Annotated in this window: 107 protein-coding genes, 1 tRNA gene and 4 pseudogenes (2 of these 112 only partly in view); 62 read left to right on the top strand and 50 right to left on the bottom strand. The window is 58.6% G+C overall.

Annotation, left to right across the window (positions count from 1 at the left end; translation table 11 throughout):
- From AGA_RS05255 to AGA_RS05265, 3 genes are all read right to left on the bottom strand, one after another.
- Positions 1-181: the 5' portion of an endonuclease/exonuclease/phosphatase family protein gene (locus tag AGA_RS05255; protein WP_231946040.1), read on the bottom strand. Its footprint begins 710 nt before the window's first position; only the first 181 of its 891 coding nucleotides appear in the window; it begins with the start codon at positions 179-181; its stop codon lies beyond the left edge, outside the window.
- A gap of 16 nt (positions 182-197) precedes the next feature.
- A complete protein-coding gene (locus tag AGA_RS05260) occupies positions 198-896 on the bottom strand; it encodes a carbonic anhydrase (RefSeq protein ID WP_059023324.1) in 699 nt (232 codons plus the stop codon).
- Between the two features lie 140 nt (positions 897-1,036).
- Positions 1,037-1,654, bottom strand: a complete 618-nt coding sequence (locus AGA_RS05265; RefSeq protein WP_059023325.1) for a LabA-like NYN domain-containing protein — start codon at positions 1,652-1,654, stop codon at positions 1,037-1,039.
- Between the two features lie 182 nt (positions 1,655-1,836).
- Here AGA_RS05265 and folK point away from each other — a divergent pair, with 182 nt between their 5' ends.
- The 20 genes and pseudogenes from folK to gloA all read left to right on the top strand — a co-directional run bounded on the left by folK (position 1,837) and on the right by gloA (position 20,934).
- The gene (gene folK, locus AGA_RS05270; protein WP_059023326.1) at positions 1,837-2,352 is read left to right on the top strand and encodes a 2-amino-4-hydroxy-6-hydroxymethyldihydropteridine diphosphokinase; all 516 of its coding nucleotides are present in this window, start codon (positions 1,837-1,839) and stop codon (positions 2,350-2,352) included.
- 91 nt (positions 2,353-2,443) lie between these two features.
- Complete coding sequence (gene rpoZ, locus AGA_RS05275) at positions 2,444-2,815, top strand: DNA-directed RNA polymerase subunit omega (protein ID WP_059023327.1); 372 nt, start codon at positions 2,444-2,446, stop codon at positions 2,813-2,815.
- Between the two features lie 28 nt (positions 2,816-2,843).
- Entirely contained in the window at positions 2,844-5,156 is a 2,313-nt protein-coding gene (locus AGA_RS05280; protein WP_059024664.1) for a RelA/SpoT family protein, read from the top strand.
- Positions 5,153-5,560 (top strand): holo-ACP synthase, encoded by a 408-nt coding sequence (gene acpS / locus AGA_RS05285; RefSeq protein WP_059023328.1) that lies wholly within the window; start codon positions 5,153-5,155, stop codon positions 5,558-5,560. Before AGA_RS05280 ends, acpS begins: the two co-directional genes overlap by 4 nt.
- A 75-nt stretch (positions 5,561-5,635) precedes the next feature.
- On the top strand, positions 5,636-6,439 hold the full coding sequence (gene lepB, locus AGA_RS05290; protein WP_059024665.1) for a signal peptidase I: 804 nt from the start codon (positions 5,636-5,638) through the stop codon (positions 6,437-6,439).
- Positions 6,439-7,179, top strand: a complete 741-nt coding sequence (gene rnc, locus AGA_RS05295; protein WP_059023329.1) for a ribonuclease III — start codon at positions 6,439-6,441, stop codon at positions 7,177-7,179. The genes lepB and rnc overlap by 1 nt, the downstream gene beginning before the upstream one ends.
- A gap of 10 nt (positions 7,180-7,189) precedes the next feature.
- The gene (era, locus tag AGA_RS05300; RefSeq protein ID WP_059023330.1) at positions 7,190-8,089 is read left to right on the top strand and encodes a GTPase Era; all 900 of its coding nucleotides are present in this window, start codon (positions 7,190-7,192) and stop codon (positions 8,087-8,089) included.
- A 118-nt stretch (positions 8,090-8,207) separates the two neighbouring features.
- Entirely contained in the window at positions 8,208-8,945 is a 738-nt protein-coding gene (gene pyrH / locus AGA_RS05305) for a UMP kinase (protein WP_059023331.1), read from the top strand.
- Positions 8,946-9,082: 137 nt separating this feature from the next.
- The gene (frr, locus tag AGA_RS05310) at positions 9,083-9,604 is read left to right on the top strand and encodes a ribosome recycling factor (RefSeq protein WP_059024666.1); all 522 of its coding nucleotides are present in this window, start codon (positions 9,083-9,085) and stop codon (positions 9,602-9,604) included.
- 62 nt (positions 9,605-9,666) lie between these two features.
- Entirely contained in the window at positions 9,667-10,407 is a 741-nt protein-coding gene (gene uppS, locus AGA_RS05315; protein ID WP_059023332.1) for a polyprenyl diphosphate synthase, read from the top strand.
- Entirely contained in the window at positions 10,404-11,234 is an 831-nt protein-coding gene (locus tag AGA_RS05320) for a phosphatidate cytidylyltransferase (protein WP_083503554.1), read from the top strand. The genes uppS and AGA_RS05320 overlap by 4 nt, the downstream gene beginning before the upstream one ends.
- A gap of 65 nt (positions 11,235-11,299) precedes the next feature.
- Entirely contained in the window at positions 11,300-12,457 is a 1,158-nt protein-coding gene (gene dxr / locus AGA_RS05325; RefSeq protein WP_059023333.1) for a 1-deoxy-D-xylulose-5-phosphate reductoisomerase, read from the top strand.
- A 31-nt stretch (positions 12,458-12,488) separates the two neighbouring features.
- Positions 12,489-13,601 carry an RIP metalloprotease RseP gene (gene rseP, locus AGA_RS05330; protein WP_083503555.1) on the top strand — a complete coding sequence of 371 codons (1,113 nt, stop codon included), beginning with the start codon at positions 12,489-12,491 and terminating at the stop codon, positions 13,599-13,601.
- 165 nt (positions 13,602-13,766) lie between these two features.
- Positions 13,767-16,184 (top strand): outer membrane protein assembly factor BamA, encoded by a 2,418-nt coding sequence (gene bamA, locus AGA_RS05335; protein ID WP_373319913.1) that lies wholly within the window; start codon positions 13,767-13,769, stop codon positions 16,182-16,184.
- 4 nt (positions 16,185-16,188) lie between these two features.
- Positions 16,189-17,061, top strand: coding sequence for an OmpH family outer membrane protein (locus AGA_RS05340; protein WP_059024669.1), 873 nt, complete (start codon positions 16,189-16,191; stop codon positions 17,059-17,061).
- Positions 17,062-17,063: 2 nt separating this feature from the next.
- A pseudogene (gene lpxD / locus AGA_RS05345) lies at positions 17,064-18,148 on the top strand (UDP-3-O-(3-hydroxymyristoyl)glucosamine N-acyltransferase).
- 93 nt (positions 18,149-18,241) lie between these two features.
- The gene (gene fabZ, locus AGA_RS05350; protein ID WP_306416230.1) at positions 18,242-18,670 is read left to right on the top strand and encodes a 3-hydroxyacyl-ACP dehydratase FabZ; all 429 of its coding nucleotides are present in this window, start codon (positions 18,242-18,244) and stop codon (positions 18,668-18,670) included.
- 129 nt (positions 18,671-18,799) lie between these two features.
- On the top strand, positions 18,800-19,657 hold the full coding sequence (gene lpxA / locus AGA_RS05355) for an acyl-ACP--UDP-N-acetylglucosamine O-acyltransferase (RefSeq protein WP_059024671.1): 858 nt from the start codon (positions 18,800-18,802) through the stop codon (positions 19,655-19,657).
- Positions 19,654-20,502: an LpxI family protein gene (locus AGA_RS05360; RefSeq protein ID WP_059023335.1), complete on the top strand. Its 849-nt coding sequence runs from the start codon at positions 19,654-19,656 to the stop codon at positions 20,500-20,502. Before lpxA ends, AGA_RS05360 begins: the two co-directional genes overlap by 4 nt.
- Positions 20,503-20,544: 42 nt before the next feature.
- Complete coding sequence (gene gloA, locus AGA_RS05365) at positions 20,545-20,934, top strand: lactoylglutathione lyase (RefSeq protein WP_059023336.1); 390 nt, start codon at positions 20,545-20,547, stop codon at positions 20,932-20,934.
- A gap of 6 nt (positions 20,935-20,940) precedes the next feature.
- On the opposite strand, the gene AGA_RS05370 is transcribed toward gloA, so the two are convergent.
- Positions 20,941-21,327 (bottom strand): hypothetical protein, encoded by a 387-nt coding sequence (locus tag AGA_RS05370; RefSeq protein ID WP_157065308.1) that lies wholly within the window; start codon positions 21,325-21,327, stop codon positions 20,941-20,943.
- A 160-nt stretch (positions 21,328-21,487) separates the two neighbouring features.
- Between AGA_RS05370 and rpmH the strand changes: the two genes are divergently transcribed.
- The 8 genes from rpmH to AGA_RS05405 all read left to right on the top strand — a co-directional run bounded on the left by rpmH (position 21,488) and on the right by AGA_RS05405 (position 28,358).
- Positions 21,488-21,622, top strand: a complete 135-nt coding sequence (rpmH, locus tag AGA_RS13430; RefSeq protein WP_081774758.1) for a 50S ribosomal protein L34 — start codon at positions 21,488-21,490, stop codon at positions 21,620-21,622.
- Positions 21,623-21,646: 24 nt separating this feature from the next.
- Complete coding sequence (gene rnpA / locus AGA_RS05375; protein ID WP_059023338.1) at positions 21,647-22,024, top strand: ribonuclease P protein component; 378 nt, start codon at positions 21,647-21,649, stop codon at positions 22,022-22,024.
- A gap of 129 nt (positions 22,025-22,153) precedes the next feature.
- Positions 22,154-23,920, top strand: coding sequence for a membrane protein insertase YidC (yidC, locus tag AGA_RS05380; RefSeq protein ID WP_059023339.1), 1,767 nt, complete (start codon positions 22,154-22,156; stop codon positions 23,918-23,920).
- The gene (yihA, locus tag AGA_RS05385; RefSeq protein ID WP_059024672.1) at positions 23,920-24,588 is read left to right on the top strand and encodes a ribosome biogenesis GTP-binding protein YihA/YsxC; all 669 of its coding nucleotides are present in this window, start codon (positions 23,920-23,922) and stop codon (positions 24,586-24,588) included. The genes yidC and yihA overlap by 1 nt, the downstream gene beginning before the upstream one ends.
- 39 nt (positions 24,589-24,627) lie before the next feature.
- Complete coding sequence (gene argB, locus AGA_RS05390) at positions 24,628-25,545, top strand: acetylglutamate kinase (protein ID WP_059023340.1); 918 nt, start codon at positions 24,628-24,630, stop codon at positions 25,543-25,545.
- 137 nt (positions 25,546-25,682) lie between these two features.
- Positions 25,683-26,531: a 2,3,4,5-tetrahydropyridine-2,6-dicarboxylate N-succinyltransferase gene (dapD, locus tag AGA_RS05395; RefSeq protein WP_059024673.1), complete on the top strand. Its 849-nt coding sequence runs from the start codon at positions 25,683-25,685 to the stop codon at positions 26,529-26,531.
- A 31-nt stretch (positions 26,532-26,562) separates the two neighbouring features.
- A complete protein-coding gene (dapE, locus tag AGA_RS05400; protein ID WP_059023341.1) occupies positions 26,563-27,738 on the top strand; it encodes a succinyl-diaminopimelate desuccinylase in 1,176 nt (391 codons plus the stop codon).
- Positions 27,735-28,358 carry a hypothetical protein gene (locus AGA_RS05405; protein ID WP_059023342.1) on the top strand — a complete coding sequence of 208 codons (624 nt, stop codon included), beginning with the start codon at positions 27,735-27,737 and terminating at the stop codon, positions 28,356-28,358. The genes dapE and AGA_RS05405 overlap by 4 nt, the downstream gene beginning before the upstream one ends.
- Positions 28,359-28,418: 60 nt before the next feature.
- Here AGA_RS05405 and truA read toward each other — a convergent pair whose 3' ends face one another.
- From truA to def, 3 genes are read right to left on the bottom strand one after another with little or no spacing between them, the layout of a single operon-like run.
- The gene (gene truA / locus AGA_RS05410) at positions 28,419-29,222 is read right to left on the bottom strand and encodes a tRNA pseudouridine(38-40) synthase TruA (protein ID WP_059023343.1); all 804 of its coding nucleotides are present in this window, start codon (positions 29,220-29,222) and stop codon (positions 28,419-28,421) included.
- Entirely contained in the window at positions 29,219-30,220 is a 1,002-nt protein-coding gene (gene fmt / locus AGA_RS05415; protein WP_059023344.1) for a methionyl-tRNA formyltransferase, read from the bottom strand. The genes truA and fmt overlap by 4 nt, the downstream gene beginning before the upstream one ends.
- Positions 30,221-30,238: 18 nt before the next feature.
- Positions 30,239-30,799 (bottom strand): peptide deformylase, encoded by a 561-nt coding sequence (def, locus tag AGA_RS05420; protein WP_059023346.1) that lies wholly within the window; start codon positions 30,797-30,799, stop codon positions 30,239-30,241.
- A 248-nt stretch (positions 30,800-31,047) separates the two neighbouring features.
- On the opposite strand from def, the gene AGA_RS05425 reads away from it, so the two are divergent.
- A complete protein-coding gene (locus AGA_RS05425) occupies positions 31,048-31,548 on the top strand; it encodes an Hsp20 family protein (protein ID WP_059023348.1) in 501 nt (166 codons plus the stop codon).
- A 20-nt stretch (positions 31,549-31,568) separates the two neighbouring features.
- Positions 31,569-31,835 (top strand): hypothetical protein, encoded by a 267-nt coding sequence (locus AGA_RS05430; RefSeq protein ID WP_059023350.1) that lies wholly within the window; start codon positions 31,569-31,571, stop codon positions 31,833-31,835.
- A gap of 78 nt (positions 31,836-31,913) precedes the next feature.
- Here AGA_RS05430 and hpf read toward each other — a convergent pair whose 3' ends face one another.
- Complete coding sequence (gene hpf / locus AGA_RS05435) at positions 31,914-32,531, bottom strand: ribosome hibernation-promoting factor, HPF/YfiA family (RefSeq protein ID WP_059023353.1); 618 nt, start codon at positions 32,529-32,531, stop codon at positions 31,914-31,916.
- A gap of 241 nt (positions 32,532-32,772) precedes the next feature.
- Here hpf and AGA_RS05440 point away from each other — a divergent pair, with 241 nt between their 5' ends.
- On the top strand, positions 32,773-33,150 hold the full coding sequence (locus AGA_RS05440; protein ID WP_157065310.1) for a hypothetical protein: 378 nt from the start codon (positions 32,773-32,775) through the stop codon (positions 33,148-33,150).
- Between the two features lie 22 nt (positions 33,151-33,172).
- Complete coding sequence (locus tag AGA_RS05445; RefSeq protein ID WP_059023356.1) at positions 33,173-34,012, top strand: MOSC domain-containing protein; 840 nt, start codon at positions 33,173-33,175, stop codon at positions 34,010-34,012.
- A 62-nt stretch (positions 34,013-34,074) separates the two neighbouring features.
- Here AGA_RS05445 and lptB read toward each other — a convergent pair whose 3' ends face one another.
- From lptB to AGA_RS05470, 5 genes are read right to left on the bottom strand one after another with little or no spacing between them, the layout of a single operon-like run.
- On the bottom strand, positions 34,075-34,896 hold the full coding sequence (gene lptB, locus AGA_RS05450; protein WP_157065311.1) for an LPS export ABC transporter ATP-binding protein: 822 nt from the start codon (positions 34,894-34,896) through the stop codon (positions 34,075-34,077).
- A gap of 2 nt (positions 34,897-34,898) precedes the next feature.
- Positions 34,899-36,047 carry an LptA/OstA family protein gene (locus AGA_RS05455; RefSeq protein WP_059023358.1) on the bottom strand — a complete coding sequence of 383 codons (1,149 nt, stop codon included), beginning with the start codon at positions 36,045-36,047 and terminating at the stop codon, positions 34,899-34,901.
- Between the two features lie 3 nt (positions 36,048-36,050).
- Positions 36,051-36,788: an LPS export ABC transporter periplasmic protein LptC gene (gene lptC, locus AGA_RS05460; RefSeq protein ID WP_059023360.1), complete on the bottom strand. Its 738-nt coding sequence runs from the start codon at positions 36,786-36,788 to the stop codon at positions 36,051-36,053.
- Entirely contained in the window at positions 36,785-37,798 is a 1,014-nt protein-coding gene (locus tag AGA_RS05465) for a KpsF/GutQ family sugar-phosphate isomerase (protein ID WP_059023362.1), read from the bottom strand. Before AGA_RS05465 ends, lptC begins: the two co-directional genes overlap by 4 nt.
- A gap of 46 nt (positions 37,799-37,844) precedes the next feature.
- Positions 37,845-38,504 (bottom strand): ribonuclease D, encoded by a 660-nt coding sequence (locus AGA_RS05470; RefSeq protein ID WP_059023364.1) that lies wholly within the window; start codon positions 38,502-38,504, stop codon positions 37,845-37,847.
- Between the two features lie 158 nt (positions 38,505-38,662).
- Here AGA_RS05470 and rlmB point away from each other — a divergent pair, with 158 nt between their 5' ends.
- Positions 38,663-39,487, top strand: coding sequence for a 23S rRNA (guanosine(2251)-2'-O)-methyltransferase RlmB (gene rlmB, locus AGA_RS05475; RefSeq protein ID WP_083503558.1), 825 nt, complete (start codon positions 38,663-38,665; stop codon positions 39,485-39,487).
- Here rlmB and AGA_RS05480 read toward each other — a convergent pair.
- Positions 39,451-40,763: pseudogene (locus tag AGA_RS05480) on the bottom strand (purine-cytosine permease family protein). The gene rlmB and the pseudogene AGA_RS05480 sit on opposite strands and share 37 nt — an antisense overlap.
- Before the next feature lie 84 nt (positions 40,764-40,847).
- Entirely contained in the window at positions 40,848-41,666 is an 819-nt protein-coding gene (locus tag AGA_RS05485) for an SDR family NAD(P)-dependent oxidoreductase (protein ID WP_059023369.1), read from the bottom strand.
- 108 nt (positions 41,667-41,774) lie between these two features.
- On the opposite strand from AGA_RS05485, the gene gmk reads away from it, so the two are divergent.
- Positions 41,775-42,425 (top strand): guanylate kinase, encoded by a 651-nt coding sequence (gene gmk, locus AGA_RS05490; protein WP_059024675.1) that lies wholly within the window; start codon positions 41,775-41,777, stop codon positions 42,423-42,425.
- A 71-nt stretch (positions 42,426-42,496) separates the two neighbouring features.
- Positions 42,497-43,993, top strand: coding sequence for a replicative DNA helicase (locus tag AGA_RS05495; RefSeq protein WP_059023371.1), 1,497 nt, complete (start codon positions 42,497-42,499; stop codon positions 43,991-43,993).
- Between the two features lie 101 nt (positions 43,994-44,094).
- On the opposite strand, the gene AGA_RS05500 is transcribed toward AGA_RS05495, so the two are convergent.
- From AGA_RS05500 to AGA_RS05510, 4 genes are all read right to left on the bottom strand, one after another.
- On the bottom strand, positions 44,095-46,521 hold the full coding sequence (locus AGA_RS05500; RefSeq protein WP_059023372.1) for a DUF3772 domain-containing protein: 2,427 nt from the start codon (positions 46,519-46,521) through the stop codon (positions 44,095-44,097).
- Positions 46,522-46,809: 288 nt separating this feature from the next.
- Positions 46,810-46,953, bottom strand: a complete 144-nt coding sequence (locus AGA_RS13815; protein ID WP_172793720.1) for a hypothetical protein — start codon at positions 46,951-46,953, stop codon at positions 46,810-46,812.
- Between the two features lie 87 nt (positions 46,954-47,040).
- Positions 47,041-47,844, bottom strand: a complete 804-nt coding sequence (locus AGA_RS05505) for an ABC transporter ATP-binding protein (protein WP_373319911.1) — start codon at positions 47,842-47,844, stop codon at positions 47,041-47,043.
- The gene (locus AGA_RS05510) at positions 47,841-48,626 is read right to left on the bottom strand and encodes an MlaE family ABC transporter permease (RefSeq protein WP_059023374.1); all 786 of its coding nucleotides are present in this window, start codon (positions 48,624-48,626) and stop codon (positions 47,841-47,843) included. The genes AGA_RS05505 and AGA_RS05510 overlap by 4 nt, the downstream gene beginning before the upstream one ends.
- A gap of 222 nt (positions 48,627-48,848) precedes the next feature.
- On the opposite strand from AGA_RS05510, the pseudogene radA reads away from it, so the two are divergent.
- From radA to AGA_RS05535, 4 genes and pseudogenes are all read left to right on the top strand, one after another.
- Positions 48,849-50,239: pseudogene (radA, locus tag AGA_RS05515) on the top strand (DNA repair protein RadA).
- 68 nt (positions 50,240-50,307) lie between these two features.
- A tRNA-Gly gene (locus AGA_RS05520) sits at positions 50,308-50,381 on the top strand.
- Positions 50,382-50,934: 553 nt separating this feature from the next.
- Positions 50,935-52,458: a hypothetical protein gene (locus AGA_RS05530; protein WP_059024677.1), complete on the top strand. Its 1,524-nt coding sequence runs from the start codon at positions 50,935-50,937 to the stop codon at positions 52,456-52,458.
- Positions 52,459-52,526: 68 nt separating this feature from the next.
- On the top strand, positions 52,527-53,897 hold the full coding sequence (locus tag AGA_RS05535; protein ID WP_059023377.1) for an amino acid permease: 1,371 nt from the start codon (positions 52,527-52,529) through the stop codon (positions 53,895-53,897).
- Positions 53,898-53,984: 87 nt separating this feature from the next.
- On the opposite strand, the gene AGA_RS05540 is transcribed toward AGA_RS05535, so the two are convergent.
- The 3 genes from AGA_RS05540 to AGA_RS05550 form a co-directional block, all read right to left on the bottom strand.
- Positions 53,985-54,668 (bottom strand): YoaK family protein, encoded by a 684-nt coding sequence (locus AGA_RS05540; protein ID WP_059023378.1) that lies wholly within the window; start codon positions 54,666-54,668, stop codon positions 53,985-53,987.
- A gap of 201 nt (positions 54,669-54,869) precedes the next feature.
- On the bottom strand, positions 54,870-58,592 hold the full coding sequence (gene putA / locus AGA_RS05545; RefSeq protein ID WP_059023381.1) for a bifunctional proline dehydrogenase/L-glutamate gamma-semialdehyde dehydrogenase PutA: 3,723 nt from the start codon (positions 58,590-58,592) through the stop codon (positions 54,870-54,872).
- 104 nt (positions 58,593-58,696) lie between these two features.
- A complete protein-coding gene (locus tag AGA_RS05550; protein ID WP_059023382.1) occupies positions 58,697-59,401 on the bottom strand; it encodes a GntR family transcriptional regulator in 705 nt (234 codons plus the stop codon).
- 551 nt (positions 59,402-59,952) lie between these two features.
- Here AGA_RS05550 and AGA_RS05555 point away from each other — a divergent pair.
- Together AGA_RS05555 and acs are read left to right on the top strand one after the other, a co-directional pair.
- Positions 59,953-60,393, top strand: a complete 441-nt coding sequence (locus AGA_RS05555) for a hypothetical protein (protein ID WP_059023384.1) — start codon at positions 59,953-59,955, stop codon at positions 60,391-60,393.
- Between the two features lie 233 nt (positions 60,394-60,626).
- Positions 60,627-62,543 carry an acetate--CoA ligase gene (acs, locus tag AGA_RS05560; protein ID WP_231946100.1) on the top strand — a complete coding sequence of 639 codons (1,917 nt, stop codon included), beginning with the start codon at positions 60,627-60,629 and terminating at the stop codon, positions 62,541-62,543.
- Between the two features lie 34 nt (positions 62,544-62,577).
- Here acs and AGA_RS05565 read toward each other — a convergent pair whose 3' ends face one another.
- Positions 62,578-62,838: a DUF1653 domain-containing protein gene (locus AGA_RS05565; RefSeq protein ID WP_231946057.1), complete on the bottom strand. Its 261-nt coding sequence runs from the start codon at positions 62,836-62,838 to the stop codon at positions 62,578-62,580.
- Between the two features lie 116 nt (positions 62,839-62,954).
- Here AGA_RS05565 and AGA_RS05570 point away from each other — a divergent pair, with 116 nt between their 5' ends.
- Positions 62,955-63,440 carry a hypothetical protein gene (locus tag AGA_RS05570; protein ID WP_306416227.1) on the top strand — a complete coding sequence of 162 codons (486 nt, stop codon included), beginning with the start codon at positions 62,955-62,957 and terminating at the stop codon, positions 63,438-63,440.
- 6 nt (positions 63,441-63,446) lie between these two features.
- The gene (locus AGA_RS05575) at positions 63,447-63,740 is read left to right on the top strand and encodes a hypothetical protein (RefSeq protein ID WP_059024680.1); all 294 of its coding nucleotides are present in this window, start codon (positions 63,447-63,449) and stop codon (positions 63,738-63,740) included.
- A 23-nt stretch (positions 63,741-63,763) separates the two neighbouring features.
- Here the strand turns inward: AGA_RS05575 and AGA_RS05580 are convergent, their stop codons facing one another.
- Positions 63,764-64,726 (bottom strand): SAM-dependent methyltransferase, encoded by a 963-nt coding sequence (locus AGA_RS05580; RefSeq protein ID WP_059023388.1) that lies wholly within the window; start codon positions 64,724-64,726, stop codon positions 63,764-63,766.
- Positions 64,723-65,109: a DUF423 domain-containing protein gene (locus tag AGA_RS05585; protein ID WP_059024681.1), complete on the bottom strand. Its 387-nt coding sequence runs from the start codon at positions 65,107-65,109 to the stop codon at positions 64,723-64,725. Before AGA_RS05585 ends, AGA_RS05580 begins: the two co-directional genes overlap by 4 nt.
- A 139-nt stretch (positions 65,110-65,248) precedes the next feature.
- On the opposite strand from AGA_RS05585, the gene AGA_RS05590 reads away from it, so the two are divergent.
- From AGA_RS05590 to AGA_RS05600, 3 genes are all read left to right on the top strand, one after another.
- Positions 65,249-65,839, top strand: a complete 591-nt coding sequence (locus AGA_RS05590; RefSeq protein WP_059023390.1) for a cob(I)yrinic acid a,c-diamide adenosyltransferase — start codon at positions 65,249-65,251, stop codon at positions 65,837-65,839.
- 239 nt (positions 65,840-66,078) lie between these two features.
- Positions 66,079-66,738, top strand: coding sequence for a hypothetical protein (locus AGA_RS05595; RefSeq protein ID WP_059023392.1), 660 nt, complete (start codon positions 66,079-66,081; stop codon positions 66,736-66,738).
- Between the two features lie 32 nt (positions 66,739-66,770).
- Positions 66,771-67,238 carry a hypothetical protein gene (locus AGA_RS05600; RefSeq protein ID WP_059023394.1) on the top strand — a complete coding sequence of 156 codons (468 nt, stop codon included), beginning with the start codon at positions 66,771-66,773 and terminating at the stop codon, positions 67,236-67,238.
- Between the two features lie 95 nt (positions 67,239-67,333).
- On the opposite strand, the gene AGA_RS05605 is transcribed toward AGA_RS05600, so the two are convergent.
- From AGA_RS05605 to cysQ, 4 genes are all read right to left on the bottom strand, one after another.
- Positions 67,334-68,794, bottom strand: coding sequence for an FAD-binding oxidoreductase (locus AGA_RS05605; protein WP_059023396.1), 1,461 nt, complete (start codon positions 68,792-68,794; stop codon positions 67,334-67,336).
- A 31-nt stretch (positions 68,795-68,825) separates the two neighbouring features.
- Positions 68,826-69,386 carry a hypothetical protein gene (locus AGA_RS05610; RefSeq protein ID WP_059023399.1) on the bottom strand — a complete coding sequence of 187 codons (561 nt, stop codon included), beginning with the start codon at positions 69,384-69,386 and terminating at the stop codon, positions 68,826-68,828.
- A complete protein-coding gene (locus tag AGA_RS05615) occupies positions 69,383-70,384 on the bottom strand; it encodes an L-threonylcarbamoyladenylate synthase (protein ID WP_059023401.1) in 1,002 nt (333 codons plus the stop codon). The genes AGA_RS05610 and AGA_RS05615 overlap by 4 nt, the downstream gene beginning before the upstream one ends.
- A gap of 108 nt (positions 70,385-70,492) precedes the next feature.
- Positions 70,493-71,263: a 3'(2'),5'-bisphosphate nucleotidase CysQ gene (cysQ, locus tag AGA_RS05620; RefSeq protein ID WP_059023402.1), complete on the bottom strand. Its 771-nt coding sequence runs from the start codon at positions 71,261-71,263 to the stop codon at positions 70,493-70,495.
- A gap of 160 nt (positions 71,264-71,423) precedes the next feature.
- Here cysQ and AGA_RS05625 point away from each other — a divergent pair, with 160 nt between their 5' ends.
- Positions 71,424-72,896, top strand: coding sequence for a leucyl aminopeptidase (locus tag AGA_RS05625; protein WP_059023404.1), 1,473 nt, complete (start codon positions 71,424-71,426; stop codon positions 72,894-72,896).
- A gap of 44 nt (positions 72,897-72,940) precedes the next feature.
- On the opposite strand, the gene AGA_RS05630 is transcribed toward AGA_RS05625, so the two are convergent.
- The gene (locus AGA_RS05630) at positions 72,941-73,387 is read right to left on the bottom strand and encodes a DNA polymerase III subunit chi (protein ID WP_059023406.1); all 447 of its coding nucleotides are present in this window, start codon (positions 73,385-73,387) and stop codon (positions 72,941-72,943) included.
- A gap of 98 nt (positions 73,388-73,485) precedes the next feature.
- Between AGA_RS05630 and AGA_RS05635 the strand changes: the two genes are divergently transcribed.
- Positions 73,486-74,340 carry an aldo/keto reductase gene (locus tag AGA_RS05635; protein ID WP_059023408.1) on the top strand — a complete coding sequence of 285 codons (855 nt, stop codon included), beginning with the start codon at positions 73,486-73,488 and terminating at the stop codon, positions 74,338-74,340.
- Between the two features lies 1 nt (position 74,341).
- Here AGA_RS05635 and AGA_RS05640 read toward each other — a convergent pair whose 3' ends face one another.
- The 7 genes from AGA_RS05640 to AGA_RS05670 form a co-directional block, all read right to left on the bottom strand.
- Positions 74,342-75,460 carry a S1C family serine protease gene (locus tag AGA_RS05640; RefSeq protein ID WP_059023410.1) on the bottom strand — a complete coding sequence of 373 codons (1,119 nt, stop codon included), beginning with the start codon at positions 75,458-75,460 and terminating at the stop codon, positions 74,342-74,344.
- Positions 75,461-75,602: 142 nt separating this feature from the next.
- Complete coding sequence (gene hrpB / locus AGA_RS05645; RefSeq protein WP_059024682.1) at positions 75,603-78,185, bottom strand: ATP-dependent helicase HrpB; 2,583 nt, start codon at positions 78,183-78,185, stop codon at positions 75,603-75,605.
- Positions 78,186-78,288: 103 nt separating this feature from the next.
- A complete protein-coding gene (locus tag AGA_RS05650; protein WP_059023413.1) occupies positions 78,289-79,194 on the bottom strand; it encodes a hypothetical protein in 906 nt (301 codons plus the stop codon).
- 127 nt (positions 79,195-79,321) lie between these two features.
- Positions 79,322-80,290, bottom strand: a complete 969-nt coding sequence (gene hslO, locus AGA_RS05655; protein ID WP_059023414.1) for an Hsp33 family molecular chaperone HslO — start codon at positions 80,288-80,290, stop codon at positions 79,322-79,324.
- Between the two features lie 36 nt (positions 80,291-80,326).
- Positions 80,327-80,644 (bottom strand): hypothetical protein, encoded by a 318-nt coding sequence (locus AGA_RS05660; RefSeq protein ID WP_059023415.1) that lies wholly within the window; start codon positions 80,642-80,644, stop codon positions 80,327-80,329.
- A gap of 4 nt (positions 80,645-80,648) precedes the next feature.
- Entirely contained in the window at positions 80,649-81,647 is a 999-nt protein-coding gene (gene argF / locus AGA_RS05665) for an ornithine carbamoyltransferase (RefSeq protein WP_059023417.1), read from the bottom strand.
- Entirely contained in the window at positions 81,644-82,858 is a 1,215-nt protein-coding gene (locus tag AGA_RS05670) for an aspartate aminotransferase family protein (RefSeq protein ID WP_059023419.1), read from the bottom strand. The genes argF and AGA_RS05670 overlap by 4 nt, the downstream gene beginning before the upstream one ends.
- 230 nt (positions 82,859-83,088) lie before the next feature.
- Here AGA_RS05670 and AGA_RS05675 point away from each other — a divergent pair, with 230 nt between their 5' ends.
- From AGA_RS05675 to AGA_RS05730, 12 genes are all read left to right on the top strand, one after another.
- Entirely contained in the window at positions 83,089-83,751 is a 663-nt protein-coding gene (locus AGA_RS05675; RefSeq protein ID WP_373319910.1) for a regulatory protein RecX, read from the top strand.
- A complete protein-coding gene (locus AGA_RS05680; protein WP_083503561.1) occupies positions 83,748-84,212 on the top strand; it encodes a CHAP domain-containing protein in 465 nt (154 codons plus the stop codon). The genes AGA_RS05675 and AGA_RS05680 overlap by 4 nt, the downstream gene beginning before the upstream one ends.
- A gap of 128 nt (positions 84,213-84,340) precedes the next feature.
- Positions 84,341-84,592, top strand: coding sequence for a twin-arginine translocase TatA/TatE family subunit (locus AGA_RS05685; protein ID WP_059023424.1), 252 nt, complete (start codon positions 84,341-84,343; stop codon positions 84,590-84,592).
- Between the two features lie 27 nt (positions 84,593-84,619).
- Positions 84,620-85,243, top strand: a complete 624-nt coding sequence (locus AGA_RS05690) for a methylthioribulose 1-phosphate dehydratase (protein WP_059023426.1) — start codon at positions 84,620-84,622, stop codon at positions 85,241-85,243.
- A complete protein-coding gene (locus AGA_RS05695) occupies positions 85,240-85,785 on the top strand; it encodes a 1,2-dihydroxy-3-keto-5-methylthiopentene dioxygenase (protein WP_059023427.1) in 546 nt (181 codons plus the stop codon). Before AGA_RS05690 ends, AGA_RS05695 begins: the two co-directional genes overlap by 4 nt.
- A gap of 18 nt (positions 85,786-85,803) precedes the next feature.
- Positions 85,804-86,514, top strand: a complete 711-nt coding sequence (gene mtnC, locus AGA_RS05700; RefSeq protein ID WP_059024683.1) for an acireductone synthase — start codon at positions 85,804-85,806, stop codon at positions 86,512-86,514.
- 7 nt (positions 86,515-86,521) lie between these two features.
- Positions 86,522-87,466, top strand: a complete 945-nt coding sequence (locus AGA_RS05705; RefSeq protein WP_059023428.1) for a bifunctional riboflavin kinase/FAD synthetase — start codon at positions 86,522-86,524, stop codon at positions 87,464-87,466.
- Between the two features lie 156 nt (positions 87,467-87,622).
- The gene (gene ileS / locus AGA_RS05710; RefSeq protein WP_059023429.1) at positions 87,623-90,541 is read left to right on the top strand and encodes an isoleucine--tRNA ligase; all 2,919 of its coding nucleotides are present in this window, start codon (positions 87,623-87,625) and stop codon (positions 90,539-90,541) included.
- Positions 90,542-90,552: 11 nt separating this feature from the next.
- Positions 90,553-91,035 (top strand): signal peptidase II, encoded by a 483-nt coding sequence (lspA, locus tag AGA_RS05715; protein WP_059023430.1) that lies wholly within the window; start codon positions 90,553-90,555, stop codon positions 91,033-91,035.
- Positions 91,036-91,090: 55 nt separating this feature from the next.
- A complete protein-coding gene (locus AGA_RS05720) occupies positions 91,091-91,612 on the top strand; it encodes a DUF3035 domain-containing protein (RefSeq protein WP_083503672.1) in 522 nt (173 codons plus the stop codon).
- Positions 91,613-91,627: 15 nt separating this feature from the next.
- The gene (gene mutL, locus AGA_RS05725; RefSeq protein ID WP_059024684.1) at positions 91,628-93,553 is read left to right on the top strand and encodes a DNA mismatch repair endonuclease MutL; all 1,926 of its coding nucleotides are present in this window, start codon (positions 91,628-91,630) and stop codon (positions 93,551-93,553) included.
- Positions 93,554-93,670: 117 nt separating this feature from the next.
- Positions 93,671-95,191, top strand: a complete 1,521-nt coding sequence (locus AGA_RS05730) for a complex I subunit 4 family protein (protein WP_059023432.1) — start codon at positions 93,671-93,673, stop codon at positions 95,189-95,191.
- A gap of 12 nt (positions 95,192-95,203) precedes the next feature.
- Here the strand turns inward: AGA_RS05730 and AGA_RS05735 are convergent, their stop codons facing one another.
- From AGA_RS05735 to AGA_RS05745, 3 genes are all read right to left on the bottom strand, one after another.
- Positions 95,204-96,103, bottom strand: a complete 900-nt coding sequence (locus tag AGA_RS05735; protein WP_059023433.1) for an EamA family transporter — start codon at positions 96,101-96,103, stop codon at positions 95,204-95,206.
- Positions 96,104-96,162: 59 nt separating this feature from the next.
- On the bottom strand, positions 96,163-98,187 hold the full coding sequence (gene parE, locus AGA_RS05740) for a DNA topoisomerase IV subunit B (protein ID WP_059023434.1): 2,025 nt from the start codon (positions 98,185-98,187) through the stop codon (positions 96,163-96,165).
- Between the two features lie 94 nt (positions 98,188-98,281).
- Positions 98,282-98,800: a hypothetical protein gene (locus tag AGA_RS05745; RefSeq protein WP_059023435.1), complete on the bottom strand. Its 519-nt coding sequence runs from the start codon at positions 98,798-98,800 to the stop codon at positions 98,282-98,284.
- Positions 98,801-99,190: 390 nt separating this feature from the next.
- Between AGA_RS05745 and AGA_RS05750 the strand changes: the two genes are divergently transcribed.
- Positions 99,191-99,730, top strand: a complete 540-nt coding sequence (locus tag AGA_RS05750; RefSeq protein WP_059023436.1) for an Ig-like domain-containing protein — start codon at positions 99,191-99,193, stop codon at positions 99,728-99,730.
- Between the two features lie 88 nt (positions 99,731-99,818).
- Here AGA_RS05750 and AGA_RS05755 read toward each other — a convergent pair whose 3' ends face one another.
- Positions 99,819-100,268, bottom strand: a complete 450-nt coding sequence (locus tag AGA_RS05755) for an RrF2 family transcriptional regulator (RefSeq protein ID WP_059023437.1) — start codon at positions 100,266-100,268, stop codon at positions 99,819-99,821.
- 152 nt (positions 100,269-100,420) lie between these two features.
- Between AGA_RS05755 and cysK the strand changes: the two genes are divergently transcribed.
- Positions 100,421-101,407 (top strand): cysteine synthase A, encoded by a 987-nt coding sequence (gene cysK, locus AGA_RS05760; RefSeq protein WP_059023438.1) that lies wholly within the window; start codon positions 100,421-100,423, stop codon positions 101,405-101,407.
- A gap of 73 nt (positions 101,408-101,480) precedes the next feature.
- Here cysK and AGA_RS05765 read toward each other — a convergent pair whose 3' ends face one another.
- The 9 genes and pseudogenes from AGA_RS05765 to AGA_RS05805 form a co-directional block, all read right to left on the bottom strand.
- Positions 101,481-102,710 (bottom strand): OmpA family protein, encoded by a 1,230-nt coding sequence (locus tag AGA_RS05765; RefSeq protein ID WP_172793721.1) that lies wholly within the window; start codon positions 102,708-102,710, stop codon positions 101,481-101,483.
- A gap of 130 nt (positions 102,711-102,840) precedes the next feature.
- The gene (locus AGA_RS05770) at positions 102,841-103,182 is read right to left on the bottom strand and encodes a DUF1491 family protein (RefSeq protein ID WP_059023440.1); all 342 of its coding nucleotides are present in this window, start codon (positions 103,180-103,182) and stop codon (positions 102,841-102,843) included.
- A gap of 9 nt (positions 103,183-103,191) precedes the next feature.
- A pseudogene (locus AGA_RS14390) lies at positions 103,192-104,857 on the bottom strand (S41 family peptidase).
- Between the two features lie 61 nt (positions 104,858-104,918).
- The gene (locus AGA_RS05780; protein ID WP_059023441.1) at positions 104,919-106,964 is read right to left on the bottom strand and encodes an RNB domain-containing ribonuclease; all 2,046 of its coding nucleotides are present in this window, start codon (positions 106,962-106,964) and stop codon (positions 104,919-104,921) included.
- Between the two features lie 3 nt (positions 106,965-106,967).
- Positions 106,968-109,664 carry a type I DNA topoisomerase gene (topA, locus tag AGA_RS05785; RefSeq protein ID WP_059023442.1) on the bottom strand — a complete coding sequence of 899 codons (2,697 nt, stop codon included), beginning with the start codon at positions 109,662-109,664 and terminating at the stop codon, positions 106,968-106,970.
- Positions 109,665-109,693: 29 nt separating this feature from the next.
- Positions 109,694-110,908: a DNA-processing protein DprA gene (dprA, locus tag AGA_RS05790; protein WP_059024685.1), complete on the bottom strand. Its 1,215-nt coding sequence runs from the start codon at positions 110,906-110,908 to the stop codon at positions 109,694-109,696.
- Positions 110,905-111,585 carry a glycerol-3-phosphate 1-O-acyltransferase PlsY gene (gene plsY, locus AGA_RS05795; protein ID WP_059023443.1) on the bottom strand — a complete coding sequence of 227 codons (681 nt, stop codon included), beginning with the start codon at positions 111,583-111,585 and terminating at the stop codon, positions 110,905-110,907. The genes dprA and plsY overlap by 4 nt, the downstream gene beginning before the upstream one ends.
- A complete protein-coding gene (locus AGA_RS05800) occupies positions 111,582-112,874 on the bottom strand; it encodes a dihydroorotase (protein ID WP_059023444.1) in 1,293 nt (430 codons plus the stop codon). Before AGA_RS05800 ends, plsY begins: the two co-directional genes overlap by 4 nt.
- Positions 112,871-113,196, bottom strand: partial view of an aspartate carbamoyltransferase catalytic subunit gene (locus tag AGA_RS05805; RefSeq protein ID WP_025827260.1) — the 3' portion only. The gene runs 616 nt beyond the window's last position; only the last 326 of its 942 coding nucleotides appear in the window; the start codon falls outside the window, past its right edge — the gene reads right to left on this strand; its stop codon occupies positions 112,871-112,873. Before AGA_RS05805 ends, AGA_RS05800 begins: the two co-directional genes overlap by 4 nt.

Below are 113,196 nucleotides of genomic sequence, written 5' to 3' on the forward strand. Positions count from 1 at the left end.
CTGTGGCTCTATGGGGAATGTCGGTGGGGATAAAGGGGGCGTGCTGTGTCTGGCTATCCAGCAGCCAGTCCATGTTCCAGGTACTTATTTTTAGGGTCTGCACAGGGGTAGCCCAACTGGCATTTGCCCAAAAAAAACCGGCCCCCATTGCGGCCATCAGGCCAGAACGGAGAGCCGGCATACAAAAAGCGGTTTTGTTATGCAGTTTCTTGTTCGGTCTGTTCCTGCAGTTTTTCAATAACACCACTGATTGGCACGCTCTTGCGGGTCTGTTCATCCAGCACCGAAATTTCTCCGGTGCCTATGTCATAAAACCACCCTTGCAGGAAGAGCGTGTTGCGCGCCAGTCCCGCTGCCACAGCCGGATGTGTGCGCAGGTGGGCCAGCTGGAGTAGGACGTTTTGTTCCGCAAGGCAGCGCACTGTTGCAGGCCCCGCATCTTCCGAGCGGAACGTGTTGAGTGCTGCAGCCCGCGCGGCTTCCGCATTGCGGAGCCAACGCCGGACCGTGGGCATTTTATCCAGACCGTTCTTTTCCGGTTCCAGCAGCGCCTTCATGGCGCCGCAGTCGGAGTGACCGCAGACGATAATGGAAGAAACACCAAGCCCGAGCACTGCATATTCGATGGCGGAGGAAACACCCCCCAGCATTTCGCCATATGCAGGAACCAGATTGCCGATGTTACGCAGAATAAACAGATCCCCAGGTTCGGTCTGGGTAATCAGGTTCGGATTGATGCGGCTATCGGCGCAGGCAATAAACAGCGCGCCGGGAGCCTGCCCTTTGGCCAGACTGGCAAACAGGGCTTCCTTTGCGGGGAAAATTTCGGTGTTGAAATGTTCAGCACCGCGCAACAGGGAGAGCAGGTTGCTTCTGGCTTCGGAACATGTCGGCATCGGTTAACTCCAGAAAACCTTTACGTTTGGCCTGAGGGCAGGTCAGGAACCTGCAATGGGCTGTGTTAAGCCAAACGTATGAGGAACAGATACGTTCTGTGAAATAAAGCAAAAATCTGTTTTGTAACATTCCGCTCTGTTTAGCTTAGCGGGTCATCCTCAGGTTCGCTCAGCTGGTCAGCCGGGTGGCGGACCGGAGCAGGATTTGTGCGCGGGCGGTTGGGTTCGGTCTGGCGGCGGGTAAAGTTGGCCCCCAGAGACGCCAGTTCAAGGAACTGGTCTGCCTGCCTGCGCAGGTCATCACCAATTAATGGCGGGGAGGAGCGCATGGAGGACACAACGGAGACGCGGGTCCCCTGCCTTTGCACGGCTTCCACAACCCGACGGAAATCTGAATCCCCGCTAAACAGAATGGCGTGGTCTATATGTGGCGCCATTTCCATCATGTCCACGGCAATTTCGATGTCCATATTGCCTTTAACGCGGCGTTTCCCGGTCGAATCCGTAAACTCACGCGCAGGCTTGGTCACCAGGAAATAGCCGTTGTAGGAGAGCCAGTCCGTAAGTGGCTTCAGCGGCGAGTAGTCCTCGGTGTCCAGAATGGCAGCGTAATAATAGGCGCGGATCACGTGTGTTTTTGCCGCAAAAAACTCAAGCAGCTTTTTGTAATCAACATCAAAACCGAGGCTGCGGGATGTTGAATACAGGCTGGATCCGTCAATGAAAAGACAGGTTTTTTCGTCTTTCTTCAGGTTCATGAGTGTAGTCCTCTAAATAAATTCAAAGTTGTTTCTTTAGGGTTTTGATTATGTGGAAATGAAATTTTTCTCATGCGGTACAGAATAAAGGCCCCTTTGGTTGTTTGTTTGTTGGGCGTTCTTATAAAAGAAGCGCGCAGCGCGTTCAAAACAAGATATCCCACTCATGTGTGAGGCATTACATGGCGGAAGAGCAAAATCATACCAGAACGGTCCTGATAGCAATAGGTGCAAATCTTCCCCGCGGTGGGCAAAGTGCGCAGGCAAGCTGCGAACAGGCCGTCGAGGCGCTGCGCCGTATTCCGGGTCTGACCGTAGAGGCGGTCTCCCGCTGGTATGAGAGTGCTCCTGTGCCGCCATCGGGACAGCCCCCTTACGTAAATGGTGTTGTGCGTGGTGTGGCGAGTCTGCCTCCTCTGGCCTTGCTGGATGCTCTTCAGGGCATAGAAACGCATCAGGGGCGCGTGCGTTCCGTGCCTAATGCCGCGCGCACGCTTGATTTGGATATTATTGATATGGACGGTGTGGTGCAGGATACGCAGCGCCTGACCCTACCGCACCCCCGTGCGCATGAGCGTGCATTTGTGCTGCTGCCGCTGCGCGATGTGCTGCCTGATTGGGTGCATCCTCGGACGCGGCAGGGGCTGGAGCAGATGCTCCAAGCCGTGCAAGGGCAGGAAATCCGGGTAATCCGGTAATAAACCTTTCCTGCCGGAGGCGGATGCGGTAAAGTCCCCTTTCTATCTTTTTATTGTATTTCTGTGCTGAACTGTCTGGAGGCTCTTCGTAATGGCCCGCGTCACCGTCGAAGACTGCGTTGAAAAGGTTCCAAACCGCTTTGAACTGGTGGTGTACGCCGCGCAGCGCGCCCGCAACATCTCCCGTGGCGAGGAGCTGACCATTGACCGCGATAACGACAAGAACCCCGTCGTTGCGCTGCGTGAAATTGCGGACGAAACCGTTCAACTTCCCGCACTGCGGAATGATCTGATCCGTTCTCAGGCCCGTGAGCCCGAGCCCGAACCTGTGGAAGAAGAAGTGCAGGATCTGGTGCCGACCGAACAGAACATTTTCGGTCTGCAGGAAGTCTCAGCGGAAGAAGAAGCTGCTGATGATGTGCGTGCCATTGAGGCAGCTCTGACCGGTCGCGCACGGCGGTAAAAGGCGCGTGGACCAACCGGGCGGCGATATTCCCGTTCACACCTCCTCCCCCAAGCGGGAGGGGGATTCCCCGGTTCAGGTATCGGCTTCGCCTGTCCTCCCTTCGGGGCGTGGGGGCGAAATCAACTGTGAACGGCTGGTTAACAAGGTTCTCAGTTACGCCCCGAAGGCGGATGTACAGTCCATCCGGCGGGCGTTTGATGTGGCTAACAAGGCGCATCAGGACCAAAGGCGCGATAACGGCGACCCCTACATAACCCACCCTCTTGCTGTTGCCATGATTCTGGCGCGCTTTAGGCTGGATGTGCAGTCCATCTGCACGGCGCTGCTGCATGATACCATTGAAGATACGGGCGTAACGTACGATACGCTAAAGTCTGATTTTGGCCCGGTTGTGGCCGATCTGGTGGATGGTGTCACCAAGCTTACACGGCTGGAACTTCAATCCGACCGGACCAAGCAGGCGGAAAATTTCCGTAAGCTTGTGCTGGCTATGTCCAAGGATATTCGCGTCCTTCTGGTCAAGCTGGCAGACCGGCTGCACAACATGCGGACCCTCCATTTTGTGGAACGGCAGGACCGCAGGCAGCGCATTGCGCGTGAGACGCTCGATATTTACGCGCCGCTGGCCGAGCGTATTGGTATGGACCGGGTCAAGACCGAGCTCCAGAACCTCTCCTTTGCTCAGCTTGAGCCGGATGCAGACACAACCATCCGTACGCGCCTGAATTACCTGCGCGGGCAGGGGGCGGATGTTATTGAGGATGTGCGGCGTGAACTGCTGCGCCTGTGTCATGAGGCCGGGCTAAAGAACGTTCAGGTCTCGGGGCGGGAAAAGTCGCCTTATTCCATTTGGGAAAAAATGCAGCGCCGGAATGTGGCGTTCGAGCAGTTGTCCGACATTATGGCATTCCGCATGATCGTGGACACGCGCGAGGACTGCTATATGGCGCTGGGTGCCGTGCACGCGGCGTACCCCATGATCGCAGGGCGGTTTAAGGACTACATCTCTACCCCCAAGGCCAACGGTTACCAAAGTCTGCATACAGGCGTTACGCTGCGCTCCCCCCGCAACCAGAAAATTGAGGTGCAGATCCGCACACAGGCCATGCACGATGTGGCTGAAAACGGGGTGGCTGCGCACTGGTTGTATAAGGAAGGTGGCTCCAGCACGGATGACGGCGACTTTGGTGGTGTTCGCCGCCCGCGCTGGGTGCAGGATCTGCTGGAAATTCTGGAGGCCTCATCCGCGCCAGACGAGTTTTTGGAAAACACCAAGCTCGAACTTTATCAGGATCAGGTTTTTTGCTTCTCACCTAAAGGGCAGCTTATTTCGCTCCCTCGTGGTGCTACGCCGGTTGACTTTGCCTATGCAGTGCATAGCCAGATTGGGGATACCTGCGTAGGCGCCAAAGTCAATGGTCGCCTCATGCCGCTGCGGCATGAGTTGGAAAACGGCGATCAGGTTGAGATTATGACGGCCCGTGGTGGTGCGCCGTCGCCATCATGGGAGCGGTTTGTTGTTACGGGTAAGGCGCGCGCACGTATCCGCCGTTATGTGGCGCAACAGCAGCGTCAGGTTTCGCTGGATAATGGGCGTGCAGCACTGGCCAAGGCCTTCCGTCAGGAAGGTGTCGATGGTTCCGAAAAAATCATGGAGACCACGCTCAAGGCGCTCAAGCAGAGTTCCTTGCAGGATCTGTATGTAACCGTTGGTACCGGGAACCTGAACGCACGGGATGTGGTGCACGCGGCCTACCCGGAATTGCGGCGTGTGCAGCGTGTGCCCCGTATGCTGGCCGGACTTCCGGGTGTGTTGGGCACTGCGGGACCACGGCCCAGAGGCACATCCACCATACGCAGGCCTTCTGGCGGTGCTGTGCCGCTCGTGGGGCTGGGGGCCGGTGTGGCCGTGCATTATGCCGCGTGTTGTCACCCCTTGCCGGGGGACCGGATTGTGGGTGTGGTGGCAACGGGCAAGGGTGTGACCGTACACACCCGCACCTGCCAGACGCTGGAAAGCTTTGCCGCAACGCCAGAGCGTTTTCTGGACGTTGACTGGGATTACGATGCCATGGCCCGCGCTGGGGGCACAGGGCAGATGCGGGTTGGCCGCATCAGTATCGTTGCGGAAAACGAAGGGTCCGTTCTGGCCTCCATTACCAATACGATTTCCAAGTGCGATGCGGCCATGGTTAACCTCAAGATCGTGAACCGCCAGTTCGACTTTACGGAAATTCTGCTGGATGTGGAGGTGCGCGACTTGCGTCACCTGTCCTCTGTTATTGCGGGGTTGCGCGCGGTTTCGGGCATTACTCAGGCAGACAGGGCCAAGTCATGACCCTGCTGGCAACAGGGGTGGACCTGTGCGACATGCGGCGGATTGCCCGCACCATGGAGCGGTTTGGGGATCGGTTTTTAGAGCGGGTGTTTACGCCCTATGAGCGAAGCAAGGCCGAACGTCGGACAGGGGATGCCCGCATAGGAACCTACGCCAAACGCTGGGCCGCCAAGGAGGCCTGCGCAAAAGCGCTGGGGACCGGTTTTGCCCACGGTGTGACGCAAAGCCAGATCGGGGTAGAGAACCTCAGTTCGGGTCAACCCGTTCTGGTGCTGACGGGCGCGGCCGCACTAAGGCTGGCGCAGCTTGTGCCCGCAGGGTATGAGCCGGAGCTGATGCTGAGCATGACGGATGAACCACCTTATGCGTTTGCACAGGTGTTTATCTCGGCCCGTGCGGGTTGACATCACACCGGCTGCACGGCTTGATCCAGCGGATTTATTTTTCTGGCATGATTATGGGAGCAGATGGGGCAGCGCATGAGTAAACCGGAGACTTCTCCTACTGGAGCGCAGCACCCTGCCACCATAAGGCACGCTGTGGTGGAATATATACGGACAATTCTGACGGTGGTGCTCGTCGTCGTTGTTGTGCGCACATTTCTGTTTGAATCCTTTGTGATCCCATCAGGGTCCATGATCCCGACCCTGCAGGTGGGGGATTACATCTGGGTTTCCAAATACAGCTACGGCTATTCCCGGTTTTCTCTACCATTTTCTCCCGATCTGTTTAGCGGGCGTGTATGGGGCGGGCAGCCGCATCGGGGAGATGTGGCCGTCTTCCGCTTCACCAAGGATACCTCGATCGACTACATCAAACGGGTGATCGGCCTGCCGGGGGACCGCATTCAGGTTATTGGTGGCCAGTTGTACCTCAATGGTACGCGTGTCCCCTGCGTGCAGCCGCACCCTTATGTGGCTGAAGACGAAACGCGTATGCCCATGGAGGGCGAGGCCTGCACGGAAGAATTGCCGCTGCGGGATGATAAGGCGGTTATTCGGCACGATATTCTCAAGCTGACCAATGATGGTCCGCAGAATGACACGCCGGAATACGTGGTGCCGCCGGGCTACTTCTTTGCCATGGGTGATAACCGCGATGATAGTGCGGATAGCCGCTTTATGGGGGATGGGCCCAAGGATCTGGGTTTTGTGCCCATGGAAAATCTGGTGGGTAAGGCGCAGCGCATTTTCTTCTCGGTGGAGGCCGCGCACCCCGTCTGGCAGGTCTGGTACTGGCCGACGGAAATTCGCTGGGCTCGCCTGCTGAAGGGCGTGATGTAATGAGTGAGGCTCACCATACGCCGCAGTATCAGGCATCCATGGCGTTGCAGGAGCGTCTGGGCTACCGCTTTGTTAAGCCAGCCCTGTTGCAGGAGGCCCTGACCCACCGCTCCGCCGCGCATCAGAAAGCAGGCGGCCGCCGGCGGAACAAGGCCAAAGGGGTTGGCTCTAACGAACGTTTGGAATTCATAGGGGATCGCGTTCTGGGCCTACTTATGGCGGAATTGCTGCTGGAGCGGTATCCGGGCGAGCAGGAAGGGGCGCTGGGGTCCCGGCTTGCGCATCTGGTTTCACGTGCAACTCTGGCTGATATTGCCGAGCAGTTGGGGCTGGCTGAAGCGCTGTCAGTTGCTGAGCATGAGGCCCGTGCAGGCGTGCAGACCGCTGCCAATGTGGTGGCTGACGGGCTTGAAGCCGTACTGGGTGCCGTGTTTTTGGATGGCGGGCTGGCTCCGGCACGGCGTATTGTCAGAACATGCTGGAAGCATGTGCTGGATGCGCAGGCCCTCCCGCCCAAAGACCCCAAAACAGCCTTGCAGGAATGGGTTTTGGGGCGCGGGCAGGGTTTGCCCTTTTATGAAACAATAGGGGCCGATGGCCCATCGCACGCGCCATTGTTTGTCGTGCGTGTGAGTGCTGGCGGCTATTCCGCAGAAGGGTGTGCGGGAAGCAAGCGGGCGGCGGAAAGTTCTGCTGCGGCAACCCTTCTGGAAAAACTTGGAGGCAGCCATCAGGGCTGAGGCAACAGGCATGACAGAAACAACACGTTGTGGCTTTGCTGCGCTGGTGGGTGCACCAAACGCGGGCAAATCAACACTTCTTAACCGTATGGCGGGTGCCAAACTCTCCATCGTCTCGCCCAAGGCGCAAACAACGCGTTTTAGGGTTCTGGGTATTCTCATGCGTGGGACCAGCCAGATTCTGCTGGTGGATACGCCGGGAATTTTCCGGCCTCGTCGTAAGCTGGATCGTGCCATGGTGGCCGCAGCATGGAACGGGTCCGATGATGCAGATATTACCCTGCTGCTGGTGGATGCCCGCACGGGTCTGACTGAAGCTGTGCAGGAAATTATTGCCCGTCTTGGGCAGACAGGGCGCAAAACATGGCTGGTGCTGAACAAGACTGATCTTGTTCCCGCTTCTGCTCTGTTGCCGCTGACTGCCGCTATTACGGAAAAACTGCCCGTTGAACATGTGTTCATGGTTAGTGCCCGCACAGGTGGTGGGGTGGACGACTTGTTGGACAAGCTGGCATCCAGCCTGCCGGAAGGGCCATACCTGTATCCTGAGGACGATCTGACCGATCTGCCAGACCGGCTTCTGGCGGCCGAACTGGTACGTGAGCAGATTTTTATGCAGACGCATGAGGAAGTGCCCTATGGCACGACTGCCGAGACGGAGAGTTTTCAGGAACGTCCCGATGGCTCCGTCCGGATTGAAGTCACCATTTACGTTGGCCGCACAGGGCACAAAGCCATTCTCATCGGGAATGGGGGGCAGAAAATCAAGCAGATTGGTGAGCGGGCGCGCAAGCAGCTTTCCGGCCTGCTGGAACGCCCATGCCACCTCTTTTTGAACGTCAAGGAACGTTCCGGCTGGGATGAGGAACGGGCCCGCCTGCGCGCAATTGGACTGGATGACGTGCCATAAAGCATGGCTAGGCGCTTGTGGCCGTGCGTCATGGAGGATAAGAGGGAGCGATCTTACACGCTGCGCGCTTGCGTGGCGGAGGTCTGTTTTTTTCGGACTTTTGCATGATTGAGGGCCTATGACTGCTTCTGTCGCTGAAACGCCAAGTCGTAAACGTGTATTGCTCAAGGTGTCAGGCGAAGCCCTGATGGGCGACGGCGCCTTTGGAGTAGAGCAGAAGACGGTCGAGCGGATTGCCAAGGATGTTGCCGAAGTCGTTCGGAACGGCACGGAAGTGTGCCTTGTTGTGGGCGGCGGCAATATTTTCCGTGGGGTGGCTGCTGCTGCCAAGGGGATGGACCGTGCGCAGGGCGACTATGCCGGTATGCTGGCAACTGTCATTAATGCGCTGCTGCTCCAGAATGCGCTTGAGCGTGAGCAGATTACAACACGCGTTATGTCCGCCATCCACATGTCTTCCGTTGCGGAACCCTATATTCGGCGTCGGGCGGTAAGACACATGGAAAAAGGGCGGGTGGTCATTTTTGCCGCCGGTACCGGCAACCCCTTCTTTACGACCGATACCGCAGCCGCCCTGCGCGCGGCGGAAATGGAATGCGATATCCTACTCAAGGGTACGCAGGTTGATGGCGTGTATTCGGCTGATCCCAAGCAGGACCCCTCAGCAACCCGTTATGATGAGCTGACATACATGACGGTCCTTGCCAACCAGTTGAACGTCATGGACGCTGCGGCCATCAGCCTTGCGCGGGAAAACAAGCTGCCGATCATCGTATTCAATATTGGTGAGGAAGGCTCCTTTGGTCGCGTTATGCGCGGCGAAGGCGCATTTACGCGGATTATTGAAGCTGCCTGACACCATAGAAAACTGCTGCCGGTTAAGGTGGCGCGCGGAATGAACTAGACTGGGGTGCAACATACTGCCTCCGAGACAAAACGGGAGAAACCGCCGTGTCTGACTTGAATGCCCTGCTTGATGACCTCAAGCGCCGTATGGATGGTGCGCTGGAAAGCCTGCGTCGTGACTTTTCCGGTCTGCGCTCCGGGCGTGCCAGCCCGGCTCTGCTCGAACCTGTGCGTGTGGAAGCCTATGGGGGCGAAGTGCCGCTGACGCAGGTTGCCTCCATTGCGGTGCCAGAAGCCCGTATGATTACCGTGCAGGTTTGGGACCGTGCTCTGGCAGGTGCGGTGGAACGTGCCATTCGTGACGCCGGGCTGGGCCTGAACCCGGCCGGCGAGGGGCAGACCATCCGCGTGCCAATTCCGCAGTTGACCGAAGAACGCCGTAATGAACTGGCAAAAGCCGCTGCGCGTTATGCGGAAGGTGCCAAAATTGCCGTGCGCGGTGTTCGGCGTGATGGCATGGACAAAACCAAGGGTTTTGAAAAGAAAGGCGAAATCAGTCAGGATGACGTGAAGACATGGTCTGACGCCATTCAGAAAGTGACTGATCAGTATGTCAAAAAAGTTGATGACATGCTTGCCGAAAAAGAGAAGGAAATCAAGCAGGTCTAAGGGTGCGCCGTGGCGCGTCCGGTCTTGTCCCGCTGAACTGAAACGGTGGATTTTTCCCTGCTATGTCTTCCCTGCTAGCCGACAAAAAAGCGGCGGTACCTTCGCATGTCGCCATTATTATGGACGGCAATGGACGCTGGGCGAGTGAGCGGGGGCTCCCGCGTCTGGCTGGGCACCGCGCTGGGGCAGATGCTGTTGCGCGGTGCATAAAAGCCGCTATCCAGCGGGGCGTTTCCTACCTGACGCTCTATGCGTTTTCATCCGAAAACTGGATGCGTGGCCCCAAGGAGGTCTCAGACCTGACCGGTCTGCTGCGCTATTACCTGCGGCATAAGGTCAAGGAACTGCACGCAGAAGGGGTGCGCCTTCGGTTTATTGGCGATCTGGGGCGGTTTGATACGTCCTTGAGGGATGAACTGGCTCGGGCGGAAGCGCTGACGCGCAATAACGGGCGGTTGGTTCTGCTGCTTGCCCTGTCCTATGGTGGGCGGGGAGACATTATGCAGGCCGTGCGGCGTGTTGCGCAGGAAGTGCGTGATGGCTGGCTGACACCGGACCAGATTAGTGAAGAACTGTTTACCAACCACCTATGGACTGCGGGTGTGCCTGATCCGGATGTGGTGGTGCGTACAAGTGGCGAATACCGGCTTTCCAACTTTCTGCTCTGGCAGAGCGCCTACGCCGAGCTTGTTTTTCTCGATGTCTTCTGGCCGGATTTTAACGAAGGACATTTTGCAACAGTGCTGGACCAGTACGCCCGCCGTGAGCGGCGCTTTGGCGCTAGGCCATCGGCATCAGCATGACGGCTGCCAAACAACCTTCCGCATGGCGTGACCTGCGACCGCGTGTTCTGTCTGCCATTGTGATGGTGGTTGTGGCCGGGGCCTGCATTGGGGGCGGCGGTATTGCCTATACGCTGATGGTGCTGCTGGCTATGGGAGGCATGGCGACCGAGGCGTCGCAGCTTTTTAGGCAACCTGTTCGTAGCTGGCGTGGCGGGCTTTATGTGCTGTGGGCTGTTTGCGCGGGTCTTTCTGCTGCCTATGGGCATTGGAGCTACTTTGTTCTGTTCTGCATCAGCGCGTGTGTGTTTGGTGCGCCGCTCTGTGCGGTTATGTGCGTCATCATTATGGCCGGAACAGCGTTGTTGTGGCTCAGGCAGGTCAGTTTCTGGCCTGTTCTGTTTGTGGTTGCCGTGGTGGTGGCCAGCGATACATCGGCTTACATGGCGGGGCGTCTGATTGGTGGCCCCAAGTTGGCTCCGCGCATCTCGCCCGGCAAAACGCGCTCTGGTGCCGCAGGTGGTTTTGTAGGGGCCGTGCTTATGGGGGGCGGTATAGCCCTGCTGTCCGGGCTGGGGGGGGCTGGTACGGCACTCGTGTGGGGTGGCGTGCTGGGAGTCTCTGCCCAGATTGGAGATCTGGCGGAAAGCGCCATGAAGCGGGCTTTGGGCGTCAAGGATTCAGGCACATTGCTGCCGGGGCATGGCGGTCTGCTGGACCGGTTTGATGGTCTGGTCATTGCTGCTCCCGTTGCGGCTGCTGTTTCTCAGGTTGTGCCTGCTGCGCCGTTCTGGACTGCAGGTCTGCATGACCTTGTTCGTGTTATTGTTGCTGGGGTGCCGGGCTAGTCCAGCTGTTGCCGTCCGGCCAACTGGTCGGGGTGTTTCTTATTTTTCGGGTGTGGAAGAAAAGCATGAGAACCGTAACCGTTCTGGGTACTACAGGCAGCATTGGCTGCTCCACTGTGGATCTGCTTGAGCAGGCGCGTGACCAGTTTCGGGTGCGGGCGCTTGTGGGTGGTAAAAACGCGACCAAATTGGCCGAGCAGGCCCGTAGCCTGAAAGCCGAACTGGCCGTTCTGGCGGATGAGAGTGCCTACGCTGAGCTCAAGGAGCTTCTGGCTGGTAGCGGCGTGGAAATTGCCTGTGGCCGCAATGCGGTCATAGAGGCGGCGGCTCTGCCTGCGGACTGGACAATGGCCGCCATTACAGGGGCTGCCGGGCTGGAGCCTACTCTGGCCGCAGTTAAAAATGGCAACAGCATTGCCTTGGCCAACAAGGAAGCGCTGGTCTGCGCGGGCGATGTTATGCTGCGTGCGGTGCAGGATGCGGGGGCAACGCTTCTGCCTGTCGATTCTGAACATAATGCAGTCTTCCAGTCCATGGCGGACCGGCAGGCTGATCAGGTTGAAAAAATTATTCTTACGGCATCTGGTGGTCCTTTCCGCAATGCCTCGCTTGATGTCATGCGTGCTGCCACGCCAGCACAGGCGCTCAAGCACCCGACATGGAGCATGGGGGCCAAGATCAGCATCGATTCCGCCACCATGTTCAACAAGGGGCTGGAGGTTATTGAGGCTGCCCGTATTTTTGGCCTGACCGAAGACCGGATTGATGTGCTGGTTCACCCCCAGTCCGTGGTGCATGGCATGGTGCAGTACACGGATGGGAGCCTGATTGCGCAGATGGGGTCGGCCGATATGCGTATTCCTATCGCGCACACGCTGGCATGGCCCAAGCGTATGGCAACCACTTCCAGCCGTCTTGACCTAGCGGCATTTGGCACACTGGAGTTTATTGCTCCAGACGAGGTGCGTTTTCCGGCGTTGCGTCTGGCGCGTCAGGCCCTGCGGCAGGGCAAGGCTGTACCGGCCATTCTGTCTGCAGCCAATGAAATTGCAGTTGAGGCTTTTCTGAAAGAACAGATAGGCTTCCTGGATATTGCGCGCGTAGTGGAAGATACCATGGGCGAACTGGGCGCCCCCCCGGCTGATACGCTGGATGCCGTGCTGCATTGGGATGCCGAGGCCCGACGGGTCGCAACCAACCAGATTTCTGCCGTGGTTGCTTGAGAAGACCGCCACTAGTCCCGATATCGGAGGAATGATGATACACGATTATCTGCGCACCCTGATTTCCTTCGTCTTTGTGCTGGGCGTTTTGGTAACTTTTCACGAGCTCGGGCATTACCTTGCAGCCCGCTGGCGCGGTGTGCATGTGGAGGTTTTCTCGCTCGGCTTCGGTCCCGCCCTGTTTAAGTGGCGGGATAAAAGCGGGACGGAATGGCGTGTCTGCCCGATTCCCCTAGGTGGCTACGTGCGGCCTCATGGGTTTGATGACCCGGAGGACGCAACGGAAGAGCAGAAGGCCGCGTGGATTCCGGGGCGGACATTCCACGATAAATCCGTCTGGTCCCGGGCTATTGTCATTCTGGCCGGGCCTGTCTTCAATTTTATTTTGGCCTTTGTCCTGTTCGTGCTGCTGTTTGCGACCGCAGGCCAGCCGCATGTGCGCAATGAGGTCGCTTCCGTTATGCCCGGTAGTGCCGCACAGGGGGCGGCGTTGCAGAAGGGGGATGTTATCCTCCGTATCGGCACGCATGACGTTGCTGGGGTGGAGGACGCACAGGCCGCGGTGTCTCAGGCTCCGGGGCAAAAAACGACACTGGTGGTGCAGCGTAGCGGCCAGCGGGTGGAACTGCCCATTACCATTGGCTCCACGCAGGATTCGCACGGCGGGGCAGCGCATGGTCTGCTCGGCGTGGTGTTTGCGGTTGAAGAGGGTAAGCCCCTGCCTTTATCGCAGGCTGTGGTGGCTGGGGGTAAGGCAACGTGGAGAACCACCGTGCAGACGCTGGATGGGGTCTGGCAGATCTTCAGTGGTCAGCATACAGCGCGGGATCTGGGTGGTCCGCTCAAGATTGCACAGCTGTCCGGGCAGGTTGCACAATACGGCTTTGCCAGCCTGCTTTCCTTCATGGCATTGCTGTCCGTTAACCTCGGTCTTATCAATCTCTTTCCCGTTCCACTTCTTGATGGTGGACGTCTTGTTTTTTATGCCATAGAGGCAATAAGAGGACGCCCGGTTTCCAAGCGGGTGCAAGAGGTTAGTTTTCAGACCGGGTTTGCTTTACTGGCAGGTCTGTTTTTGTTTTCGACGTTCAACGACCTGTCCAGCTTCGGGTTGTTCAGGTGGATTGCATCGCTTGCTGGATGATAGTGAACTGGACGGGAAGGGAAGGCTTGCGTGACAAGGGTAAATTCGGATACGTCCCTTGCGGGCGAGACAAGAACGGAGGGTGGGCTTCCGTGCTGAACCGACCCGGATGGAGGGAGGCAGATCTTGACGGGTAAACGTTCGGCCCTGTTCGTTTCTGTCTGCATGTTGCCTTTTTTCATGATCGAGGGACGGGGGGCTATGGCCGCCCAGAACCCGGACACGCAGGCACCAGCAGCTGTTGTTGCATCGCCCGAGGGCGATTCCGAGAATGCCGGACAGCAGCCGGAGAATCTGCCCTCACAGCCAGCCGCTGTGGGTGTGATTGATGACATCCGTGTCTCAGGCAATACCCGTATCGAAACCAATACGGTCCTCTCCTATATGGTTGTCCGTGTTGGTGATCCGTTTACGCAGGATGACCTCGATCGTTCCCTGAAGACCCTGTACGCGACCGGGTTGTTCAAGGATGTGACGCTGCGGCGCGAGGGCAATACGCTGCTCGTGAAGCTGAAGGAAAATCCGATCGTCAATCGGATTGTCTTTGAAGGGAATCACGCAGCCAAGGATGAAGACCTGCGTAAGGTTCTCTCCCTACGCCCACGTGCAGTGTTCTCGGCGGAAACAACGGCGGATGACCGGCAGCGCATTCTGGAAGTCTATGCCCAGAAATCCCGTTTTGCAGCGGTCGTCACTCCCCAGATCGTGCGTCTGGCGCATAACCGTGTGGACGTGATCTTCCAGATTAACGAGGGGCCGAATACCAAGATCCGCAAGATCGCGTTTGTTGGGAACAAGGCTTACAGCGAAGCCGAACTGGCTGGCGTTGTCTCCTCCAAGGAAACAGCCTGGTACCACTTCTTGGGGTCATCCGACGAATACAACCCCGAACGGGTGAAGTATGATGGCGAACTGCTCCGTCGTTTTTACCTGCACAACGGGTATGTGGATTTCCAGATCAAGGACGTAAAGGGTGAACTCTCGCCCGATCGGAAGTCCTTTTACATCACCATCACAATGGATGAAGGCATCCGTTATCGCTTGGGTAAGGTCGATATCCGCTCAAGCCTGCGGCATGTTCCCGCTAAGTCCTTGCGTAAGTATGTCGAGCTGTTCCCCCACCAGTGGTACGATGGCAAGGCCGTGCAGGACAATGCGACCGACATGGAGGAACTGCTCCAGTCGGAAGGGCATCCGTTTGCCGTGGTGCGCCCAACCATTGCCCGTAATCCGGAAAAACGGATTGTTAATCTGCTCTTCGACGTAAGCGAAGGCCCGAGGCGTTATATTGAGCGGATTGATATTAACGGGAACACCATTACGCAGGATAACGTTATTCGTCGGCAGTTGCCTTTTGCCGAGGGTGACCCCTACACGACCAGCTACAAGAAGTACGCCAAGGAAGGCGTTCAGGATCTGGGCTACTTCAAAACGGTCAACGTAACAGATGCGCCCGGCTCATCGCCTGACCGTACGAACGTGTCCGTCAATGTTGTGGAAAAACCAACAGGCGAATTCTCACTTGGCGGCGGGTATTCAACGGACGTTGGTATTATTGGTAACGTCGGGCTCAAGCAGCACAACCTGCTGGGTACAGGGGTGGATGCTGGCTTCTCGGGTACGGTTTCGTACTATCAGAAGCAGGCTGATCTTTCTGTAACAGACCCGGTCTTCCTAGGTCGCAATCTGGTTGTTGGGGCGGATATTTTCTTCATCGAAAATAACTACCAGACGTACCAGAACTACTCGGAAGGTCGTTACGGGATCACCCTGCGTATGGGGTATTCGTATAACCGTTATCTTTCCCAGTCGTGGAACTACAGCCTGATCCGCCGTTGGGTTGGGGATATGTGGAGCGAGTCCTCGCCCTATGTTCAGGACCAGAAGGGTAAGTCGCTTCTGTCCCAGATCAGTACAACGGTTATGTATGACAGGCGTGATAACCGTATGCAGCCGCATAGTGGTTATTTCGTATCGGTCGGCGGTGACTTTGCCGGTATCGGCGGGGATGAAAACTACGTTCGTGGCAAGATCAACGGTGGGTACTACATCCCGCTGGATGACCTGACCAACAGCCATAGCTGGACATTGGCCTTCCGTGGTGGTGCTGGTTATCTGGCTGACTGGGGAAGCAACGGCCGTCACGATATCATCGATAACTTCTATCTTGGTGGTAACAACCTGCGCGGCTTCCTTGATGGTGGTGCTGGTCCGCGAAGTGTTGGGAACTATACCCACCAGTCCGAAGATCTTATCGGTGGTCGGTTTATGTACAATGCTTCGGCCCAGTTGAACTTCCCGATCCCGTTCCTGACGGATATGGGTGTGGGTGGTCGTGCATTTGTGGATATGGGGACCGTGGCGGGGCTGCGCGTCAAACGCCTGTACACAAACCCAGCGACCGCAGGTGCGAATTACACGGCAATTTCGGGTGATATGCTGAGCCCGCGTGTAAGTGCCGGTGCAGGCTTTTCCTGGAAAAGTCCGTTTGGTCTGCTGAATATTGACCTTGGTGTGCCGATCAGACGCAGTTATAATGACCGCACACAGCTCCTTCGCTTCGGCTTCGGCCAGCAATTCTGAGGTAATGATGCGTTTCAGTTCAAAAGCCGCCCTGTTAGGGGCTGTTTGCCTTTCTTTTTCTGCAGCTCTCATTCCTGCCGCTCAGGCAGAAGGCGGTAACGGCTGGTTCGTTCCCAAAAGTCAGCCTGCAGCACAGGCTCCGCATCCTGCTGCGCATAACGCAGCACCGGCTCCCGTAGCTCTGCCCGCACCTGCTGCGGATAGTCAGGAAGCAGCCGATCAGGCTCCGCCGGTTCTGCCACTGCCTCCTATTCCCAATGCTCCTGAAATTGCGAAGGAAGCTCCCCCGCCTGCAACCACCATTGGCGTGATCAGCGTCTCCGGGGTTATGCGTCAGAGTTCCGCTGCCATGCAGGTGGAGCGTGTTCTGGGTGGTCGTCGTGATGCGCTTGCGCAGGATCTGCAGCGCGAACAGGCTGGCTGGCGTGATGAGCAGCAGACTTTGCAGGCTCAGGCCAAGTCCCTGACCTCCGACCAGATTCAGACCCGTGAGCGTAGCCTGCAGGCAAAGGTTATGAAGGCGCAGCGGGATTTCCGTAACCGTAACCGCATTATTCAGGAAGCCGCTCAGGTTTCTCTGGGGCAGATCGAGCGTGAGCTTGTGCAGGTTATCCAGAAAGTGGCGTCTGCTCACGGTATGAACCTTGTGCTGCATAGCGAGCAGGTCGCCTTGCATGTGGATGGGCAGGATATTACCAACGAAGTGGCCGTGAACCTGAACAAGGTTCTGCCCAGCGTCTTTATCCCTGAAGCAAATGTAGACCCTGAAGAGCTGGCAAAGTCCGGCAAGATGCCGACAACGGCTGACGCCGACCAGCAGATGGCTGCTTCCGGGCCTACTCCTGTTGTGCCTTCGGCTCCTGCCGGGAAAAAATAAGAATGGGGGATTGCAGGGCTTCTTCTGGCCCGGCTGATCCGCGTTTTTTACGCGTGTCGGACCATTTGATGCGGCAGCACTGGCTGAGGTTGCTGGTGCTGACCTGCGCCCACCCCGTGAGGGGGCGCTTCCGCAGGGTGGTTATGTTGGCATAGCCCCGTTACAGGTGGCTGGCGCGCGGGATGTCAGTTTTCTGGATAATCGCCGGTATGCCCATCTGCTGGAACATACTGGTGCCGGGTTGGTTATTGTTGCGCCAGCCTTTGCGGATAAAGTGCCAGCGCAGAGTGCAGCCCTTGTTACGGCAACACCCTACTTGGCATGGTCTCGTATTGCGCGGCTGTTTCACCCCCGTTCTGTCAGCAAGGGTGGCATCCATCCGTCTGCGGTGGTAGATCCATCCGCTGTTATTCATCCCACGGTGGAAGTGGGGCCATTTGTTGTTATTGGCGCAGCAGTGGAAGTGGGGGCTGGTAGCATTATTGGTTCCCACTCTGTGCTGGGAGACGGCGTGCAGATCGGTGCGGACTGCCGTATTGGTGCTACGGTCACACTTTCTCACACTCTGGTGGGGGATCGCGTTACCATTTTGCCAGGGGCGCGCATTGGGCAGGATGGCTTTGGGTTTGCGGTCGGGCCGGACGGATTTGAGACTGTCCCCCAGCTTGGCCGTGTGATTATTGAGCACGATGTGGAGATTGGCGCCAACAGCACCATTGACCGCGGTTCGGTTAATGACACGGTTATAGGTGCCGGTTCCCGGCTCGATAATCTGGTGCAGATCGGGCATAATGCCCGGTTGGGGCGTTGCTGTATTGTGGTGTCGCAGGCTGGTATTTCTGGCTCAACGGTGCTGGAAGACTATGTAACCGTTGCGGCGCAGGCCGGGCTTATTGGCCATATCCGTATTGGGGCCAAGGCGCGCATTGGTGCGCAGTGTGGCGTTATGTCGGATGTTGAGAGCGGCGCAGATGTCATAGGCAGCCCAGCCATGCCATTTCGGGAGTTTTTCCGGAATGTGGCGGTGTTGCGCAAGTTGGCAAAAAAGGCGTCTGGATCAGCCAAAGGCGATTCAGACAAAGTGTGAACTTATCCCGGATCAATATCCGGTACAGAGGGTGGTTTAGGGGACGTGGAGACAAAACAAGAATCCCGGCAGGACGGCCAGACAATCGCACGTATTGATGTCAACCGTATCATGCAGGCGATTCCTCACAGGTATCCTTTCCTTCTGATCGACAGGATGGAAGATATTGTCCTGGGGGAAGAAGCGACAGGTATCAAGAATGTCTCGGTCAACGAACCGTTTTTTCCGGGGCATTTCCCGGGGCGGCCCGTTATGCCCGGAGTGCTCATTGTGGAGGCCATGGCCCAGACAGCAGCTACGCTTGTTGTCCTGACGCTGGGTGAAGCATTTGAGGGCAAGCTTGTCTATTTCATGACGATTGAAGGCGCTAAATTCCGCCGTCCGGTAGAGCCGGGCGACCAGTTGCGCATTCATGTAGTCAAGGAACGGCACCGTTCAAATGTCTGGAAGTTCCGTGGTGAAGCACGGGTCGATGGTGTTGTGGTGGCGGAAGCGACCTTTAGCGCCATGATCATGGGCTGATTTTTTTGCGCTTGGTGTGCCGATAGGGGCAATATATGTTTCAGTTCTGCCAGTTTTTACTGGCAGAAGCCGTGAAGCAGGGGCCCACACTCTGTGTTGCAGGCAAGCGGAAGATGAGGAACTGAAGTGGTGCACGCTGTAGAGGAAGCCAGGCAGACGCTTGTTCATCCAACGGCTCTGGTTGCCCCGGGGGCAAAGCTTGGGCAAGGCGTGGTGGTTGGTCCATGGTGCTCTGTTGGACCCAACGCAGTTCTTGATGACGGGGTGGAACTGATCTCCCACGTTGTTGTGGATGGTCATACCCATCTGGGCGCGCATTCGCGCTATTTTCCGTTCTGCACGGTCGGTATGGCCCCACAGGATCTGAAATACAAAGGCGAGCCAACCCGCTGCGAAGTGGGTGCTCGTACTGTTGTGCGTGAGCATGTGACCATTCACAGAGGGACTGCCACGGGGTCTGGCATAACACGTGTTGGGCAGGATGTGCTCATCATGGCTAACGCTCATGTTGCGCATGACTGCGTGCTGGGTGACAGAGTGATTATTGTCAACAACGTGGTCATGGGTGGCCACGTGACCATTGGCAATGATGCGCGCGTTATGGGGTCAGCCGCTATCCATCAATTTGTCAGAATTGGTCATGCCGCTCTTGTGGGCGGGGTAGCCGGGGTTGAGGCGGACATTATTCCTTATGGAAGTGTGCTGGGTAACCGGGCCAAGCTGATTGGCCTGCACTGGATATGGTTGCGGCGCAATGGTGTTCAGTCGGCTGAAATTCATCGGATGCGGAAGGCGTTTTTCACCCTTTATCCCAAAGTATCTGGCGATGTGTCTTTTCAGACCCGGTTGGATCAGGTGCGTCAGGAATTTAGTGGTGATGTGCGCGTAAAGGAAATTCTGAATTTTATTGATGCCCCAAGTCACCGTGGTCTGGTTCGGCCAGCCCGTGGCGGTGCCGCAGATCAGGCGGAAACCGAGGGCGCGTGACCACAGAGCCAACAACAGTTGGCATTCTGGCAGGAGGCGGCCCGTTGCCTGCCAAGGTCGCGGAAGCGGCTAGAGCAGCAGGGCATTCCGTTTTTATTATCGGGTTTGAGGGGTTCGCAGAACCCGATGTTCTAGCCCCATGGCTGCACGAATGTGTGCGGCTTGGTGCGGCAGGGCGGATGCTGAGCCTTTTGCGAGCGCACGGTTGTTCTGACCTAGTGCTGATCGGCCCAATCCGCCGCCCATCCCTGCGTAGCTTATGCCCGGATGCCGAAGGGGCCCGTATTCTGGCTCGCTTAGGCAAAGCCCTGTTTGCAGGGGATGATGGGCTGCTGGCGGCACTTGTGCGTATTCTGGGAGAAGAAGGTTTTCGTGTGCGAGGAGCGCATGAATTTCTGTCTCACTCCGTGGCCCGTCCCGGCGTTTTGGGGCGGTATACGCCGGATGCGCAGGCATTGGCGGATATCCGGCATGGTGTGGCTGTTACGCAGGCGCTTGGCCGGTTAGATATAGGGCAGGGCTGCGTGGTGCAGAACGGCGTTGTGCTGGCTGTAGAGGCTATGGAGGGGACGGATGCCATGCTGGCGCGTTCAGGTCTCTGTCGTCAGCCGGGCGAGGGCGGTGTGTTGGTCAAGCTGCTTAAGCCGGGGCAGGAAAAAAGAGCTGACATGCCAACCATTGGTCCTGTCACACTGCGTAACGCCCATGCGGCGGGGCTGCGTGGAATAGCATTTGAAGCGGCTCATACCCTGCTGACGGATATGCAGGCCTGCCAGACCGAAGCCGATCGACTGGGGCTGTTTTTGATCGCTATAGATCCGGCGACCTATGTGCAGCCTGCATAAGCCAATTAGCCGTAGGCTTGTTTGAGATAAGGGGAATGTGCAGTGCCCAGTTTTTTACACACAATGGTCCGCGTTCGGAATCTGGAACAAAGTCTAGCTTTTTATAGCCTTCTTGGAATGCGGGAATTGCGCCGCAAGGATGTGCCGGACGGAAAATACACCCTTGTTTTTATAGGGTTTGCGGATAATGCTGCCGGGCAGGCCGAAATAGAACTGACCTATAACTGGGGGCAGGACGACGGATATGAGGTGGGAACGGGATTTGGGCATTTTGCCGTAGGCGTGCCCGATGTCGCCGCTGCAGTGGAGCGTATTCGGGCCGGAGGCGGCAAGGTCACGCGGGAAGCTGGTCCGGTTAAGTTTGGCACCACCGTTATTGCCTTTGTGGAGGACCCGGATGGCTACAAGGTGGAATTGATCGAACAGGCCTAAAAGCGGTCAGCCTGATGGGCGCTGTTTAAGGCGGGCTGTCAGGCGGTCCAGCGAATCATTAATGGTGCTAGCCGCTTTTTGAACGACCGGGTCCTGATTGAGGGAGAGTTGCTCTGCTGCAAGCATGGCCGGGGAGATAATTCCGCGAATATCGTGCCGCAGTTTGGGGTCTTGTTCCTGCATGGGTTGGGGCGGCGCGGAGGCGGTCTCTGGCGCAGGCTGTGTGAGTGTGGTCTGCCGTGTGGTTATCCATGCCGCACAGGCTGCGGCCAGGCCGACTAGCAGGGTCACCACGGGGCGAGATGCACCTGTACCCAGCCCAAGCAGGCACGCCAGAACAGGCAGGCAGATAACAGCCAGAATGGTACGAAGTTGGGGCGGGGAAGAAGTCATACTGCTGGTCACCATGCCGAAGATCGTGCGGGAATAGTTGTGCGACTCTGCTCTGCACATTGACGTTCTTCTATCTGAACTTTATAAGCCGCGACTTCAAGAGAGAGTGGCGCGTACGCGGCCACTGGCGAAGCATATTCAAACTGAAGGGAGTGCAGCCATGAAGCGCACTTATCAACCGTCCCGGCTGGTCCGCAAGCGTCGTCACGGGTTCCGCACCCGTTCGGCTACCGTTGGCGGCCGTCGTATCCTTGCAAACCGTCGCTCCAAGGGCCGCAAGCGCCTTTCCGCGTAAGCGTTGTCCGGCAGTCCGGTTTTGATGGACTGGTCTGAAGGTCAGGAGCAGCCAGCGGCAGGGACACACACGTCTTTGCGGCTTAAAAAGAGGAAGGAATTTCTCTTTATGGCTGCCAAGGGGCGTAAGGCTCCGGTGTCTGGTCTTGTCCTTCAGCTTTTCAGGCGGCCCGATTCGGATCCCGCTCGTGTTGGCTTCACGGTGACCAAAAAAGTCGGTAATGCCGTGGTGCGCAACCGGGTGCGCCGCAGGTTGCGTGAGGTCGTGCGTAGAGTGGAAGCCGATACACCGCTGAACGGCTTTGATCTGGTGCTGATAGGGCGAGGCGCAACGCGCGATCGTTCCTTTGATGCGCTGGTGGCTGATTTTCGGAAAGCGTTGAAGCTCTGTACGCGGGATTAGTGAATGTCCCGTCTTGCATTCCTGTCGTACCTGCGCTGGAACACGGTTGTGCCGTTCAAGACTGCAGTTTTGTGCGGTCGTTGAGTTTTCCATTTTTGTTATGTGCAGGGGGCCAGTAGGCCAGAGCTCATGGATTCAAAACGTCTCATACTGGCAACGCTGTTGTCAGCTCTGGTTCTTATCGGGTTTGATTACTTCTTTCCCCAGGCTCCGGCACATCAGCCTGCTCCGCAGGTCACGCAGAGTGTGTCCAGCCCGACCGCGTCCCAAGCCTCAGTAGGGAGTGCAGGTCAGGCAGCAGTTGTTCAACCCGCTGGTGCCGTAGCGGATGTGCCTGACGGGGCAGATACCCGCATAGCCATCAATGCTCCGGCCGTGCAGGGGAGCATTAACCTGCGTGGCGCCCGTTTGGATGATCTGGTGCTCAAGCAGTACCGCGAGACTGTAAAGCCCGACAGCCCGGATGTGCGTGTTCTCAGCCCCTTGGATTCTAAGCGCGCTGATTATGTGGATTTTGGCTGGCGCGCAGCAACATCTGATGTCCCTGTGGCGCTGCCCAATGCCCGCACACTCTGGAAGGCGTCTGGCACGCAGCTTGATGCCGAACATCCCGTTACCCTGAGCTGGGATAATGGGCAGGGTCTGACGTTTGAAGTCGCTCTTGCGGTGGACAAGGACTACATGTTCACCGTGACTCAGCGCGTGCACAACGCGACGGGGCAGAGCGTGGCCCTTTACCCATACTACCGTGTTAACCGCGGTTATACGCCGGAAGAAACCGGTGGTATGCTGGTGCATGAGGGGCCGATTTCCGTTATTGATGGTCGCCTGAATGAAGGGTCCTATAAATCGGTCCGTAATGATGGCGTGCCGCCCGAAAACGTGGCGTGGAGCCATCAGGGTACAGGCGGCTGGGCTGGTATTACCGACAAATACTGGCTGATGGCCATTGTGCCGGATCAGGCATCCAGCGTGGTTGGGACGTATGCTTGGCAGGCAGCGCAGAGCCAGTATCAGGTCGGGTTTACGGCAACGGCTCCCGTGCAGGTTGCTGCGGGACAGACTGTTTCCACCGAAGCACATGTGTTCGCCGGGGCCAAGGAAGTGCGGCTTCTGGAACAGTACGAACACGACCTGCATATTCCCATGTTCTGGAAGGCCGTCGACTTCGGGTGGCTTTCCTTCCTGACCCGTCCGGTATTTTTTGTGCTGGACTGGCTTAACAGCCATCTGGGTAGCTTTGGGCTGGCTCTGCTGACCTTTACGGTTATTGTGAAGGTCGCCTTCCTGCCGCTGACCATCAAGCAGATGCGCATGACTTGGAAGACCTCCCGCCTTAAGCCGCAGGTTGACCTGATCCGTGCGCGGCACAAGGATGACCCGGTGGTTATGCAGCAGCAGATTATGATGCTGTACCGTAAGGAGAATGTCAGTCTGTTTGGCGGCTTTCTGCCGCTGTTCATTCAGGCTCCGGTTTTCTGGTGCCTGTATAAGGATCTGTATGTCACGATTGAAATGCGACATGCTCCTTTTATCGGCTGGGTAAAAGATCTTTCCGCGCAGGACCCGACCAATATTTTCAATCTGTTCGGTCTTATTCCGTTTGATCCAGCACAGATTCTGCCGCTGCTGACATTGGGTGCATGGCCCATCCTGTATGGTGCAACCATGTTTGTCATGCAGAAGGTCAGTGCCAGCTCCACCAGCATGGACCCGGCGCAGCAGAAGGTCATGATGTTCATTCCGCTGCTGTTCACCTTCTTCATGGCGCGGCAGCCGGTGGGTCTGGTTATCTATTACTGCTGGAGCAACGTGCTGACTGCCATCCAGCAGATCATCATCATGGGTCGTCTCAAGGCAGCCGACGCCAAACCGCAACTGGTTGCCAAAAAATGATGCAGCAAGAGCCTTCTTTCCGTGAACTGAAGGACGAAGCAGATATTGCCGCCGCTCTGGAAGAAGGGCGGCGGCTTTTTGCCGGTTCATGTGACTTTGTTTTTGGTGCGCAGAAGCTGGGTCAGCTTCCACCGCAGACATTGCCCGAAATTGCGTTTGCCGGACGCTCCAATGTGGGGAAGTCCAGCCTGATTAATGCCCTAACAGGCCGCAAGACATTGGCCCGGGCCTCCTCCGAACCGGGGCGGACCAAGCAGCTCAACTTTTTTGACCTCGCACATCGTCTCATGCTGGTGGACATGCCGGGCTATGGTTTTGCCCGTGCTGCCAAATCCGTTAAGGAAGACTGGCAGGAGATGATGTTCGATTACCTGCGCGGTCGTCCCTGCCTGCATAGGGTTGTGCTGCTGCTGGACGCACGGGTGGAAATGAAGGTGCATGATCTGGACGTCATGAAGCTGCTGGACCGTGCGGCAGTCAGCTTTCAGGTCGTGCTGACCAAGTGTGATGATGTAAAACCCACCGCACTGGCCCGCAAACAGGCCGAAGTGGAGGCGGAAATTGCACGCCACGCGGCGGCTTTCCCCTATCTTTCTCTTACCAGCAGCCAGACCGGGCAGGGCATTGAGGCGCTGCGGGCGGAACTGGCAGAGTTTGCCCTGTCTTGATCAGGGATAATGGACAGACGACGGCAGGATTTTCAGAGCATGACTGAATCTAGACTTCCTTCTTCCGGCGCCAAGCATGATGCAGTGCATGAGGCCGCCGTGCTGGCAAATGCCCTGCCGTACCTTCGGCGTTATGCGGGGGACACCATTGTGGTCAAATATGGTGGCCACGCCATGGGGGATGTCGGTCTGGCCAAAACCTTCGGGCGGGATATTGCCCTGCTCAAGCAGGTTGGCATCAATCCCGTTGTGGTGCATGGCGGTGGCCCGCAGATTAACCAGATGCTCAAGCGGCTGGATATTCCTTCGCACTTCATTGACGGGTTGCGCGTTACAGACGCCAACGTCGTTGATGTGATTGAGATGGTGCTGGCTGGCTCCGTCAACAAGCAGGTTGCGGAACTCATCTGCGAAGCTGGCGCCCTTGCCGTGGGGATTTCGGGCAAGGATGGTAAGCTGATTACCGCCCGCAAATTGCGGCGCACCGTGCGGGACTTGGATAGCCAGATTGAGCGGGTGCTGGATCTGGGCTTTGTCGGGGAGCCGGTTAAGGTTGATCCCCGTGTTATCTATGCCCTGTCAGGCTCGGGTCTTATTCCGGTTATTGCCCCGGTTGGCCTTGGTGATGATGGCGAAACCTATAACATCAACGCGGATACCGCAGCTGGTGCGGTGGCGGGGGCTGTCCATGCAACCCGGCTGCTGATGCTGACGGACGTACCGGGCGTGCTGGATGCGCAAGGCAAGCTGATACCGGAACTGACGGCCGCACAGGCCCGGCAGGCCATTGAGGAAGGGGTTATTACCGGGGGGATGATCCCTAAGGTGGAAACCTGCATTCAGGCTGTGCAGGGCGGTGCAAGCGGTGCGGTCATTATTGACGGTCGTATGCCCCATGCCTGCCTGCTGGAACTGTTTACCGCGTCTGGTTCGGGCACGCTTATTCGCGCAGAATAAGCTCTGCGCAGAACAGGGGGCTGTAGTACAGCCCCCGCGTTGACAGGACAGGCCCCTGTCCGCATGGTCTTTTTCTCTTTTGTTGTCGGGTGGGCCTGCCGCCCGGCCTGTATTCCATTGTTTCTGATCGGTGTAGCATGACAGACGAAACCCTCCGCGCTCATATTGAAACCCTGTGGGAAGGCCGCGACCGCGTTTCTTCCGCAACGGTGGGCAAAGACCGTGAAGCTATTGAGACAGCGCTTGAAGCACTGGACTCTGGCCGCCTGCGCGTTGCCGCTCCGCAGGAAGACGGCTGGGTTGTGCATGAATGGCTGAAAAAAGCTGTTCTGCTGTCCTTCCGCCTGAATGACAGCGTTGTTCTGCCCGGTGGCGCAGCAGGTGCCCCGGCGTATGACAAGGTGCCTCTCAAGTTTTCGGGCTGGGATCAGGCGCGGTTCGACAAGGCGGGTTTCCGCGTTGTGCCGGGTGCGGTTGTGCGTCGCTCTGCCTTTATTGCTCCCGGTGCTGTGCTGATGCCGAGCTTTGTTAACGTTGGCGCACGCGTGGATAGCGGCACCATGGTGGACACATGGGCCACGGTTGGTAGCTGTGCGCAGATTGGCAAAAACTGCCATATCAGCGGTGGTGCAGGTATTGGTGGTGTGCTGGAACCGTTGCAGGCTGCTCCGGTCATTATCGAAGATAACTGCTTTATTGGTGCTCGTTCGGAAGTGGCCGAAGGCGTTATTGTGGAACGCGGCTCCGTGTTGTCCATGGGTGTGTTCCTTGGCGCTTCCACCAAAATTGTAGATCGGGCTACCGGCGAAATCTACATGGGCCGCGTTCCGGCCTATTCCGTGGTTGTGCCCGGCACCATGCCGTCTTCCAACCCGGTTGGCCCGGATGGTCGCCCCAACCCTGCACTGGCTTGCGCTGTTATCGTCAAGCGGGTGGACGAGCGTACCCGCTCCAAGACTTCCATTAACGAACTGCTGCGCGACTAAGCTGCCAGCACGTAAAGAACAGGACTGACGTATGACAACTGGTACAACTGGCCTTTTCCCCGCAGATCTGGCGCTGACAGATCCGGTGGCTGTTGCACAGTTGCTCATCCGTCAGCCTTCGGTTTCTCCCGATCCGGGGGAGTCCCAGCAGTTGCTGGGGGCCATGCTGGAACAGCTTGGTTTTGAGGTCACGCATCTCCCCTTTGGCGAAGGGGCGGAGCGTACCCCCAATTTTTTTGCCCGTCTTGGGACGGGTGGTCCCCACATCTGCTACGCAGGGCATACGGACGTGGTGCCTGCTGGCAACGCGGCTGATTGGACACATCCCCCTTTTGCTGCGGACATAGTGGATGGCGTGCTCTATGGCCGCGGTGCGTGCGACATGAAAGGCGGCATTGCCGCCTGTGTGGCTGCCATTGCCCGCCGTGTGCAGGCAGGAAAAGGCGAAGGGTCCATCAGCCTGTTGATTACGGGGGATGAGGAAGGCCCAGCAACCTACGGTACACAAAAGGTGCTGGAATGGATGGCCGTACATGGCCAGATTCCCGATTACTGTCTGGTGGGAGAACCAACCAACCCTCAAACTTTGGGGGAGATGGTCAAGGTTGGTCGCCGTGGGAGCCTGAATGCCCTTATTACGGTTGAGGGGACACAGGGGCATGTTGCCTACCCGCACCGGGCGGATAACCCCGTGCACCGTCTGCTGGCTGTGCTGGATGCGTTGCTGGCTACGCCGCTGGACCATGGGTCGGAATATTTCGAACCATCCAGCCTACAGGTTACCAGCTTGGATGTGGGGAATACGGCAACCAACCTTATTCCCGCACGAGCACAGGCCCGGTTGAACATCCGGTTCAACGACCTGCATACCGGCGCAGCCCTTAAAGGCTGGATACAGACGGTATGCCGTCTGTATGCGCCAAAATCCCGTGTGGATGTCAGTATTAGCGGTGAGTCCTTCTTTGCCCCGCCGGGTAAGGAAATGGCGGTGCTGCAACAGGCCATAAAAAGTGTTACGGGCCTTGATCCCAAGCTGGATACGGGGGGCGGCACTTCGGATGCACGCTTTATTGCCCGCTATTGCCCGGTGGCGGAGTTTGGTCTGGTCGGGGCGAGCATTCACAAAGTGGATGAACATGCAGCCGTTGCTGACATGGAAAAACTGACCCGAATTTATGAAGCCTTCTTAAAAGGGGTAGGGGTGTGATTCCAGATACAGGCAAGCTCAGCGCAACGCGTCGTATTCTTCGGGGCATGATGTTGCTCGCGGGTGGCAAGCGGGAAGGGCTGGCCTGTTTTGAGGGCACGCCAGATGCTTTTGGCGCTGCACTGGCACCGCAAATAGCCTGTATTCTGGTTGGCAGCCTGCAGATCTTCCTGTTGCCAGACAAGGTTATGTCGGCAACCAAGCTGCTGCTTTCCCTGTGCGTTATGTTTCTGCCTGCCGTTATTTCGCATTTTTATGCGCAGCGCTGGGGGCGTGGCGCGCTCTGGCTGCGGTATATTACAGCGGCAACCTGGTGTGGCTGGGTGGTGGTGCTGATCTCTCTGGCCTGTGCGCTTATTGCGGCAGTGATTACGCCGGATATTGCCCGGCAGCAGGTTTTTATTGGTGCTCTGGCACTTGTGGCAGCCATGTATGAGCTGTGGCTGCAATGGTTTGTTGCCAAGGTTGGGCTGGGTATTTCTGGCGGGCGGGCAGCTTTGTTGTATGTCTCCATCCTGCTGGCGTCCATCGGCCTGTATGCTTTGGCGGCAGTGTTGCCCCCGCATTACATGGTACTGAATGATCTGCTCCAGCCTATGGTAAGCGTGAAGGGGAGCTAAACGCTCCGTCATACTTGGCACGTGCCCTCTGTAACGCCCTGCAATTTGCGGGGCGTTTTTTTATGGGGTGCTTGGTGTGGAGGTGGGCATAAATGGGTCTGGCTCATAGCCTACACCGGTCAGGTATAGGCCATCAGGCGGGGCAGTGGGGCCCGCTGCGCTACGGTCACGGGCGGCAAGGGCGTTGGCCACCCGCTCTACTTCCCATGCTCCGGTACCAACTTTTGCGAGTGTACCCACCATGTTACGTACCTGATGGTGCAAAAAGGACCGCGCTTTGGCAAAGACCACAACCTCATCACCTTCACGCGTAATGTCGAGCTGGTCGAGCGTGCGGATGGGACTGTTGGCCTGACAGGCCACTGCGCGGAAAGACGTAAAGTCATGCAGGCCAAGCAGTAGGTTGGCAGCCTGCTGCATACGGTACTCATCTAGTGGGGATTTGATGTGCCAGACATGCCCCTCGGCCAGCGCAGGCCGTGTGCGCCGGTTAAGAATACGGTAGCGGTAAGAACGCCATGTGGCAGAAAACCGCGCGCTCCAGTCCAGACTAACCGGAGCCGCATCCAGCACAACTACAGCATGGGGTTTAAGGTGATAACTTAAACCCTCTCTTACGGAATAGCTGGAAAAACGGACATCCGCCGGGAAGTCCAGATGGGCAACCTGTGCCAGCGCGTGGACGCCTGAATCTGTGCGGCCTGCGGTAATGCTGGAGACGGGTCTACCACCTGCCAGATGAAAAGCGGCGTTTTCGAGCAATGCCTGAACAGACTGGCCCGAGGTCTGGCGTTGCCAGCCAACAAGTCCCCGCCCGTCATATTCCAGTTTAACAGCCCATCGCTGGATGGCGGGCTGGGTCATGGCGCACTGTGGGGAGCAGGTGTGCCCAGACGGGTGCCTGTAGGGAGGGGTTGCCCACGTAAAAACGCGTCTGCCTCCATCATGCCGCGCCCGGGGCGTTGCAGGCGGGTCAGTCGGACAAAGCCATTCCCACAAGCGACTGTAAGGTTTTCATCCACCACAGTACCCGGGGGCGGCGTCAAACCTGTAGAAGGAGGTGCAACTGGGGTGCCTGCTCCGACTTTAATGACCGTTCCATCCTCCAGTGTGGTGAATGTGCCGGGCCACGGGGTAAGGGCACGGATCTGGCGGTCAATCGTGGCGGCATCCTGCTGCCAGTCAATGCGTCCATCTTCACGGGTCAGACGTGGGGCGTATGTTACGCCGTCTTCCGGCTGTGGCTGCCGTGCCGGGCGGTGCGCTGCAAGGCGTGCCTGAGTATCCGCCGGGTCCTGTGTGGTGGAAGGAAAATCCTGTAGGACGCGCAGGACCATTGCGCCCCCCATGGCGCTCAGTGCGTCGTGCAAGGTCGTGGCTGTTGTCTGGGCGGTAATGGGGATTTCCTCACGCAGGAGCATGGGGCCGGTATCCAACCCGGCTTCCATCTGCATGATGGTCACGCCACTTTTGGCATCGCCTGCCAGAATGGAACTTTGGATGGGGGATGCCCCCCGCCAGCGGGGAAGCAGGCTGGCATGGATGTTCAGGCAGCCCAGCCGAGGGGCATCCAGCATAACCTGAGGCAGGATAAGGCCGTAAGCGGCCACAATGGCAGCATCGGCGTTTAGTGCGGCAAAGGCGGCCCATTCATCCGGGTTTTTGCGGAGCGAGAGCGGGTGGCGCACAGGCAGGCCCAACTCCTGCGCAGCCTGCTGCACAGGGGACGCACGGAGCGCCTTGCCCCGTCCGGCTGGGCGGGGCGGCTGTGAGTACACGGCAGCAATATCATGCCCGGCGGCATGGAGGGCCTTTAGGGCGGGTACGGCAAAGTCTGGCGTACCCATAAAAACAAGACGCATCGGGCGGGGGTTATCCACTTAGTTGCGCTTCAGGTCCTTGGCCAGACGGCGCAGGATCATGTTACGGCGCAGGGCAGAGAGGTGGTCCACGAACAGCACACCATCCAGATGGTCCAGTTCATGCTGCACACAGGTTGCCAGCAGGCCATCCATGTCGCGTTCCTGCTGCTCCCCGGTAATGCTCTGCCAGCGCACGCGCACTTTTTCTGGGCGTACAACTTCGGCATACTGGTTGGGCAGGGAAAGGCAGCCTTCTTCCCGCACGGCCATGTCATCCGTTTCAGCCAGAATTTCCGGGTTGATCAGGATAATGGGGTCGCGTGTTTCTTTTTCCCCCAGATCCACCAGAACAAAGCGCATGCTCAGGCCAACCTGCGGGGCGGCCAGCCCAATACCGGGTGCCTGATACATGGCGGCAAACATGCCGGGCAGAACCTTTTGGATTTCTGCCACGTCCTCAGGTTTGACCAGTCTTGCTTTCTGGCGCAGCACGGGGTGGGGCGGCGTCAGTATGGTAAGAGGGGCTGCATTGTCCGAGGCGGCGGAAAATGCAGCGTCTGTCAGGGCTGCGTTTGTCATACAGCCCGATTTAGCGTCCCACTGTGGCGGATGCCAGAAGAAAACGGCATTAAAAGCTTTTGTTGTGCAAAAAATCTGTCACTTTACCGCCACAACATGGCGCACAAACCACAGTGTGGCCGCATCAGACCGGATAGAAGCGGGACACAGGGTTGCGTGTGCCCGCTTCTATCCCATATCGTGAAGAGACCGGATGCCGTGGCGGGTCCGGTTGATACGTCTCGCTCAGAAGGGAGGAGGCTTGTACAATGTCAGGCAGGCTTTTTGGCTCGCCCATGTTTTTGGGTTTTGATCATCTGGAACAGATGCTGGAACGCGCCAGCAAGGGTTCGGGTGATGGATACCCACCGTACAACATAGAACAGATCGCCCCTAACGGCCTGCGTATTACCCTTGCTGTTGCCGGTTTTAGGATGGAGGACCTCCAGATTACGCAGGAGGACAACCAGCTTGTTATCCGTGGCCGTCAGGCGGATGAAGGGGAAGAGCGCGTTTACCTGCACCGTGGTATTGCGTCCCGCCAGTTCCAAAAGGCATTCGTGCTGGCGGAAGGCATAGAAATTGGCGGTGCATGGCTGGATAACGGGCTTTTGCATATTGATCTGTTCCGCCCGCAGCCAGAGGTGAGGGTCAAACAGATCGAAATCATGCAGGGTGGGCAAAAGGCGCAGGTGCCCTCTGGTTCAGGGGTTAAACCCCGGCCCACACCACGCATGTTGCATCCGGTTATGGATGTAGACGGTAGTTAAAAATTCGGAAGGAGGACGCAATGAAAAGCAGCATTCAGGGTGGTTACACACCAGCTGGTTTGCCGCAGGCCGAACGTGTGGCGGATGTGCGACAGCTTTCCGATATGCAGTTCCGCTCCCTCGGGCTGAGCAAGGTCGCCTATACCCGGCCGGCAGTCCTGGAAGATGGGGAGGAAGGATGCGCCATTTACGCGGCAGACGGCTCGCTGCTGGCTGTGGTGGATGACATGGAAACAGCATGGGGCGCCATTGTGCAGAATGACATGGTGCCTGCCTCCCTTCAGTAAGTCATCCTGAGGATGGAGACGTGAAAAAGGACCGGTTTGCGCCGGTCCTTTTTTTGTTGGGCATATGGTTTTTTGCAATCAGGCTGGAGATGCTTCCAGCGGTGCCGTGTCCAGCCAGCCAATATTGCCATCATCCCGCCGGTAAACCAGACTGATCTGCCGACTGGCCGTGTTGCGGAAGAGCAGAAAGTTCTGGCCTGCAAGGTCCAGCCGCATAACGGCTTCCCCTACGGACAGGACCGGAATATCCGCAGGCTGTTCGGCAATAATGGTTGCAAAGGTTTCTTCCTCCTTTTCCGTCTGGTTGGCAGCAGTGGAAGGGGTGCGGTGCTCCTGTTCCTCCACCGGTTGCAACACGTAGGACCGCACACGTTCAGACAGTTCCTGGCGGGATGTGGCGCGGGCGTGGGAGGTTACGCGTTTGTGGTAACGGCGCAGGCGTTTGGCAATATGTTCGGCTGCGTCATCAAAAGCCGCATTGGCGTCTGCGGCTTCGCCTTCTCCACGCAGGATCAGGCCGCGACCGGCTTTTACGTTGATGTCACAGGTAAAAAAGGAGCGGGCTTTGCTAAAGGTCACCTGTGCCTGTAGCCCAGTATCAAAGTAGCGTTCAGCAAGATTACCCAGATGGGTGTTGACCCGATGTTTCAAGGCGTCGGAAAGATCGATCTGTTTACCGGAAACCTGAATATGCATAGGACATCGTTCCTTGCGACTGGCGGACAGGTCCGTCAAACCCGAAGTGCCTCCGTATTTGCGTAGATGGCGCTCCGGTCTAACTGGCCTGCCTGTGTGCGTTGCAGGCAGGGTCTGCAATGCTTCATCCTGCATTTGGGCATGGGCAGGGTGTTTATGTCCATGCCTTTGTTACAGATATAATGCAGAGCTTTGCCCGGTGGTTGCATGGCAGCCAGATATGGCAGGAATATAAACCTGCATGGCAGACTTGCCCGCAGCCGTAGCCTATGCCTACACAGGGAGAACAGGCTTTTTTACGCCATTATCTGGATATTTTCTTCCTATGCTTTTACGTTCCGCTCCGCCTGATAATATGCCCAAAATGCCAACAGGCTGGGGGTGGCAGATCAAGCTGGGGTGCCTTGTGGTACTTGTGGGCTTGTATGGCGGCTTTATGTGGCATGTCACACACCAGAAAATACGCCCCATTATGGAGCGGATTGATATTCCGCTCACGGTTGTAGCCGCGCCCAAACCGCCCGCGCCTCCGGCCCCTCCCATAGCCATGTTGCCACCGCCTGCGGTGGATGCGGTTCCGCCTCCGGTTCTGCCGGGGCACGGATGGCACAAACCGTAACGCGTCAAGGCGGAGGTCCCGCGTGACCGAACTCTATGTGGCCGGCCTGCATATTTACCCAGTTAAAGGGCTGCATGGGCTTTCTCCCTCCACTGTCATGGTCAACCCGTGGGGATTGGAGGGGGATCGCCGCTGGATGGTTGTGGACCCGCATGGCAGGTTTTTAACCCAGCGGACCTGCCGCGCCATGGCGTTGGTTACCCCAGTTCCCACGGCCGAGGGGCTGATGTTGACCAAGACGCACATGCGGCCCCTTCCGGTGCGCTTTCCTAGCCAGAGTGCTGCACAGCTTACCGTGACGGTCTGGAAAGATCAGGTTCAGGCGCGGGATGCGGGGGACATGGCGGCTGCGTGGTTGGAAGAAGCCTTGGGGCAACCGTGCCGTCTGGTTTGGATGCACAGACCAGAATTGGCGCGTATCCGCCAGTTGGGAGAAGACGCACAGCCCGTCTCCTTTGCGGATGGATACCCGCTGCTTCTGGCTAATACGGCGTCCCTCGCGGACCTGAATACACGGCTGCCGGAGGGGCAGGCTGTGCCTATGACCCGGTTTCGGGCGAATATTATTATCAGTGGGCCGCTGCCTTGGGCCGAGGATGGCTGGCGGCGTGTGGCTATAGGGAAAGGGGTTGTCGCACGGGTGGTGGCACCTTGCTCACGGTGTGTGGTGACAACCGTTGACCAGAATACCGCAGAGGTGCCCAACCCCAAGGAGCCACTGGCCACGCTGTCCGCTTTCCGGCGGACGCAGAGTGGGGTCATGTTCGCGCAGAATGCGGTTGTGGAAAAAAGCGGCCTGATTAGTGTAGGGGACAGCGTAAGCGTGTTGGAAGAAGGTCCTTCCAACCTGCTGGCCATGTAGGGGAGGATGTAACCACAACCGGCAACATGGGCCGCTGCCCACGGCCTGATTGCTGCTGTGGGTTACAGTGAGAAACTTTCACCCAGATAAACGCGCCGCACATCCTCGTGCGCTACAATTTCTTCCGGCACACCCTGCATCAGCACCTGCCCGCTGTGCATGATGTAGGCGCGGTCAATAACTTCCAGTGTTTCACGCACGTTGTGGTCGGTAATCAGCACCCCGATCCCACGGTCCTTGAGGTGGGAGACCAGATCGCGGATTTCGCCCACGGCAATGGGGTCAATCCCGGCCAGCGGCTCATCCAGCAGAATATAGTGTGGCTGGCTGGCGAGAGCACGGGCAATTTCCAGCCGTCGGCGTTCCCCACCGGATAGAGCGAGGGATGGGGAATGGCGCAGGCGGGTAATGCCAAATTCGCTCAGAAGCCCATCCAGCATGACCTGCCTCTGGTCGGGGTCGGGTTCAACCACCTCCAGTGCCGCCATAATGTTCTGCTCAACATTCAACCCACGAAAAATGCTGGCTTCCTGTGGCAGGTAGCCAATGCCAAGCCGTGCACGGCGGTACATGGGCAGTTGGGTAATATCGGCCCCATCCAGTGTAATTGTGCCGGTATCAGGCTGGACCAGCCCCACAATCATATAAAAGCTGGTGGTTTTGCCTGCCCCGTTGGGGCCAAGCAGACCAACGGCCTCACCCCGATGGACTTCGAGCGAGACGTTTTTGACCACCTGCCGCTTTTTGTAGCTTTTGCCAATGTTGTGGGCAATCAGACCGTGGCCCGGCTTGTGGGGGGCGCTCAGGTCTATGGGTTCTGGGCCAATACCAATAACCTCTTCCTGCACGGTTTCTTCGGACGTCCAGCTTACTTCCCGGTTCATTGTTATTTCCTGTCCGATGTATCGCCGTTATTGGGAACAACCAGCCCGCTCACGCGGTTTCCGGGGCGTTCTGTCATGGTGGCAATACCTGTGTGCATGTTGATAATGGCCGCAGCCCCCTGAATCTGGTTTGGCCCACGTGTGATGTGCACGTTGCCAACAACGCGGGCAATACCCGTATCTGGCACATACACGCCGCGTTCACCCGTTATGATTTCGGTCTGGGTACGGACCCAGACATGCCCAAAGGCGTTCACCTTTTCCAGCTTTTCCGACCCGGAGCTGAAAGGGTCGCCCGATGATGAGTCGTCGGTTTTGGGTTTGGTGTCCGCTGCAGTTTTGGGCGTGTTGTCACGCGTGCTGTAGCCGACCAGAACATCCGCGCGAATCTGCCTGTGGTCGTTGGTGGTAACAGTGGCGTCTCCCCGCCCGATGGAAATGTGATCCTGCGAGTAATATTCCATCGAATCGCGGGCCGTCATCAGGTCCTGCGGTGTTGTCAGCTTAAGGGCCTTGCCCGTCATGATCAGCACGGACTTGTCCATGTCATACACGGCCTTGTCGCCCCATGCCTGATCGGTCTGGGTAAAGATGTGGACGTGGCCTATGGCTTCCAGACGGTAAATCTCGTTTGACCCGGAATCCTGATCATCCTCCGCCTTGGCAGGTGTGGCAGGTGTGGCAGGTGTGGCAGGTGTGGCAGGTGTGGCAGGTGTGGCAGGTGTGGCAGGTGTGGTGCCGTTAGCCGTTTGTGTGGCTGCGGTCGGAGCCGGGTCGGGAGTTGGCTGGTCCGGCTGTACAGCGGGGGCAGGGGCGGCCTGTGCCGTCGTGCTGGTATTCGTGCCGGGTGCGGCGTGAGGCGTGACGGGCTGTTTTTTGCGGTAATAGGCAATCAGCTTGTCAGCGGTTACGGTCGCATTGTTCCGCACGGCTTTGGCCTGATTGTAGGCTGTTACCTTCTTCAGGTTCTGGTCCCAGTCAAACCCACCCAATGCGGTGACTATAATCTGCCCACCGTGGGACAGGTCGATGGCCTGCGCCTGTGCAGCGCCGTGGCTTGCCAGAACTCCGGCAGGCAAGCAGGCAAGCAGGCCAATGCGGCGGGCAAAGGCGCGCACAAAAAAAGCAGGGTGGGGTGTTCTTGTTGTCATACTTCAGGATGCCTTTTTGCCGGCTGTGGCATCATTCTGGCGGTCATCATTCAGGATCAGGCGGCCGGGACCACGGAACTGGGCAAGACCATCGTGCTGGCTGAGCAAAAAGCCCTGCGCATCCAGCACGCCAAACGGTCCTTCCGCCCGCACCCATGAATCGGAGGTAATGATGCTGCGTTTGACGTCAACATCGGCAATGGGGGTGTGCATCATCAGGCCATCATCACGGTATAGGGTGACTTCTCCGGTCAGGTCGAGAATCTGCGCGTGCTGCATGTAAACGCCTTTTTCCGATCGGATCATAAGCCAGTCCCCGCCCTGCGTCAGAATATCCGCCACAGGGGCCGTTAGGTCCAGCCTGCTATCTGGGGCCTGATGCACCGTATCGGCTGTAATGGTGAACGGACGGCCATGCTCATCCATCCCCCGGTAGGTCGCCCCGACCAGGTTCCCGCTTTCTATTTTAACCTTGCTTAGTTCCCGCATGGTGGTCTGGTTGGCGCTTATCAGGTGTTCTACTTCCGGCCATACAGCTATGGCAGCCAAAAGCAGCAGAGCTGTGGCAGGCAACAGCCATTTGGCCCAGCGGAGCACCATGCGGCGGCGGGCCAGATTGGCGGCATCAGGCACCTTGCGCCTGATGGACGATGTGGCAAGCCGCTCGCGCTGCTGTTTTACATCCACCCCGGAGCGGGCAAAATCCTCCCGCTGTGGGCGTTTGTCGGGCGTGTCTGTCATCCCACGCCTGCCCGGATCAGGTCGTGCAGGTGCACAACCCCAATAGGCCTGCCTGCGGGGTCCAGAACAAAAAGGGCTGTAACCGGCCGCCTGCGCGCATTCATGACCCGCAGCGCTTCGGAGGCGAGGGCATCCGGGTCTATGGTCAGCGGCCTTGGGTTCATAATGTTTGTTGCCAGTGTGGTTGTAAGGTCGTGGTCCAGCGCGCGGCGCAGGTCTCCATCCGTGATCAGCCCCGCCAGTTCCCCATTCTGCCCCACAATGCCCACGCAGCCTAGCGCCTTGTGAGTCATTTCCATAATGACATCCCGCATGGGCGTATCAGGTGCGGTCAGCGGCATGGCGCTGCCTGTGTGCATGACATCCCGCACAGTGCGCAGGCGTGCGCCCAGCCTGCCACCGGGGTGGAAGGCCCCAAAGTCGGATGCGGTAAACCCCCGTTGCCGGAGCAGGGCCACGGCCAGAGCATCGCCAAAGGCAAGCTGCATGAGCGTGCTGGTGGTGGGGGCCAGCCCCATGGGGCACGCTTCTGGCATGGCAGGCAGGGTCAGGGCCAATGTTGCCGTGGAGGCAAGGGTGGACGTGGCCTTGCTGGTCACAGCCAGCAGGGGTTGGCCGGTCCGCAGGGCGTGGGTTGTAATATCGCCCAGCTCCGTGGTTTCACCCGAGTTGGAAAAAGCTAGAATGGCGTCACTGGGGAGTACCATGCCCAGATCCCCGTGCGAGGCCTCGGCCGGATGCACGTAGAGGGATGGTGTGCCAGTGGAGGCCAGTGTGGCCTGAATTTTGCGGGCGACATGCCCAGACTTGCCAATGCCCGTAACCACCACCCGGCCCTGAATCCCCAGCAGAATGGCCACGGCCCGACCAAATGCGCCACCCAGACCGTTTGGGTCTTCCAGCGCACGGGCCAGCGCATCCAGCCCGGCCTGTTCTGTACGCACGGTGGCGGCTGCATCCATGCAGGGCGTGGACGGGGCATCAGCACGGAGGGAGTGGGGGGATGTCATGCGTCAGGTAGGTCCGATGGGCAGGGAATGCCAGATACGCCTTTGCTCAGGCACGATGGGAGAAAATATCCGGGTCTTCATAACCCATCATGTCCAGCCGAGCCCGCGTGGGTAGAAAATCATAACATGCTTGTGCCAGATCGCGCCGGTTTTCGCGGTCCAGCAAGGCGGAAAGTTTATCCCACAGGGCGTGCAGGTAAAGCACGTCCGATGCAGCGTAAGCCAGTTGTTCGGGTTTAAGCTCGGGGGCGCCCCAGTCCGAACTCTGCTGCTGTTTGCTCAGGTCAACGCCCAGTAGGTCACGGCACAGGGCGGCCAGTCCGTGGCGGTCCGTAAATGTGCGAACCAGCCGGGCTGCAATTTTTGTGCAGACAACGGGGCTGACCGTAATGCCCAGCGCATGTTGCAGAATGCGAACATCAAAGCGGGCGTAGTGCATGATTTTGGTCAGGTTCGGGTCTGCCAGCACCCGTTTGAGGTTAGGGCAGTCATACCCCTGTCCGCCAAGCGAGGGGGGCAGAAGCTGGACCAGATGCGCCGTACCATCTCCGCTGGAAATCTGCACAAGGCACAGCCTGTCCCTATGGGGGTTAAGGCCCATAGTTTCCGTATCCACGGCAATGGAACCGGTAAAGGTCAGGCCGTCTGGCAGGTCATTTCTGTACAGGGTAATGGCGCCCGCACCTGGGCCCTGAGCTGCGGACATGAGGCGCTCCTGTTTTGCTGTTGCGTCTGGTCAGTTCTGCATCAGACGGATACAGGCGCAGGGGGGGAATGTCCATTCCCTCCGCAGGGGATAGGCGGAGACCCCGCTCATGCGCTAGGGGAGAGGCATAGAGATCCAGAACCCGGAACAGTTTGTCCATGCAAAACCCACGCAAAGCCGCACGTCCCGCACGCCGCTCCCGCTCATCTGGCCATGGTGGCGGAGGGCGCGAGGGTACGTCCTCCGCCCCGGCGGGCAAATGCTGGCTGTTTGGCACACATGCCGTGGCCGCAGCGCTGGCCAACCCACGCAGGGTGTACGAACGCCTGCTGGTGACGGAGGCCGAACATCCGGCACTGGCGGAGGCTGCTCAGGCAGGTGGGCGTGGTTTACGCGTAGCACCAGAGCTTGTGCAACGTGCCAGGTTGGATGACCTGCTGGGGCCAGATGCCGTGCATCAGGGTGTGGCCATGCTGGCGCATATTCTGCCGTCACTCACGCTGGAAGAGGCGCTGGAGCGGCCTGGCCCTGTGCTGGTGCTGGATCAGGTCACAGACCCGCGCAATGTGGGGGCTATTCTGCGGTCTGCCGCAGCGTTTGGGGCAGCCTGCATTGTGGTGCAGGACCGCAATGCCCCGGAGGAAACCGCCGTGCTGGCCAAGGCGGCTTCCGGCGCGTTGGAAACGGTGCCGTTCGTGCGGGAGGTTAACCTCTCCCGCGCTATAGAAATGCTCCAGAAGGCTGGGTGCTGGACCGTGGGGCTGGACGCCGGGGGGAGTATTCTGAATGGCGCCGGTTTTGAAGGACGTCGCGTTGCCTTGGTGCTGGGAGCGGAGGGGCGCGGCCTGCGCCGCCTGACGCGGGAAAGCTGTGATGAAATTGCCGGTCTGTACATGCCGGGCGAGATGGAAAGCCTGAATGTGTCGGTTGCAGCAGCAGTTGGGCTTTACGAGCTGGTACGGCGTGGCATGCCCGCAGCGTAACAGCCCGCCGCAACAAAAAAGCCAACATAATAACCAATATCGGCTCCACCCAGCCACCGGGCAATGGGGCCGGTATAAAGGCTGCTGGTGGAAAACAGGCCAATCGTCAGGGCGGAAGTCAGGGTGAATATGGTTGCTCCGCGTGTCCATCCTTTTTGGGCAGGGCGGAGCGCATGGTCCGTGCAATACCAGTCTGCCAGCACAATGCCGGTCCACGGTGCAATCCAGTACATGGTGACCATCAGGTAATCGGTATAAAAAGTGGCGTAGCGCCCCGCTCCGGCAACGGCCAGCCCGTAACCCAGTGTGGCCGTTAGTATGGCTGCGGCAACACGGGGGATATGGAACCCGGCGGAAATAAGGCTGTAGCTGGCTGTGTTGTCGTTAAACGAATTGCCAGTAATGGAAGATAGCGCAATGGCGGCCAGTGCAAACGTGCCAAGAGGCCCCAGAGTATGCTGGAGCGAGGCAATAACCGCCGTGGGGGATGCATCGGCCACGCTCCCTGCTGAAATAAGCCCCAAAATTTGGAAAGGAATGGCCGAGGCAAGCAACCCGGCCAGTGCAAGCAGCACAACCTTTGTCGGGCTGGAACTGGCAGGCAGATATCGCGTGTAGTCTGAGGAATAGGACGCCCATGAGAGGTTGAAGCTAACCAGCACACCAACTGCCAGCAAAAATGTGGTGACGCTAACAGGGTGGTGGATGCTCAGGGGAGCCTGCCCGCGGATGGCAAACACAATGCCAATCAGCCCAAAGGCAAACAACAGGAACGCGCCCAGATACTTTTGCAAAGCCTGCACAACATGGTGGCCGTAGATGGAGGCCAGCATCTGGACCCCAGCCAGCACGCCAAGGGCCAGCCAGAATGGCAGGCGCACCCCGCCTGTAAGCAGAAGGGCAATCAGGGCTGTGGCGGCTGGTACGTTGTTCACCGCATCCCACCCCACGCAGTAAATCCAGTTCAGGAATGCAGGCAGGCGTAGCCCTTTTTGCCCCAGAGCGCGGCGGGATGCCTCCATTTGCGTCAGCCCGGTGGATGGACCAATGGCAGCGGCCAGCGCAACCGGCAATGCGCCAATAAGGTTGCCAATAAGAACGGCGGCCACGCCGGTTTTGAAGTCCAGCCCCATACTAACCAGCAAAGCCCCGGTTACCCAGCCTCCCGGCCCCAGATTGGGGGCAAAATGACTCCAGAAGACGCGGTCCATCTTCATGGTTTTCAACCGTTGTTGGGCACAGGCTCACGCACGGCGGCGGCGGACATCTCTTCCATTATGGCATGGGCGCGGGGGCCTGCATCCTGCGTCATGTCTGGGGACTTTCGGCAAAAGGCGGCGGAAAAACGGGGGAGGCGTGGCTAGCTCAGGTCCGGTTCGGGCATACTGCCAGCGGCTCCGGCTGGCTGGTTGTTATAGTAGGATTCTGCCAGCCTGATGGGCAACAGGTCCATAAAGCGGGAGCCAGCCACCAGCCAGAGCGGAAAAGTAATGCGCCGCTCATTGCGCGCAAGCCCCCGCAGAATACGGCGGCATGCGCTGTTAACATCGGTCAGGCTCGGCATGGGGAACGTGTTACGCGCGACCATGGGCGTATCCAGAAAGCCGCAGACAACCGAACTGAGCAGAATACCAGCTTTTTTGGCATTCCCTCCGGTGGCAACCATAAAGCGGTCCACCGCAGCCTTGGCCGCGCTATAGGATGGAGTGCCGGGAAAGGAGACAAGACCCGCCACGGAGGAAATGGCGCAAATACGCCCACGCATACCATCTGCCGCACGGGGCTGGTGCTGCATCAGTTCCAGTGCAGGCAGCACAGTATTGAGCACCCCGATCAGGTCTGTTTCAAAAATCCGGCGGATCTGAGCTTCAGGTTCGGTGGCGGGTTGGTCCGGTCCAAGGGGCTTGCGGGTGCCGCCGGTAATGCCCGCGCAGGCCAGAACCATGTCCAGCCCTCCGGTGCCATGCACCCACTCCGCCATGGCGGCACTGTTTGCCACGTCGCAGGCTTTTAGGTGGACGGCGGCACCCCGGCTTATGCAGGCGCGTGCTGTTTCTTCCAGCCGTTCTGTGTTGCGCCCGCCTAGCCAGAGCTTGCGCCCCGGACGTGCCAGCGTAAGGGCCAAGGTGCGGCCCAGCCCGGATGAGGCGCCTGTAATGAGGATGCTGTTGTGTTTCATGGTGGTGTCAGCCTTCCTTGTTGCATAGAGCGCGGTGGCGCAGCATGGCCGCTTCTGGCATGAAGGGGCAAGACCGTAAGTTTGAACAGGCAGGGTGTGGAAAACAGTATGGCGCACAATGGAACAGCTCATCCGGGTAATGCAACACGGCGGGGGGTCTGCCTTGTTATTTCCGCTCCATCGGGTGCGGGCAAATCAACTATTGCCAACGCCCTGCGCGCATCGGACCCTAAATTGAAGCATTCTGTTTCCGTCACAACACGCCAGCCCCGTCCGGGGGAAAAGGAAGGGGTGCATTACTATTTCCGCACCATGGAGCAGTTTGAGGCCATGGCGCAGGCGGGGGAACTGCTGGAATGGGCAACGGTGTTCGGGCGCGGCTATGGTACCCCACGCGCCCCTGTGGAGGCCGCCCTTGCCGCCGGGTATGACATGGTGTTCGATATAGACTGGCAGGGCCACCGACAAATCCGTGAAGCACTGCCCGATGATGTTGTCAGCCTGTTTGTGCTGCCGCCATCGCTTGCCGAACTCGAACGCCGTTTGACGGGCCGGGGTTCCGACCACCCGGATGAAATTGCCCGCCGTATGGCTGCCGCGCGGGACGAAATTTCGCACTGGCGGGAGTTTGACTCCGTTATCATCAACAGCGAACTCGACCGTGCTATTGATGAAGCGCGGTCCGTGCTGGTGGCGGGGCGTCTGCTTACGCGCAGGCAGACCGGCCTTGCAGACTTTGTGGCAACATTTGATGCCTGAAAAACAGGCGCTATCCTGTGTTCAGCCCCTGAGCGCCCAATCCGTATTCGTGACAGACCAGTAAAGTGACCATGACAACAGAGACAGACAAACCAAAGGAAGACGGTCTGCTGGGTTTGACCCTGCGCCAGCCTCCAGCCAATATTGAGGCGGAACAGGCGCTGCTTGGTGCATTGCTGACGAATAACCGGGCCTATGACCGGGTTTCCGACTTTCTGGCAGGCGAGCATTTTGCCAACCGTGTGAATGGCCAGCTTTATGCGGCCATTGCCCGCAGGATAGAAAACGGCCAACTGGCCGACCCTGTGACCATGCGGGCGGAACTGGAAAATTCCGGTATGCTGGATAGCGTTGGCGGCATGGCCTATCTGGCCAAACTGCTGACATCCATGGTCGGTATTATCAACGCCGGGGATTACGGGCGGGCCATCCATGATGCGTGGATACGCCGCCAGTTGATTGATATTGGCGAGACCGTTGTTAACAACGCATTTGGCGCCACAGGGGACCTGTCCGGCCCGGACCAGATTGAGGCGGGGGAAGAAGCCCTGTTCAAACTGGCGACCGAAAAGGGCAAGGAGGGGGATTTTGTCTCCTTCAACAAGGCTCTTACCGGGGCCATTAACGTTGCGGCCCTTGCTTTCCAGAGCGAGGGGCATGTTACCGGGCTAACATCCGGCCTGCGGGATCTGGATAAAAGGACTGGTGGGCTGCACCCTTCGGATCTGCTTATTCTGGCAGGGCGTCCGGCTATGGGTAAAACGGCGCTGGCAACAAAAATAGCGTTTTCCGCCGCCCGTGCACTGATGGACGAGGCAGAGGAAAAAGGCGGTAAGCCCAAAGGGTCTGTTGCCATTTTCTCGCTCGAAATGTCAGCCGAACAGTTGGCAACACGTATTTTGTCCGAACAGGCCGAAGTTTCGGGCGAGCGGATCCGCCGGGGTGATATTGGGCAAAAGGAGTTCGACCGGTTTGTGCGGGTCAGTCATGAACTTTCCCGCCTGCCTTTGCTGATTGATGATACGCCAGCCATCTCGCTCTCCGCCATGCGCACACGCTGCCGCCGTCTCAAGCGCACGCAGGGGCTGAGTCTGGTTGTTGTGGATTACCTGCAACTTATGCGGCCCTCGGTCGGTACGCGTCCGGAAAGCCGTGTGCTGGAAATTTCCATGATTACGCAGGGGCTCAAGGCCATTGCGAAGGAACTGGAAGTGCCGGTTATTGCGCTTTCTCAGCTTTCCCGTCAGGTGGAAAGCCGAGAAGACAAACGCCCCATGCTGTCTGACTTGCGTGAATCCGGCTCTATTGAGCAGGACGCTGACGCCGTGATGTTTGTTTATCGTGATGAATATTACCTGCAACAGCGTATGCCCAAGGAAACAGCCTACGATTCCATGGACAAATACGCCGTTGCCATGGACGAATGGCAGCGCAAGATGGGGCTGGTCCACAACAAAGCCGAGCTTATTCTGGAAAAGCAGCGTCATGGGCCGACAGGCACCATTAACCTGTTCTTTGAAGGCGAATACACGCGTTTTGCCGATCTGGACAATATTCACGAGCACTAAGCGTATTGGCCACCAAGTGGTCTGGGCTGTGCCTTAACAAAAACCCGGCTCCTCCATTATGGGAGCCGGGTTTTTTGTTTTACCGTTTGGTGTCGCAGTGGTTATGGAGCGCGCACGGTCTGGCGGAACGTCACAGGAATTTCGTTCTCTTGAAAAGCCTGCCAAATTGCAAACAACGCGTTGCTGCGGGCTGTTTTTATTTCCACCCCATCACGCGCTTTGGCCGAGCCTGTTAGCACGGCCGAGCCATCGGCTACCGATGTCATGCTGACGGTGGGAGGTGTGTCGGGGTCTGTATCTGCACAGGAAGTGAGTGTTGCAATAACCACGCTGGTGGCTTTGTGCAGATCAGACGCAAAGGGCAGGTCCAGTTCCACAGTAAACACACCCGGTTTTTGTGCCCGTGTCGCGTTTTTGACCGCCGAGGTAATGAACTGCGAGTTCGGCACGATCATGGTGGATTTGTCGTCCAGCTTTATGTCCGTGGATCTGACGCTAATGCGTTCCACCTTGCCGGTAACCCCGGCAATGGTCACAACATCCCCGACCGATACAGGCCGTTCGGCCATAAGAATAATGCCCGAGACAAAGTTCTGCACAATGGATTGCAGGCCAAAACCAATGCCAACAGATAGGGCGCTGACAACCCATGTCATGCTTTTGACCGTAACGCCCAGAACCGCAAACATGGCCAGACCGATCAGAATCCACGCCGCATAGCTGAGTATGCTCAGGATGGAAGCCTGCGCCCCTATATCGAGATTGGTGGCGGGGAAAAACCTTTGCTGGAACCACGATTTAACAATTTTGATAGCCTGATAACCAAGCAGGGGCAGCGCAATGCACAGCAGAATGGCATCCAGCGAGACGGAGGGCGTATTGTTGTCATCCGTGCCGTGGAAAAGGGAGTAAAGCTGCTGCCATATCTGGGGTGGGTCAAAATTGGCGCCAGATGTGGCCACGGCATAAGCCACCACCAGCAAAAGCACATTGACCAGACCGGGGATGAGAATACTGGCCTGATTAATAAGTCGTGGCGGAAGCCCCAGTTCTACCAGATGGCGGCCTAAGGGGGCGCGGGCGGGGAATAGCGCACTGCCAATGGCTGTTGTGAGCATGGACAGCAGCAGAAGCGTGGTCATGCTCAAAGCCATGACGCTGACCCAGGAGATAAGCGTGTAAGCGAGCGGAATATACCCTGAAAGAACCGCAATCCAGCAGATGATGGAAATGGCCATGGCCATGCTCCGCAGGAACTGCGCAATGGGCGGGGCTTGGTCGGCTTTGGTCGGGTCCGTATCTGTTTCCTGCTCCTGCGCTGCTGTCAGGCGCAGCTTGCGGGGGATGGCGAACAGAAGGGGGCTGACCGCAAGAGTATAAAGCCCATCCATAAGCTGAACACTTAGGAGGGAAAGGCCGCTTTGCGTATCTATATAGCGCAGGATGCCACGCACGATCATGGCAATGGCCAACCATCCGGGAAAAAGCCGTAGGCTGCGTGCCAGATCGTCTGACATGGCAAAAACACGCCACTCCGCTTTGCTGCTGAGGAAGCAGAAGCCAAGTTCCAGCACCAGCCCGCAAAGGGGGGCTTGTGTGGCAACCATACTGGCAAGCTGGTCCAGATCATCCCCTACGGCAGGGTTGTCAAAAGCCAGCGTGTTCCAGAAAATCTGAAAGGAAATACCGCAGGCCAGAACGCTGATAAGCCCGCATATGACGGCAGCTACAATGGGGCGCACGCGCCCCTCTGGCAAAAAGCGGGTTGCCAGAAGGCGTACAGGCTTGCGGGCAAAGAGCCACCCAACCAGCAGCAGAAGCGATGCGCACAGTCCTAATAGTGTGATGAAAATACGTTTGCCAGTCAGCGCCGTTGTCAGCATGGCCAGTGTTTCGGCCCCAAGGGCGTTCAGCCTGCGACCATCCTGCGGCGCGCCCTGTATGAACTGGGACCAGAAGTTGATTCCCAAAGGCGAGGGCAGCTGCTGCCATAGCGTTGCTTGCTGAATGGCGCTGTCATGCTGACGCAGTTCGTTCACCAGTTGCTGCGCTTCGACCTGATAAAGCTTGAGCCGGGTTATGCGGGCGGAAATATCTTTCTGCCGTTTGCTCAGGCTTTCCCGCTGTTCGGTAATGGAGGGCGCTTCCGGCGCATCATCCTTACCGGGGGGCTTACCCAGAATGTCCACAAAGTTCTGGTAAACATCCTGATACGGCTTGATCCGCGCCATCAGCTTGTCCGTGCGGGTGGCAACGGCGGAAGCCCGCTGGAGCAACGTGCTCAGGTCTATGGTGCTGTGCCCGGTATGCTGTTCCGCCACGCCACTTTTGTAGATGGCGCGGAGTTCCGCCCCGATCTCATCCAGCGTCTGGTCCGAAACAATGTCCTGTGCCCCCATAATCAGCGGCGTGGGGGCCGCTGTTGCTGTCTGGTCAGTAGTCTGCGCAAGCGTTGGGGCCGCCAGATGGGGGATGGAAAAGAGAAAAAACGAGAGCAGAAACAATACGCGGACAGGCATACGAAGCATCAGGCAACCTTGCGCCGAGGGAGGAGGATAATACGGCTTTGAACGATCCGAGCAGGCAACAGGTTGCATACCCATTATGGTGCAAAGCAGAAGAGTATCATACCACGCGGGTATAATAAGGGGAGAATGAAAGATTGTGAGAGACTGTATTGAATGCGATAGAATAATGGAATGGTATTGGATTATTCAGACAATACAGTCCTGATTGCATTTAATGTTTGATTGTATTGGCTAACATACGCGTTTGACCAGCCCAATGGTCGGATACATCAGGCTGGGGCAAGGCAATCAGTCGTCGCTGCTGGTCAGGTGGTCATGGTAACCCAGCGGTTCCCACTGTGCGGGTTGGGTCAGATGGCGCTGTGGATGGTGGAACATCCCGCAGGCGGAAAGCCCGAATGCGCATATCAGCAACAGAACCGCACGTTTCATTGTGTGTCTTTCTCCACATATGGTCTGACTGTTTCTATCTCACTCGCGCCTGACATGGGCAAGATAATTAGAGTGCAGTCCGGGCCGTTAACGTCTTAATTCCATGGTAATCGGCCCTTCGCGGCGGCCGTGGGTAAACTGGTCCACGTAATCATTCCCGCTGTGCATGAGCGAGGCTGCCGCCCCCTGCCAGACCAGTTTGCCCTTGTAGAGCATGGCGGCCTCATCTCCAATCCGCTGGGCGGAGGCCATGTCATGCGTAATGGCAATGGCGGTGGACCCCAGTTTTTTAACGCAGTCCACAATCAGCCCATCAATGACCGCGCCCATAATGGGGTCCAGCCCGGTTGTGGGTTCGTCAAAGAACAGGATGTTGGGTTGTGCCGCAATGGCACGGGCAAGGCCTACGCGTTTTTGCATCCCGCCCGAAAGCTCGGAGGGGTAAAGGTCACCAACCGATGGCGCCAGCCCCACTTGCTCCAGAATGGCGCCTGCCTTGCTGCGTGCAGTTGCGCGGGTCACTTTTTTAAGGGCCAGCAGGCCGAAGGTCACATTTTCCCACACAGGCAGACTGTCAAAAAGGGCGGCGTTCTGGAACAGCATCCCAATTTCGCTGCGGAGTGCATCGCGCCGTTTGGCGGACGCCGCCAGCACATCTTCGCCATCAATTTCAATACAGCCCGAATCCGGGGTCATCAGGCCCAGAATACAGCGTAGCAGAACGGACTTGCCCGACCCCGAACCACCAATAATGACGAACGATGTCCCCTGCGGTACATCAAGCGAAACACCGTCCAGCACCTTTTTGTCCCCAAAGGACTTGTGCAGATCCCTGATGCGGATTTTGGGGGGAGCACTGGTTACGCTCTGGTCCATTGCTGCGGCACTCATTGTGAGAAAAACAGGTCTGTAATCAGATAATCAAAGGCGAGGAGCAAAATGGAGGCCACCACCACGGCAGACGTGGTGGCAGACCCAACGCCTTCGGCCCCGCCCTTGCTGTTATAGCCATAGTAGCACCCCATCAGCGCGATCAGGAACCCGAACAGGGCCGCCTTAATCAGCCCGACAGTAACATCCATGACCTTAACGGAGTTCAGGGTCGCTGTAATATAGGCGGTGGGGGAAAAACCCAGTTTGACCACGGCAACCGTAAAGCCCCCGGCAACCCCCAGCACGTCCGCCACCAGCACAAGCAGGGGCAGGGCAACTATGCCAGCCAACAGGCGCGGGGCGACCAGATACTTCATGGGGTTGGTGGAAAGGGTGGTTAGCGCATCAATCTGATCCGTGACCCGCATGGTGCCGATTTGCGCGGCCATGGCGGCCCCTACACGACCAGCCACCATAAGGCCCGCCAGCACGGGTCCCAACTCACGCGTGACGGCCAGAACCACAATGCCGGCAATGGCGCTTTGGGCATGGTACTGCGCAAAACCGGTGTAGGATTGCAATGCAATGACCCCGCCAGAAAACAGGGCGGTAAGAGCGACAACGGGAAGAGAGAAAAAGCCGGTTTCCAAAAACGTGCGAACAAAAACCCGCCCGTAGAACGGGGGCCGCACAATGTGGGACAGCCCAGCCAGTGCAAACAGCGCCAGAGCGCCAGCACTGCGGACAAGCGAGAGTGTGGTGCGGCCTGTATGGGCCACAAGATCAAGCACCATATCCATGGTTCGGGCTGTTTGTTCCTGTTGCGTGTGATCTGGCTCTGTTGTGGTGTGAGGCGTAACCCGTTCCGGTCTGGTTCGTCAAAACATGGTTTTGTTTTGCAGCCGGATACGGCTTTTGCCTGCTGTGGACCAATGCAGGGCAGTCCGCTAGGTGGGTCTTGAGTTTGTTCTTGTTTCATTCCATTTATGAGTGGGCAATAAGGCAGGAACAGGGGAATATCCGTGGCCAAAAAAACGTCCCGCCAGTACGTGTGCAGAGCATGTGGAGCCGTCCATGCCAAATGGGCGGGCCAGTGTGATGCCTGCCAGGAATGGAACACGCTGGAGGAAATGGCGGTGGAACCGCTGGCAGCCTCTTCCGCCTCATCACGCGCTGGCAAAGGGCGGCGTGTGCAGTTGCATGGGCTGGGCGGCAAGGTGGAACTTCCACCACGGATAAGTACCAACATTGCGGAGCTGGACCGTGTGCTGGGGGGCGGGTTGGTTCCGGCTTCCGTTGTGCTGGTTGGGGGGACCCCGGCATAGGAAAATCCACGCTGCTGTTGCAGGCCGCCAGCCGGCTGGCGGGCAAAGGGGAGCGGGTTCTCTACATTTCGGGCGAAGAGGCGGTGGACCAGATTCGCCTGCGGGCCATTCGTCTGGGCGTGGTGGAAACCAGTCTGGACCTAGCGGCATCCATTAATGTTGCGGATATTGTGGCCACGCTTGAGGCCGAACCGGATGTTAAGGCGGTGGTCATCGATTCCATCCAGACGATGTGGCTGGAAACGGTGGACAGCGCGCCGGGCACCGTCTCGCAGGTGCGGGCCTGCGCGTTTGAATTGATCCGTGCCGCCAAACGACGTGGGTTCAGCCTTATTCTGGTTGGGCACGTTACCAAGGAAGGCGCGTTGGCTGGCCCACGTGTGCTGGAGCACATGGTGGATGCGGTAATGTATTTTGAAGGGGACAGGGGGCACCAGTTCCGTATTTTGCGTGCTGCCAAAAACCGTTACGGCGCTACGGATGAGATTGGCGTGTTCGCCATGACTGACCGTGGGTTGGAAGAGGTTAGTAATCCATCTGCCCTGTTTTTGGCCGAACGGCGCGGTAATATAGCAGGCTCCGCCGTGTTTGCAGGGTTGGAGGGAACGCGGCCTGTTCTGTTGGAGGTGCAGGCGCTGCTGGCTCCCAAAGGTGGGGATGGCGCTCCCCGCCGTGCCGTAGTGGGGTGGGACACCGGGCGACTGGCCATGCTGCTGGCGGTGTTGGAAACACGGTGCGGCCTCAAACTGTCCGGCATGGATGTGTATCTGAATGTGGCAGGGGGGTTGAAGGTGGCCGAACCTGCGGCCGATCTGGCCGTGGCTGCGGCTTTGGTGTCTGCCGCCAGTGGTGTGCCCACAAGCCCCGGTGAAGTCTATTTTGGCGAGGTCGGCCTGTCGGGCGAGGTCAGGCAGGTGGCGCAGGCGGATGCGCGGCTTAAGGAGGCAGCCAAGCTGGGCTTTACACAGGCTGTTCTACCACGCCGCATAGCGCGGGGGAGTGCGCGCTCCCGCCCGCCGGAGGGAATGGGGCTGCGTGAGTTAGGCCATATTTCCGATCTGGTTGGCCCGGATGTGGAGGCGGAATAATATCCGCCCCATGTTTGTATGGCATTGCAAGCGGTGTTAGGGCGCGCTATAAGGCGCCCACGCGTTATGCGGATGTAGTTCAATGGTAGAACGGCAGCTTCCCAAGCTGCATACGGGGGTTCGATTCCCCTCATCCGCTCCAAGCGCTCTTTCCCTTTAAAAATTTTAAACCAAATACACGCAGAGCCATCTGCTGCGTTCATGCGTTGTGGTTATAAAATAAGCGTAACCGTACGCCCGCGTGGCATTGTATCAGGCAAGACATATGAGCATGGACCCTTATAAAAGGGACGGAATTGATTTGCGTGTATATTATTTCGGTTTCAGCATGTTGTGGGTGTTTTCACTCAAGAACGCCAAAGAAACGATTTTATGTAAGATATTTACTTGCATGCGTAAGAATATAATTTCAAAAATACATAAGCACGCAAGCAAAGCAAAATTTATTATATCGGCTTGAACATATTATAATATGATGCAATTATTATAAATAATTGCTTAACCCTGCTGGGCGGAGTGCGGGCTCTATAAGCTTGTTTTGGAGGGGAGTGCTTCTGAGCGTGAATGGTCTGCTAAAAACAACCAAAAATCATAATGGACTGTTCTGTTACACCAAAAATCAGTTTCCGGTTCCAGCCGATAGCCGCGAACTGGAGCAACGTCTACCCCGCGCGGCTGGTGGCAGACTTGCTGACATGCTCAGATGGGGATGTTGCTCCCTGCTGCTTGGCGCATTTGGTGAGATACTGCCAGCCAAGGCGGAACAAACCCTTGTGTCTCTGGGCGGGGTGAATATTCAGGGCGGGCTGGATATAGGCGGATCGGCGTTTCATCTCCCTAATACCAATTTTGGTGGGGGGTCCTACGCCCCCAAAAAGTCTGGTGGTTATACACGCCATGCCAACACCACGTATGGTGAGCTGTACGCCAAACCTATGCTTAAGGGCGAGTGGAAGACCGGCTGGGGGTTTGATGTTATTGGCAGCGCCTCCGCCATTGGCGCCACCACCCTTGGGGATGGGGATGCGCAGCAGGTCTCCCAGACATCAGGCACCCCACGGTCCGTTTATCTGGAAGAAGCTTATCTAGGGGTCAAAGTGCCGGTTCGGCTGGCGGGGGCGCATCAGGTGCTTACCGTGCAGGGCGGGCGTCAGGCATTTGCCGTGGATGATGGCTTTCTGATTGGTAAGGGCACTTACAGTTCCGGGGAGCGGGCCGCTTGGTGGTACGCACCGCGCTTTGCCTTTTCGGGGCCCGGCGTCATCAAACTGGAAGGTGACCCCATCCGCGCGGATGTGTTTATGCTGGAAAGTAACGGGGATAACGACATTGACCGCGGGTATGACCGGCCCAAAACTAGCTTTGTCGGGTTTGACGTAACGTGGTTCGTCAACAAGGCCGGTGGGCACGGGGCATCGGTTTATGCCGACCGTGCCGCCTATGTAACCCTAACCTACTTTCATGTGCGGGATGCGGATACATCCGCCCATTATGATTACTCAACCCGTGCCGACCGTGATGGTATGAATGTGGCAGCATTGAGCTGGGGTGGGACTCTTTTTCCCGTTAAAGCGTTAGGTATTTCCAAAAACTTTACATTCTACGGTAACTTTGTATCGGAGCAGAACAGCCATCCGGGCAATGGGTACACCGGGGTTTCGGCTTACGGCATGTATTTCGAACCCGGTTACACGTTTTCCATGCTGCCGTGGACGCCACATCTTTTTTACCGTTACACGCGCTTTGGTGGCGGCAGAAATGCCGAAGGCGGCGTCAAGCACAACTACGACACCTTCTTCCTGTATGACGGCAAGCGCTACACTTATGGCGGGTACTGGCCGGGCGAAATTGTGGGCATGTATCTTGCCCCTCTATCGGACCTGGAAGACCACCAGATTGATCTGACAGTTGTGCCGCCAGTGCATTTGTTCCGCCGGAATGATTCGCTCAAGCTCGGTCTGCATTTTTACGATCTGTCCCTCATCTACACCTCCGGCATGGGGCTGAAGAACGTCGGCCGTCACGTGTCGGACGAACTGGATGCCTCTGTTGAATACACGCTGGACGAGAACACCTCCGCGGCCCTTGCGGGCGGGGCTGCTTTTGCCGGACCTGCTGGCAGGGCCCTTTCCAAAGCAGGCGTTCCGGGGGATCAGCCCATGCCTAACATCGACCACCACGCAGGGGTGATCGAGGCCTATTTCTACAAGCATTTTTAGAGAGATTTTTCAGTTTATTCCTCTTGAGTTATGAATGCACCAAGCCAACAAGAATAAAGGACCTCTCCATGGCTGAGCCGAACACCAAGTCTGCCGTTAAACCTGCCACCGGGTTACGCAGCCGCCACATCGCCATGATCGCGCTGGGCGGCACTATTGGCGCGGGGCTGTTTGTGGGCAGCGGGGCAGCTATTGAGGCAACAGGTCCGGCCGTTTTGCTGGCTTTTTTGATGGTTGGCCTGCTGGTCATTCTGGTCATGCGGATGCTGGGCGAAATGGTGGTGGCGGACCCCGGCCGTGGGTCGTTTGTTGAATATATTCGTGCAGCACACGGGGACAAGGTCGGCTTTACGTCTGGTTGGCTTTACTGGTTTTTCTGGGTTGTGGTGCTGGGGAGCGAAGCCATAGCCGGGGCGATTCTGCTGCAGGATTGGGTGCATCTGCCCATATGGGTGCTGTCCATTGGGTTGATTGGTTTGTTGAAGCTGGTCAATTTTGCCGCGCCCCGTGTGTTTGGGGAGTGTGAGTTCTGGCTTTCCGCGGTCAAGGTTTTCAGCATTCTGGCTTTTGTCGCGGTTGGCGCGCTGTATGTAGTGCATGTTTTTGGCCCCGGCGTGCCGGTCTGGCATAACCTGATGGGGCATGGCGGCTTTTTCCCGCACGGGATTGTCGCACTTCTGTCCATTATCCCCACCATTCTGTTCACCATGATGGGGTCGGAAATTGCGACGGTTGCTGCGGGGGAATCCCCCGAGCCGGATAAAAATGTGGCCCGTGTAACCCGCAGTCTGGGCACCCGCATTACCCTGTTCTACCTTGCGTCCGTTGCCATGATTCTGCTCGTGGTGCCGTGGACCAGCATTGTTTCTGGCCGGTCGCCCTTTGTCACGGCCATGGATACAATGGGTATTCCCGGTGCGGGTATGATGATGCGCATTGTGGTGTTGAGCGCCATTCTCTCCTGCCTCAACTCCGCCATGTATATTACGTCACGCGTGCTGACCGAGCTGGCTGCACAGGGCGATGCCCCGGCGTTTCTGACCCGCCGTTCCGCCAGCGCGGCACCCCGCATGGCCATTACGGTCAGCAGTATTGCGGGCACGCTTGTGGCGTTTTCGTCCATCCTTGCGCCGCAAACCATTTTTGCTTTTCTGCTAAGCTGTAGCGGTGGTGTGATCCTGCTGATTTATAGCCTGATTGTAACGGCCTACATTACCACCCGTTTTGCCGCTCGCCGGAACGGTACGGAAAAAGATAATTACACGCTGTTCCTGTTCCCGTTCTGCAATTACGCAACGCTTGCCGGTGTTGTGCTGGTTTTTATTGCCATGCTGATTAATCCGGAAGAACGGATGACCGCGCTGGCGACCTTGGGCACCTCGGTAGTCTGCTACGGCATGGCATCTTACTTTGTCATGCGGAACAAGCGGAACGCCTGATCTTTGCACGGTGCCGTGTAACAAAAAGGCCCGCCAGGAATGGCGGGCCTTTTTGTTATGGTGCGTTCCTGTAGGCAGGGTGCCGGGTCAGGGAATACTCATCCGGTCCAGATGGAAGGCTAGCGGATGCTTGCGGAGTAGCAGCAGCCCCCCTGCAACAATAATGGTGCCTCCCGCCAGTGCTATGCCCAAAGAGACGCTTCTGTCCGAAACAAGGGTGCCAATGGCGGCCCCCACAAACAGGCTGAAAATAGCCGCCACGCGGCGCAGGGTGCCTGTGCTGTTCCCACCGGCGGCGGAGCTGTTATGGGCAAGGCCATGCAGCACCATGGTGGCTGCGGGCAAAACCATATCGGGCAGTTTGGCGTGCCGTGTGGCTGAAGTCTGTAATCCCATGGCAAAAGACAGAACACCCAGCGTAATGTAAATATCGCCCGGAATGTTGGCGTGCCAGATCCATGCGGCAAGGCCGACCATGGCGCCAACACCAAGCAGAATATCTCCAACAGTTGCTCTAACGCTCCGCTGCCGACGGACAAGACGCCCGCCAAGCATGGCGCCGAGAAAATAAAAGCCAATGGCTTCCAGACCAGACAGAACAATGGCCTGAGATGTTGCAATGTTGACAGCCATCAGAATGATGGTGGCGGTCATGTAGCCTGCAAAAATCTTGAGATGCAGCAGAGAGATGGCGTCCAGCATGCCCATGGCCATGGTAACAAGCAGAATGGCGATGACCAGTTTGGCATCATGCCCCGCGCGGGTTGTCATTGTATCTCCTGATCGTAAGGAAAAAGAGGAAAGAGTCCTGTTTGTCATGCAACAGGGGATGGCGGTGTTGTAACACTCTCGGCCATCACGGAAAAATGATCAAAGTTGGACGGTGCCATGTTCGATATGGTGAAGGAATTCCGCCGTGCAACAAAAAAGGCCCGGCACGAAGCCGGGCCTGAGCAGAGCGCGTGCGTTCTGCTAGTTCAGCGTCATCAGGCTGGCATTCCCGCCTGCCGCCGTAGTGTTAATGCTCCGGGACTGTTCCTCCAGCACGACCTCAATGGAAGGGAGGCCTTCCCCTGTGATGTAGGCCGAAACAATGGGACCATTGCCAGCACTTAGCATTGTGCGAGTGGCGCGGAAGGCGTCATTATCTTCCTCGCTGAGCAGAATGCTGCATGGCAGGGAGTTAGCAGAGGAAACGGGGCGAACAAACGACCGGATGGATGCAGGAAGTGCATCCAGAGGCGCTAATACAGCGGCATCCGCCATAATGGCAGCAGTGTTGCCCCCCGCCAGTGCGAGCGAGATTTGGTCGTACAGGCCTGTCTGGGTCTGGGCCATGCACAATATGGTGCCACGTGCGCCCAGTTTGTACAGGTTTAGTTCTCCCACAGGGCCAGGCAGGGTCATCTGGCCATTGGTAACGGGCTGGCTGGCAAGGGCATGGGCCCGTTGGGCCGCCTGACTCTGGCCTTGGGTGCGGAGCCAGTCGGTCCATGCTGCCATGGGCTGGGGGGTGCTACCGCGTACAATTTGGGGCAGCGCAGGAACCTGAGCAAGCAGGCGGCGCAGAATGAGCGGCCCGCCAGCCTTTGGTCCCGTGCCAGATAGGCCGCGACCACCAAATGGCTGCACGCCAACAACCGCACCAATGGTGTTGCGATTAACATACAGGTTGCCAGCTTCCACCTGCTCCAGAACGCTCTGAATGGTGGAATCCAGCCGTGTGTGCAGGCCAAAAGTCAGGCCGTAACCTGTGGCGTTAATGTCTGCCAACACGTTGGTAAGCTGTGCGCGTGGGTAACGCAGTACATGCAGGACCGGGCCAAACACCTCCTGCCCAACCTCACGGATGGACATGACCTCAATAAGTGTTGGTGGCACAAAACTGCCGTGTGCGCAGGCTTCTGGCAGAGGCAGGGCGTGCACAGGTGCATTCCTGCTACGGAACGCATCAATATGCGCAGTAATGCCACTGGCCGCTTCCGGGGTTATGACAGGCCCCACATCGGTGGACAGGGCCGAGGGGTTACCCAGCCGGAGTTCACGCATGGCGCCACGCAGCATGGCCAGCACATGGTCTGCGCAGTCATCCTGCACGCAGAGGATACGCAGGGCAGAACAACGCTGGCCGGCACTATCAAAAGCCGAGGCCAGCACATCCGTCACCACCTGTTCGGCCAATGCGGACGAATCCACAATCATGGCGTTCTGGCCGCCTGTTTCTGCAATAAACGGCACGGGCTGGCCCGTGGCGGTGCGGCGGTCCTGCAACTGGCGGTTGATGAATTGGGCAACCGCCGTGGAGCCAGTAAACATAACACCCATAACACGGGCATCCGCCACCAGTGCCGCGCCCACGTCTCCCTCGCCGGGGAGGAGTTGCAGTGCCGTAGTAGGCACTCCGGCTTCATACAGGATGTTGGTTGCTACTGCCGCAATAAGGGGTGTTTCTTCCGCCGGTTTGGCAATAACGGCGTTGCCAGCGGCAAGGGCTGCGGCAATCTGGCCAATAAAGATGGCGAGCGGGAAGTTCCACGGGCTGATGCACGCCACGGTTCCAAGAGGAACATGAGTTGTATTGTTAAAATCACGGCGGATTGTGGCTGCATAATAACGGAGGAAGTCCACGGCCTCGCGTATTTCGGCCACCGCATTGGGGAGGGACTTCCCAGCCTCGCGGCAGATCAGGGCCATAAGGGCCGGGTGTCGTTCTTCCAGCAGGTCTGCGGCTTTAAGCAGGCAATCCGCACGTGCAGCGGGGGGCTGTGCGGACCAGTCCGCATAACCTTTTTGTGCCGCATTCACCGCCAGTGTAACCGTGTCTGCCGTGGCGTAGGTGACGTGACCAACAACATCCCGCCGGTCGGCCGGGTTGGTTACGGGGCGGGGAGTGCCTGCGGTTGGGGCATTTGGCACAAGGGGTGCTGCTTCCCACTGCCGGGGAGCAGCCTTTATGCCGGTTGCCAGTGTTTCCAGCACTTTGTCATCTGCCAGATCAAGCCCTGCGGAGTTCTGGCGTTCTGGTGCAAACAGGTTCTGTGGCGTGCAGATTTCGGAATGGGGGGCGCCAAAAGGCGTATAGCGCCGGGCTGAGGTTACGGGGTCTTCAATCAACGTTGCCACGGCAATGGAACTATCGCCAATCTGGTTGACGAAGGAGGAATTTGCTCCGTTTTCCAGCAGACGGCGCACCAAATAGGCCAGCAGTGTCTCATGCGTGCCAACGGGGGCATAAATGCGGGTGGGTCGGTTTAGTTTATCCACCCCAACAACCTGCCGGTACAGGGGCTCGCCCATGCCATGTAGACATTGGAATTCGTAAGAGCCAATCTCGAATTTTTTGCCAGCGAGTGTGTAGATGGTGGAGAGCGTGCGGGCATTGTGCGTGGCAAATTGCGGAAAAATTACATCCCGCGCGTTCAGCAGTTTGCGCGCGCAGGCAATGTAGCTGATGTCCGTATGGCACTTGCGGGTATAAACCGGGTAGTCCGCCATACCATCGACCTGTGCCTTTTTAATTTCGCTGTCCCAGTAAGCGCCTTTAACAAGGCGGACCATAATGCGGCGGTTGGTGCGGCGGGCAAGGTCAATAATGTAATCCAGAACAAATGGCGCGCGTTTGCCATAGGCCTGAACAACAAAGCCAATGCCATTCCATTTTTCCAACCCCGGTGTGGCGCACAGGGCTTCGAGCAGGTCGAGCGAAATGTCGAGCCGTTCGCTCTCTTCCGCATCAATGTTGATGCCAATGTCATACTGGCGGGCCAGTAGGGTCAGTTCCTGCACGATGGGCAGCAGCTCCGCCATGACGCGGGCATGTTGCGCGCGGGCATAGCGCGGGTGCAGGGCGGAAAGTTTGATGGAAATACCGGGGCGTTCGTAAACATTGGCCCCTTTGGCGCTGCGGCCAATAACGTTAATAGCGTTCAGGTAGTCCTGCCGGTAACGCTGGGCATCGGCGGCGGTGTAGGCGGCCTCGCCCAGCATGTCGTAGGAGTAGGAGAAGCCAATCTCCTCCAGCTTTGCACTGTTCTTGCGGGCCTGCTCAATGGTCTGGCCCAGCACGAATTGCTCGCCCATCAGGCGCATGGCGGCATCGACCGCCTTGCGGATAACGGGGCGTGTGCTCCGCTCCACAAAACCCATGAGTGCGCCAGACAGTGTTTTGTCATTATGTTCGGCCACTACGCGGCCTGTCAGAGCCAGCCCCCATGCGGCGGCATTGGCAAAGAGCGGCTTGCCGCGCGCAACGTGGGACAGCCAGTTGCTTTCCCCAATCTTATCCTGAATGAGGGCGTCCCGCGTTGCGACATCGGGAATACGCAGCAGCGCTTCTGCCAGACACATCAGGGCCACCCCCTCGGCGGAGGAAAGGGCAAATTCCTGCACCAGTGTTTCCACCAGTCCGGGGTTGCGCTGGCTGCGCAGGGTTTCGGCCAGTCTGGTGGCCACGGCTGCCACGGCGTCATCTTCTGGAGCGCTCAGGGTGGCGGCGGGGGCCAGATCCTCAATGCACGTCTGCTCAGGGCGGCGAATGGCCTCAATAATGGCTTTGCGCAGTGGTGTGCGGGAGGTGAAGTCAGGAGCGAATGTGTCTGTGGAGGACATGACGTTGTTCATCCGGATCAACCGCCAGACCGTGCCTGCGGGTGTGCAGGTGGTTTTGGCTTCATAATGATTTTTCCGCTCTGACACGATAATATATGATTTGCAACATCATATATTATCCATAAAGCCGCAGAAGAACGCGTCGTGAATTAACCTTTTGTAAAATAAAGATTTTTAGAAGATAAAAATGCTCAGGACGCCGTGTGATCGGCCTGCCGACGCCGGAAGACATCGACCGAGATTCTGGAGGCTTCCAGAATATGGGTGCGCGTCAATTTGGCGCATAGGTCTGCGTCACGGTTACGGCAGGCATCCAGAATGGCTTTGTGCTCGGCATTTGTTATGTCTTTACGGCCTTCAAGCACCAGATGGCCGCGTATGTAGCGGTCCAGCCGCGTATGCAGGTCTTCTATCATTTCCAGCAGCCGGGGGCGGGGAGCAGCTTCATAAATGGCGTTATGAAACGCGCGGTTCAGCGCCCCGGAGCGAATCATACCCTGCGGCCCGTCCAGCCCCGCTACAAAGGCTTCGTAAGCGTCCTCCACGCGGGCAAAGTTCACACGTGTCATGTTGCGCACGCCCTCAGCCGCCGCCTGTTCTTCCAGCAGGGCGCGAATCTGGGAGTATTCCAGAATATCTGCCGCATCCATGCCCAGAACCAGAGCGCCCTTGTTGGGCGTAAAGGCCACCAGCCCTTCGGCCTCCAGGTGTTTAAGAGCTTCACGCACGGGGATGATGCTGACCCCAAACCCCGTTGCCAGTTCCGACTGAGGCAGGGACCGGCCTGCGGGTAACTGGTCTTCCAGAATGGCTTTGCGCAAAGCTGTGCAGATGCTCTCCGACGCTGTGCCATGCGGCGCGATTTCAACACTTTTGAAAAGGCTGGCAGGCAGCATGTCTCTATAAGCTCCCGCTTAAATTGTTACGGACTCGTTAAGGTTCGTTATAGAATGGAAGGCCCAACTGTTCAATCGGTAGGCATGGTCACAGCTTGGTATGGGGCCATAGCCGGCTGCGCCGTAGCATATCACCTGATCGTGATTGCGGGAACGCAGGGCTGCAAAGCGCCATTTTTTATCCCGCATGGTGGTGGTTCCTGCCGCCAATAAGCATGGCTACCATCTGGTAGCACGCAGCGTAACCTCCAGCCCCGTTATGAGGGGAGGAAAGGGGTATTCTTGCAGAAGGCCTAGATAATACCGTGATATTTTGAGACATTACGTTTGTGGGGCAGGGGCTGTGCGGCTGATTATGACGCGTTTGCAAGCACTTGGCTGCCCGTGTGGGGCGATGCCGCAACGTGGTGTGGCTTTTGTTATGACAGGGGGATGCCCCACTGGCATGGACAGGACTGTGGGCAGCCATGTTTTGTGTGCGCGTGGGGGCTGCTTGATCTTTGGCGGGGTTACGGGGCAGTTTGGCGCATATTCCGTTTGGGAGATTCTGAATGAAACTGTTTGCCGTGCGTGCCCTGTCGGCGCTAGCCCTTACCACGTCCGTGCTGGCCACCATGCCCGCACCCGCTCATGCTGAGGAACAGGCCCTCAATATTCCGGTGATCCGTGGAGGAGATACGTCCCTTCTTTCCACCGTGGACCCATCGGGCTATGTCGCATCCATCGACCCGAAAGAAAATGCAGGTCTGCTGAACTACTGCGTGCAGAACGAATACGTCCCTGATTATGACGACGCCTTCCGCACGTTGCAGGAATATAACAAGAAGACCAACGCAGTATCCGACGGCGCTGATGGCAACATGTTCTATGCCATTGGTTCGGCTGGTCAGATCCGCCTGAACGACCACACCTACACCGTGGCAATGGCCACCCTGCCGCTGCGCCAGAAGACCTGCAAGGCTGTTCTGGACCGCGCCAAAGCTGCTCTGTAACACGGGGGCAGACCCTTATTCCGCGCCGACCGGAATGAGGTGTGGAATAAAAACGGCATAACAAAAAGGCTGGTCACAGAGGTGATCAGCCTTTTTTTGTGTCGAATTTGGCATATTTTCTATGCGTTGAGGGATGTGAACGTCTTTCCTATAACGGCATGATATGGTCAAAGACCATCTGGTTCGGGTGCAAAATAAGAACGTAAATGAAAGGACCAGTCTGAGTGGAAAATATTGTTCCCTGCACGGCGGAGACGGGTGTCTCTGATCGCTATCTTGATCAAGTGCAGCGTGCGCAACGCGACCCGGAGGCCTTCTGGCTGTCGCAGGCGCGCAGACTGGTGTGGCACCAAGCTCCCTCCCACGCCTCCCGCTCCGATTTTGGTGGGGATGTCCGTATTGCTTGGTACGAGGACGGCCAGCTTAATGTGGCCGAAAACTGCCTAGACCGCCACGTGCTCAACCAGCCGGACAAAACCGCCCTGATCTGGGAAGGGCAGGAAGATGGGCAAAGGGTGGAGCTCACCTACCGGGAGCTGCACGCACAGGTTTGCCGTCTTGCCAATACACTGCGCAGGCTGGGGGTTGGTAAGGGCGACCGTGTTGCCATCCACCTGCCTATGGTGGCGGAAGGTGTGATTTCCATGCTGGCCTGCGCGCGCATTGGCGCCATCCATGTTGTGCTGTTTGGTGGTTTTTCGGCCGAGGGGCTGGCGGAACGGCTGACCGATAGCGGGGCTGTTGTGGTTATTACGGCAGATGTGGCGCGGCGTGGCGCCAAGACTATCCCCAGCAAAATCACCATGGATGAGGCGCTGGCCGCCTGTGGCGCCAAATGTGCCGTGCGGCATGTGCTGGTCGTGCCGGTTACGGGGGCGGAAGTGCCGATGCAACCGGGGCGGGACCTCTCCTTTGCGGCGGAAGTGGCCATGGAAATGCCGGACTGCCCGGCAGAAGTCATGGATGCCTGCGACCCGCTGTTTCTTATGTACACCTCTGGCAGCACGGGGCGGCCCAAAGGCGTTGTGCACGGCACGGGCGGGTATCTGGTCTGGGCTTCCTATACGCATGAAGTGGTGTTTGGTGCCCAGCCGACAGACGTGTTCTGGTGCACGGCAGATACAAGCTGGATTACGGGGCACACCTATGTAGTTTACGGGCCGCTGTGTAATGGCGGTACGGTGCTGATTTACGAGGGCCTGCCCTCATGGCCGCAGCCGGGTCGCTGGTGGGATGTTATCGACCGTAACAACGTAACCGTATTTTACACGTCTCCCACTGTGGTGCGTGCCGCCATGCGGGAAGACGCGGATGTGGTGCGCAGCCGCTCGCTGGCCAGCCTGCGTGTGCTGGGTACGGTGGGCGAACCCATTAGCCCTGAGGCATGGCAGTGGTTTTATGACGAGGTCGGCCGGAAGTGCTGCCCTGTGGTGGATACATGGTGGCAGACTGAAACCGGCGGCGTGATGATAACCGCCAGCGCCGGACAGGTGCGTGGCAAACCGGGTGCTGCCGGGCTGCCTCTGCCGGGGGTTGAAGCTGTGCTGGTGGATGCGCAGTCGCAGCAGGAAGTAACCGGTGTGGGCGATGGCCTGCTGTGCATGGCCCGGTCTTGGCCCGGTCAGGCGATGACCCTGTGGCAGGATCATGCCCGTTTCCGCCAGACCTACTTTACCACCTGCCCCGGTCGCTACTTCTCCGGGGATGGTGCCCGGCGCGAGGGGGATGGTTACTTCTGGATTACCGGCCGGGTGGATGATGTGGTCAATGTTTCTGGCCACCGCATTGGCACGGCGGAAATTGAAGATGCCGTTGCAACAGATGCTGAGGTGGTGGAAAGCGCCGCTGTTGGTGTGCCGCATGACCTTAAAGGGCAGGGGCTGGTTGTGTTTGTTGTGCCGCGGATGGAAGGCAGTCTGGACCCCGCAGCCGTCCGTCGTGCCATTGCTGACGGGGTGGGCCGTTACGCGGTGCCAGAGCAGATTTACGTTGTGCGTGATCTACCAAAAACCCGATCTGGCAAAATTGTCCGTCGCCTGCTGCGCAAAATTGCGTCTCACGACCTAAGCAATCTGGGCGACCTTTCCACTCTGTCTGATCCAGATATTGTGGAGGAAATTATTGCGCAGGTCGCCGGGCAGGAAAGCTGAGGCTACTCAACTGTAATGCATAGGCCAGCGTGGCCTATGCACCATCCTGCTGTTCTGGTGTGCCGATATACGTAAAGCGGGGCACACCGTTAACATTTTGCTGCCACATGGCCAGCGGGCGTACCCAGTAACTGCCCAGTGCGTTGCTGCGATAAGTCACCAGCCATTCTTCTGTCTCGCTGTGGCGGCCCACGCAAAGAACCGTGTACAGTCCACCTTTATAATGGCGGTAAAGGCCGGGTCTGGGGTGTTCGGTCTGGTCCGGCATGGCATTGGGGCTTGTCTGTTCGGACATGCTTGGTCTCTACTCCATTAAGTCCTGTTGAGCAGGTTGAAAAAAGGAATGGGCGTTTGAAGCATCGTGTGGGGTTGTATTGTCTGCTGGCGGGGCTGTCTGCCCTGCCATACGCTATGCCCGGTTATGCGGCAGCACGTGCCAAAGGGGAACCCGTTGTGCTGACCGACCAGCGGGGCACCGCTTTGGACAGTGCGGCCAGACTTCTCAACGCCGATGACCTGCAAGCCGCCGCGCGGCATAAGGAAAAACCTCTGGTGCTGGTCGGGTCCGCGCCTCTTTCCGCCAATGGTCAAAACATGGCGCTGTTTGTGCAGGTGCAGTCTGCCAGCCTGTGCGGTTCGGCTGGCTGCTCTACGGATGTGTATGTCAAACGGAATGGAGAGTGGGCCAAGGTGCTGGATTCCGTTAGCGGGCCTGTTGAGCTGCTTTCTACCACCCATGGTGGAATAAAAGATATTTTGGTGGATGGTTCTGACCGGTGGATCTGGAAGAACAACACATATGTGGACACGCTGGCAGCACAGGACGTGCCGGGGCTTAAGGCATCCGTGCAAAAACATCAGGCGGAAATGAGCGAACAGCCCGATAGTGACCGGTAGTTGACCATGGCGCAAAATGACGGAAGCATTCGGCTAACTCTTTTTAAAACAGCGGCTACTGTGGGGCTTACGGCTATTCTGCTCTTTTTGCTCCGTGTGGTGCTGGGGCAATTACCCCAGATGGACGCCATGACGGGTGGGCACCTGGGGGGCGACATTCTGCGCTTTCTGGCATCCGATGGGCAGGCGCAGACACAGCAGACCGTGGCTATTGTTTTAATGGTGCTGTGTTTTGGTGTGGCTGTGGCACTGGTATATGGCGCGGAGCGTGTTATCCGGCGCAGGCGGGGCAGCCGCTAGAAGGCTGGCCCCTGCCGTTAGTGTTAAAGCCCGGTGGAAGGAAGGGGAGAGACGCCTTTGATGGCAGCCTCCTGACTCCAGAAAAACGTCAGTTCATGTTTGTTATGCGCCAGATGGGCCAGTGCGCTGCCCGGTATGCTTTCAAATGCCGCCACGGTTTCGTGGTCAGTCTCGCCCTGAAATTTGACGGTCAGCACAATGTTTTTGGTCTGCCCGGAGTCAATCCATGCGCGGGTCAGGCGGAGCAGGCGTTGGGGGTAGGCAATAATATCGGAGAAAACCCAGTCCGTTGCCGGGAGCAGCTTGGGGTCCAGACCAAAGGCGCTGGCCTGCTGGAAGCTGACACCGGGCATGGCGGCAACTGATGGGGCCAGAGGTGCACGGTCAAACGCGGTAACCTGTGCCCCAAGGGTTGCCAAAGCCCATGTCCACCCGCCTGGAGTTGCCCCCAGATCGTAACACCGCTCTCCCGCAGCGGGCCAACGGCCAAGCCGTGTGCAGGCTTCCCAGAGTTTGAGGTACGCGCGGGATGGTGGGTCTGTCCGGTTTTCTACAAATTCGGGAGCGCCGTTGACAAACGGACTGCTTTTGGAGGCTGAAAACAGAAGGGTGGATGTATCCAGCAGCGTCCACGCGCCCAGTGGGCTGGTGGGTGGCAGCGTAGGAAAAACCAGCGGCGCAGCTTTGACGGGCGGCAATTTCTGTTCAATCAGCCCGGACCGGCGGAAGCAGTCAACCGCGTATAGGCTCCAGTTGCGTTGGATGGCGCGCAGCGTGTCCGACGCATTGCGGATGGAGGTAATGCTGGTGCGTTGTGGGGCTGTCCATATATCCAGCGCCCAAGGGGAATAGACGGGTTTCTGAGTGGAGAGGGCGAGCCTGCCGTGCCAGTGGGTAATGTTGACACCACGAAGCAGCAGGTCCTCCTGCAGAACGTGCTTTAGTCCATCGGCGGCCAGCCATGCGGCTTGTATGGAGTTGCTCATGCCCGGCGCATCCAGCCAATGGCCAGCGCCAGCCACGAGGCAATGAGAAGGCTACCGCCCGAAGGGGCAATGTGGCTGCCGTGGTGGCCGGTAAAAGCCGTATCGTACACACCTGCGCAAAACAGAAGCGTGCCCAACAACACGCCACAGCCCCCGCACAGAAGTAGCCGGTTGGGGCGCTGGGTCAGCCCTAGACCAAGGGCGACAAGGGCCAGCCCCTGCCACATCTGCATTTCCATGGCGCTGCGTGCTATGGCCCGCCCACCTTCGGCAAAGTGGGCATCGGGCAGGTGGGCGGTTAACGCGCCCATAATGGTGCCCGTTGCAACAAGGAGTGCACCGCAGATGCGCCATAGGCGTGTAAGAAAAGGTCCGGTTAGCATATTCTGGTGTATAGGCGTCTCTGCTTCAAACGGGAATAGTGTTGGGCCAATACGTTCCTGCTTTTGGTATTCGCAACGCAGTGGGGCGTGGTGCGTTTTTGGCGCAGAATAGACGGATTTTGGCATCAGAGGGCCGGGCATGAGCATACGGATAGATAAAGTGGTGACCCGTGGGGGGGATGGAGGCCAAACCTCGCTAGGTGATGGCACGCGTGTTGCCAAGGATGAAGCCCGGATAGAAGTCCTTGGTACACTCGATGAGGTTAACGCCCTGATCGGACTGGTGCAGGCGCACACGCCGGCAGAGGATGGGGTAACGCATCAACTGACCGCGCTACAGAATCTGCTGTTTGATATGGGTGCGGATATCTGCCTGCCAGAGGATGGCCCCATGGCCCACCGTGCGCAGCGGTTGGATGAGGCCGCGCTGGCGGTGATGGAGAGCAGGATAGAAGAACTGCGGGTGCGCCAGTCTCCTCTAACGGGGTTTGTGTTGCCCGGTGGCTCGGTTGCTGCGGCATGGGCACATCTGGCCCGTACGCAGGTGCGCAGGGCAGAGCGCCGGATGGTGGCCTTGGCCCGGCAGGAGCGGGTAAACCCGGTTCTGTTGAAAATACTGAATAGGTTATCTGATTACTTTTTTGTACTGGCGCGCCATTTTAATCATGACGGGCAGACAGATGTGGTGTGGCAGCCGACACCCAAAGCCGAAAAAGAGCCCAAGGGCTGACAACCCCTTGGAAAAAGAGGGGGCATGTGCTACAGATGGCTCTAGCAGACATTGCCTGCGCGGCAATGTGCACAAGACCTCGCTGCTGGTGCTGCGGCCATATCTCTGTTTTTATCATGGTATCTGGTAATAAAGCGGTTGTCTGACAACCGTTTTGCCCGAACACATAAAAGCACAATTGGCTTTCTGGCAGCTTAATAAACAGACCATAAAATATCTGAAACGTGACATCTGAATTCATGAATACATCATCTTTTCTGTCTCTCCCCGAAGTAGACAGGGATAATGAGGAAGGGCTTGAAGAAGCGTCCATGCGGAATGCGCTGGAACGCCTTGGACATTCTGCCCGTCCCCGCTCCTCTGCTACGCCGCAACCTCGCGCCGTTGCCGAAAACGCGAATAACAAGCGTCGTCGCTTTGTGCGTGACGGAGAAGTGCAGGTGGAAAAACATTCACTTGCGCGCACAACGCCGCGTACCGTTGCTGCACCGCGTGTGGCTGGTACGTCCCGCGCTGTGCATTTTAATCAGGAAGACAACAGCGAACTTTCTCGCCTGCGCCGCCAGTTGGCGGAGGAAAAGCTGCGGGCGGAAGAGGGAGAACGCCAGCTGGCGGACCTTCAGGCTGCACAGCGGGGGCTGACCACGCGTATTGGCCATGCCGATGCCCTGATAGCCGAACAGAAGAACAAACTGGCCGAGCGGGAAGCCGAACTGGCACTTGCCGGGCGCGAAATTCGTGCAGGACGCCGTCAGGTGGAAGCGCTGGAGGCCGAAATGGCAAGCCTGCGCCGCCAGTTGGAAGCCAAGCCGCGTGGTCGCCCTCGCAAAGAGCCGGAACAGCGTGACGTTGTGATGGCGGATGATGAGCCGCAGCCCGTCAAGTGGTGGAAAGACTAATTCCCTGACTTTGCACCAAGGGTTTCCCCTGTATGAAAAATAGTACGGCTACGCCCGCTCTTGCTCTTCTTGTTCTTGATGTAGCACTGGGGGTGGCGTGCGTGCTGCTTCCCCCGGTTGTTATGGGGTTTGTTGGCCTGTTGCGGGATGTGTTTGGCGTGCTGGTGCTGCCATTCAGCTTTCTGTTCGGGCTGGCGGGGTGGTCATCTGACCTGTCCTCCCTATCCAGCGTGCATGATGGTCTCATGCCGGGAGCCACCACGCATCCGCTGTATGCCGTTATGGCGGCTGGTTTGTTGGGTGTTGGGGGCGTGTGCTCTGTTTTGGCGTGCAACACGCCAGAGGGCGCTAAGGTGGAGCGGGCCGTGGCACCAATTGCAACAGGGCTTGCCATTGTAGCAGCAGGTTGGGACCCGGGACTGATTGTTCTGCCAGCCTTTGTTTTGCAAATACTCTGCTTTTGGTATCCAACGCTGGCGTTTTCTTTTCGCCGGCAATAAATCTCTTTTTCTTTTATTTAAATCGTTGATGAAATACGCCCGGCTACATCGGGCTGAAGGGGGTTTTATGCCCTTCGGCTCCGGTGCGGGTATGGTCAGGCGGGAGGGAGCACCTTGCCCGGATTCATCAGGTTCTGCGGGTCCAGTGCTGCTTTGATCCGGCGCATGGTCTGAAGTTCCGCGCCACCGCGCCATGATGGCATCATGTAGGTTTTAAGCTGACCGACGCCATGTTCGGCCGAAAAAGACCCGCCAAGTTTACGGACAATCTCGGCAACAGCATCCATCATGGCGTGGTCCTGCGCCAGAAAAGCGGCTGCGTCCGCACCTTCGGGCTGCACCAGATTAAAGTGAATGTTGCCATCGCCAATATGGCCAAACGGTGCAACCCGAATACCGGGAATAAGGGCCTCGCAGGCTTTGGTTGCTTCTTCAATAAACGTTGGAATGGCTGCCAGTGGGACGGACACATCGTTTTTGACAGAGGCTCCGGCACGTTTTTGTGCTTCGGCGTGTTCCTCGCGGATCATCCACAGGCCCTGACGCTGGCTTTCGCTCTCGGCCAGAACCGCGTCTGTTACCAACCCGTCTTCCAGTGCTGTCCCCAGAACGTATTCCATCAGGGTACGCAAGCTGTCATCCGCACGGGGGCTGGCCAGTTCCACCAGCACGTAGGCAGGAGCCGGGGCTTCCAGCGGCAAAGCAGCTCCTTCAATCAGACTGTTGACCAGCGCCATGGAGGTGCCGGACATATATTCAAAAGCATGGATGGCGGAAGGGTCCTGCTTACGGAAGGCGGCAAACAGGTCCAACGCTCCTTTGGGGCTTTCCACCGCGCACAATGCCGTCTCGCGCGAGCGGGGGGCTGGCTGCAACTGGATGACCGCCTGCGTAATAATCCCCAATGTTCCTTCCGAACCAACAAGAAGCTGGCGGAGGGCATAACCTGTATTGTCCTTACGGAGTTTGCGCATCAGGTTCAGCACACTACCATCGGGTAATACGGCTTCCAGCCCCAGTGCCAGTTCACGCGCGTTGCCGTAACGCACGGTGTTGTTGCCCCCGGCATTGGTTGCCAGAATACCGCCAATATCGGCTGACCCTTCGGACGAAATGGAAAGCGGTAGCAAAAGACCCTGCGCACTGGCCGCGTCCTGTGCGGCCTTAAGGGTTACGCCTGCATCCACCGTCATGGTCAGGTCGGCATGGTCAATGGAATGAATCTGGTTCATGCGGGTGGTGGAAATCACAACGGCATGGCCGCTTGAATCCGGCGTAGCCCCCCCAACCATGCTGGTGTTGCCCCCCTGTGGTACCATGGGCACATTGTGCGCGTGGCACAGGGCAATGGCTTTTGCGCATTCTTCGGTATTGGCCGGGCGCAGCACTGCCGCACAGCGCCCGTGGTAAAGTGCCCGCCAGTCCACGCAAAACGCTTCCGTATCCGCCGGGTTGGTCAGTACGCCAGATGGGCCAAGGAGCTGTACCAGCGCATCATGAAGGGCGGGGGAAGGGGCGTTTGTGGCATGGCTTTGGTTTTCCCTGCAAAAGCACAAAAAGACAAAGAAGGGCGGTTAGGGCCGCCCCTTAATAAAGGTAATGGGCGTTATCGACGACAACATGGGGGGCTGGGGGCCACAGCATATGCACAGCCTGCGAACCCGCAATGCCCACCAGCAGGCCAACAAGAAGACTAATGGCGATGGTAACCGGCTTTTGGTTGCGGTTACTGCTCTGGAGTGTTGCCAGATGGGTCTGAAGTTCCGCGCGGGACTTCTGTGTCAGATAGAGCTCAGATTTAAGTGTCTCGTTCTGGGAGTAAGCCACCCGTAGGTTGCGGTCTAACCGGGTAATGCTATCCGCCATTTCCCGCAGTTGAACGCGGTACTGGTCCGGCATGTCTGTTGTTTTGGACTTGCTGGAGGACGCGCGCGACCCTGTCTGCCGGGATGATGCGGTTTTGGCTTTGGACGGGTTGGTGGCAATGGTTTGGAACAGGTTTTTAAGTGCACCACCCGTCGTGCTGTTTTTGCGCGCCCGGTTGCGTAGCGCCTGTAGGGCCGTGTCCGACTGGCCCGGATGGTCTTCAAGCACCAGCGCCAGAATGTCCGACAGGATTTTGAGTTCCTTGGGGTCGATCTCGGTCATGGCGCGGTGTCTCCCGTTCCATCCTGCGGGCGGGGGGCGGCGGCGCGGTTCAGGCGGTCCTGTATGGCACGGCCCAGCCCGTGGTGGGGAATGGGCTGTACGGCAATGCGGGTCAGACCCATGGCCTGTCCCTTATGGTCCAGTGTGCGCAGGCCGGTAAACAGCCGTGCGGCGGCCTCTTCCAGACTGCCGGTCGGGCTCAGGTTCCACACAAGCGGGGCATTGGTGGGGCGGGGCGCACCAAATGCCAGCAGGGCCTCATCCGGCTGGGCCTGCAAGGCGTCCAGCCTGACTGGCAGGTGCGGCGCGTAATGTGAGATCAGGCGGCCGGGCGAGTGCGGTGCGGCATCGCTGGTTGTCTGTGGCAGGCTTATATGCGGGCAGATGGCTTGCAGTTCTTCCAGTGTAATGCCGCCGGGGCGCAGGAGGCATGGCCTTTGTGGGTCTGACAGGTCCACTACAGTGCTTTCCAGCCCCACGGTGCACGGGCCACTATCCAGCACTGCATCTATGCGGCCATCCAGTTCTTCCAGCACGTGCGTTGCATCGACCGGGCTGATACGGCCGGAGCGGTTGGCCGATGGAGCTGCAATTGGGCGGTCCACCTGCTCCAGCAGGGCACGCGCTACGGCATTAGCTGGGACGCGTACAGCTAGGGTGGAGAGCCCATCGGCTGCCAAATCGCTTATGCAACACCCCGGAGCGCGCGGCAGAATAAGCGTGAGCGGACCGGGCCAGAACGCCTGCGCCAGTCTGTGCGCCAGTGCGTTGGGAACAATCTGCTGGAAGGCGGCCTGCGCATGGGCAAAGTGGCTGATGAGCGGGTTGAAGCGTGGCCGGTTTTTGGCCTCAAAAATACGGGCGACGGCCTGCGGCTGGCTGGCATCCGCCCCAAGGCCGTAAACGGTTTCCGTGCCAAATGCCACAAGGCCGCCAGCACGAAGAATGCTGGCGGCTGTGGCTATGCCGCTTTCGGTGGCATCCAGACGTCTGGTCATGGTTTTCTCATGGCAACAGGGCGCAATCCGTAGGCCGATCAGTGAGGCTGGCAATGTTGTGGCAACAGAAAAATCTTGCGTAAAGGGGCTACGGGGAAACGGTCCTGTTTATAGTGTTCCGGTACAGACAAATGGTGGATTTTTCCAGCCTGTTTTGCCGTAAATCAGGGGAGAACCATCCAGAAGTGTAATATGCCCACCCGCGGCTTCCACAATGGCCTGTGGGGCTGCCGTGTCCCATTCCATGGTTGGACCAAGGCGGGGGTATAAATCCACCAGTCCTTCCGCAACGCGGGCGAACTTTACGGCCGAGCCGATATTGCCCAGATGCGCAATTTTTTTGCCATTCAGATATTCGGCTAGACGGGTGTCATCTGCATGGTGGCGGGAGGCCAGAACGGTCAATCCTTCAGCCGGTGCCTTGCGGACGTGAATAGCCTGCTCCCCGCTCTTGTCCCGCCTGTGTGCCCCTAGCCCAACGCCACCGGTGTAGAGCTGATGGTAAGCGGGCAGAGCCATGGCGCCCAGCACGGCATGGCCATTGCGGACAAGGCCGACATTGACGGTAAAATCGTCCCGCCCTGCGGCAAATTCCCGCGTGCCGTCCAAGGGGTCCACCAACCAGTAGGCGGGCGTGGCATAGGCTTGCAGGCCTGCGGCAACTTCTTCTTCCGCAATAACCGGAATATCAGGTGTTGCGGTGCGTAGCCCCCGCAGGATGTGGGCTTCTGCCGCATGGTCCGCCTCCGTTACGGGGGAGGAGTCGGTCTTGGTCACGGTCTCAAAACCACGCGCGCGGATGGTGCGGATGATTTCGGCGGCTTCATCGGCCAGTCTGGCGGCAAGGGCCAGCAGGTCTGTGTCTGCAAGGATGGTCATGCCCCTAGCATACGCCAGCTTGAGGCTGCCGTCATGCCCTGTGGTGTGTCCTTGTTGTTTATCATGCAATCCGGCGGTGCGGGGCTGCGTGGCTATTGCCAAGACAGGGAGGGAGACTTAGGCAGAAAAGATGTGGTTTTCAGGGAGATCGGTCAGAACCATGCTACAGATTTCTTTTTCTACTCAGGTACAGCCTACCGGTGGCGCTCTGGCTATTCTGGTGCCCGAAGGTGACGCGCAGTCTGCATTTTTTCAGACTATGGACAAAGCAACGCATGGCGCATTGAGCCGTGGCGCCAAGGCTGACGGGTTTACTGGCAAGGACGGCACAAGCTGTGTTGTGCTGGCTCCGTCCGACAGTTTTGAGCGCATTGTGCTGGTGGGTGTTGGCAAACCGGGCGATTTGGACGCATGGGGGGCTGAAAAAGCAGGCGGTCTGGCGGCATCCCTTCTGGGGCGTGCGCCCAAAGCGGCGTTGGCCATGGGTGACCTGTCTGGCGAACTGGCGGCACATGCTGCGTTGGGTGCTGTGCTGGGCGCTTACCATTTTGGCCTGTACCAGACCAAAGGTGAGGACGATAAAAAACACGTTCTGGCTGAGCTCTCCGTACTGGGTGACCATTCCGCTGTATCCGAAGAGCTGTGGCCATCCCTGCAGGCCGTGGCACGGGGTGTTCTGCTGACGCGTGACCTTGTGAGCGAACCCGCCAATGTGCTGACACCAGCAGAATTTGCCGAGCGGGCCACAACCCTGCGCGCGTATGGGCTGGAAGTTGAGGTTCTGGACCGTGCAGCCATGGCCAAACTTGGCTTTGGTGCTCTGCTGGGGGTGGCTCAGGGGAGTGCCAACGAACCCCGCACGGTTGTCATGCGCTGGAACGGCGGCAAGGAAGGGGATGCCCCGCTAGCCTTTATTGGTAAGGGCGTCACCTTTGACTCGGGTGGTATTTCCATCAAACCGGCCGCTGGCATGGAAGACATGAAGTGGGACATGGCCGGGGCAGCAACCGTGACCGGGCTTATGGCCTCATTGGCGCTGCGTAAGGCGGAGATCAACGCTGTTGGTCTGGTCGGGCTGGTGGAAAACATGGTGTCCGGCACAGCCCAGCGTCCGGGGGACGTGGTGCGTAGTGCCTCCGGTCAGACGATTGAGGTGCTGAACACGGATGCAGAAGGCCGTCTGGTTCTGGCCGATGTGCTCTGGTATGCGCGGGATCGTTTTGCCCCCCGTCTGATGGTGGATCTGGCAACGCTAACAGGCGCCATTATCGTGGGCCTTGGCCACGAATATGCGGGGCTGTTCTCCAACGATGACGCTCTGGCTGTTGGTCTGTCCGATGCTGGCGCCTTTACGGGGGAAAAGCTGTGGCGGATGCCCATGGCCAAGGAATATGACGCGCTTCTGAAGTCCGATATTGCGGATATGAAGAACATCAGCGGTGGCCGGGCTGGTGGCTCCATTACTGCTGCGCAGTTCCTCAAGCGCTTTGTGGGAGAAACCCCGTGGGCGCATCTGGATATTGCGGGTGTGGCATGGGCCAGCAAGGCCAAAAACGGTCAGCCTAAAGGTGCAACCGGCTTTGGCGTGCGTTTGCTCGACCGGTTTGTACGCAATGGGTTTGAACAGGACTAATTAGTCCTCCCGCCTACCTGCTCGGTTATCCGGGCAGGTAGTTTTTACCGGGCGCGTTTCCAGCCTTTGGCTTCCTGCCGCCAGTAAGCCAGATCGTGCCCGGCCTTCTGGGCTTGTGCCCAGCGTTGGCGTGCAGCGGATACCGCCGTCTCGTCATGCCCGTCAAACAGGTCAAATATTCGCTCAAACCGGGCAGGGTCCGCGCAATTTCTGTTTTCTGTTAAAAACAGAAATCGGGCCTCGTTAGGAACATCATCTTCCATACTTAGCCAGATGGGTTGCAGGTCGGGGCAGGCTATGCCCGCACTGCCGTGGGGGAGCCAGCTTGGGTTGGCAACCTGCCAGAGCGTTTTATCCAGCTCATCCAGCATAGGTTTGCCTGCACACCAGACGACCGCCTTCTGTCCGCTTTCCAGCGTGCGGGAGAGCAGCATGGGTAACGCTTCTGTCAGGCTGGTGCGCGTCAGGTGGTAAAAGCCGATCTGGGTCATATATCAAGTATAACAGTCTTGCCGTGGAGCGGAAAAGAACATGCGCCAAGCGTGTTCTATGCTGCCAGACGGCGTGATGACACAAGGAGAAACCGGCAATGGCCAGAACCATAACGCTGCCAGATGGCACAACTCTGCCCGCACTGGGAGCAGGTACGTGGAATATGGGAGATTCAGCCGCCCGCCGGGACGAAGAAATTGCAAGCCTGCGCTACGCTGTGGAACATGGCGTGCAGGTGGTGGATACAGCGGAAATGTACGGCAATGGCCGGTCGGAAAAACTGGTGGGGGATGCCATAGCCCCCATGCGCAAGCAGGTTTTTCTGGTCAGCAAGGTTTTGCCAACCAACGCATCGGCCAAAGGGGTTGCCCAAAGCTGCCGACGCTCGCTCAAACATCTGGGCACGGGCTGGCTGGATATGTACCTCCTGCACTGGCGCGGCAGCGTTCCACTAGCCGAAACGGTAGAGGCTTTTCGGCAACTCCAGCGCGAGGGGCTGATCCGGCATTGGGGCGTTTCCAACTTTGATACGGATGACGTGCAAGAACTGGAGCAGTGCACCCAACCGGGGGAATGCGCTGTTAATCAGGTGCTGTATAGTTTGGAACATCGCGGGGTGGAGTTCGACCTGCTTCAGGCAGATAGACAGCGCCAGATTGTGACCATGGCCTATTCGCCCATAGGGCAGGGTGGGGCGTTGCTTGCCGACCCGGCACTGGGGCGGGTGGCAGCGCGGCATACAACCTCGCTTGGGGTGGCAACGCCTGCACAGGTGGCGCTGGCATGGGTGTTACGCCAGCCCAATATGCTGGCAATTCCCAAGGCCGGTACGGTTGCGCATATGCAGCAGAACCTTGCCGCGCAGGAACTGGAACTAGGGCCTCAGGATCTTGCGGAACTGGATGCCGCTTTTGCGCCCCCCAAAAGCAAACAACCACTGGCCATGATCTGACCTAGTGGAACCCACCATCCTCAGACACGGGGCGCAGCCCTACGCGTATGGTCAGTGTTTGGGGGTGGTTGTTACGCAAAATGGCCAGTGCTGCATCGCTGCCCGGTTTGGCAACAGCTATGGCGCGAATCATCGCACGGGCCGTATCCACATGCTCCCCATTAAGCATGGTGATAATGTCCCCCCTGTGCAGTCCTCCACGCGCGGCAGGGCTGTCGCGGTCCACTTCCGTGACCTTGGCGCCGTTGTGGGTGACAACATCATCCAGCGTGGCGCCCAGCCAGCCCCGGTCTATGTGCCCGGTCTGGCGCAAGGTTTCCACAATGGGGATGACAATTTCGGACGGAATGGAAAAGCCCAGCCCAACGGACCCGCCAGTGGGGGAGACAATGGCGGTGTTCAGCGCGACAACCTGCCCGGCAAGGTTGAACGTTGGCCCCCCCGAGTTACCGGGGTTTATAGGGGCGTCCAGTTGCAGGAAATCATCAAACGGGCTGGCGCCAATGTCCCGCCCGCGGGCGGAAACAATGCCCGCCGTTACGGAAGATCCCAGACCAAACGGGTTCCCCGCCGCCATAATCCAGTCCCCGACCTGCACCTGCCTGCTGTCCCCCCATTCCACATAGGGTAGTGCTTCGGGGCTGATGATTTTGATGACGGCAATATCCGTCAGCGGGTCCACGCCCACCAGTGTTGCCGTAAATTCCTTACCGTTGGTGAGTGAGACGGTAATGGTGTCCGCATCCTCCACCACGTGCCCGTTGGTGACAATAAAACCACTGGGATCAACCACAAAGCCGGACCCCGCTTCCAGCAGTTCATCACCATGATGGCGCATGCGCTCGCGGTAACGCCGCTCTAGCGGAGTCCCTTTGACGGAGGATGGCAGTTTGTGGTGGCTGTTGGCTGCTGAATCATCCCGCGTGACGGCAATATTGACCACGGCAGGCACCACTTTGCGCACAAGGGGAGCAAAGCTGACCGGCCCTGTGGTGACAAGCGGCGTGGCCGGAGCAAACGATGGCAGCGTACCAGCCCGTGCCGTTCCATCGGTCAGGAGCGGCGCGCAGCACAGGTAAGCCAGTGCCATGGAAGGCAGGCTGTGCAGCAGTCTGTTCATAAAAGCGGTGCCAAGGAGCCAAGCATATGAACTTTAGGCCATGTTTGGCAGGCTTGTGCAACCATGCTGGGCGGCAGAGGGAGGATATGCGCGTTTTTTAACACTTTTTGGCTCAGGCAAAGGAAGGGCGGCGTAAGGCCATTCAGGTTGGGCGTTGTCGTGGTCGGGCTGGTGCAAGGGCTGGGTTTTCTGGCCAGTCATGGCGTGGGTAGCGGCCCCGCATGTCTCGTCGCATATCGGCCCATCCGCCTTGCCAGAATCCGCCAAGGTCCGCCGTTATCGCCTGTGGTCGTCCAGCGGGGGAAAGCAGGGCCAGACGGAGCGGCACCCGTCCGCCAGCCAAAAGGGGTGTTTGGTCTGTTCCATAAAAAACCTGCGCACGGGCGGAGGCTACGGGGACAGGCTGCGTATAATCCACTTCTGCCCGGCCACCGGGGAAGGGAAGGTGGGTTGGCAGTTCCCGCTCTAGCCATTGGTATTGGCTGTAAGTCAGCAGGTTGCGGAGGAGGGAATGAATGTCCAGCGTCTTTATGGCGGCAACGGATGTACAGTCAGCCATGTAAGGCGCCAGCCAGATCTCCACAGTGCTTGCTAGTGCGGGGGAGGCAAAATCTGGCCAGGTTTCCGTCTCATCTTTCGGGTCGGCTGCAGGTTCGGTGGGGGCATGTATGCTGCGAGCCAACGCAACGCGGGCCTGCAACTGCCGGACTGCGTCTGTCCAGTTCAGGGCCGTTTCCAAATTGTCCCGCGCATGGAGCAGGAGCAGAGTGGCGGCTTCTTCCGGTTTGACCTTTTCTGTCCGGTCCTTGAGCACAAGGCAGCCAATGCGTGTGCGCCTGCGTGCCAGAATATTGCCCGATACAGGGTCGAGCATTGTTTCCACCTGTTCATGCGTGCGTTCCAGCAACGCAGGGGGGAGGGCATTCGGGTCCAGCGGTGCGGCCAGCCGAATTTCCGCCGCTGTGCGCAGGTGTAACCCGGCAATGGCCAGCAGGCGGTGCTGGCTTAGGCCATCGTCACGCTTCAGGCGTGCATTGCTGCCATTGGCCAGCCGGTAGCTGCCGGGTTCTCCCCGGCATAGGGCAATGCGGTCCGGGAACCCGGCGGCAAGCAAGGCTGCCGGGTCGCCTTGTGCGGGCAGATTATGGGGGATGCTTAGCCGGGAGCGGAAGCGTTTTGCGGCCAGCCGGATGCGGCTTAATGCGCCCCGGTCTGCATCTGGGTGGTTGTCACCCGCAATCAGGTCCAGCCTCAGGCTAATATCCGCAGGTGGTATTGCGGGTGGCCTGCCTTGGGCGGTCTGGCGTGGGCGTAGCGGGTCTCGTTCTTCCAGCAGGGCGGCCAAATCTGCTGCCATGGCGGCTTCTTCTGCCGTGCGTGCGGCCAGCAGCATGGCTGCCAGCCTTGGGTGCGTACCCAGTTGGGCCATGCGGCTACCCAGTTGGGTAATGTGCCCGTCCTCATCCAGTGCGCCAAGTTGGTGCAGCAGGTCTCGTGCTGCGGCAACGGCACTGCCGGGGGGCTGGTCGGGGAGGGGTAGGGTGTCGGTTGTGCCTACTGTTTCAGCCCACAAGGCGGTTGCCAGAACGTAGTCCGACAGGTCAGCTTCCAGAATTTCGGGCCGGTCGTGCTGGGGCATGGCGCGCTGAGTGTGTGCGCTCCATAGGCAATAGGCTGTTCCTGGCGCCTCTCGGCCCGCGCGTCCGGCACGTTGGCGGGCGGCCGCCTTGGAAATACGGAGTGTTTCCAACCGCGAAAGTCCGGCCCCCGCATCAAACCGTGGTGCGCGGCGGTACCCGCAATCCACAACAACGCGCACACCGGGCACTGTTAGCGATGTTTCCGCAATGGAGGTGGCCAGAATAACGCGCCGTTCCCCGGTGTTGGCAGGTTGGAGCACACGGGCCTGTTCTGCCGGATGCAGTTCCCCATGGAGTGGCAGAACGGTAGCCTTTACCCCATCCAGCAACTGGGCTGTACGCCGGATTTCCCCCGTGCCGGGTAAAAAAGCCAGAATATCGCCCTCTGTTTCTGCCAGAGCCTGCCGAATACCCGCAGCGGTGGCTGGGGCAATGTCGCGCAAGGTGGGAATGTCCTTTTTGGAATGGTGGACTTCCAGCGGGAACATGCGGCCTTCGCTGGTCAGAACCGGGGCCTGCATCAGGTTTGCCAGCCGTTCCGTTTCCGCCGTGGCGGACATGGCGACAAGGCGCAGGTCGGGCCTGAGGGTGCGTTGCAGGTCAAGGCAGAAGGCCAGCGCCAGATCCGCTTCCAGCGAGCGTTCGTGCACTTCGTCCAGAATAACGCAGGCCACATCCTCCAGCATGGGGTCTCCCAGCAGGCGGCGCAGGAACAGTCCTTCCGTCAGCACTTCAATGCGCGTGCGGGCCGATACGGCGCTGTCTATGCGGGTGCGATACCCAACAAAACCCCCTGCTTCCTCCCCCATAAGGGAGGCAATGCGTTGGGCGGCAGCGCGTGCTGCCAGCCTGCGGGGTTCAAGCATAATAACCCGCCCGCTTTCGCCACGCCATGCGCAGGCCGCGAGCACCGGAGGAATAGAGGTGGTTTTGCCCGCACCCGGAGGGGCCACCACAATAGCGCTGGCAGCGCGTTCGGGTGTTGGCTCCACTGCCAGAACCCTACGGAGTTCTGGCAGAATATCCTTGACCGGCAGGCCATCTGCAATCTGGTCCGGGTCGGAAAAAAAGGGCTGGGCTATCATGCCGCTACTTATGGCGGTCCCACGCTCTGGCTGCAATGTCTGCCCACCGTCCCCATGCTCTGGTGCAGGCATGGGGGAGATTTAGATGCGGGGCCTGGTGCCGTTACTGTGCTTTTGTTGTGGTGGGTAGTTTGAGAAAACCCGGTTTGGGAGAAAGCGTTTTTGGTGTTGTCTGCGTCGAGGCATCATCCGTGCCAGCCGGGAAAATGGCGTTGGGCTCGCTGTCCTGCGTGGCGGCAGGTGCCGTGCTGGTGCTGGCTGCATCCGCGCTGCTTGATGCAGGCACTGGTGCCGTTGAGGTGCTAGCGGGGGCGCTGGTGTTGGATGTGTCTACCGCTGCTGGTGTGCCCGTCAGGCTGTTTGTCTCTGCCGCAGCGCCAGCCACAGGGGGCGTGTCGGTCAGAGACTGGGTTTGAATAGCGTTGTTCATGGGGGTGCCACCCGCATCAACCAGCCATTTGTTCAGAGAGTTGCGGACCTGATACTCGAATTCGACATTGATGGTCTGCATCATGTCTTTTGTGATTTCGTACAGGTTTGCCGGGCTTTCCACATCCTGCGAAGGATCGGGGTGCAGGGTTTGCGTTGCCTGTGCGGAGGCAGACGCAACACGTTGACCTTCGGGGTTGAGAATATCCAGATGAATATTCATCTGCCCGTCCAGCGTGCCGCCCGGCTGATGCAGGATAAATGCCCGGTCAATAACAAAATGGGCCGTGCTGGCGGCCGTGGCATTGCCTGTTGCAATCAGCCGGTCCGCTGCCATCTGCCGCAATGCGTGGTCGGGGGGAGAGGGAGATTTGTACCCTATGTCGCCCGGCTCGGGGTTGGTAACGGAATTGTCCACAACATCCAGGGTTGCCACGTTGAGGTGCATCTGACCGAGATAGTCGTAGGTCAGAGGGGTAAACTGCGTTGGCTGCTTCTGCTCCGCGCACCCTGCCAGCACAGCGGGGAGAGCAAGGGTTGCGACCAGATGGGAAAGACGCATACGGGGGAACAGCATCATGGCTCAACCTCTTTGCAGCCGACTGAAATAATCCAACATGGCCCCGGTGCCGGGGCCTTAATGCACCCCGGTCAATCTGGGCCGGGGTGAGGGTACCGTCAACAGTGTCTGATGGGATAGAGTTCCCCTAGCCTGCGGCGGATGCAATGTCCTTGCGTGGAAAATGAAAATCCTTGTTGCAGAACTCACACGTCATGACGATCGTGTTGTTGTCCACGCACATATGGTCCAGATCATCTTCGGGAAAACGCTTGAGCACGTCCACCAGTCTGGCGCGGGAGCAACGGCAGCCAAAGGCCAATGCCCGAGCGTGGCTGACATGCAGGTCTTCCTCGTGGAACAGCCTGTGCAGGAGCTGCGGGGCGGGCAGGGCATCGTCCAGAAGTTCACCCACGGTGAGCGTGGTTGCCAGAATTGTGGCTGTCTCCCAGCTACTATCACCCTGCGTAGTAGTGTCCTGCACCGGCGTATCGGTGTCCGCCGTGCCGCCTTGCCCGGCAATGCGTTCCAATACCAGCGCACCCGACCGCCACCCTGCATCGGTCATTTTACAGGCAAGCATAATCCAGCAGGCGTGTTGTTCACTTGTGGCAAAGTAATGCGTGGCCATTGCCGCCAGATCATTCCCGGCAATTTCCACAATGCCCTGATGGCGTTCCATGTCCGGCCCCTGATCCACGGTCAGGGCCATATAGCCGTTACCCACCAGTTCCCTGTCCGTGGGGGAAGGGTTGCTGGCCAGCAGGGCTTCCAGCGCGGGTTCATCCGTGCGGGCATAAAAGCGCAGGGCGCCATCATGCGTGCAGTCTGCCACCAGCATGGAAACCGGGCCATCGCCCTTGATCTGGAGAGAGAATGACCCCTGAAATTTGAGGGCGGAAGCCAGCGCGGCAACAAGAGCCAGCGCCTTGCCCGCAAGGGCCGTAACCTGTGCTGGGTTGTCGTGGCGGGTCAGCATGGCGTCTGCCAGCACACCAAGGCGGATCAATCGCCCACGGACCGGACGGCCAGCCAGATAGAAGGGCGTTACACCGCCCGGAACCACCAGACCGGGCACATCGGGGCGGTCACGGTCGAGAAAAGCCGGTTTTTCCATAAAAATGTTCTATCCTGCCAAAAACAAAAATCAGCGTCAGACTTGCGCTGAAATATCCAGTTCCAGTTTTTCAAGCTGCTGCTCAAGGGTGCGGGCTGCATCGGGGGCAAGGCCAACAGAGTCGGTCAGGGCGCGGAGCAGGCCTTTGCGGCAGGCATCGTGCTCCATGTCCAGATCGCCTGCGCGGCCACATCCGGCCAGACAGTCCAGATAAGAGGCGCGGAAAGGAGCCAGTTTATCCGCCGCAAACGGAAGGGTGGCCAGAATGCTGTCCAGCGCGGGTTCAACCCAGCCGGGAACACTCGGCGTGTCTTCTGTGGTGGTCGGTGAGACTGTTCTTTCCGCATCGCTCATCTGTTTATTCCTTGCCAAAGGAGGTCCAACCGGAGCCTCCCATTGTCCATGCCAGAACACCCTTTTGGGCGTGCAGGCGGTTCTCAGCCTCATCAAACACAACGGAATGTGGGCCTTCAAACACGTCCTGCGTGACTTCCTCCCCAATATGGGCAGGCAGGCAGTGCATGAACAGGGCATCGGGGGCGGCCAGAGCCATCAATTTTGCATCTACCCGGTACGGTTCCAGCAAGGTCATGCGGGATGCGGCCTCTTCGTGCGAGTCGGACATGCTGATCCATGTGTCCGTTACAATGCAGTCAGCTTTTTCCACCGCAGCACGTGGGTCTTCCATCCACTCCACATCGCCGCCTTCCTGCTTGGCCCAGTCCAGCACGGCCTGTGGGGGCTTCATTTTGGCAGGCGTTGCCGCCCGGAGCCGGAAGCCAAAGCGGACAGCGCCTTCAATAAGCGAGACCAGAACGTTGTTGCCGTCCCCCGTCCACGCAAACGTGCGACCGCGGACCGGACCACGATGTTCTTCAAACGTCATGATGTCCGCCAGAATCTGCACGGGGTGGGAGTGCGGGGTCAGCCCGTTAATGACCGGGCTTGTGCTCCAGCGTGCAAGTTCGTGCAGGTTTGTGGTGTTGCCCGTCCGCAGCACAATGGCATCCACAAAGCGGGAGAGAACGCGGGCCGTATCGGCCAGTGTTTCCCCCCGTCCAATCTGCATGTCCTGCGGGCTGAGAACAACGGCATCCCCCCCAAGCTGGCGCATACCGACTTCGAAGGAAACGCGGGTACGTGTGGAGGGTTTGGAAAGGATAAGCCCAAGCTGCCGCCCCGCCAGCGGCTGGCGGGGGTGGAGCGGGAAGCGGCGGTTCTGCTGCATCCGCTTCATGCTGCTGGCAACGTCCAGAATCTGGCGCAGGGTTGCCCCATCCAGATCCTTGAGGTCCAGAAAATGACGAAGCCCCGTCTGCACCGGTGTGATGGAAGAGGTGGAAAGAGCGGCGCTCATGGGGTTGTCTCCAGAACTGACTTGTTTTTGTTATCGGGTGTGCTTCTCAGGTTGGATACAGCCTGAACCAGCATGGCCACGACCTTGCGGCAGTCTTCTTCGGTTACGGTCAGCGGCGGCACAAGGCGCAGTACGTTGTCGCCCGCTGTTACACATAGCAGCCCGGCTTCCTGCGCTGCGGCCTGCACATCGCCCACTGCGGGAACGCAACGCAGCCCTATCAGCAGGCCCAGACCACGGCGCTGGGCAAAAATGTCCGGTGCATCGGCCACAAGGCTGTCCAGCAGTTCATCCAGCAACGCAGCGCGGGTGCAAATCTGGTCCATAAAGCCGGGGGCCAGCAAAACGTCCAGCACCGCGTTGGCGGCGGCGCAGGCCAGCGGGTTGCCACCAAATGTGGTGCCATGTGTGCCTGCGGTCATGGCTTTTGCCACGGCTTCCGTCGCCAGAATGGCCCCGATGGGGAAGCCCCCTCCAAGTCCTTTGGCCGAACTCATGACATCGGGGGTAATGCCTGCCCACTGGTGGGCGAACAGGCGACCGGTACGGCCAACACCACTCTGCACTTCGTCCAGCGCCAACAGCACGCCGGTCTCATCGCAAAGGGCACGCAAGGCGCGCAGATATTCCACACTGGCGCATTTAATGCCGCTTTCGCCCTGAATAGGCTCCAGCATAACGGCAGCCGTACGTGGGTTTATGGCGGCTTTTACGGCCTCAATATCGTTAAAGGGGACATGCACAAAGTCTGCAACCGGCGTGCCAAACCCTTCCAGATACTTTGGGTTGCCCGTGGCGGAGAGCATGGCCAGCGTACGACCGTGGAAGGCCCCATCCATGCAGATGATTTCGGTCCGCTCTGGGTGGCCTGCCATCATTTGCGCACGGCGGGCCATCTTGACCATGCCTTCGTTGGCTTCAGCCCCCGAATTGCAGAAAAAAGCACTATCGGCAAACGTGTTGGCCACCAGCCGCTCGGCCAGTTTTTCCGCCTGCGGAATGCGGAACAGGTTTGAAACATGCATAACCCGCGCAGCCTGCTGGCTTATGGTCTGCACCAGATGCGGGTGCGCATGGCCGAGGGAGCAAGTGGCAATGCCAGCAGCAAAATCCAGAAATCGTCGTCCATCAGATGCGTACAGCCAAGAGCCTTCTCCCCGCTCAAAGGCGAGGTCGGCACGCTTATAGGTCGGCATCAGGGGAGGAATCATGGAATCTGGTCTTTATGTTGGTGGTTATCAAACCTGAATGATGGAATCTGGAACAGCGCAAAACGAAAAACGCCCGCTACCATAAAAGGGTGGAGCGGGCGGCCCGTTGCGCATCCCGCATAATGCCGTGTTCATGTTGCGGGAGTCAAACTTCTGAATTGAAAATTTCGCATACCTCATATGTGTTTCATCGTTTTAAGCCGGGGTGAGCAGTGGCACGGAACCGCAACATGAGCCTAATATCCATAACTATGGAAAAGAGCGCGCCTCCTCCCTTTACCTGCCCACCGCCACAGCGATCTTCCTTGCGGGAGGCGGCTCTGACGCATCTGGCGCGGTTTGGCACAACCCGGCAGGGGTTGGAGCAGGTGTTGCTGCGCCGCCTTGCCCGCTGGGGGCAAAAAGCCACACGCGCCGGGGACTGTGCGGAGGCCGTGGCCGAACAGGTGGCAGCCCTGCACCCCGTAGTAACGGCAGTTGTGGATGATATGGTGCGGCTGGGTGCGGTGGATGATGCGGTTTTTGCCCGCTCCCGCGTGCGACGGCTTGTGCGGTCCGGGCGGTCTACCCGCGCGGTGCAGGCGCATCTGGCGGCCAAAGGTGTTGCTGCTGATGTGCGGGATGAGGCGCTGGATACAGCCGTGGGCGCACTTGGCCCGGCCGAGCGGGAGCTGTGTGCTGCGCTTGTGCTGGCACGCAAGCGCAGGCTGGGGCCGTTTGCGCGGGAGCCCGTTGGGCTGGATGAGGATGAGACAGGTCGTCTGACCCGCCAGAACAAAGCCTTGGGCGTGCTGGCGCGGGCGGGGTTTGCGCGCGATGTCGCCCAGCGTGTGCTGGATATGCAGGGTGAAGAGGCGGAGGACTGGATGGACCGTTTGAGGGCCGAGTCGTGAACGGCCGGTATGTTTGTCTGGCTCTGCCTCTGCTGTTGGCCGCCTGTGCTGGCGGAGGGCATGGTAGCTGGCACGGGGCGTTGCAGTGCGCACCCTATGCGCGGGAACATTCCGCCATCAACCTGCGCGGAGACGCGGCATCCTGGTGGTGGCAGGCGCAGGGGCAGTATGCGCGGGCTTCCAACCCCAAAGCGGGCGATGTGCTGGTGTTCCGTTCATCCCACAGGTTGCCTTCGGGGCATGTTTCCGTCGTTCGGGAGGTGCGCAATAACCGTCTGGTTCTGGTGGACCACGCCAACTGGGAACCGGGGGAGGTAACGCGCCATGCGCCGGTGCAGGATGTGTCCCCCCGTAATGACTGGACACGGGTGCGGGTATGGTGGTCCCCTGTGCATGCCTTTGGCAAAACGGTTTATCCCACCTATGGGTTTATAGAACCTTATGGGCCGGGGAACAGTTAGGCAGGACGTTTGTCCGGGAGCAAACAAGGAAAAACTTGCATCACGGCGTGTTCCCCCTCATGTACAAAAGCGAATAAGGCAAGCAGACTGGCCGCGTATGCGCGCCGCTAAGGTTAAGGAAGAGTGGAATGGGCAGCTTGAGCATCTGGCACTGGCTTATTGTTCTGGTGGTCGTGCTGGTGTTGTTTGGCGGTGGCGGCAAAATCAGCACCATCATGGGGGATATGGCCAAGGGCATTAAATCCTTCAAAAAGCACATGGCGGATGATGAGCCGATGGAAGACAGCACCCCACGCCCGGGTACGGGGCACATTGCGCCTCCTCCTGTGTCTGCTGCCGAGCACGCTAATGCTCCGGTGGACAAGCCAGTCCAGCACTAACCCTCGCTGAGGAAGGCTAACAGCACCATGACGGATAACGCCACCACGGGTTTTGTCCGGGGCGCGCAGGATATTGTGCGGGCAGGTCAACGGCTGGATGCGCGCGGCTGGGTGCCAGCCACGGCAGGTAACATTAGTTGCAGGCTGCCGGATGGCCGCATCGCTATTACGCGTTCAGGCTGCCATAAGGGTTTTTTGAGCGAGGCGGATGTTATAACCGTGGATCTGGCGGGGCAGCCTCACCAGCCGCAGAACAGGCCGAGTGCTGAGACCCTGCTGCACTGTCAGGTCTATCGGTTGCTGCCCAATGTGGGCGCTGTGCTGCATGGTCATTCCGTGGCGTCCACCGTTCTGTCCATGACCGAGCCGTCTGACGCCATTGTTCTGGAAGGTTACGAGGTCCAGAAGGTGTTTGAAGGGCAGTCCACGCATGACGCCACCGTGCGTGTGCCGCTTTTTGCCAATGATCAGGATATTGCCCGTCTGGCGCGCGAGGTGGAGCCATTTTTTGCGGACATGCCCGCAGGCTACATTATTCGTGGCCATGGTGTGTATGTGTGGGGCAAGAACATGGACGCAGCCCTAGCCCGATTGGAAGGGCTGGAATTTCTGCTGGCCTGCGTGCTGGAAAGAAGGAAGCTGGGAAAATGAGCAGCCTGCGTGTGTTTGAAGACAGCCGCCCCGGTGTGCCGTTGTTGCAGACGCAGGATGCTGTGGAAATTGCAGCGGCTCTGGCCCCGTTTGGTATCCGTTTTGAACGGTGGGACGACGTGCAGCCACCCCCAAAGGACGCGGATGAAGCCACCGTGCTGGCGACCTATCGCCCTTGGCTGGACCGGCTGATGGGAGAAACCGGAGCAGGGTCGGCCGATGTGCTGCGCGTTACCCCCCAGACGCCCAACAAGGAAGCCCTGCGCAGCAAGTTCCTGTCCGAACATACGCATAGCGAGGATGAAGTCCGGTTTTTTGTGCATGGCGGGGGGCACTTCATCATGCACATCAACGACCGGGTTTACGATGTGGAATGCACGCAGGGTGATCTGATTTCCGTGCCTGAAGGGTATAAGCACTGGTTTGACGCAGGACCTCAGCCCGATATGGTGACCCTGCGTATTTTTACCCATAAGGAAGGCTGGGTGGCCCGTTATACGGGGGCGGACATCGCCCGCCAGTTCCCGGCCTTTCCCAGCTGAACAGATACGGAAAGCATGATGCAGAATACGGGTTCAGGCACGCCACGCGTGGTGCTGCTGGATATTGAAGGCACAACCCTGCCGGTGGCGTTCGTGCATAAAGTGCTGTTTCCCTACGCACGGGCGCATCTGCCTGCTTTGCTTGCGCAGCAGCACGACAATCCGGTTGTAAAACAGGCACTGGCGGAAACCGCGCAACTCGCCCCCGGCGTGCCTGCGGCCGAACAGCTTGAACGCTGGATGGATGCGGACGCCAAGGTGGTTCCGCTCAAAAGTTTGCAAGGGCTTTGCTGGGAACAGGGCTATCGTCAGGGCGAACTGGTGGCGGAGCTGTATGCCGATGTGGTGCCCACGCTCAAGGCATGGAAGGGCGCGGGGTTGACGCTGGCGGTTTATTCCTCTGGCTCCAAAGCCGCGCAGAAGCTGATTTATGGCTACACGGAGCAGGGGGACGTTACCCCACTGTTCAGTGCGTTCTTCGATCTGGAAGTGGGCGGTAAAAAAGACGCGGCCAGCTATCGCACCATTGTGCAGCAGGCAGGCTGGGCCCCGGCGGATGTGCTGTTTCTCTCGGATGTGGTGGCTGAACTGGATGCGGCTGCACAGGCCGGGTTGCAGGTTTGCCAGATTGCCCGCCCGGAGGATGGAACGGTGGCGGGTTCACAACACAAGGTAGCGGCCTCCCTGCCTGAGGCAGCCCGTCTGTTTGGTCTGCCTGAAGGAGCGTAAAAGGTCGATGACGATCAGCCTGCACACCAACTGGCGGGATATTCCCGCAGAGGCCTATGGCTGTGCCGCCGCACTGGGTAATTTTGATGGCGTGCATCTGGGCCACGCCCATTTGCTGCGGTCTGTTTTTGCCGCCCGCCCGGACCTGCCTCCGGCTGTTGTTACGTTTGAGCCGCACCCGCGTGAACTTTTCCGCCCTCAGGACCCACCTTTCAGGCTGACCCTCTCGGCCGAGCGGCTGGAAGCTCTGCGCGCCCTTGGTGTGCGGCATGTTTTTCAGATCGGGTTTGACAAGGCTTTTTCCGAGCTGACAGCGGAACAGTTTGTGGAGGATGTGCTGCATAACGCCCTGCGCCTGCGCCATGTTGGTTGCGGGCCAGACTTTGCCTTCGGGCACAGACGGGGTGGGAATGTGGCGTTTCTGGCGGAACGCACGCATGAACTGGGCATGGGCTTTACAGCTGTGCAGGCATTGTCCGATCAGGGTGGGCCTTTTTCCTCTTCCCGCATCCGCCGTCTGTTGCAGGATGGCTACCCGCGTGAAGCTGCGGGGGAGTTGGGGCGTTTGTGGTGCATTCGGGGTGTTGTGCAGCATGGGGACAAGCGCGGCAGGCTGCTGGGCTTTCCCACCGCTAATATTCCGCTCGGGCGGCACCTTGAGCCAGCACGAGGGGTGTACGCCGTTACAGTCCGGCTGCCGGATGGGCAGACCCGTTATGGCGTTGCCAATGTTGGCCGTCGTCCAACCATTAATGATGGGCAGGAAAGTCGGCTGGAAGCGCATCTTTTTGATTTTGAAGGTGACCTGTACGGGCAGGAGCTTTCCGTCTCGTTGCACTGTCTGCTGCGGGAGGAAAAACGCTTTGCCGGGTTGGATGCGCTCAAAAACCAGATCGCACAGGATGCCGCGCAGGCCCGGCTGGCGCTGGATACGGAACTCCCTCCAAATTGAGCAAAAAGCAGCAGGCAGGGCCGGGTTGAACAGCCCAACCCGGTTTGGCGCTTGACCCTGAGCTTTTCCTTTTTGATAAGACAGTAACGACCAAGGCGGTGTGGGGCCAAAAGCCAGCCATACCGTGAACCCGAACCAAAGTGACCTCAGCCTCCCATGACCTCATCGAGCAGCGAACCCGACAAGACATCCCTGGCCGACCAGTATCGTAATACGGTGTTTCTGCCACGGACCTCTTTTCCCATGCGTGGCAACCTGCCGCAGCAGGAGCCAAAATGGCTGGAAAAATGGCGTGCAAGCGGGCTGGATGAACGGTTGAAGCAGCAGGCGGAAGGTCGCCCGACCTTTACGCTGCATGATGGCCCTCCCTACGCAAATGGGCACCTGCACATTGGTCACGCTCTGAACAAGATCAACAAGGACGTTATTAACCGCGCACACCGCATGGCGGGGTATGCAGTGCGTTACGTGCCGGGTTGGGACTGCCACGGCCTGCCAATTGAGTGGAAGGTGGAAGAGGAATATCGCAAGGCCAAGCGGGACAAGGATTCCGTCCCTGTTCTGGAGTTCCGTGCCGAATGCCGCAATTACGCAGGCAACTGGCTGAACATCCAGATGGAGGAATTCCAGCGCCTTGGTGTGCAGGCGGAATGGCAGAACCGTTACGCAACCATGGATTTTTCGTCCGAGGCGGCGATTGCGGAAGAAATTGGTCGTTTTCTGCTAAATGGCAAGCTGTACCGTGGCCTGCGCCCGGTTATGTGGAGCCCGGTTGAAAAAACAGCTCTGGCAGAAGCCGAAATCGAATATCACGACCATACCTCCACAACCATTCTGGTCGCGTTCCCTGTGGTCAAGGACCCAACGCCAGCCCATGCGCTGGAGGATGTGTCCGTTGTTATTTGGACCACAACGCCGTGGACCATTCCGGGTAACCGCGCTCTGGCTTACGGGCCGGACATTACGTACGTGGTCCTGCGGGTGGATGAAACCGGGGAAGGTGCAATGCTGGAACCGGGCGCGCGCGTGCTGGTAGCCGAGGCGCTGGTCGAGTCCTTTTGTCAGGAAGCGCACGTTACCGCGCATCATGTGCTCTACACCCTGCCGGGTAGTGCGTTGGCTGGGGCCGTGTGTGCCCATCCGCTCCGTGGTGCGGGTTATGACTTTGATGTGCCCATGCTGGCGGGTGAATTTGTTACCACGGAAGCAGGCACCGGCCTTGTGCATCAGGCTCCCGCGCACGGGGAGGATGACTTTCTGCTCTGCCGCGCCAATGGCGTGGATGTGCCCGAGGTTGTGCAGGCAGATGGGACCTATGCACCGTGGGTTCCGGGCTTTGCCGGGGTGCATGTGTTCAAGGCGGCGGATGTGGTGTGCGCTACGCTGACCAGCGTTATGGAGCGCGCTAACGCAGCCGGCACGGCGCCAGCCGGGTTGGTTGGACGTGGTCAGATTGTGCATTCCTACCCGCATTCATGGCGGTCACGCGCCCCCATTATCTACCGGGCGACCCCTCAGTGGTTCATCCGTATGGATGGTGAGAATGCCCTGCGGGAGAACGCGCTCAAGGCGTTGGAAAACGTAACGTTTGTCCCCGCGCAGGCTCGTAACCGCCTGACCTCGATGATCCGCACCCGCCCGGACTGGTGCATTAGCCGCCAGCGCGCATGGGGCGTTCCCATTGCCGTGTTTGTGGAAAAACGGACAGGCGAAGTACTGCGTGACCCTGCGGTGATGCAGCGTGTGGTGGATGCCTTCCGCTCCGAAGGTGCAGATGCGTGGTACCAGTCCGAACCCTCCCGTTTTCTGGGGGAAGGCCGCAACCCGGATGATTACGAACAGGTGTTCGATATTGTTGATGTCTGGTTTGAGAGCGGCTCCACCCACGCATTTGTTCTGGGGCGGCCGGGGCTGAGCTTCCCCGCTGATCTGTATCTGGAAGGGTCGGACCAGCATCGTGGTTGGTTCCAGTCCTCCCTGCTGGAGAGCGTGGGAACCCGTGGTGTTTCGCCCTACAAGGCGCTGGTCACCAATGGGTTTGTGCTGGACGAGCAGGGCCGCAAAATGTCCAAGTCCTTGGGCAATGTCATTGCCCCGCAGGACGTGAACGACAGCATGGGCGCGGATGTTCTGCGCCTGTGGGTGATGAATTCCGATACCAATGACGATTTGCGCATTGGTAAGGAAATTCTCAAACAGCAGGGCGAACTGTACCGCCGTCTGCGCAACACGTTGCGCTGGCTGCTGGGTGGTCTGGATGGCTTTACCGAGGCAGAAGTTGTGCCATACGCAGAGCTGCCGGAGCTGGAACGCTGGGTGCTGCACCGCCTGACCGAACTAGGTGGGTTGGTGGCCCGTGCGGTGGAAACGCACGAATGGGTTGGGGTTTACCCGGCACTGCATGGCTTCTGCACAACCGATCTGTCCGCCTTTTACTTCGATATCCGTAAGGATGCGCTGTATTGCGATGCACCGTCCAATCCGACCCGTCGCGCTGTGCGCACGGTGCTGGACGTGCTGCACCGCTGCCTGACAACGTGGCTGGCTCCGGTGCTGGTGTTTACCGCTGAAGAAGCATGGACCGCCCGCTTTGGCGATCAGGCCAGTGTGCATGAACAGGCCTTCCCTGACCTGCCGGTGGAATGGACGGATGCTGAGCTGGAAGAACGCTGGGCCCGTATTCGCTCTGTCCGTCGGATTATTACGACCGAGATTGAAGGCGCACGCCGCGCGGGCACTATCGGCTCTTCCCTACAGGCGCAGGTTGAACTGACCCTGTCGGAAGAAGAAGCTGGTATTTTTGCCGGTGTGAACTGGAGCGAACTGGCCATTGTCTCCCACGTGGAAGTCGTTATCGACCCCACGTCCTCCTCTGTTTATGTGGAAGGGGATGAAGGGGGCGACCTGCATGGCGCACCAGTTGTGCGCGTGGCGGAAGGCGAAAAATGTGCCCGTTGCTGGAAGGTCCTGCCAGAAACAGGGTCGAATCCAGCTTATCCGGGCCTATGCCTGCGCTGTGCTGATGTGGTGGCCCAAAGTGGCTTTGTTAGCGCATCCGTGCAGGAGGGTGCGTGAACAGGCCGTTCATGCTCCGGCCTGCGGGCGTTGGTCTGCTTGTGCTGATGCTGGTCCTCTCGGCGGACCAGTTGAGCAAGTTCTGGATTTTGTATGGGCTGGACCTGCCTGACCGTGGGTCTGTGGCCGTGCTGCCTTTTCTCAACTTCACCATGGTCTGGAACCATGCCGTAACATTTGGCATGTTTGGCGGGCTTGGTGGTGCGGGGCGGATTGTGTTTTCCGTTATCGCAATGGTAGTAGCTTGTTGTCTGCTTGTGTGGATGGTCAGAACCCCCAGCAAGCTGACTGCGGCATGTGTGGGCGCCGTCACCGGGGGTGCCATAGGCAACGTTATTGATCGTGTGCGCTATGGGGCCGTGGTGGATTTTTTGCACGCCCATGCATTCGGATGGTCTTGGTATGTGTTCAATGTGGCTGACTCCGCTATAGTGTGCGCTGTATGCGTATTGCTGTTGCAGAACTTTCTGTCTGATGGACAGCAGGCATCTTAGGCATAGGCAGCCCGCGCCAGAGTGCGCGGTTTTCAGGATGAGTGGAAGGCAGATGATAGTGCGCCGTGTTTCGACCCTGATTTCTCCGGTGCTGCTGGTAGGCGGCTGCATGATGCTGAGCGGCTGCTCGGGGCACGAGGCTGCCCGCGCATTTGGCCTGGAACGCAGTCTGCCAGACGAATATACGGTGACAACACGCGCACCGTTGTCCATGCCGCCATCAGATGAGTTGGTGAAGCCCAGCAAAGGGGACGAACGCAGGCAGGACGAAAGTGAACGTCTGCAGGCGCTTGAAACCCTCTCCCCCGATGTGGCGCTGCGCGGCACCAACGGGGACACCAGTGAGGGGCAGACCATTCTGGTGAATGAGGCAACAGCCGCAGCCGATGAACCCGATCAGGGGGAACTGGGGGCTGCTGGTTCGGGCTTTGTGGAGCAGTTGATGTTCTGGAAAGGTGGCAAGGCCGGTGGTGTTGTGAACGCGGATGAAGAAAACCGTCGTCTCAAAACCAATGCAGCGCTTGGCGCACCGCCCACCAAGGGCGTGACCCCGACCCAGCATCCCAAAAAGAAGTAGAGCATGGGTCTGACCATGTCAGACCAGCCAGAGCAGGTTGGTGCAAGTGGGGGGCAGCTAGACCGCCCACATGTACGGCGGTTGCCAGAGGTTATTGTCAACCGCATTGCCGCAGGTGAGGTGATCGAACGCCCCGCTGCTGCTGTCAAAGAACTCATAGAAAACGCCATAGATGCCGGTGCGCGCCGGTTGGACATCTCGCTCGATGGGGGCGGGGTGGACCGTATGATTGTCACAGATGACGGGGTGGGTATGTCCCCCGATGATCTGGCTTTGGCAGTTGAGCGGCATTGTACCTCCAAATTGGGGGACGAGACGCTGGTGCACATCAACACGCTTGGCTTCCGTGGGGAGGCGCTGCCCTCCATCGGGGCGGCGGCCCGGTTGAGCATTACGTCCCGCCCAAGGGGAGAGAGCGGGGCATGGCGCATTCGGGTGGAAGGGGGCAAAACCTATGCGCCCGAGCCTGTTGCCGGTGCGGTTGGAACCAGCGTTGTGGTGGAAGACCTGTTTTTTGCCACACCCGCGCGCCGCAAGTTTTTGAAAAGCGCACGAGTGGAAGGTCGCCATGTGGAAAGCGTGGTGCGTCGGCTGGCATTGGCGGTTCCCCAGACAGCCTTCCGGTTTGTGCTGGATGGGCGCGAGGTGCTGGATCTGCCATCGCAGGACATGGCTGCCCGCGCCGCAGCTTTGCTGGATGCCAGCGAGGCGGACGGCTTTCTAACTATCAATGGTGAGCGTGAGGGTATGACCCTTACAGGCTTTATCTGCCCGCCATCAGTCCATCGTTCCACGGCAAACGGGCAGTTTATGCTGGTTAATGGCCGCCCGGTCGTGGACCCGGTTCTTAAAACCGCCGTGCGGGTGGCGTATCGTCGGGTCATCGAACCTGGTCGCCACCCTGTTGTGGCGCTTATGCTGACGGTTCCGCCAGAACAGGTGGATGTTAACGTGCATCCAGCCAAAACCGAACTGCGTTTTGCAGATGAGGCCGCCGTACGCTCCCTTGTTATTGGCACCATACAGCGCGCGCTGGAGCATGGGGCCGGTGTTGCCGGGGTCCGTCCGGTTTTGTCCGCTGCCCCACGGGCTACGCGGATATGGTACCCGCCGGAGCAGGGGCAGGCGGCTCCGCAACCCGTACCCGCGTATCCTTCTGCCCCTGCGGTCGGAGGTGTGGCGGAACCTCGCCTGATGTTTGGCGATACACCATCGGCCCGGACACTGCCTGTGCCGCCCCAACCCATACCCTGTGGCCCAGAAGGTGCGGCGCAGATAGACGGGCAGGCCAGTGTGGGCCTTCCTGCCATGTTGGATGGCGTAGCAGGTGGGGGTGGGCTGGACCATCCATTGGGTGCCGCAGTCGCACAGGTGCTGGATACGTATATTCTTGCTGTGGCGGCAGATGGCAGTCTGGTGCTGGTTGACCAGCATGCTGCGCATGAACGGCTGACGCATGAGCGGCTGCGGGAGCAGTATCTGGGTGGGCGTGTGCAGGCCCAACGTCTGCTTGTGCCAGATGTGGTGGATTTGCCGCGTGTACAGCAGGACCTGCTGCTGGCCCGCCAGCCTATGTTGGAAAGACTCGGGGTCGAAATAGAAGAATTCGGGGGTGGTTCCATTTTGGTGCGTGCCCTGCCAGCCATGCTGGGACGGAGCGATGCGCTCAGCCTTCTGCGTGATTTGGCGGATGAGCTGGAAGCGGATGAAAACGGCGCACCGGATGAGATGGCATCGCTGGATGGCAAGCTGGATGCGGTTATTGCCCGCATGGCCTGCCACGGCAGCATAAGGGCAGGCCGGCGGCTGACGCCGGAGGAAATGAACGCCCTGCTCCGCCAGATGGAGGCCACGCCCCGGGCTGGCACCTGTTCACACGGTCGGCCAACATGGCTCAAGCTCAGTCGCAGCGATCTCGAAAAGTTGTTTGGCCGCCGCTAGCCGTCCTCCGCCCCTTGCCGGGGTGATCGGCGGAACGTGAACAGCAGAATGCTGGCCTCATGCCGGAAAAAAGCGCACTCTTTTAAAAGTGTCATTAAACCCGGATGGTGTTAAGCCGTGCAGCCAATCCTGCTTTCGCTGATAACCTACCTCCCTCTTGCAGGCGCAGTTGCGGCCTTCCTCTGTCCCGGTCAGGAGCCGGAGCGGGACCGTACGGCGCGCTGGCTGGGGTTGTGGACAACGCTGCTCACCTTTGGGTTAAGCGTGGTGATGTGGGTCGGCTTTGACCCCAACCAGCCCGGCTTGCAGTATGAAACCCGCCTGAGCTGGATGAGTGATTATGGTATTTCCTACCATACCGGGGTGGATGGGATCAGCTTGGTCTTTATCCTGCTAACGGCTTTTCTGACGCCACTGGCACTGGGTGCGGGTTGGCGCAGCGTGCAAACGCAGGGGCGCGACTTTGTAGCCACCATGCTGATGCTGGAAACAGCCCTGTTTGGCCTGTTTTCCGCGCAGGATCTGGTCCTGTTTTACGTTTTTTATGAAGCAACGCTCATTCCGGGCAGCCTGATGATAGGCATATGGGGCGGCAAAAAACGGGTCTGGGCATCGCTCCAGTTCTTCCTGTTTACCTTTGGTGGTTCGCTGTTCATGCTGGTCGGGCTGATTACCATGTGGCTGCATGCGGGCACGACCGATATTCCGGCGTTGATGCACGCAGGCTTTTCCCATTCGTTGCAAGGCTGGCTGCTTCTGGCTTTTCTGCTGGCCTTTGGCGTCAAGCTGCCGCTGTTCCCGCTGCACGCATGGTTGCCAGATGCCTATACGGAGGCCCCAACACCGGCATCGGCCATGCTTTCGGGTGTGTTGTCCAAGACCGGGGCTTACGGGTTGTTGCGCTTTGGGGTGCTGATGTTCCCTGATGCCGTGCGCCAGTTTGCCCCATATGTGCTGGCACTGGGTGTTGTGGCCATTCTGTACGCAGCCTTTGTGGCGTTTGCACAAACAGACATGAAGCGGCTGATCGCCTATTCCTCTTTCTCACACATGGGCATGATCGCGGTTGGTTTGTTTACGCTTACGGCAGAGGGCATAGATGGTGCCATCTTCCAGATGCTCTCGCACGGTGTGGTCATAGCGGCGCTGTTCTTCTGTGTGGCGGCTGTGGCATGGCGGGCAGAAACGCGGGATATTGATGCACTGGGGGGCGTGGCACGGCAGATGCCCATTCTCGCGCTGCTGGCCATGCTGTTTACCATGGCCAATGTGGGGCTGCCCGGAACAGGGTCCTTTGTGGGGGAACTGCTGGTTCTTATGGGGGCGGTTCATGTTTCCATGTGGGTGGCGCTGCTGGCTGGTGGCACCATGATTATGGGGGCCGTGTATATGCTCTCGCTTTACCGCCGGGTGCTGTTTGGCAGCGTGCGTGGGACGGTCAGCCTGCTGCGTGACCTGACTGCGGGCGAAATTGCCGTGCTGGCACCTCTGGCTGTGGTGACATTGTGGATGGGGATTCACCCCGGCACGTTCACCCGGATTTTTGATCCCATGATTATGCAGGCCGTGCACGGAAGCATGGTGAATGTGGCGTCATCCTCCATGCATGAACAGGTTATTCACCTAGCCAGCCGGTAAGATGCCGTAACATTATTCTGGCAGAACAGGCCCATCCTGCGCGATGGGCTTGGAACGTTGGGGCATGAGCACAGTGCCCAGCGATGCCAGAACAATGCAGAGAATACCGCACAGACGCGGAAGTGACGGAATTTCATGCAGCAGCATGGCTCCAGCCAGCGCGGCGGAAACCGGTTCCAGACTACACAATACCCCAAATTCGCGGGCAGAGAGTTTTTGCATGGCCTGCATTTCCAGTGCGTAAGGCAGCGCGGAAGAACAGAGTGCGACAAGAACACTCACCCCCAGCAGGGTAGGAATGTGCAGCCCGGTCCACAGGGCAGGAGCCGTGCAGGGTATGAAAACGATTCCGGCACCACACAGCATACCAAGAGAACACGCCTGACCAGATGGCAGCTTGCCAGCAATATTGCGGGCAAAAATAATGTAAAGCGCCCAGCATGTTGCTGCCAGCAGGGCAAAAATAATGCCTACAAAGTCCGGCCGTATAGCGGATTCCGGGCGCAGAAGCAGCACAAGCCCAAGCACCGTCAGGCTTGTCCACACAACGTCACTCCATCGCCTTGTATGGATAAAGGACAGCACGAGTGGCCCCGTAAATTCCAGCGCCACGGTGGTGCCCAATGGCAGGCGGCCAAGTGCGAGGTAGAAAAAGTAGTTCATGCACGTAAGGGCCAGCCCATACGGCAACACCAGCAGGAGCACCTTGCGGGAGATAGCGTGCCAGCTACGGTAAAACACCATAAGTATGATGGCGGCAAAAAAGGTACGCAGCCCCACCATGCCCGCTGCGCCAAAAGCAGGAAACAGCAGTTTGGCGTAGGACGAACCAAATTGCAGGCAGAGCATCCCGCCCGTAACCTGCGCCAGCGCCGCGAGACGTTCCCGCACTGAAAAAGTAGGCGTGCTCATACGTCGATCACTTTACGGCTGACCGGCTGATAGGAACCGCTCCAGAGGACGGAGTCCGGTCAGATGTCCAGCAGTTCATCAACCGAACGGGCGTGTTCCTGAATGAAGGCAAAGCGGAGTTCCGGCTTGCGGCCCATCAGGCTTTCCACCCGCTCACGCGTGCTCAATCGGTCTTCTGGCGGAGCAACCACACGCAGCAGCGTGCGGCTGCGAGGGTCCATTGTGGTTTCCTTCAGGTCTGCCGGAGGCATTTCGCCCAGACCTTTAAAGCGGGAGACATCAATCTTGCCTCGTTTTTTTGTCAGAACCGCCATTTTGCGTTCGCGGTCGGCATCGTCCATGGCGTAAACGCTGTGGGCACCTTGCGTTAGGCGGTACAGTGGCGGCTGGGCCAGATAGAGATGTCCATTGCGAATAAGTTCTGGCAGCTCACGGTAGAAGAACGTCATGAGTAGCGAAGCAATGTGCGCGCCGTCCACGTCTGCGTCAGTCATGATAATGACGCGGCCATAGCGCAGCTTGGCGAGTTCGAATCGGTCCCCCGACCCACAGCCCAGTGCTTCAATCAGGTCGCGTAGCTCCTGATTGGCGCGGAGTTTTTCTGTTGTGGCGCTGGCCACGTTCAGAATTTTGCCGCGCAGGGGCAGTACAGCCTGTGTCTCGCGGTTACGGGCCTGTTTGGCGGAGCCGCCAGCCGAGTCCCCTTCCACCAGAAAAATTTCGGTGTCCGGTGCATGTTCCTTGGTGCAGTCTGTCAGCTTGCCGGGCAGCCGCAGGCGGCGGGTCGCACTTTTGCGCGGCGTGTCTTTTTGCTCACGGCGGCGCAGGCGTTCTTCTGCCCGTTCAATGGCAAAATTGAGCAGCGCATCGGCCTGTGGCGGGTTCTGGGCAAGCCAGTGGTCAAACCGGTCACGCAGGGCTGTTTCCAGCAGTTTGCTGGCCGCTGCTGTGGTCAGTTTTTCCTTGGTCTGGCCCTGAAACTGCGGGTCACGAATAAAAGCGGACAGGCGCGCCGCAATCATCCCCAGTATGTCTTCGGCCGTAATGCTGGCTGCTTTTTTTATGGATCTCTGGTCGCCCCATGCCCGCAAACCTTTGAGCAGTGCATTACGAAAACCGGTTTCGTGCGTGCCACCCTGCGGAGTCGGAATGGTGTTGCAGTATGAGATCAGCGAGGCCGCACCACTTTCCAGAAAAGCGACAGCCCACTCCACCTTGCCATTATCCGTACCATCGGGCTGTGGCGGCAGGGGGGCCTCCCCAGACCAGAATGGGGTCAGTAGGGGGGCGTTGGGGCCAAGTTCATCCGCCAGACTGTCTGCCAACCCACCGGGGAAGTGGAGAACAGCCTCCGTCGGGGAGTCATCCCCGGTTTTGATCAAAGACGGGTCACACGACCACCGGATGGTCACACCACGGAACAGGAAGGCTTTGGAGCGGCAGAGCTTATACAGCCGGGACGGTACAAAAACGTGCGTGCCAAAAATTTCCGGGTCAGGCTGGAATGTAATCTGCGTGCCGCGTCTGTTGGGGGCGGCTCCGGCTTTTTCCAACGCAGTTACGGGTTTACCGCGCTCGTAGGATTGTTGCCACAGGGTACGGTCCCGCGCGATTTCCACATCCATGCGCGAAGACAGGGCATTAACCACGGATGACCCAACGCCATGCAATCCGCCTGATGTGGCATAGGCTTTGCCAGAAAATTTACCACCCGCGTGCAGGGTGGTCAGAATGACTTCCAGCGCCGAGCGGTCGGGAAAACGGGGATGGGGGTCAACGGGAATTCCCCGACCATTATCGCGGACGGAGAGCCGGTTGTCCGGCGCCAGATGCACGTCAATGGTTGTGGCGTGGCCTGCTACGGCCTCATCCATTGCGTTATCAATAATTTCCGCCGCCAGATGGTGCAGAGCACCCTCATCTGTTCCGCCAATATACATGCCGGGCCTGCGTCGAACAGGCTCCAGCCCTTCCAGCACCTCAATGGCGCTGGCGTCATATGCATCGTTCTCCGGCCCTTTGGAGCGGGCCGAGGCGCTGGCGGATTTGCGGGACGGTGTGGGGGCGGAAAACAGATCGCTCATGCGGGAAGTCTGTCCCGCTTTGGCGTTGATTCGTCAAGCACCAGAGGCGGCTGGAGCATTAAAAGCCCTCTCTGCCGCCTGCGGTTGCTGGTCATTACGCGGCCTTGTGGGTTGTCCGGCGGCGTGCGGGTGCGCGTGTTGTGGTCGGTGCGGCGCAGGTTTCGAACGATGCAGGCTGGATCACATCCTTGGCATCGGAATAGTTGGAGAGGTCTTCTCCATTATCCAGAGCGTTCACTTCATCAAACATGGACATGCGCTGCTGGCAGAAGATGGTGCCAGACTGCAACCCGCGCTCGGACTGCACGTTGGCGAGCTGGGTAATGTAGTCATCATGCTCACGCTGGGCGCTGCGGCCGTAGGTGGAGCGGAAATAGCCGTTCAGCTTGTCTTCCTCATTCAGCAGAACTGTGCGGAACTTGGCGACAAACGCGTTGTAGCGATCCTGCGCACTGCAGGAGAGGGCCGTAACCATCAGCTCGCTTTTAAGGCCCTGCACGTTGAATGCTTCATGCGCGGGGGAATGGCCGCACGGACTGGCGGCAAAAGTAACGGAACCATGCAGAACGCCTGCGGTAAGAACACCCGCGGCAAAAAGACGGGAAAGGAACATACGGTAGGACCTCCGACAGATGCTGCTGAACGCAATAGCCTATTCGGGCAGGAAAGAAACGGCTTAATTTGTCATACCGTCATTTCCAGGCAGGGGGCACATGGTCGGATAACGCATACATCGCCATGTCTTGCCCCTGCTGCGGTAGAATTGTGTTGTGGCAAAACGATGTTTTTACCCCGACCTGCCTGTAAACAGAGAGGCAGGGGTGCCAAAAGGAGCTGTCAGTGCCCCTTTCTTCCTGTAGCGGGATGATTTAAAGGCAATGACGACTCATGCAGCGTATGGCGTGCCGTGCTGGCTTTGCCGGTGGGTAGGCCCAACCCTTTAACCAATATGGAACGCGCTGGGTTTATGGTTGTATTAACAAGAATGAAGCGGAGCTGTGGAGTGCGCTTACGAGGAATTGCCGGGCTGACGCTAACTGCTGGCATGCTTGCCGGCTGCGCGACAACCGTGGGCCCTGTTCATGTCGGATCTCCCAATCCGTTTGGGTATCTCAAAAGGTCTGCCGTGTGCAGCACAACCCCCATCAAGAAAGAGGCTGACGGCCAGCTTTCCACCACCATGACGGTCCGCTCGGATGACGGGCTGTGCGAGGTGCTTGTCTCCCAGCCCAATGGCAAACCCTACCTGTCTTTTGGTGTGGCGCCCGCCCCCGAGCATGGCAAGGCGTTCCTCTACACGCTGGATAACGACACGCACGTAACCTACACGCCCACACAGGGCTATGCAGGACAGGACAAGTTTACGGTTATTCTTATTCCCGGTCCGGGGCAGCAGCGTACCCGTCTGACGGTAACCGCTCAGGTGGACGCAACTGGTGTGTTTGTTCCACACCCGGCTGTTACGGCTCCCACTCCGGCAGAACCGGAAAAGAAAGCTGTAACCAAGCGGGCTTCCCGCCCGGCTAAAGCCAGCAAAAACTGAGCAGCCGTTACAGGCTTGCAAAAAAAGCGGTGTCGTTTAATGCGGCACCGCTTTTTTTATGCCCGTTGAAACGGGCAAACACTAAAGGTCAGATGGAAAACGTGATAGGCTCGCTTTGTGGCCGTTTGAGCCCGGCTTCTTCCGCCTGACGGACCAGTTCGTCCAGCGTGGTCTGGCGCATCTGTTCCGTCAGCTTAGTATCAAACTCACTCCAGCAGGGTTCAATAACCTTGTGAAAGAGCGGGCCTTTAGGGCCTTCGCTGCCTTCGGAGTCATCGTTCAGAACAGCTTCAATAATGTTAATCAGGGAGACATCGCGCCGGGGGCGACCCAGCCGGTAACCTCCACGGGGGCCGCGAATGCTTTCCAGCAGTCCAGAGCGTGAGAGAGCCTGAAGCAATGGTTCAATTCCCCGGCGCGCCAGACCAGAGCGCTCGGCAATATCCGCAGCACTGACTGCGTTGGAGCGTCCCGCGTGGAAAGCAACGTCCAGCATGATGAGAACAGCGGTCATTGCTCTGTCACGACGAAGAATCATGCTCGAGGTCCTTCCTGCTTGCTTACGGTCTGGCCTATGCGGTGCCAGCCTTGCTGTGTTGAGTGCTTATAGCAGGGGAATGCCTGTTTATCTACGTTGGAAATTCGTATTATAAGACTGTTGAACAGATAAACAGTTCAGGTAGGGACCAAATGCCATCAACAACGCACGATAACGGGGGATACGGCTTTGCAGCACCTCGTGGGAGAGTTTACGACTCGGTTTTGAATGTGGTGGGTGGAACACCTCTGGTCGCACTGCCGCGTATTACGAACGAAGATAAACTGACAAGCCGGGTGCTGCTGAAGCTGGAATTTTTTAACCCGCTCGGTTCAGTCAAGGACAGAATCGGCACGGCCATGGTGCTGGATGCCGAGCGCAAGGGCAAGATTGTTCCGGGCCGGACGCTGCTGGTGGAGCCGACCTCGGGCAATACGGGTATTTCTCTGGCTTTTGTTGCCGCCGCGCGTGGCTATAGGCTGATTGTGACCATGCCAGAAGGGGCCTCCATAGAACGCCGTCGTATGGTGCGGTTGATGGATGCGCAGGTGGAACTGACCCCGGCGCGCCTTGGCATGGCAGGCGCTATTGCCCGCGCGAATGAAATTCTGGCCGAAACACCAGATGCCTGGATGCCTGACCAGTTTGATAATCCGGCAAACCCGGCCGTTCATGCAGCGACTACGGCAGAAGAAATTTGGGAAGATACGGCTGGCAAGGTCGATATTATTGTGGCTGGTGTAGGCACAGGTGGTACCGCCACAGGCATTGCAGAAGCCCTTAAACCCCGGCGTAAGGGGATTCAGGTCTTTGGTGTGGAGCCGGCAGAAAGCGCTATTCTGAATGGTGATGAGCCCGGTCCTCACGGTATTCAGGGCATTGGTCCGGGTTTTTGCCCGGCAACACTGCACCTCAAGTCTCTGGATGGTGTGCTGACTGTTTCTGAACGCGAGGCGATTGCTGCTGCCCGCCGGTGTGCGCGGATAGATGGTATTCCCGTTGGTATTTCCTCCGGGGCGGCACTCCATGCTGCTTTGCTGCTGGCGCGGAAAAAGGAAAATGAAGGCAAGACCATTGTTGCCATAGCGCCATCGTTTGCAGAGCGTTACCTCTCCACATCTCTGTTCTCTGGTCTGTAGGCACCTGCGGGCACGAGGCATAAAAAAAGCCGCCTTACTGGCGGGCTTTTTTAGGGGCAGACAAGACTGCCAATTAACGGAAAATAATTTCCACGCGCCGATTCTGGGCTTCCTTGGTGTTCGGGCCAGTCTGCACCAGTGGGTGGGTATCGCCGTAGCCATGAATATCAATGGTGGACCCTGCAATCCCGTCACGCATCAGCTCGGCTTTAACAACCGTTGCGCGGCGGATTGAGAGCTTCATGTTGTATTCCTCACCCGCTTTTTCGCCCGGATGAGCGGATGAGTTATCCGTGTAACCAGAGACGGTAATGCGGGTCAGGGCTACATGGGCTGCGGCCTGTGCAGCTTCGTTCACAATGGAACGCGCTCTGTCCGTCAGCTCCGTTTTGTCCCAGTCAAAAAAGACCAGATAGCTGCGTGCCGCCAGCGGGGCGGGAGCCACGGAAGCTGCGGCAGGTGGAGGCGGAGGCGGTGCGGGGTTAAATTCGTAACGCAACCCAAGCATCATGGAATGGTTGAAGTCTGTGACGGTCTTATGGCTGCCGCTTATGGTCTCTGTCCCAGCCAGCGCCTGTGTTCCACCAATATTGCCCGTGGAAGTCACGGTGTGGGACTGCGGGCCAAACATGGTCCAGAACCGGTATTCCGCCGTGGCAGACAGGCCAACAACCCACGGAACGGGGAAGGAAAGACCAAAGATGCCCTGATAGGTGGCGTTGCCGTAGGTGCCGCCAATATGCTGCGATGTGACACCGCCAGAAGCATTGTGGCCAATGAGTGAGGCATTGGTGGATGTCCACCCATAGCCAACACCCGCCCCGAAGTAGGGGAACAGCCACGGCTTGCCAATATCCAGATCAAACAGGGCGTTGACCATGACGCCATAGGTCTGGCGGCGGCCGTCTCCCTTTGTCGCCATGGTGTTGGTTACAAGGCGATTGTAATCCATGTTGCGGTAGTCGCCTTCGACCTCAACACGGAAACCGTTGCCAAGGCCCCAGCCGACCGAGCCGATTCCAACAGCGCCAGTCTTCCAGCGGTCCCGGCCATCCGGGAAGTTGGCCGTGCTTTTGACGCGCTGGTCCTGGTTAAGGGAGGCACCACCCTCTCCAGCAATATAAAGCCCCTGAACAGGCTGTGCATGCACGGAGACGGCCGACAGCAGGAGGCCCGCCGCAAGCGGCGCAGAAAGCAGCGTTTGCGCAAGCAGTATCCGGCGCGGCTTCATGGTCTTCTCCCTGCTGTGGCAAAGGTTGTGCGATACATCACGTATGGCGTTTGATGGTACGAGGGCACACATGCCTGCTTTCTTTGCTGTAAAGTTGTGTATGACGCAACAGGCAGAAGCCAGACTTTTCCCAAAGTTGTGGTTTTTATGCGTCATAAATACCGCAGGCGTGTGGGTTAAGCCACAATACCTACCTTTCTTGTCAGATCAGTATTGCTTCAAACGGAGGGCTGAAATCTGAAGATTCAATTTCCAGCACCCATAAATCAGGGTCGTATTTGAGTTGTCGGTCAACATAGGCCTGAATCTGGTCAGCAGGGACTGGGGTTGTACCTGTACCACGGAGCCATGCGGCCTCTCCCTCCGCTGTGCGGGTCTGGGATAGGACGACGCCATCTCCGTTGCGTCCGGCCAGCACAACTAGAATCCCTCCTGCATCGGGGTCTCCTTTACGCAGCAGCATGGCCGAGCGTCCATCCAGCCCGGACTGGCGGAGCAGGGCACGGGCGACAAGGTCGGTACGCAGGCGTGGGGGGGATGTCATATCAGGCCTTTATGGTGCGGCGGAAAGCTGTGCGGCGGGAGCTGCATCGTCCGGAATGGCTGCGATGGCAGTCTTGTACCATGCCGGATGGTTTATAAGGTCCCGTGCGACACTAATGTCGCGGTCATTACCCAGTGCAGCCGGGCAGGCCTTGCGAATGGCCAGAATATTGGGAACCGTAAGCGGGTAACGGGCTGCGCGGGAGGCTGTTATGGCGGCCTGGTTGGCCAGCCTGCCACTGGCAAGCGTATGCAGGGCGCGGTTGGTATCGGCTTCGCCCAGACTGGTGCAGACCTGCGGCATCACCCCCAGCCCCTGCAGGGGCCAGTGCAGGGGCGCAATGACACGGCTCCACGTCACAAACAGTTCTCCCTCATCCGGCAGTTGGGCCACGGTCTGCACCAGCCCTTTGCCCAATGTGGCGCTGCCAATGACAACGGCGCGTCGGTGGTCGGCCAGTGCTGCGGCCAGAATTTCTGCCGCACTGGCGGTGCGGCCATCCACCAGAACGGCAATGGGCAGACCGTTGGTCATGTCGCCACCCTGTACAGCCCATATATGGTTGGATTGCGGGTCGCGCCCACTGGTTACAGCGGCCACACCGTGGTCCAGCAGCAGGGCCGCAGCGGTTACCGCCTGTTGCAGCACGCCCCCCCTGTTGCCGCGCAGATCTATGATGAGGCCACGCAAATTTTTGTCCTGCGTTGCCTGATCCAGATACTGGCTCATTTCCTCCGCAGTGTCGGAGGAAAAAGCAGTAACGCGCAGCACCACAATGGGGCCGCTAACAAAGGCGAACACGGTTTCTGGCGGCACTTTGGCGCGCCGTAGGGTGACTGTATGCGCACGGCGCTGCCCGGGGGACAGCAGGCGTAGCATAAGAGCGCTATCCTCCGGCCCGCGAAGCCACTCCGTGACCGTGGCGGCAGACTGACCGGTTGTGGACTGGCTGTTGACGGCAAGCACCCGGTCGCCGGTATCAATTTCCGACGTCCATGCAGGGCCGTTCGCGTTAATGGCGGACACCACAATATACCGCCCGTTCTGGGCCAGTGTGATGCCTGCATCGGCTTCCCCCCGGTTCGGGCCTCGCGGTCCGTGCTGGCGGAAGACGGGCCTATGTAGCGGGAGTAGGGGTCCAGATGGTTGAACAGCTCATCAAAAAACGCCTGCAACAGATCATCACGCTCGGCGGCGTGTACGGCTGTGGAGTGGGCGCGTGCCGCTTCCAGAAAATCGGTCGCCAGTTTGGCCCATTCATCCGTGCTGTCCGCAGGGGGGCGGTGCGGGAGAGCAGGGGTTGGGGGCCAGCCAGCAGTTGAATGTTAGCCCCACGGGAATCGAAGGTTAGCGTAGGGTCCAGCGCAGTCAGGCACCCAAGCCCCCATAGGGTAAAGTCCCTGCTGCTATGAGGCTCAAGTGTGCGAGGACCCAAAAATTCCAGAGCTGTCGCAATAACAGAATGCACCAAGGGCATATCCACAGCCGGAGGCTGCGGAGGGGGCGGGGCATCTGGCTGTGATGGCGGGTTTGCCGCGCTTGGGGGCGCAACGGTCGCATCCGCAGTGGTTGGCGCAGGTTGGGGGGTTGCCGGGGGCGGGTTGGGCACGGCTGGTCCGCTGCTGCTTTGGGCGTGCAGGGGTGTTGGCTGACACAGGAGCAGGATGGCCAGCATGACTCCGGGCAAGTGCAACTGATGCTGCACAATGGCGCGAACATAGTAGCGGAACGGGAGTTCAGCACGCATGGGTAGGGGACGCCAGTACGGACACGCCACGCGCCGGACAGGTTGCCAGCAGAACTGCCTTAAGCAGCGCCCCGCTCTGGGTATGGGGCGTGTGGCGGGCAGCAATGCTGCCGTACAGCGAGTCGTCATTCATCCTTGCGCAATCCGGAAAAGCAGACCAAGGCAGCAAAGACGGAGTTCCTGTTTTCGTCAATCGCACACAGAGGCCTTGCCGTGTTGTTGTGGTGGCATGGATGTTCACGTTTTGCCCTATAAGAGGCGTGAGAAAGGCCGCCGCCAGCCGGTTTTGGCAGTCCTGCGTGCTTCTGGTCGCACGGCGTTCGGTAAAATTAAGGTGCGATGCCAAAGAGCAATCCTGCCCGGAGAGTGGCGCGCAGGCCACATCGGAACCCGTTGGGCGGCCACCACCACACCATGCGCTGATGGCTCTATGCGCCACCAGATCGGCATAACGTCGGATTGGGCTGGTGAAGTGCGTATATAAAGGCAGACCAAGGCCATTATGGCGGCCCGCTACGGTGCTATAACGCGCGGCGGGGCGGGGGTGCGCCGCGCTAGGGGCCGCATGAACCCGGAACAGGACTGGGAGCCGATTATTATAAGCGGTTTCGGCTGCAAGCGCGTTTGCAGCAATCATGAAGCTGGCAACCAGATCATGGGTTGCAAAGCGTTCACGCGGTAAAAAGGCAGCAGGCTGCCCATCAGGGTGGAAGGTGATGGCCCAGGCATCTTCTTCCAAACGCATGACTCCGCGTTTGGTTGCAGCGTTATCCAAAGCACGGCCCGCAGCCTGTAGTGTACCCAGCAAGGTAGGAGGAAGTGCATGGATGGGATGTGCGGGTGGGAGCGGGTTACCGTCCAGCGCATCCTGCGCATCACGGTAGGTCAGGCGGGCTGCGCTCTGCATGATGCCTTGGCCGATCGTGCCGTGCAGTATTTCTCCATCATGCGTTATGGAAATATCCGCAAACAGGCAAAGCCGGTCCTGCCCCGGTAGGAGTGAGCAGGCATTGGCCGACAGGCTAGGCGGGAGCATGGGCACCACGCGGTCGGGTAAATAGAGCGAGGTGCCTCGCAAGCGTGCATCCGTGTCCAGCGCCGACCCTGTGGGAACGTAGTGGCTGACATCTGCAATGGCGACGATGAGGTGAAAACCTGCCTCGGTTGGCTCCGCCCATATGGCATCGTCAAAATCCTGCGCTGTGTCATCATCCAGCGTTATCAGGGGGAGGTTCCGCAGGTCCCGCCGGTTGTCGGGGGCAGGCTGGTTTTGTAGGGCTGCTGCAAGGTCTGCAATGCGTTGGCCTTCCTGCTCTGCCGCGCTGGAAAAACAGGTCGGCACGTCATGCGTCAGCAGGCTTAACTGGCTGGGCATACCAGCTTGCGCCGCATGTCCATACGGAGCAGGCTTGTCCACAGCAAGGGCGCCATCGGGCATGAGGCGTAAGGTTGCCAGTACAACTTCTCCCGGTTCCGGCAGAGCATACTGGCCCGGTTCGGCCAAAGAGAATGTTCCAGAAATTTGCGGGTTGCAGGCCCATAACTGGTCCATGGGCGTGCCGTTAGGGTCAAGCGCACGGGCAAAGGCCAGTGTTTCGCACGTTCTGGCCAGCAGGCGTTCTGCCCGTGCCTCCCGGCGGCGGTTCCCGCAGGATGGGCGCAGACGTGCCAGAACCGTATCTCCGGGGAGGGGAAAGGGCAAGCCGGGTGCCAGTGTCTGGAGCAGGACCGAGGCTGCTGCTGGGTCATCGGCCATGATGCCGCAGGGCGTTCCATCCATGCGGATGTGGGTTATGCGCACCCGTGCGGTTTCTGGCAGCCCTATGGATGTTTTGAGGCGTCCTGCAGGCAGGTCCAGCAAAGCGCCACTCAAAGCCATATCGTGCAATATGGCTTTGAGGCGGGCCTTGTCCCGCACGGGGCGGCCGAATGCCCTGAGAATATCTGTCAGCCCTACAGGGGCGACCCCGTCCAGCAGGAAGGCCCGAAGTGCTGCGCTGGAAGGAAGGGCAGCAACTTCAGACCTGCCAGACATGGGTTATTCAGCCTTTTTCTTACGTGTTGTTGTTGTGGTCTTGCGGGCCTTGGGCTTGGCGGCAGGTTTATCGTCTTCCGTAGTGGCTGCTGTTTTGGCCTTGGTTGTTTTTTTGGCTGTTGTCTTGGTTGCCGTTTTGGGGGCTGCTTTTTTCTTGGCCGTCGTCTTTTTGGCGCCAGCCTTGGCTTTGAGCGGTTTGCCCTTGTCTGCCAGCAGGGCTACGGCCTCATCAAGCGTGACCGCATCCATATCTGTGCCGCGTGGCAGGGTGGCAACCACCTGCCCATGCTGTGCATAGGGGCCAAAGCGGCCCTTGCGCACCATCACAGGTTCTCCATCCTTGGGGTGGTTACCCAGATTACGGATGGAGGCCAGTTTTTTGGCCAGTGCATCAACAGCACGGTTCAGCCCTACGGTCAGGACATCATCATCCTTGTCGAGCGAGCCATAGACTGCACCCATTTTAACGTAGGGGCCAAACCGGCCCAGACCGGCCTCTATGGGCTCGCCCGTTTCGGGGTGCAGCCCCACAAGGCGAGGGAGCGAGAGCAGACCAACAGCCTGATCCAGCGTAATACTGGCTCCGTCCATACCCTTTGGCAGAGAGGCGCGGCGGGGTTTGGCTTTTTTGTCCGCAGGGTCGGGTTCTCCCTGCTGCACATACAGGCCCCACGGCCCCTGACGAACCGTAATATCCTCTCCCGTTTCCGGGTGCTGGCCCAGCAGGCGCATACCGTCCTTGAGCGCGCCGCTTCCATCGCCATCTTCGGCGCTGTCGGCGGTCAGGCGGCGGGTGTACTGGCACTCGGGGTAATTCGAGCAGCCAATAAAGGCACCATAACGCCCCAGTTTGAGGCCAAGTCGCCCCGTACCGCAGGATGCGCAATGCCTTGGGTCCGAGCCATCCGCGCGGGGGGGGAAGAAGAACGGACCAAGATCCTTGTCGAGTGCATTCAGCACGTCGGTAATGGTCAGTTCCTTGGTGTCACCCACCGCTTTGGAAAAGTCGTTCCAGAAGGACGCCAGAACTTCCTTCCACTGGGCCTGCCCGTCTGAAATATCGTCCAGAAGCTCTTCTAGACTGGCGGTAAAGCCCGTGTCCACATAGCGTTCAAAGAAGGACACAAGGAAGGCAGTTACCAGCCGCCCGCGGGCTTCTGGCACAAACCGTCTATTTTCGAGCTGGACGTAACTACGGTCTTGCAGAACGGTCAGGATGGAGGCGTAGGTCGAGGGACGGCCAATGCCCAGTTCTTCCATTTTTTTGACCAGCGATGCTTCCGAATAACGTGGGGGCGGCTGGGTAAAGTGCTGCTCGGCCTCCACGCCTTCCCGCTTGAGCGGGTCTTTCTCATGCATGGGGGGGAGCATGCGGGATTCGTCATCCGCTGCTTTTTCGGTGTCATCCCGCCCTTCACGGTAGAGCTTGAGAAAACCGTCAAAGGTGATGATCGAGCCATTGGCACGCAGCACCGTCTGGCCGGAGGGGCCAGCAATATCCACAGCAACCTGATCCAGCGTGGCCGATTCCATCTGGCTGGCCACTGCGCGCTTCCACACCAGTTCGTACAGGCGGCGCTGGTCGTTGTTCAGGTGGCGGGCGACCGATTCGGGCGTGCGGGAAATATCCGTGGGGCGAATGGCCTCATGCGCTTCCTGCGCATTTTTGGCTTTGGATGTGTAGTGGCGAGGCTGGGCGGGCACGTAGTCTGCGCCAATTTTGCTGCCAATATGGCTGCGTATGGCGTGTACGGCCTCCTGCGCCATGGTCACACCATCGGTTCGCATATAGGTGATCAGGCCGACCGTTTCCCCACCCAGATCCATACCTTCGTAGAGCTGCTGGGCAGTGCGCATGGTGGTCTGGGCACTCATACCCAGCTTGCGCGATGCCTCCTGCTGCAAAGTGGAGGTGGTAAACGGTGGCTGCGGGTTACGCCGGACCTTGCGCCGCTCAATGGAGCGAACACTCAGTTCTTCTGCTTCCACCGCGCGTTTGGCAGCTTCGGCCTGCTCGGCATTGCCAAGGTCAAACTGGTCGAGCTTTTTGCCGTTCAGGTGGGTCAGGCGTGCGGTAAAAGGCGCGTTGCCCGGCGTAAGCAGCGATGCCGTTACGCTCCAGTATTCACGCGGTTTAAAGACTTCAATCTCCGCCTCGCGCTCACAGATCAGGCGCAGGGCAACGGACTGCACGCGCCCGGCACTGCGCGAGCCGGGCAGCTTGCGCCACAGCACGGGGGAGAGGGTAAAGCCTACTAGATAGTCCAGCGCGCGCCGGGCCAGATAGGCCTCGATTAGCGGAAAATCGAGGTCGCGCGGGTGCGCCATGGCGTGTTTGATGGCGCTTTTGGTAATTTCGTTAAACGTAACGCGCTGCACGTCCACGCCTTTGAGCGCGTTGCGCTCCTCCAGCATGGCGCGCACATGCCACGAAATAGCCTCGCCCTCCCGATCCGGGTCAGTGGCAAGGTAGAGGTGCCGCGCACCTTTGAGCGCCTTGATGATGGCGGCAACCTGCTTTGTACCGCGTTCATCGGCCTGCCACTTCATGGCAAAGCCTTCGTCCGGCAGGACAGACCCGTCTTTGGGTGGGAGGTCACGCACATGCCCAAACGATGCAAGCACCGTGTAACCATCGCCCAGATATTTGTTGATCGTTTTAGCCTTGGCTGGGCTTTCGACCACAACAACGTCAGTCATACTCTCTCCGACCTGCCCGGAAGCAGCACTTACCTACTCGTTTCTGCCTGCCCGTTAGTTAGCCCAACGCGACCATCCTGATAGGTGGTCACCTGACCTGACAGCTCAAGCTGGGTGAGCGCGGCCAGAACGACAGAAGCCGAGAACTGGCAGCGCCTTATAAGATCGTCAACAGCTACGGGTGTAAAGGATAGAAGGTCAAGCAGTTGCCTGCCGGGGTCTGCGCTGGGGTTCGACGCAGGGGAGGAAGGGGAGAGTTTATCTTTAATGCTTTGATTTAAATCGTATTTTTTGGAATTCGTATGAGCTTCTGCATCGCTTTTAAGGGGTGGAAGAGATGCAAATAGGTCCAGCGTGGATTTTGTCTTTGACAGACCCGCAGATGAGTATTCGGGGCTGGGCAAGGCAATATGGGGCAGAATATCAGCGGCGCGTTCGGTCAGAATAGCGCCTTTGCGCAGCAGGTCATTACTGCCCCGGCACCGTGGGTCCAGAGGGGAGCCGGGTACGGCAAACACCTCACGCCCATAATCTGCCGCCATACGGGCAGTGATTAATGTGCCGGAATGGGGGGCCGCCTCCACAACAACACAGCCAAGGGCAAGCCCCGCAATAAGCCGGTTCCGGCGCGGAAAATGGCGGCCCTGAGGGGCTGTGCCAAGGGGGGCTTCGGTAATAACGGCCCCCATCTGCGCTATGTGTGCCTGTAAGGTGGCGTTCTGTGCAGGGTAGGGACAATCCAGCCCACCGGCTATGGCGGCAATGGTCAGCCCCTGCCTGTAAAGCGCGCCTTTGTGGGCCGCACTATCAATGCCCCGCGCCAGACCGGAAATAACGGTCAAGCCGGAGTCGGCCAATTCTGTTGCAAGGCTTTCCGCCAGCCGCAACCCTTGTGCGGAGGCATTGCGGGCTCCCACAATGCCTATGCCGGGCTGGTGTAGGCAGGCCGCATCGCCCAGAACACTCAACACGGGCGGAGCATCGGGGATGTGGCGTAAAAGGGCCGGGTAGTCCGGGTCCAGCAGGGTTAAAAACTGGCCGCCTAATGCGAGCGTGCCCTCTATTTCCCGTTCAATGCTGTCCGCTGAGGGGATGGAAGGCTTGGTGCGCCCACGCACAGGCAGACCGGGGAGGGCGTCCAGCGCTGCGGCGGGCGAACCATACTGTGCTACCAGCCGCTGCCATGTGCGCGGCCCTACCTGCTCCGTGCGTGCCAGCCGGAGGGCTGCACGCAAGTCGTTTATGCCTTGGTGGGCTGGGGTGAACAAAATGGCTGGTCAGTTTTTTTCTGGCCAATGCGGGACTCGGTTCCCCGCAGGATACGACCAATGTTTTCATGGTGCCGGGCAATGACCAGCAGGCTGATCAGCAATGTGGCCATAGGCTTGGGGCTGCTCTGAAAAGAAAATCCATACAGGGCCAGAATAACCACGGGCATGACCACAAACGCCGCCAGAGCACCAGCGGAGGAAATGCGGGAAGCCTTGGCAACCCCTAGCCAGACGGCACAGCCGATCAACCCCGTAATGGGGGAGAGGGCAAGCAATGCACCCAACCCGGTTGCAACACCCTTACCACCACGAAAACCCAGAAAAATGGGGAAACAATGCCCAACCACAGCCGCCAGTGCCGCGAGGGACGCAGTGCGGTCCGAAAAATCGGGCGATGTCATGACCCATGCGATCAGAACCGCCAGAAACCCTTTGGCCGCGTCCAGCCCCAGTGTGGCTGCGGCCAGATCCTTACGGCCGGTGCGCAGCACATTGGTGGCTCCAATATTGCCAGACCCGATCTTGCGCAGGTCTCCTGCGCCACCAATGTTGGTCAGGATCAGCCCGAACGGTACGCTTCCAAGGGCGTACCCCATGAATGCCATAGCCGCCATAAGCCACAGAATGTAGGAGGGGAGCTGCTCGGTCATGCCGCGTCTGCCTCATACACGCGCTGACCAGCCTTCCATGTGCCCAGCACGCGGCCTTCTAATGGGCGGCGGTCAAACGGTGTGTTCTGCGCGCGACCGGGGAGTTTGCCAGCGGTGACCAGCCAACTCTGGTCCGGGGCAAACAGGCAAAGGTCCGCCTGCGCGCCCATAGCCAGAGTGCCCGCCTCCACGCCCAGCAGGTTAGCAGGGCGGTGGGTCAGGAGTGCTAGAGCCTGTGGCAAGGTCAGCGTACCATCATGCACACGGGCCAGCGTTACGCCCAGCAGGGTAACCATGCCTGTGCCGCCGGTTGCGGCCTGTGCAAACGGCAGGCGTTTGTCGTCCGCATCTCTTGGGTGATGGTCGGAGGCAATGGCGTCAATCGTGCCATCAGTCAGCGCCGCGCAGACGGCCAGCCGGTCGGCCTCACTCCGCAATGGGGGAGAGAACTTGGCGTAGGTTCTAAAATCGCCAATCGCGTTTTCGTTCAGGTCAAAATAAGGGGGGGCTGTATCGCAGGTTACGTTCAGCCCGCGCGCCTTGGCCTGACGGATCAGGTCCAGTCCTTCCCCTGTGGAAACATGACCAAAATGCAGGCGGCCCCCGGTCAGTTCCGCCAAGCGGATGTCCCGCGCGATCATAATCGATTCGGCAGCGGTGGGAATGCCCGCAAGCCCAAGGCGGGTTGCCAGTGCGCCAGATGTGGCACAGCCCGAGCCAGCCAGAGATGGGTCTTCGGGGTGCTGCACCACCATGGCGTTAAACCCGCTGGCGTAAGCTAGTGCCAGCCGCATGAGGCGGGAAGGGTCTATGGCGCGGTTGCCATCGGTAAAGGCCACGGCTCCCGCTTCGTGCAGCAGGCCGATTTCGGCCAGTTCCTTTCCTTCGCACCCTTTGGTCAGGGCACCATAGGGCAGAATGGTTACGGCCCCGGTTTCCTCCCCACGGGTGCGGAGCATCCGGACAAGGGCGGGGTTATCTATGGCGGGTTTGCAGGTGGGGAGTACTGCAATGGTGGTAATACCCCCAGCAGAGGCTGCACGGGTGGCGGAGGCTATGGTCTCACGGTACTCGTAGCCCGGTTCGCCAATTTCTACGCGCATGTCCACAAGGCCGGGGCACAGCACGGCACCTTGCCCATCCACATGGGTTGCCCCTTCTGGCCTGCCTTCGGCCCCCGGTTTGTCTATGCTGGCTATCCGTCCGTCCTGCACCAGCAGGCGGCCGGGCTGGTCCAGCCCGGAGGCGGGGTCGATCAGGCGAACATTTTCAAAAACAACGGTGGTCATGGCGTTTGCCTGCTGCGTGTAAGGCGGTCCAGAACGGCCATGCGTACGGCCACACCCATTTCCACCTGTTCCTGAATAACGCTCTGGTCGGAATCGGCAACGGAGCTGTCAATTTCCACGCCCCGGTTCATGGGGCCGGGGTGCATGACCAGCGCGTTTTTGTGCGCCAGATCCAGCCGCCTGCGGTCCAGACCAAAAAAGCGGAAGTATTCGCGTGCGCTGGGGATAAGCCCGGAGGACATGCGCTCACGTTGCAGGCGTAGCATCATCACCACGTCCACATCACGCAGGCCATCTTCCATGCTGTGGTGGATGTCCACCC

The sequence above is a fragment of the Acetobacter ghanensis genome (genome assembly GCF_001499675.1).
GTDB lineage: Bacteria > Pseudomonadota > Alphaproteobacteria > Acetobacterales > Acetobacteraceae > Acetobacter > Acetobacter ghanensis.

What these genes read in the sequence shown, in the direction of transcription:
- AGA_RS05260 (WP_059023324.1), bottom strand. Translation starts at nt 896, where the DNA reads ATGCCGACATGTTCCGAAGCCAGAAGCAACCTGCTCTCCCTGTTGCGC.
- AGA_RS05265 (WP_059023325.1), bottom strand. Translation starts at nt 1,654, where the DNA reads ATGAACCTGAAGAAAGACGAAAAAACCTGTCTTTTCATTGACGGATCC.
- folK (WP_059023326.1), top strand. Translation starts at nt 1,837, where the DNA reads ATGGCGGAAGAGCAAAATCATACCAGAACGGTCCTGATAGCAATAGGT.
- rpoZ (WP_059023327.1), top strand. Translation starts at nt 2,444, where the DNA reads ATGGCCCGCGTCACCGTCGAAGACTGCGTTGAAAAGGTTCCAAACCGC.
- acpS (WP_059023328.1), top strand. Translation starts at nt 5,153, where the DNA reads ATGACCCTGCTGGCAACAGGGGTGGACCTGTGCGACATGCGGCGGATT.
- lepB (WP_059024665.1), top strand. Translation starts at nt 5,636, where the DNA reads ATGAGTAAACCGGAGACTTCTCCTACTGGAGCGCAGCACCCTGCCACC.
- rnc (WP_059023329.1), top strand. Translation starts at nt 6,439, where the DNA reads ATGAGTGAGGCTCACCATACGCCGCAGTATCAGGCATCCATGGCGTTG.
- era (WP_059023330.1), top strand. Translation starts at nt 7,190, where the DNA reads ATGACAGAAACAACACGTTGTGGCTTTGCTGCGCTGGTGGGTGCACCA.
- pyrH (WP_059023331.1), top strand. Translation starts at nt 8,208, where the DNA reads ATGACTGCTTCTGTCGCTGAAACGCCAAGTCGTAAACGTGTATTGCTC.
- frr (WP_059024666.1), top strand. Translation starts at nt 9,083, where the DNA reads ATGGATGGTGCGCTGGAAAGCCTGCGTCGTGACTTTTCCGGTCTGCGC.
- uppS (WP_059023332.1), top strand. Translation starts at nt 9,667, where the DNA reads ATGTCTTCCCTGCTAGCCGACAAAAAAGCGGCGGTACCTTCGCATGTC.
- AGA_RS05320 (WP_083503554.1), top strand. Translation starts at nt 10,404, where the DNA reads ATGACGGCTGCCAAACAACCTTCCGCATGGCGTGACCTGCGACCGCGT.
- dxr (WP_059023333.1), top strand. Translation starts at nt 11,300, where the DNA reads ATGAGAACCGTAACCGTTCTGGGTACTACAGGCAGCATTGGCTGCTCC.
- rseP (WP_083503555.1), top strand. Translation starts at nt 12,489, where the DNA reads ATGATGATACACGATTATCTGCGCACCCTGATTTCCTTCGTCTTTGTG.
- bamA (WP_373319913.1), top strand. Translation starts at nt 13,767, where the DNA reads ATGTTGCCTTTTTTCATGATCGAGGGACGGGGGGCTATGGCCGCCCAG.
- AGA_RS05340 (WP_059024669.1), top strand. Translation starts at nt 16,189, where the DNA reads ATGATGCGTTTCAGTTCAAAAGCCGCCCTGTTAGGGGCTGTTTGCCTT.
- AGA_RS05370 (WP_157065308.1), bottom strand. Translation starts at nt 21,327, where the DNA reads ATGACTTCTTCCCCGCCCCAACTTCGTACCATTCTGGCTGTTATCTGC.
- rpmH (WP_081774758.1), top strand. Translation starts at nt 21,488, where the DNA reads ATGAAGCGCACTTATCAACCGTCCCGGCTGGTCCGCAAGCGTCGTCAC.
- rnpA (WP_059023338.1), top strand. Translation starts at nt 21,647, where the DNA reads ATGGACTGGTCTGAAGGTCAGGAGCAGCCAGCGGCAGGGACACACACG.
- yidC (WP_059023339.1), top strand. Translation starts at nt 22,154, where the DNA reads ATGGATTCAAAACGTCTCATACTGGCAACGCTGTTGTCAGCTCTGGTT.
- yihA (WP_059024672.1), top strand. Translation starts at nt 23,920, where the DNA reads ATGCAGCAAGAGCCTTCTTTCCGTGAACTGAAGGACGAAGCAGATATT.
- argB (WP_059023340.1), top strand. Translation starts at nt 24,628, where the DNA reads ATGACTGAATCTAGACTTCCTTCTTCCGGCGCCAAGCATGATGCAGTG.
- dapD (WP_059024673.1), top strand. Translation starts at nt 25,683, where the DNA reads ATGACAGACGAAACCCTCCGCGCTCATATTGAAACCCTGTGGGAAGGC.
- dapE (WP_059023341.1), top strand. Translation starts at nt 26,563, where the DNA reads ATGACAACTGGTACAACTGGCCTTTTCCCCGCAGATCTGGCGCTGACA.
- truA (WP_059023343.1), bottom strand. Translation starts at nt 29,222, where the DNA reads ATGACCCAGCCCGCCATCCAGCGATGGGCTGTTAAACTGGAATATGAC.
- fmt (WP_059023344.1), bottom strand. Translation starts at nt 30,220, where the DNA reads ATGCGTCTTGTTTTTATGGGTACGCCAGACTTTGCCGTACCCGCCCTA.
- def (WP_059023346.1), bottom strand. Translation starts at nt 30,799, where the DNA reads ATGACAAACGCAGCCCTGACAGACGCTGCATTTTCCGCCGCCTCGGAC.
- AGA_RS05425 (WP_059023348.1), top strand. Translation starts at nt 31,048, where the DNA reads ATGTCAGGCAGGCTTTTTGGCTCGCCCATGTTTTTGGGTTTTGATCAT.
- AGA_RS05430 (WP_059023350.1), top strand. Translation starts at nt 31,569, where the DNA reads ATGAAAAGCAGCATTCAGGGTGGTTACACACCAGCTGGTTTGCCGCAG.
- hpf (WP_059023353.1), bottom strand. Translation starts at nt 32,531, where the DNA reads ATGCATATTCAGGTTTCCGGTAAACAGATCGATCTTTCCGACGCCTTG.
- AGA_RS05440 (WP_157065310.1), top strand. Translation starts at nt 32,773, where the DNA reads ATGGCAGACTTGCCCGCAGCCGTAGCCTATGCCTACACAGGGAGAACA.
- lptB (WP_157065311.1), bottom strand. Translation starts at nt 34,896, where the DNA reads ATGAACCGGGAAGTAAGCTGGACGTCCGAAGAAACCGTGCAGGAAGAG.
- AGA_RS05455 (WP_059023358.1), bottom strand. Translation starts at nt 36,047, where the DNA reads ATGACAACAAGAACACCCCACCCTGCTTTTTTTGTGCGCGCCTTTGCC.
- lptC (WP_059023360.1), bottom strand. Translation starts at nt 36,788, where the DNA reads ATGACAGACACGCCCGACAAACGCCCACAGCGGGAGGATTTTGCCCGC.
- AGA_RS05465 (WP_059023362.1), bottom strand. Translation starts at nt 37,798, where the DNA reads ATGACATCCCCCCACTCCCTCCGTGCTGATGCCCCGTCCACGCCCTGC.
- AGA_RS05470 (WP_059023364.1), bottom strand. Translation starts at nt 38,504, where the DNA reads ATGTCCGCAGCTCAGGGCCCAGGTGCGGGCGCCATTACCCTGTACAGA.
- rlmB (WP_083503558.1), top strand. Translation starts at nt 38,663, where the DNA reads ATGCAAAACCCACGCAAAGCCGCACGTCCCGCACGCCGCTCCCGCTCA.
- AGA_RS05485 (WP_059023369.1), bottom strand. Translation starts at nt 41,666, where the DNA reads ATGAAACACAACAGCATCCTCATTACAGGCGCCTCATCCGGGCTGGGC.
- gmk (WP_059024675.1), top strand. Translation starts at nt 41,775, where the DNA reads ATGGCGCACAATGGAACAGCTCATCCGGGTAATGCAACACGGCGGGGG.
- AGA_RS05495 (WP_059023371.1), top strand. Translation starts at nt 42,497, where the DNA reads ATGACAACAGAGACAGACAAACCAAAGGAAGACGGTCTGCTGGGTTTG.
- AGA_RS05500 (WP_059023372.1), bottom strand. Translation starts at nt 46,521, where the DNA reads ATGCTTCGTATGCCTGTCCGCGTATTGTTTCTGCTCTCGTTTTTTCTC.
- AGA_RS13815 (WP_172793720.1), bottom strand. Translation starts at nt 46,953, where the DNA reads ATGAAACGTGCGGTTCTGTTGCTGATATGCGCATTCGGGCTTTCCGCC.
- AGA_RS05505 (WP_373319911.1), bottom strand. Translation starts at nt 47,844, where the DNA reads ATGAGTGCCGCAGCAATGGACCAGAGCGTAACCAGTGCTCCCCCCAAA.
- AGA_RS05510 (WP_059023374.1), bottom strand. Translation starts at nt 48,626, where the DNA reads ATGGATATGGTGCTTGATCTTGTGGCCCATACAGGCCGCACCACACTC.
- AGA_RS05530 (WP_059024677.1), top strand. Translation starts at nt 50,935, where the DNA reads ATGCTCAGATGGGGATGTTGCTCCCTGCTGCTTGGCGCATTTGGTGAG.
- AGA_RS05535 (WP_059023377.1), top strand. Translation starts at nt 52,527, where the DNA reads ATGGCTGAGCCGAACACCAAGTCTGCCGTTAAACCTGCCACCGGGTTA.
- AGA_RS05540 (WP_059023378.1), bottom strand. Translation starts at nt 54,668, where the DNA reads ATGACAACCCGCGCGGGGCATGATGCCAAACTGGTCATCGCCATTCTG.
- AGA_RS05550 (WP_059023382.1), bottom strand. Translation starts at nt 59,401, where the DNA reads ATGCTGCCTGCCAGCCTTTTCAAAAGTGTTGAAATCGCGCCGCATGGC.
- AGA_RS05555 (WP_059023384.1), top strand. Translation starts at nt 59,953, where the DNA reads ATGAAACTGTTTGCCGTGCGTGCCCTGTCGGCGCTAGCCCTTACCACG.
- AGA_RS05565 (WP_231946057.1), bottom strand. Translation starts at nt 62,838, where the DNA reads ATGTCCGAACAGACAAGCCCCAATGCCATGCCGGACCAGACCGAACAC.
- AGA_RS05570 (WP_306416227.1), top strand. Translation starts at nt 62,955, where the DNA reads ATGCCCGGTTATGCGGCAGCACGTGCCAAAGGGGAACCCGTTGTGCTG.
- AGA_RS05575 (WP_059024680.1), top strand. Translation starts at nt 63,447, where the DNA reads ATGGCGCAAAATGACGGAAGCATTCGGCTAACTCTTTTTAAAACAGCG.
- AGA_RS05580 (WP_059023388.1), bottom strand. Translation starts at nt 64,726, where the DNA reads ATGAGCAACTCCATACAAGCCGCATGGCTGGCCGCCGATGGACTAAAG.
- AGA_RS05585 (WP_059024681.1), bottom strand. Translation starts at nt 65,109, where the DNA reads ATGCTAACCGGACCTTTTCTTACACGCCTATGGCGCATCTGCGGTGCA.
- AGA_RS05590 (WP_059023390.1), top strand. Translation starts at nt 65,249, where the DNA reads ATGAGCATACGGATAGATAAAGTGGTGACCCGTGGGGGGGATGGAGGC.
- AGA_RS05595 (WP_059023392.1), top strand. Translation starts at nt 66,079, where the DNA reads ATGAATACATCATCTTTTCTGTCTCTCCCCGAAGTAGACAGGGATAAT.
- AGA_RS05600 (WP_059023394.1), top strand. Translation starts at nt 66,771, where the DNA reads ATGAAAAATAGTACGGCTACGCCCGCTCTTGCTCTTCTTGTTCTTGAT.
- AGA_RS05610 (WP_059023399.1), bottom strand. Translation starts at nt 69,386, where the DNA reads ATGACCGAGATCGACCCCAAGGAACTCAAAATCCTGTCGGACATTCTG.
- AGA_RS05615 (WP_059023401.1), bottom strand. Translation starts at nt 70,384, where the DNA reads ATGACCAGACGTCTGGATGCCACCGAAAGCGGCATAGCCACAGCCGCC.
- cysQ (WP_059023402.1), bottom strand. Translation starts at nt 71,263, where the DNA reads ATGACCATCCTTGCAGACACAGACCTGCTGGCCCTTGCCGCCAGACTG.
- AGA_RS05625 (WP_059023404.1), top strand. Translation starts at nt 71,424, where the DNA reads ATGCTACAGATTTCTTTTTCTACTCAGGTACAGCCTACCGGTGGCGCT.
- AGA_RS05630 (WP_059023406.1), bottom strand. Translation starts at nt 73,387, where the DNA reads ATGACCCAGATCGGCTTTTACCACCTGACGCGCACCAGCCTGACAGAA.
- AGA_RS05635 (WP_059023408.1), top strand. Translation starts at nt 73,486, where the DNA reads ATGGCCAGAACCATAACGCTGCCAGATGGCACAACTCTGCCCGCACTG.
- AGA_RS05640 (WP_059023410.1), bottom strand. Translation starts at nt 75,460, where the DNA reads ATGAACAGACTGCTGCACAGCCTGCCTTCCATGGCACTGGCTTACCTG.
- hrpB (WP_059024682.1), bottom strand. Translation starts at nt 78,185, where the DNA reads ATGATAGCCCAGCCCTTTTTTTCCGACCCGGACCAGATTGCAGATGGC.
- AGA_RS05650 (WP_059023413.1), bottom strand. Translation starts at nt 79,194, where the DNA reads ATGATGCTGTTCCCCCGTATGCGTCTTTCCCATCTGGTCGCAACCCTT.
- hslO (WP_059023414.1), bottom strand. Translation starts at nt 80,290, where the DNA reads ATGGAAAAACCGGCTTTTCTCGACCGTGACCGCCCCGATGTGCCCGGT.
- AGA_RS05660 (WP_059023415.1), bottom strand. Translation starts at nt 80,644, where the DNA reads ATGAGCGATGCGGAAAGAACAGTCTCACCGACCACCACAGAAGACACG.
- argF (WP_059023417.1), bottom strand. Translation starts at nt 81,647, where the DNA reads ATGAGCGCCGCTCTTTCCACCTCTTCCATCACACCGGTGCAGACGGGG.
- AGA_RS05670 (WP_059023419.1), bottom strand. Translation starts at nt 82,858, where the DNA reads ATGATTCCTCCCCTGATGCCGACCTATAAGCGTGCCGACCTCGCCTTT.
- AGA_RS05675 (WP_373319910.1), top strand. Translation starts at nt 83,089, where the DNA reads ATGAGCCTAATATCCATAACTATGGAAAAGAGCGCGCCTCCTCCCTTT.
- AGA_RS05685 (WP_059023424.1), top strand. Translation starts at nt 84,341, where the DNA reads ATGGGCAGCTTGAGCATCTGGCACTGGCTTATTGTTCTGGTGGTCGTG.
- AGA_RS05690 (WP_059023426.1), top strand. Translation starts at nt 84,620, where the DNA reads ATGACGGATAACGCCACCACGGGTTTTGTCCGGGGCGCGCAGGATATT.
- AGA_RS05695 (WP_059023427.1), top strand. Translation starts at nt 85,240, where the DNA reads ATGAGCAGCCTGCGTGTGTTTGAAGACAGCCGCCCCGGTGTGCCGTTG.
- mtnC (WP_059024683.1), top strand. Translation starts at nt 85,804, where the DNA reads ATGCAGAATACGGGTTCAGGCACGCCACGCGTGGTGCTGCTGGATATT.
- AGA_RS05705 (WP_059023428.1), top strand. Translation starts at nt 86,522, where the DNA reads ATGACGATCAGCCTGCACACCAACTGGCGGGATATTCCCGCAGAGGCC.
- ileS (WP_059023429.1), top strand. Translation starts at nt 87,623, where the DNA reads ATGACCTCATCGAGCAGCGAACCCGACAAGACATCCCTGGCCGACCAG.
- lspA (WP_059023430.1), top strand. Translation starts at nt 90,553, where the DNA reads ATGCTCCGGCCTGCGGGCGTTGGTCTGCTTGTGCTGATGCTGGTCCTC.
- mutL (WP_059024684.1), top strand. Translation starts at nt 91,628, where the DNA reads ATGTCAGACCAGCCAGAGCAGGTTGGTGCAAGTGGGGGGCAGCTAGAC.
- AGA_RS05735 (WP_059023433.1), bottom strand. Translation starts at nt 96,103, where the DNA reads ATGAGCACGCCTACTTTTTCAGTGCGGGAACGTCTCGCGGCGCTGGCG.
- parE (WP_059023434.1), bottom strand. Translation starts at nt 98,187, where the DNA reads ATGAGCGATCTGTTTTCCGCCCCCACACCGTCCCGCAAATCCGCCAGC.
- AGA_RS05745 (WP_059023435.1), bottom strand. Translation starts at nt 98,800, where the DNA reads ATGTTCCTTTCCCGTCTTTTTGCCGCGGGTGTTCTTACCGCAGGCGTT.
- AGA_RS05755 (WP_059023437.1), bottom strand. Translation starts at nt 100,268, where the DNA reads ATGATTCTTCGTCGTGACAGAGCAATGACCGCTGTTCTCATCATGCTG.
- cysK (WP_059023438.1), top strand. Translation starts at nt 100,421, where the DNA reads ATGCCATCAACAACGCACGATAACGGGGGATACGGCTTTGCAGCACCT.
- AGA_RS05765 (WP_172793721.1), bottom strand. Translation starts at nt 102,710, where the DNA reads ATGTGTGCCCTCGTACCATCAAACGCCATACGTGATGTATCGCACAAC.
- AGA_RS05770 (WP_059023440.1), bottom strand. Translation starts at nt 103,182, where the DNA reads ATGACATCCCCCCCACGCCTGCGTACCGACCTTGTCGCCCGTGCCCTG.
- AGA_RS05780 (WP_059023441.1), bottom strand. Translation starts at nt 106,964, where the DNA reads ATGTCTGGCAGGTCTGAAGTTGCTGCCCTTCCTTCCAGCGCAGCACTT.
- topA (WP_059023442.1), bottom strand. Translation starts at nt 109,664, where the DNA reads ATGACTGACGTTGTTGTGGTCGAAAGCCCAGCCAAGGCTAAAACGATC.
- plsY (WP_059023443.1), bottom strand. Translation starts at nt 111,585, where the DNA reads ATGACCGAGCAGCTCCCCTCCTACATTCTGTGGCTTATGGCGGCTATG.
- AGA_RS05800 (WP_059023444.1), bottom strand. Translation starts at nt 112,874, where the DNA reads ATGACCACCGTTGTTTTTGAAAATGTTCGCCTGATCGACCCCGCCTCC.